This window comes from Rhodanobacter sp. sgz306013, from assembly GCF_057031145.1.
Genome location: NZ_JBXCIJ010000004.1, coordinates 55,417 through 170,759 on the forward strand (window position 1 = coordinate 55,417; position 115,343 = coordinate 170,759).

86 protein-coding genes (1 of these 86 running past the window's edge) are annotated in these 115,343 nt (G+C 69.1%); 51 read left to right on the forward strand and 35 right to left on the reverse strand.

The features are described from left to right. A protein-coding gene (gene fliK, locus AC2EWF_RS13345; RefSeq protein WP_483639873.1) for a flagellar hook-length control protein FliK crosses the window boundary here: on the reverse strand, positions 1–698 show its 5' portion. Its footprint begins 448 nt before the window's first position; 698 of the gene's 1,146 nt are visible here — the first part of the coding sequence; its start codon is at positions 696–698; its stop codon lies beyond the left edge, outside the window. Between the two features lie 191 nt (positions 699–889). On the opposite strand from fliK, the gene AC2EWF_RS13350 reads away from it, so the two are divergent. From AC2EWF_RS13350 to AC2EWF_RS13395, 10 genes are all read left to right on the forward strand, one after another. Then, entirely contained in the window at positions 890–1,216 is a 327-nt protein-coding gene (locus AC2EWF_RS13350; RefSeq protein WP_483639874.1) for an STAS domain-containing protein, read from the forward strand. A 13-nt stretch (positions 1,217–1,229) separates the two neighbouring features. Beyond that, complete coding sequence (locus AC2EWF_RS13355; protein ID WP_483639875.1) at positions 1,230–1,592, forward strand: response regulator; 363 nt, start codon at positions 1,230–1,232, stop codon at positions 1,590–1,592. 13 nt (positions 1,593–1,605) lie between these two features. Beyond that, positions 1,606–3,567: a chemotaxis protein CheA gene (locus tag AC2EWF_RS13360; RefSeq protein ID WP_483639876.1), complete on the forward strand. Its 1,962-nt coding sequence runs from the start codon at positions 1,606–1,608 to the stop codon at positions 3,565–3,567. A 248-nt stretch (positions 3,568–3,815) separates the two neighbouring features. Further along, entirely contained in the window at positions 3,816–4,322 is a 507-nt protein-coding gene (locus AC2EWF_RS13365) for a chemotaxis protein CheW (RefSeq protein ID WP_483639877.1), read from the forward strand. 13 nt (positions 4,323–4,335) lie between these two features. Continuing rightward, positions 4,336–6,054, forward strand: coding sequence for a methyl-accepting chemotaxis protein (locus AC2EWF_RS13370; protein ID WP_483639878.1), 1,719 nt, complete (start codon positions 4,336–4,338; stop codon positions 6,052–6,054). 2 nt (positions 6,055–6,056) lie between these two features. Beyond that, positions 6,057–6,941: a CheR family methyltransferase gene (locus AC2EWF_RS13375; RefSeq protein WP_483639879.1), complete on the forward strand. Its 885-nt coding sequence runs from the start codon at positions 6,057–6,059 to the stop codon at positions 6,939–6,941. Next, entirely contained in the window at positions 6,941–7,591 is a 651-nt protein-coding gene (cheD, locus tag AC2EWF_RS13380) for a chemoreceptor glutamine deamidase CheD (RefSeq protein ID WP_483639880.1), read from the forward strand. Before AC2EWF_RS13375 ends, cheD begins: the two co-directional genes overlap by 1 nt. Positions 7,592–7,661: 70 nt before the next feature. Next, complete coding sequence (locus AC2EWF_RS13385; RefSeq protein WP_483639881.1) at positions 7,662–8,753, forward strand: protein-glutamate methylesterase/protein-glutamine glutaminase; 1,092 nt, start codon at positions 7,662–7,664, stop codon at positions 8,751–8,753. Positions 8,754–8,769: 16 nt separating this feature from the next. Continuing rightward, on the forward strand, positions 8,770–9,948 hold the full coding sequence (locus AC2EWF_RS13390) for a methyl-accepting chemotaxis protein (protein ID WP_483639882.1): 1,179 nt from the start codon (positions 8,770–8,772) through the stop codon (positions 9,946–9,948). Positions 9,949–9,959: 11 nt separating this feature from the next. Then, entirely contained in the window at positions 9,960–10,259 is a 300-nt protein-coding gene (locus tag AC2EWF_RS13395; protein ID WP_483639883.1) for an STAS domain-containing protein, read from the forward strand. Between the two features lie 197 nt (positions 10,260–10,456). Here the strand turns inward: AC2EWF_RS13395 and AC2EWF_RS13400 are convergent, their stop codons facing one another. Next, entirely contained in the window at positions 10,457–10,819 is a 363-nt protein-coding gene (locus tag AC2EWF_RS13400) for a hypothetical protein (protein WP_483639884.1), read from the reverse strand. Positions 10,820–11,056: 237 nt separating this feature from the next. On the opposite strand from AC2EWF_RS13400, the gene AC2EWF_RS13405 reads away from it, so the two are divergent. Both AC2EWF_RS13405 and glpK read left to right on the forward strand, forming a co-directional pair. Next, positions 11,057–11,407, forward strand: a complete 351-nt coding sequence (locus AC2EWF_RS13405) for an FxLYD domain-containing protein (protein WP_483639885.1) — start codon at positions 11,057–11,059, stop codon at positions 11,405–11,407. A gap of 119 nt (positions 11,408–11,526) precedes the next feature. Continuing rightward, positions 11,527–13,026, forward strand: coding sequence for a glycerol kinase GlpK (gene glpK / locus AC2EWF_RS13410; RefSeq protein ID WP_483639886.1), 1,500 nt, complete (start codon positions 11,527–11,529; stop codon positions 13,024–13,026). 134 nt (positions 13,027–13,160) lie between these two features. On the opposite strand, the gene AC2EWF_RS13415 is transcribed toward glpK, so the two are convergent. Further along, entirely contained in the window at positions 13,161–14,096 is a 936-nt protein-coding gene (locus AC2EWF_RS13415) for a carbohydrate kinase family protein (RefSeq protein WP_483639887.1), read from the reverse strand. A 270-nt stretch (positions 14,097–14,366) separates the two neighbouring features. Here AC2EWF_RS13415 and AC2EWF_RS13420 point away from each other — a divergent pair, with 270 nt between their 5' ends. The 15 genes from AC2EWF_RS13420 (at position 14,367) to AC2EWF_RS13490 (ending at position 31,926) form a co-directional block, all read left to right on the forward strand. Then, complete coding sequence (locus AC2EWF_RS13420) at positions 14,367–15,413, forward strand: rod shape-determining protein (protein WP_483639888.1); 1,047 nt, start codon at positions 14,367–14,369, stop codon at positions 15,411–15,413. A 118-nt stretch (positions 15,414–15,531) separates the two neighbouring features. After that, complete coding sequence (gene mreC / locus AC2EWF_RS13425; RefSeq protein WP_483639889.1) at positions 15,532–16,545, forward strand: rod shape-determining protein MreC; 1,014 nt, start codon at positions 15,532–15,534, stop codon at positions 16,543–16,545. Next, on the forward strand, positions 16,542–17,027 hold the full coding sequence (gene mreD, locus AC2EWF_RS13430) for a rod shape-determining protein MreD (protein WP_483639890.1): 486 nt from the start codon (positions 16,542–16,544) through the stop codon (positions 17,025–17,027). Before mreC ends, mreD begins: the two co-directional genes overlap by 4 nt. Positions 17,028–17,058: 31 nt before the next feature. After that, entirely contained in the window at positions 17,059–19,014 is a 1,956-nt protein-coding gene (gene mrdA, locus AC2EWF_RS13435; protein WP_483639891.1) for a penicillin-binding protein 2, read from the forward strand. Then, positions 19,011–20,132 carry a rod shape-determining protein RodA gene (rodA, locus tag AC2EWF_RS13440; protein ID WP_483639892.1) on the forward strand — a complete coding sequence of 374 codons (1,122 nt, stop codon included), beginning with the start codon at positions 19,011–19,013 and terminating at the stop codon, positions 20,130–20,132. The genes mrdA and rodA overlap by 4 nt, the downstream gene beginning before the upstream one ends. 149 nt (positions 20,133–20,281) lie before the next feature. Beyond that, positions 20,282–20,989 carry a gluconate 2-dehydrogenase subunit 3 family protein gene (locus AC2EWF_RS13445; RefSeq protein WP_483639893.1) on the forward strand — a complete coding sequence of 236 codons (708 nt, stop codon included), beginning with the start codon at positions 20,282–20,284 and terminating at the stop codon, positions 20,987–20,989. Continuing rightward, positions 20,986–22,761, forward strand: a complete 1,776-nt coding sequence (locus tag AC2EWF_RS13450; RefSeq protein WP_483639894.1) for a GMC family oxidoreductase — start codon at positions 20,986–20,988, stop codon at positions 22,759–22,761. Before AC2EWF_RS13445 ends, AC2EWF_RS13450 begins: the two co-directional genes overlap by 4 nt. Further along, positions 22,758–24,143, forward strand: coding sequence for a c-type cytochrome (locus AC2EWF_RS13455; protein ID WP_483639895.1), 1,386 nt, complete (start codon positions 22,758–22,760; stop codon positions 24,141–24,143). The genes AC2EWF_RS13450 and AC2EWF_RS13455 overlap by 4 nt, the downstream gene beginning before the upstream one ends. A gap of 188 nt (positions 24,144–24,331) precedes the next feature. Then, a complete protein-coding gene (gene mltB, locus AC2EWF_RS13460; RefSeq protein ID WP_483639896.1) occupies positions 24,332–25,357 on the forward strand; it encodes a lytic murein transglycosylase B in 1,026 nt (341 codons plus the stop codon). Then, positions 25,354–26,265, forward strand: coding sequence for a septal ring lytic transglycosylase RlpA family protein (locus AC2EWF_RS13465; RefSeq protein ID WP_483639897.1), 912 nt, complete (start codon positions 25,354–25,356; stop codon positions 26,263–26,265). Before mltB ends, AC2EWF_RS13465 begins: the two co-directional genes overlap by 4 nt. Before the next feature lie 64 nt (positions 26,266–26,329). Beyond that, entirely contained in the window at positions 26,330–27,601 is a 1,272-nt protein-coding gene (locus AC2EWF_RS13470) for a D-alanyl-D-alanine carboxypeptidase family protein (RefSeq protein ID WP_483639898.1), read from the forward strand. Further along, positions 27,601–27,891: a DUF493 family protein gene (locus AC2EWF_RS13475; protein WP_483639899.1), complete on the forward strand. Its 291-nt coding sequence runs from the start codon at positions 27,601–27,603 to the stop codon at positions 27,889–27,891. The genes AC2EWF_RS13470 and AC2EWF_RS13475 overlap by 1 nt, the downstream gene beginning before the upstream one ends. A gap of 79 nt (positions 27,892–27,970) precedes the next feature. Further along, on the forward strand, positions 27,971–28,639 hold the full coding sequence (gene lipB, locus AC2EWF_RS13480; RefSeq protein WP_483639900.1) for a lipoyl(octanoyl) transferase LipB: 669 nt from the start codon (positions 27,971–27,973) through the stop codon (positions 28,637–28,639). Between the two features lie 9 nt (positions 28,640–28,648). Then, the gene (gene lipA, locus AC2EWF_RS13485; protein WP_483639901.1) at positions 28,649–29,659 is read left to right on the forward strand and encodes a lipoyl synthase; all 1,011 of its coding nucleotides are present in this window, start codon (positions 28,649–28,651) and stop codon (positions 29,657–29,659) included. A 14-nt stretch (positions 29,660–29,673) separates the two neighbouring features. Beyond that, positions 29,674–31,926 carry a carboxy terminal-processing peptidase gene (locus AC2EWF_RS13490; protein ID WP_483639902.1) on the forward strand — a complete coding sequence of 751 codons (2,253 nt, stop codon included), beginning with the start codon at positions 29,674–29,676 and terminating at the stop codon, positions 31,924–31,926. Positions 31,927–32,066: 140 nt separating this feature from the next. On the opposite strand, the gene AC2EWF_RS13495 is transcribed toward AC2EWF_RS13490, so the two are convergent. Together AC2EWF_RS13495 and AC2EWF_RS13500 are read right to left on the reverse strand one after the other, a co-directional pair. Beyond that, positions 32,067–33,932, reverse strand: a complete 1,866-nt coding sequence (locus AC2EWF_RS13495) for a tetratricopeptide repeat-containing sulfotransferase family protein (protein WP_483639903.1) — start codon at positions 33,930–33,932, stop codon at positions 32,067–32,069. Between the two features lie 456 nt (positions 33,933–34,388). Next, positions 34,389–37,295, reverse strand: coding sequence for a TonB-dependent receptor domain-containing protein (locus tag AC2EWF_RS13500; protein ID WP_483639904.1), 2,907 nt, complete (start codon positions 37,293–37,295; stop codon positions 34,389–34,391). Positions 37,296–37,841: 546 nt separating this feature from the next. Here AC2EWF_RS13500 and AC2EWF_RS13505 point away from each other — a divergent pair. Further along, on the forward strand, positions 37,842–38,450 hold the full coding sequence (locus AC2EWF_RS13505) for a DUF4126 domain-containing protein (RefSeq protein ID WP_483639905.1): 609 nt from the start codon (positions 37,842–37,844) through the stop codon (positions 38,448–38,450). 114 nt (positions 38,451–38,564) lie between these two features. On the opposite strand, the gene AC2EWF_RS13510 is transcribed toward AC2EWF_RS13505, so the two are convergent. The 5 genes from AC2EWF_RS13510 to AC2EWF_RS13530 all read right to left on the reverse strand — a co-directional run bounded on the left by AC2EWF_RS13510 (position 38,565) and on the right by AC2EWF_RS13530 (position 45,608). Further along, positions 38,565–40,304, reverse strand: a complete 1,740-nt coding sequence (locus AC2EWF_RS13510) for a M1 family metallopeptidase (protein ID WP_483639906.1) — start codon at positions 40,302–40,304, stop codon at positions 38,565–38,567. Positions 40,305–40,443: 139 nt separating this feature from the next. Then, positions 40,444–41,826 carry a leucyl aminopeptidase family protein gene (locus tag AC2EWF_RS13515; protein WP_483639907.1) on the reverse strand — a complete coding sequence of 461 codons (1,383 nt, stop codon included), beginning with the start codon at positions 41,824–41,826 and terminating at the stop codon, positions 40,444–40,446. Between the two features lie 73 nt (positions 41,827–41,899). Then, positions 41,900–42,598 carry an HAD family hydrolase gene (locus tag AC2EWF_RS13520; protein WP_483639908.1) on the reverse strand — a complete coding sequence of 233 codons (699 nt, stop codon included), beginning with the start codon at positions 42,596–42,598 and terminating at the stop codon, positions 41,900–41,902. 4 nt (positions 42,599–42,602) lie between these two features. Further along, a complete protein-coding gene (locus tag AC2EWF_RS13525) occupies positions 42,603–43,877 on the reverse strand; it encodes a LysM peptidoglycan-binding domain-containing protein (RefSeq protein ID WP_483639909.1) in 1,275 nt (424 codons plus the stop codon). A 348-nt stretch (positions 43,878–44,225) separates the two neighbouring features. Further along, positions 44,226–45,608 carry a Do family serine endopeptidase gene (locus tag AC2EWF_RS13530; protein WP_483639910.1) on the reverse strand — a complete coding sequence of 461 codons (1,383 nt, stop codon included), beginning with the start codon at positions 45,606–45,608 and terminating at the stop codon, positions 44,226–44,228. A 341-nt stretch (positions 45,609–45,949) separates the two neighbouring features. Here AC2EWF_RS13530 and AC2EWF_RS13535 point away from each other — a divergent pair, with 341 nt between their 5' ends. The 6 genes from AC2EWF_RS13535 (at position 45,950) to AC2EWF_RS13560 (ending at position 52,289) form a co-directional block, all read left to right on the forward strand. Continuing rightward, positions 45,950–48,112, forward strand: coding sequence for an adenosylcobalamin-dependent ribonucleoside-diphosphate reductase (locus tag AC2EWF_RS13535; protein ID WP_483639911.1), 2,163 nt, complete (start codon positions 45,950–45,952; stop codon positions 48,110–48,112). Positions 48,113–48,157: 45 nt separating this feature from the next. Beyond that, entirely contained in the window at positions 48,158–48,718 is a 561-nt protein-coding gene (locus AC2EWF_RS13540; RefSeq protein WP_483639912.1) for a hypothetical protein, read from the forward strand. Between the two features lie 92 nt (positions 48,719–48,810). Next, complete coding sequence (locus AC2EWF_RS13545) at positions 48,811–49,581, forward strand: TSCPD domain-containing protein (protein WP_483639913.1); 771 nt, start codon at positions 48,811–48,813, stop codon at positions 49,579–49,581. A gap of 39 nt (positions 49,582–49,620) precedes the next feature. After that, the gene (locus AC2EWF_RS13550; RefSeq protein ID WP_483639914.1) at positions 49,621–50,820 is read left to right on the forward strand and encodes a hypothetical protein; all 1,200 of its coding nucleotides are present in this window, start codon (positions 49,621–49,623) and stop codon (positions 50,818–50,820) included. 43 nt (positions 50,821–50,863) lie between these two features. Next, positions 50,864–51,076: a hypothetical protein gene (locus AC2EWF_RS13555; RefSeq protein ID WP_483639915.1), complete on the forward strand. Its 213-nt coding sequence runs from the start codon at positions 50,864–50,866 to the stop codon at positions 51,074–51,076. Between the two features lie 280 nt (positions 51,077–51,356). Then, positions 51,357–52,289, forward strand: a complete 933-nt coding sequence (locus AC2EWF_RS13560) for a hypothetical protein (protein WP_483639916.1) — start codon at positions 51,357–51,359, stop codon at positions 52,287–52,289. A gap of 136 nt (positions 52,290–52,425) precedes the next feature. Here the strand turns inward: AC2EWF_RS13560 and AC2EWF_RS13565 are convergent, their stop codons facing one another. After that, positions 52,426–53,208: a hypothetical protein gene (locus tag AC2EWF_RS13565; RefSeq protein ID WP_483639917.1), complete on the reverse strand. Its 783-nt coding sequence runs from the start codon at positions 53,206–53,208 to the stop codon at positions 52,426–52,428. A 42-nt stretch (positions 53,209–53,250) separates the two neighbouring features. Here AC2EWF_RS13565 and AC2EWF_RS13570 point away from each other — a divergent pair, with 42 nt between their 5' ends. After that, positions 53,251–53,835 carry a transglycosylase SLT domain-containing protein gene (locus tag AC2EWF_RS13570; RefSeq protein ID WP_483639918.1) on the forward strand — a complete coding sequence of 195 codons (585 nt, stop codon included), beginning with the start codon at positions 53,251–53,253 and terminating at the stop codon, positions 53,833–53,835. Positions 53,836–53,982: 147 nt separating this feature from the next. Further along, positions 53,983–54,600, forward strand: a complete 618-nt coding sequence (locus tag AC2EWF_RS13575; RefSeq protein ID WP_483639919.1) for a hypothetical protein — start codon at positions 53,983–53,985, stop codon at positions 54,598–54,600. A gap of 30 nt (positions 54,601–54,630) precedes the next feature. Here the strand turns inward: AC2EWF_RS13575 and AC2EWF_RS13580 are convergent, their stop codons facing one another. The 10 genes from AC2EWF_RS13580 to AC2EWF_RS13625 form a co-directional block, all read right to left on the reverse strand. Then, positions 54,631–55,497, reverse strand: a complete 867-nt coding sequence (locus tag AC2EWF_RS13580; RefSeq protein ID WP_483639920.1) for a helix-turn-helix transcriptional regulator — start codon at positions 55,495–55,497, stop codon at positions 54,631–54,633. Positions 55,498–55,547: 50 nt separating this feature from the next. Beyond that, a complete protein-coding gene (locus tag AC2EWF_RS13585) occupies positions 55,548–57,140 on the reverse strand; it encodes an alpha-amylase family glycosyl hydrolase (RefSeq protein ID WP_483639921.1) in 1,593 nt (530 codons plus the stop codon). Continuing rightward, a complete protein-coding gene (locus AC2EWF_RS13590; RefSeq protein ID WP_483639922.1) occupies positions 57,137–57,961 on the reverse strand; it encodes an alpha/beta hydrolase in 825 nt (274 codons plus the stop codon). The genes AC2EWF_RS13585 and AC2EWF_RS13590 overlap by 4 nt, the downstream gene beginning before the upstream one ends. Beyond that, on the reverse strand, positions 57,958–59,076 hold the full coding sequence (locus AC2EWF_RS13595) for a zinc-binding dehydrogenase (RefSeq protein ID WP_483639923.1): 1,119 nt from the start codon (positions 59,074–59,076) through the stop codon (positions 57,958–57,960). The genes AC2EWF_RS13590 and AC2EWF_RS13595 overlap by 4 nt, the downstream gene beginning before the upstream one ends. Then, on the reverse strand, positions 59,073–59,906 hold the full coding sequence (locus AC2EWF_RS13600; RefSeq protein ID WP_483639924.1) for a phytanoyl-CoA dioxygenase family protein: 834 nt from the start codon (positions 59,904–59,906) through the stop codon (positions 59,073–59,075). Before AC2EWF_RS13600 ends, AC2EWF_RS13595 begins: the two co-directional genes overlap by 4 nt. Before the next feature lie 348 nt (positions 59,907–60,254). Beyond that, the gene (locus tag AC2EWF_RS13605) at positions 60,255–60,416 is read right to left on the reverse strand and encodes a DUF1328 domain-containing protein (protein ID WP_483640432.1); all 162 of its coding nucleotides are present in this window, start codon (positions 60,414–60,416) and stop codon (positions 60,255–60,257) included. A 306-nt stretch (positions 60,417–60,722) separates the two neighbouring features. Then, positions 60,723–60,926, reverse strand: coding sequence for a CsbD family protein (locus tag AC2EWF_RS13610; protein WP_483639925.1), 204 nt, complete (start codon positions 60,924–60,926; stop codon positions 60,723–60,725). 100 nt (positions 60,927–61,026) lie between these two features. Continuing rightward, complete coding sequence (locus AC2EWF_RS13615) at positions 61,027–61,149, reverse strand: hypothetical protein (protein WP_483639926.1); 123 nt, start codon at positions 61,147–61,149, stop codon at positions 61,027–61,029. A 129-nt stretch (positions 61,150–61,278) separates the two neighbouring features. After that, entirely contained in the window at positions 61,279–61,626 is a 348-nt protein-coding gene (locus AC2EWF_RS13620) for a BON domain-containing protein (RefSeq protein WP_483639927.1), read from the reverse strand. Positions 61,627–61,660: 34 nt separating this feature from the next. After that, complete coding sequence (locus AC2EWF_RS13625) at positions 61,661–61,846, reverse strand: hypothetical protein (RefSeq protein WP_483639928.1); 186 nt, start codon at positions 61,844–61,846, stop codon at positions 61,661–61,663. A 170-nt stretch (positions 61,847–62,016) separates the two neighbouring features. Here AC2EWF_RS13625 and AC2EWF_RS13630 point away from each other — a divergent pair, with 170 nt between their 5' ends. Then, complete coding sequence (locus tag AC2EWF_RS13630; RefSeq protein WP_483639929.1) at positions 62,017–63,480, forward strand: helix-turn-helix transcriptional regulator; 1,464 nt, start codon at positions 62,017–62,019, stop codon at positions 63,478–63,480. Here the strand turns inward: AC2EWF_RS13630 and AC2EWF_RS13635 are convergent. Next, the gene (locus tag AC2EWF_RS13635) at positions 63,474–64,940 is read right to left on the reverse strand and encodes an MFS transporter (RefSeq protein WP_483640433.1); all 1,467 of its coding nucleotides are present in this window, start codon (positions 64,938–64,940) and stop codon (positions 63,474–63,476) included. The genes AC2EWF_RS13630 and AC2EWF_RS13635 overlap by 7 nt on opposite strands. 358 nt (positions 64,941–65,298) lie before the next feature. Here AC2EWF_RS13635 and AC2EWF_RS13640 point away from each other — a divergent pair, with 358 nt between their 5' ends. The 7 genes from AC2EWF_RS13640 to AC2EWF_RS13670 all read left to right on the forward strand — a co-directional run bounded on the left by AC2EWF_RS13640 (position 65,299) and on the right by AC2EWF_RS13670 (position 81,567). After that, positions 65,299–67,263, forward strand: a complete 1,965-nt coding sequence (locus AC2EWF_RS13640) for a serine hydrolase domain-containing protein (protein WP_483639930.1) — start codon at positions 65,299–65,301, stop codon at positions 67,261–67,263. A gap of 284 nt (positions 67,264–67,547) precedes the next feature. After that, positions 67,548–70,217, forward strand: a complete 2,670-nt coding sequence (locus AC2EWF_RS13645; protein ID WP_483639931.1) for a beta-mannosidase — start codon at positions 67,548–67,550, stop codon at positions 70,215–70,217. After that, positions 70,214–72,808 (forward strand): glycoside hydrolase family 3 C-terminal domain-containing protein, encoded by a 2,595-nt coding sequence (locus AC2EWF_RS13650; protein ID WP_483639932.1) that lies wholly within the window; start codon positions 70,214–70,216, stop codon positions 72,806–72,808. Before AC2EWF_RS13645 ends, AC2EWF_RS13650 begins: the two co-directional genes overlap by 4 nt. Further along, a complete protein-coding gene (locus AC2EWF_RS13655; RefSeq protein WP_483639933.1) occupies positions 72,805–74,244 on the forward strand; it encodes a glycoside hydrolase family 125 protein in 1,440 nt (479 codons plus the stop codon). The genes AC2EWF_RS13650 and AC2EWF_RS13655 overlap by 4 nt, the downstream gene beginning before the upstream one ends. A gap of 38 nt (positions 74,245–74,282) precedes the next feature. Then, entirely contained in the window at positions 74,283–76,727 is a 2,445-nt protein-coding gene (locus AC2EWF_RS13660; protein ID WP_483639934.1) for a GH92 family glycosyl hydrolase, read from the forward strand. Between the two features lie 141 nt (positions 76,728–76,868). Beyond that, on the forward strand, positions 76,869–78,200 hold the full coding sequence (locus AC2EWF_RS13665) for an alpha-L-fucosidase (RefSeq protein WP_483639935.1): 1,332 nt from the start codon (positions 76,869–76,871) through the stop codon (positions 78,198–78,200). A 352-nt stretch (positions 78,201–78,552) separates the two neighbouring features. Then, complete coding sequence (locus AC2EWF_RS13670) at positions 78,553–81,567, forward strand: TonB-dependent receptor domain-containing protein (RefSeq protein ID WP_483639936.1); 3,015 nt, start codon at positions 78,553–78,555, stop codon at positions 81,565–81,567. 262 nt (positions 81,568–81,829) lie between these two features. Here the strand turns inward: AC2EWF_RS13670 and AC2EWF_RS13675 are convergent, their stop codons facing one another. The 4 genes from AC2EWF_RS13675 to AC2EWF_RS13690 all read right to left on the reverse strand — a co-directional run bounded on the left by AC2EWF_RS13675 (position 81,830) and on the right by AC2EWF_RS13690 (position 86,472). Next, complete coding sequence (locus AC2EWF_RS13675) at positions 81,830–83,068, reverse strand: AGE family epimerase/isomerase (protein WP_483639937.1); 1,239 nt, start codon at positions 83,066–83,068, stop codon at positions 81,830–81,832. Between the two features lie 11 nt (positions 83,069–83,079). Then, positions 83,080–84,054: a carbohydrate kinase family protein gene (locus AC2EWF_RS13680; RefSeq protein ID WP_483639938.1), complete on the reverse strand. Its 975-nt coding sequence runs from the start codon at positions 84,052–84,054 to the stop codon at positions 83,080–83,082. A 9-nt stretch (positions 84,055–84,063) separates the two neighbouring features. Beyond that, positions 84,064–85,305 carry an L-fucose:H+ symporter permease gene (gene fucP, locus AC2EWF_RS13685; protein WP_483640434.1) on the reverse strand — a complete coding sequence of 414 codons (1,242 nt, stop codon included), beginning with the start codon at positions 85,303–85,305 and terminating at the stop codon, positions 84,064–84,066. Between the two features lie 105 nt (positions 85,306–85,410). Continuing rightward, positions 85,411–86,472, reverse strand: coding sequence for a LacI family DNA-binding transcriptional regulator (locus AC2EWF_RS13690; protein WP_483639939.1), 1,062 nt, complete (start codon positions 86,470–86,472; stop codon positions 85,411–85,413). A 176-nt stretch (positions 86,473–86,648) separates the two neighbouring features. Here AC2EWF_RS13690 and AC2EWF_RS13695 point away from each other — a divergent pair, with 176 nt between their 5' ends. From AC2EWF_RS13695 to AC2EWF_RS13710, 4 genes are all read left to right on the forward strand, one after another. Then, the gene (locus tag AC2EWF_RS13695; RefSeq protein ID WP_483640435.1) at positions 86,649–88,955 is read left to right on the forward strand and encodes a GH92 family glycosyl hydrolase; all 2,307 of its coding nucleotides are present in this window, start codon (positions 86,649–86,651) and stop codon (positions 88,953–88,955) included. A 123-nt stretch (positions 88,956–89,078) separates the two neighbouring features. After that, a complete protein-coding gene (locus AC2EWF_RS13700; RefSeq protein ID WP_483639940.1) occupies positions 89,079–90,875 on the forward strand; it encodes a sensor histidine kinase in 1,797 nt (598 codons plus the stop codon). Next, entirely contained in the window at positions 90,872–91,318 is a 447-nt protein-coding gene (locus AC2EWF_RS13705) for a response regulator (RefSeq protein ID WP_483639941.1), read from the forward strand. Before AC2EWF_RS13700 ends, AC2EWF_RS13705 begins: the two co-directional genes overlap by 4 nt. A gap of 193 nt (positions 91,319–91,511) precedes the next feature. Beyond that, positions 91,512–93,074 (forward strand): response regulator, encoded by a 1,563-nt coding sequence (locus AC2EWF_RS13710; RefSeq protein ID WP_483639942.1) that lies wholly within the window; start codon positions 91,512–91,514, stop codon positions 93,072–93,074. Positions 93,075–93,270: 196 nt separating this feature from the next. Here the strand turns inward: AC2EWF_RS13710 and AC2EWF_RS13715 are convergent, their stop codons facing one another. Continuing rightward, positions 93,271–93,561, reverse strand: a complete 291-nt coding sequence (locus tag AC2EWF_RS13715; RefSeq protein ID WP_483639943.1) for a hypothetical protein — start codon at positions 93,559–93,561, stop codon at positions 93,271–93,273. 1,685 nt (positions 93,562–95,246) lie between these two features. Here AC2EWF_RS13715 and AC2EWF_RS13720 point away from each other — a divergent pair. Both AC2EWF_RS13720 and AC2EWF_RS13725 read left to right on the forward strand, forming a co-directional pair. Then, entirely contained in the window at positions 95,247–96,053 is an 807-nt protein-coding gene (locus AC2EWF_RS13720) for a universal stress protein (protein WP_483639944.1), read from the forward strand. Then, positions 96,050–98,569, forward strand: coding sequence for a cation-translocating P-type ATPase (locus tag AC2EWF_RS13725; RefSeq protein WP_483639945.1), 2,520 nt, complete (start codon positions 96,050–96,052; stop codon positions 98,567–98,569). Before AC2EWF_RS13720 ends, AC2EWF_RS13725 begins: the two co-directional genes overlap by 4 nt. 154 nt (positions 98,570–98,723) lie before the next feature. On the opposite strand, the gene AC2EWF_RS13730 is transcribed toward AC2EWF_RS13725, so the two are convergent. The 8 genes from AC2EWF_RS13730 to pgmB all read right to left on the reverse strand — a co-directional run bounded on the left by AC2EWF_RS13730 (position 98,724) and on the right by pgmB (position 114,086). Next, complete coding sequence (locus tag AC2EWF_RS13730) at positions 98,724–100,124, reverse strand: sigma-54-dependent transcriptional regulator (RefSeq protein ID WP_483639946.1); 1,401 nt, start codon at positions 100,122–100,124, stop codon at positions 98,724–98,726. A 75-nt stretch (positions 100,125–100,199) separates the two neighbouring features. After that, entirely contained in the window at positions 100,200–101,273 is a 1,074-nt protein-coding gene (locus AC2EWF_RS13735) for an alpha/beta hydrolase (protein WP_483639947.1), read from the reverse strand. 28 nt (positions 101,274–101,301) lie between these two features. Continuing rightward, positions 101,302–102,969, reverse strand: a complete 1,668-nt coding sequence (locus AC2EWF_RS13740; protein ID WP_483639948.1) for a trehalase family glycosidase — start codon at positions 102,967–102,969, stop codon at positions 101,302–101,304. Beyond that, positions 102,966–105,230 carry a glycoside hydrolase family 65 protein gene (locus AC2EWF_RS13745; protein WP_483639949.1) on the reverse strand — a complete coding sequence of 755 codons (2,265 nt, stop codon included), beginning with the start codon at positions 105,228–105,230 and terminating at the stop codon, positions 102,966–102,968. The genes AC2EWF_RS13740 and AC2EWF_RS13745 overlap by 4 nt, the downstream gene beginning before the upstream one ends. Beyond that, positions 105,227–107,062 carry a tetratricopeptide repeat protein gene (locus tag AC2EWF_RS13750; protein ID WP_483639950.1) on the reverse strand — a complete coding sequence of 612 codons (1,836 nt, stop codon included), beginning with the start codon at positions 107,060–107,062 and terminating at the stop codon, positions 105,227–105,229. The genes AC2EWF_RS13745 and AC2EWF_RS13750 overlap by 4 nt, the downstream gene beginning before the upstream one ends. Before the next feature lie 16 nt (positions 107,063–107,078). Further along, positions 107,079–108,347: an MFS transporter gene (locus AC2EWF_RS13755; RefSeq protein ID WP_483639951.1), complete on the reverse strand. Its 1,269-nt coding sequence runs from the start codon at positions 108,345–108,347 to the stop codon at positions 107,079–107,081. Positions 108,348–108,435: 88 nt separating this feature from the next. Next, complete coding sequence (locus AC2EWF_RS13760; protein WP_483639952.1) at positions 108,436–110,988, reverse strand: TonB-dependent receptor; 2,553 nt, start codon at positions 110,986–110,988, stop codon at positions 108,436–108,438. 14 nt (positions 110,989–111,002) lie between these two features. Continuing rightward, positions 111,003–114,086 (reverse strand): beta-phosphoglucomutase, encoded by a 3,084-nt coding sequence (gene pgmB, locus AC2EWF_RS13765; protein WP_483639953.1) that lies wholly within the window; start codon positions 114,084–114,086, stop codon positions 111,003–111,005. A 288-nt stretch (positions 114,087–114,374) separates the two neighbouring features. Here pgmB and AC2EWF_RS13770 point away from each other — a divergent pair, with 288 nt between their 5' ends. Then, on the forward strand, positions 114,375–115,334 hold the full coding sequence (locus AC2EWF_RS13770; protein WP_483640436.1) for a LacI family DNA-binding transcriptional regulator: 960 nt from the start codon (positions 114,375–114,377) through the stop codon (positions 115,332–115,334). Positions 115,335–115,343: the final 9 nt, after the last annotated feature.

Below are 115,343 nucleotides of genomic sequence, written 5' to 3' on the forward strand. Positions count from 1 at the left end.
ACCTCGTCGCCCGCCAGCAGCGCCGACGGCAAGGCCGCGCGCGGTTGCGCCTGCAGGCCGCGTTGCAGCATGGGGGGGGCGGTGTCGCCGGTGGTCCGCGTGGCCGATGCCGGTGCGCGTGGGTCGAGCAGGGCGACCAGGCGCAGCAGGGCGCCCTTCCAGTCGTCCTGCAGCTGGGGCGCCGGCTGGCCTGGCGGCCGCGCGAGCAGGGATTCGAGGAACAAGCCGCTGTGTTCGATCGCCACGCGCAGTCCCTCGCCGCGGGTGACCTCGGCCGGGCTGGGCATCGCCTGTTCGAGCAGGGCGAGCGCGTTGCGCAGTTCCGGCGGCAGCTGGCGCAGCACCGGCCGCTGGGCCAGGGCGTCCAGCGTGGCCAGCAGCGGCGCGTAGCCGTTCTGCTGCGGCAGGCGCTCGCGCAGGGCGCGCTGCAGCACCGGGTCGGCCGGTTGCGCGAGCATCTCCAGCTGGGGCTGGGCGCCCAGGCTCAGCACGCGCACCTGGAACTGCGCAGGCAGCTGGCCGCCCGCCACGTCGGCCTCCACCGTCAGCGTGCCGATCTGCAGCACCTGCAGGCCCTGCGCGTTCACGCCCAGCGGACGCGCCAGCAGCACGTTGCCGATGCGCCAGCTCGGCGCGGCGCTGCCAGAGGCGGCGCCGGCCCAGGTCAGGGCGGCAAGGCTGGTCGGCTGGATGATCAAGCGGATTCCTGCGCGTGGATGGCGGTCGTGAGCGGGGTCGTCGCGAAGCTCATCGGCGGTCCCCGCAGAAACTTGAGGCGGCGGCCCCGGCGATGCCTGCGCCGATTAGGGCAGGGCACCCCTAAAGCGTGCCTGCTGGCGGCCGATAAGCCCAGCAACCGGCGCCAACGGGCGCGAACGGAGCGATGGGCATGGCCGGCAAGCGGGCGGCGAAACGGGACGGCGAACAGGCGGCGGCCGGGGCGGTGATGCTGCCGGCGGACTGCCGCATGGCCGCCCTGGCAGCGCTGCACACCGAACTGGTGGCGGCCCTGCCGGGAGGCGCCATCGAGCTCGACGGCAGCCAGGTGGAGCGCGTGGACACCGCCGCGTTGCAGCTGCTGGTGATGCTCCGCCGCGCGCTGGACGGGCGGGACGGCTCGCTGGCCTGGCGCGGCAGCAGCGCGGCCCTGGACAACGCGGCCGGCCTGCTGGGCCTGGCGAAGATTCTGGAACTGCCGGCCGCCCGGCCGGCCTGAACGAGGTGGCAGCATGGCAAAGATTCTTGCAGTAGACGATTCGGCTTCGATGCGCGGCATGGTGGCCTTCACCCTGCGCGGCGCGGGGCACGAGGTGGCCGAGGCCGAGAACGGCCAGCTGGCGCTGGACGCGGCGAGCGCCAGCACCTTCGACCTGGTGCTGGCCGACGTCAACATGCCGGTGATGGACGGCATCAGCATGGTGCGCGCGCTGCGGGCGAAGCCCGAGTACAAGGGCGTGCCGATCCTGATGCTCACCACCGAGTCGCATACCGAGAAGAAGATGGAAGGCAAGGCCGCCGGCGCCACCGGCTGGCTGGTCAAGCCGTTCGACCCCGAGCAGCTGCTGGCCACCGTCAAGCGCGTGCTGGGCTGAGGAGGGCCGGCGCATGGCCACAGTCGACCTCAGCCAGTTCCACCAGACTTTCTTCGAGGAGAGCCGGGAAGGCCTCGACGCGATGGAGGCGGCGCTGCTGGCGCTGGACTCGGGCTCGACCGACCACGAGCTGGTGCACACCATCTTCCGCGCGGCGCACTCGATCAAGGGTGGCGCGGCGACGTTCGGCTTCGCCGACATGGCCGCGTTCACCCACGTGGCCGAATCGCTGCTGGAAGAAGTGCGCAGCGGGCGCCGTGCGGTGGACGCCGGGCTGATCGACTTGCTGCTGCGCTCGCTCGACTGCCTGCGCGGCATGCTGGACCGCACCAGTCGCGGCCAGCCCGCGGCCGACGCGGGCAGCGAGGCGCTGCGCGCCGAGCTGGCGCGCCTGGTCGAGGGCGTGGCGGCGTCCCCGGCCGCCGCCGCGGCGCCGCCGGCCGCGCAGATAGCCGGCTGGGACATCCGCTTCGTCGCCCTGCCGCACCTGCTGCAGACCGGCAACGACCCCCTCCGCGTGTTCAACGAATTGCAGGCGCTGGGTCGGCTGGAAGTGCTGCGCACCTTCGTGGCCGAATCCGCGCCCGCGGACTTCGCCGCGCTCGATCCCGGCCAGTGCCACCTGGGCTGGGAGCTGCGCCTGCACGGCGCGGTGGCGCGCGCGGATCTCGACGCCGTGTTCGACTGGCTGGACGGCGACTGCGAACTCGCCATCGCGCCGCTGGCCGCCGCTCCCGCCGCCGCCGCGGTGGCGCCGGTGCGCGAGGCCGCGGCTGCGGGCGCCGCCGGCCATGCCGACGGCGGCTCGATCCGCGTGGGCATCGACAAGGTCGACGCGCTGATCGACATGATGGGCGAACTGGTGATTACCCAGTCCATGCTCAGCGACATCGGCGCGAACTTCGATCTCTCGCAGCTGGAGCGCCTGCGCGAGGGCCTCGCCCAGCTCGAACGCAACGCGCGGGAGCTGCAGGACAGCGTGATGCGCATCCGCATGTTGCCGATCGGCAGCGTGTTCAACCGCTTCCCCCGCCTGGTGCGGGACCTCGAGCGCAAGCTCGGCAAGCAGGTGAAGCTGGAGCTGCACGGCGAGCACACCGAACTGGACAAGACCGTGCTGGAGAAGATCGGCGATCCGATGGTGCACCTGGTGCGCAACGCGATCGACCACGGTCTGGAATTGCCCGAGCAGCGCCGTGCCGCCGGCAAACCGGAAACCGGCACGCTCACGCTCGACGCGCACCACGAGGGCGGCAACATCATCGTGCGGATCAGCGACGACGGCGCCGGGCTCAACCGCGAGCGCATTCTGGCCAAGGCGGTCGAGCGCGGCCTGGTCGGATCCGGCCAGCAGCTCGGCGACGACGAGGTGGCCGAGCTGATCTTCCAGCCCGGCTTCTCCACCGCGGCGCAGGCCACCGATCTTTCCGGCCGCGGCGTGGGTATGGACGTCGTGCGCCGCAACGTGCGCGACCTCGGCGGCAGCGTCGGCGTGAAGAGCGTGGCCGGCCAGGGCAGCGTGTTCACCATCGCGCTGCCGCTGACGCTGGCGATCATCGACGGCCTGGTCACCACGGTGGGCTCCGAGCGCTACATCGTGCCGCTGATCTCCATCGTCGAATCGCTGCGGCTCAAGCCTGACGCCGTGCGCCGCACCGCCGGCGGCGGCGAGGTGTTCCGCTTCCGCGACGAGTACCTGCCGGTGATCCGCCTGCACCACGCCTTCGGCTGCGCCGGCGCGGTCACCGCGATCGAGTGCGGCATCGTGGTGGTGGTCGAGGACGGGGGGCAGCGCGTGGGTCTGCTGGTCGACGAACTGGTGGGCCAGCAGCAGGCGGTGATCAAGTCGCTGGAGAAGCACTACCGGCAGGTGCAGGGCGTGTCGGGGGCCACCATCGTCAGCGACGGCTCGGTGGCCCTGATCGTCGACGTGGGCGGCGTGGTCCGGCTGGGACGGCGCAGCAAGGCCGCCTGAGCGTCGCCCCGACCGGGTCGGTTGCGCGAGCGCATCCCGACCCGCACGCGCGCCCGGTCGCCGGGCCGCGTCTCCTCGCCTGGCCGGCGGGTCGCATGGCCGGAAGCCGGCGCGCTCCCGCGCCACGCGTTTTCGTGGTGGCCGGCTCCGGGCCGGAGCACGGAAATCCGCTCAAGTCCGCCAAGGCCGCGCCGATAAAAGTTCGAGGCCGGGCGCCCCGCAGGCGCCCATCACGAGGTAGACGATCCATGCACGAACACCATGCGGACACGGCAGCCACCGTGCAGCAGCTGACCTTCAGCCTGGCCGGCGAGGAGTACGGCGTCGACATCCTGGCGGTGCGCGAGATCCGCGGCTGGTCGCGGGTGACCCGCATCCCGCAGGCTTCCGCATACATGCTGGGCGTGCTGAACCTGCGCGGCGCGATCGTGCCGGTGCTGGACCTGCGCCTGCGCTTCGGGCTCGAGCGCGAGGACTACGGCGACAACACGGTGATGATCGTGGTGGCCGTGGCCGAGCGCCTGTTCGGCATCGTGGTGGACGCGGTGTCCGACGTGGTCGACATCGACCCGGCGACGGTCAAGCCGGTGCCGGACATGGGCGCGATCGTCGACACCCGCTACCTCAAAGGTCTGACCACCCATGCCGAACGCATGGTGATGCTGCTGGACGTGGAGAAGCTGATGCGTCCGGAAGACGTGGAAACGCTGGATGCCGCGCTGCCGGCCGTCCGCGAAGTCGAAGTTGCCGCCTGATCCGGGAATGACCATGAACATCAAGAAATTCACCGCGCGTTTCGCCAAGTTCTCCACCCTGTCGGTCAAGGCCCGCCTGATCGGCACCTTCGCGCTGCTCGCGATCATGCTGGTGGCGGGGGCCGCGGTCGGCCTCGGCGTGATGTCCTGGCAGAACGAGGGCATGCGCCACAGCTACGAAGAGGCGTGGGTGCCGGCGCAGCTGATGGGCGAGCTGCGTTCCAAGTCGCTGATGAACTTCATCGTGCTCGGCGAGGCGGCCAACGTGATCGGCAAGGCGGACCAGGTGAAGCAGAAGGTCGCCGAATCCCAGAAGCTGGAGAAGGAGGTCGCCGACATCAACAAGCAGCTGTCGGCGTTCCCGATGAGTCCGGAGATCGCGAAGAAGTACAAGGCCTACGAGGCGACCACGGCCGACTACAAGAGCGGCCTGAAGGACGTCTACGACGCGCTGGCGCAGAACGACGACGGCACCCGCGACCTGCTCGAGATGGAGGTGCGCCCGGGGCTGATGATGCGCCAGGACGCGCTCAGCCAGCTGATCAAGGCGCAGGGCGACGAGGTGAAGCAGACCTACCAGGCCCAGCTCAGCCGCTACGGCGTGGTGCGGGCGCTGGTACTGGTCACGCTGTCGGCCGGGCTGATCTTCGCGCTGCTGGTGGCGACCCTGCTGGTGCGTTCCATCAGCAGCACGCTGGCACGCCTGGTGACGGTGGCGCACGCGATCGCCGAGGGCCGGCTGGGCCACGGCATCAAGGTCAAGCGCCTTGACGAGCTGGGCCGGCTGCTCGACGCCTTCCGCGTGATGGACGAGCGCCTCAGCGCGATCGTGGGCGAGGTGCGCCAGGGTTCCGATGCAGTGTCCAGCGCGGCGCAGCAGATCGCGCGCGGCAACGACGACCTCAGCCAGCGCACCCAGGAGCAAGCCTCCAGCCTGGAGGAAACCGCTTCGTCGATGGAGGAGATGACCTCCACCGTGAAGCAGAACGCGGAGAACGCCAGCCACGCCAACCAGCTGGCGCGCGGCGCCCGCGAGCAGGCCGAGCACGGCGGCGAGGTGGCCGGCAAGGCGATCGCCGCGATGGCCGAGATCGATGCCTCCAGCCGCAAGATCGGCGACATCGTGGGCCTGATCCAGGAGATCGCCTTCCAGACCAACCTGCTGGCGCTGAACGCCGCGGTGGAAGCGGCACGCGCCGGCGAGCAGGGCCGCGGCTTCGCCGTGGTGGCCAGCGAGGTGCGCAACCTGGCGCAGCGCAGCGCCGGCGCGGCGAAGGAGATCAAGGGCCTGATCGCCGAGAGCGAGGAGAAGGTGCGCAGCGGCTCGGAGCTGGTCAACCAGTCCGGCAAGGCGCTGGCCGAGATCGTCGACAGCGTGAAGAAGGTCACCGACATCGTGGCCGAGATCGCCGCGGCCAGCCAGGAGCAGTCGGCCGGCATCGACCAGGTCAACAACGCCGTGATGCAGATGGACGAGATGACCCAGCAGAACGCGGCGCTGGTCGAGGAAGCCTCGGCCGCCGCGCGCGCCATGCAGGAGCAGGCCGGCGACCTGACCAGCCAGGTGGGCTTCTTCCGCCTCGCCGGCGACGCGGCGGCGGCGGACGTGCCGCCGACCCGCGCGAAGGAAGTGGCCCAGGCCACCGAGGCAGTGTTCGCCGCCGTGCGCAAGGCGCCGCCGCGCGCCGTCGCCGCCGAAGCGGCGGACGCCGGCGCCTGGAAGGAGTTCTGAGCGTGGCCGTCGTCGCCGGTGCAATCAGGCGTGATGCGGCACCGGCGGCCGACGGCGCGACCCTGCTCGGCGAGGCGGAGTTCCGCTTCCTGCGCGACTTCGTCTACGAGCACTGCGGCATCGCGCTGGGCGAGCACAAGCGCCAGCTGGTGCAGGGGCGGCTGGCGCGGCGCCTGCGTGCGCTGCATCTGCCCGACTACGCCGCCTACTGCGCGCTGCTGCGCAGGGACCCCGGCGACGAGCTGGGCGAGCTGGCCAGCGCGATCAGCACCAACGTCACCGCGTTCTTCCGCGAGCCGCACCACTACGAACTGCTGGAGCGCGAGCTGCTGCCGCAGTGGCTGGCGCACAAGCGCCGCGACGGCGACCGGTTGCGGATCTGGTCGGCCGGCTGTTCCAGCGGCGAGGAACCGTACGCGCTGGCGATGGTGCTGGCCGAGGCGCTGGAGAAGCACGGCGCCGCCGGCACCGACGCGAGGATCCTCGCCACCGACCTGTCGCCGCAGGCGCTGGAAACGGCGCGCAACGGCGTGTACCCGCTGGACAAGCTCGATGGCATCAGCGAAGAGCGCCGGCGCCGCTGGCTGCTGCGCGGCGCCGGCGAATACGAAGGCTATGCCTGCGTGCATCCGCGCCTGCGCGAGCTGGTGACCGTGCAGCCACTGAACCTGCTGCACGAGTGGCCGATGCGCGGGCCGTTCGACGCGATCTTCTGCCGCAACGTGGTGATCTACTTCGACCAGCCGACCAAGCAGCGGCTGTTCAGCCGCTATGCCGCGCTGCTGCCGGCGGGCGGCCACCTGTTCCTGGGCCACTCAGAGTCGCTGCACGGCATCAACGACGACTTCGAGCTGATCGGCCGCACCGTCTACCGGAAGCGCGCCTGATGCTGGCGCCCACGGCCGAACGCCGGGCCACGCCCACGCTGCCCGAGGCGATGCCCGGCTTCGAGCACCTGCGCCGGTTCTGGGACCCCACCCAGAACTGCATGGTGGTGAAGGTGCTGCCGGGCGAGTTCTACGTGGGCACGCAGGACGAACTGGTCAGCACCGTGCTCGGTTCCTGCGTGGCGGCCTGCGTGCACGACCCCGTCCGCGGCATCGGCGGCATGAACCATTTCATGCTGCCCGAGCCGCGCGGCGCCAGCGACGGCTGGTCGTCCACCGTGGGGCGCGCGGCGCGCTACGGCAGCGACGCGATGGAGCAGCTGATCAACGCGGTGCTGAAGGCCGGCGGACAGCGCGCGGACCTCAAGGTGAAGGTGTTCGGCGGCGGCCGCGTGCTGGCCCAGCTCAGCGACGTGGGCCAGCGCAACATCGAGTTCGTGCACCGCTACCTCGCCGCCGAGCGGCTGCCGCTGGCGGCGGAGGACCTGGGCGGCACCTATCCGCGCCAGGTGCAGTTCTTCCCGCTCAGCGGCCGGGTGCGCGTGCGCCAGCTGCGCCGCAGCGATGACGTGGCGCTGGTGGCCGACGAGCGCGGCTACCTCAAGCGTTTGGCAAACGATCCGATAAAGGGTGAGGTCGAGCTGTTCTGACGCCGGGCGCCGGCGCGGCATCGACCGGGCCATCGTCTTCGGCGACGGGCCTGCATGGCCAAGGTGAGCAATGGAAAGAGTGCGCGTACTGGTAGTCGACGATTCCGCCCTGGTGCGCAAGCTGATGTCGACCATGCTTGCCTGCGATCCGGGCATCGAAGTCGTGGGCACCGCGGCGGACCCGCTGATCGCCCGCGAGAAGATCAAGCAGCTCGATCCCGACGTGCTCACGCTGGACGTCGAGATGCCGCGCATGGACGGCCTCACCTTCCTGGAGAACCTGATGCGGCTGCGGCCGATGCCGGTGGTGATGGTGTCGTCGCTGACCACGGAAGGGGCGGACGTGACGCTGCGCGCGCTGGAGCTGGGCGCGGTGGATTTCCTCGCCAAGCCGAGCAGCGATCTCGCGTCCAGCTTCGGCGACAGCGCGCTGGAGATCTGCGCCAAGGTCAAGCTGGCGGCGCGGGCGAAGCCGCGCGCGCGCACCGCGGTGCGCAAGCTGGACGTGGCGCCGCGGCTGTCCGCCGACGCGGTGTTGCCGCGGGTGCAGACCGCCGGCAGCCGCGGCGGCAGCCCGATCATCGCAATCGGCGCCTCCACCGGCGGCACCGAGGCGGTGCGCGTGGTGCTGGAGGCGATGCCGCCGGACGCGCCGCCGATCCTGGTGACCCAGCACATCCCGGCCGCCTTCAGCGGGCCGTTCGCCGCGCGCATGGACCGCTGCTCGTCAATGCGCGTGTGCGAGGCGCGCGACGGCCAGCCGATCCAGCAAGGCCACGCCTACATCGCGCCCGGCAGCCACCACCTGCTGGTGATGTGGGACGGCGCGAAGTACGTCTGCCGCCTGCACGACGGTCCGCCGGTGAACCGCCACCGCCCCAGCGTCGACGTGCTGTTCCGCTCGCTGGCGGCCAGCGCCGGCGCCGCCACCATCGCCGCCCTGCTCACGGGGATGGGCGACGACGGCGCGCGCGGACTGCTCGAGCTGCGCCAGGCCGGCGCCGCCACCCTGGTGCAGGACGAACCCAGTTCGGTGGTGTGGGGCATGCCCGGCGCCGCCTGGAAGCTTGGCGCCGCGCCAGAAATGCTGCCGATCGACCACGTGGCGGGGCGCCTGCTCGCGCTGGCCCGCCATACCCAACCCGGCGCTGCCTGCGCCTGACCGCGGAATACGGATCATGTCATTCACTCCCGCCTCCCTTTTCCGACGCCCGCTGGCCGGCTGGGCCGCCAGCGCCGTTGCGCTGCTGCTGACGCTGTTGTGGCATCCGGCCTGGCTGGCGCCGCTGCTGGTGCTCGCCCTCACCGCGGCGTGGGTCTTCGCCGCGCGTGCCGAACCGGCGGCCGCGCCCGTCGTCGCCGCGCCCGCGAGCAGCGAGCCGGTGCGCGCGGCGCTGGAGGACGTGCGCAGTGCGCTGGTCGACGAGCTGGGCCACGCCACCCGCGAGCTGCACCAGGGCCTGGACCTGTTGCGCGACGCGGTGTCCGAGCTGGGCGGCGGCTTCGACGGTCTGTCGAACAAGACCGCGCTGCAGCAGTCGCTGCTGAAGCAGATCATCGACGTGCAGGACGGCGGCGTCTCCGTGCAGGATTTCGCCGCCCGCACCGGCGACCTGCTGGAGCACTTCGTGGGCATGATCGTGCAGATGTCGCGCGAAAGCCTGCGCATCGTCTACCGCATCGACGGCATGGCGAAAGAGATGGATGCGGTGTTCGGCCTGCTGCGCAACGTCAACACCATCGCCGAGGAGACCAACCTGCTGGCGCTGAACGCAGCGATCGAGGCGGCGCGCGCGGGCGAATCCGGCCGCGGCTTCGCGGTGGTGGCCGGCGAGATCCGCAACTTGGCCAGCAACTCCAACCAGCTCAACGAGCGCATCGGCGGCCACGTCGAGCGGGCCCGCACCGCGATGGAGCAGCTGCGCGGCCTGATCGGCGCGATGGCCTCGCAGGACCTCAATGTGGCGCTGTCGGCCAAGGGCGGCATCGACGCGATGACCGCCCATGTCACCGAGAGCGACGCGCGCAGCAGCAAGGTGGCCGACCAGGTGGTCGAGATCAGCCGCGGCCTCGGCAGCGACGTCTCCACCACCGTGCGCTCGCTGCAGTTCGAGGACATCCTGCGCCAGCTGATCACGCAGACCCGCACCCGGCTCACCGAGCTGCAGGAAGTGACCACCGAATGCACCCGCGACATCGAGGAGCTGGCCTGCACCGCGCTGGAGGCCGATGCGCTGGCCGAGCGTTCGCAGCGCGTGCGCAGCCGGCTGGCGATCCAGCGCGAGAAGGCGCGCCTGCGCTCGCGCGGCCCGGCGCTGCAGAACTCGATGGACGCCGGCGAGATCGAACTCTTTTGAGGATGGCACCCATGATCGTCCACCACGACTCCGAACTCGATTGCCTGACCCTGCAGCTGGGCGAGCGTTTCGACTTCAGCATCCATCGCGATTTCCACGACGCCTGTCTCGGCGACGGCAAGCCCGCGCGCAGCTACGTGATCGACCTGGGCGAGGTCGCCGGCATGGACAGCTCGGCGCTCGGCATGCTGCTGCTGCTGCGCGAGCACGCCGGCGCCGACCGCGCCGACATCCGCATCGTCAATGCCTCCGGCGAGCTGCGCAGCACCCTGCGCGTGGCCGGCTTCGACAAGCTGTTCGTGCTGCACTGACGATCGGTTGCCGGCCCGGCCGCGGCTGGCAGGCCGACGAGACACCGAATCCGCCGGCACGGGCGGGTGCGGGCCGCGCGACGGGAGGCATCCACCGCAGGCCTTGCCTTCCACGGACCCCGCGCATCAGCCTCGCCGGACACGCAAACGCGAAAGGCTCCCGGGGGAGCCTTTCGCGTTTGCACCGGCCTGGCTGCTTACCAGGTGCGCGCGTCGACCACGCTGGCGGTGAACGATTCCATGCCGGGCTGGAAGCGGAACATGCGGCCCAGGTCGAAGTCGACCTTGTCGCCGGGGGCGATGTTGGAGGTGCCCGCCGGCCACGCCTGCTTGCTCTCCAGCACCTTGCCCGAGGCGTCCTTGATCTCGACGCGGATCTGCGCGGCGGCGGCGCTGGCGCAATGGTTGGCCAGCTCGCCACGCAGGGCGATCCGCGTCGACATGCCGGAATTGTTGAGCGCCGGCTTGAAGTCCTGGATCGCAAAGTCCTGCACGGAGCAGGCGGCATGGGCGGCCAGCGGAGCCAGCAACAGGGCCGTGGAAACTAGCAATATCTTCATGAGCTTCGGTCTCCCGCTTGGGCGCAGTTGCGCACGTATCCGGGGTATCGGCGGCAGGGCGGGAAACTTGAAAGGCCCGGGAGCCTGTTCGACATCGCCGCAACGACGCCGGGGGAGGGCAATGCGGCTTGCACGGGGATATCGGGCGGGCCCTAAAGCCCCGGGCACTGCGGTCGATAGCGGAGGGATCCGCCTGCACCCGCACGGCGGTTCCCTCCCCCCGTTTCCGGAGATTCCATGAAAGCCCTCGCTGCTGCCGCCTTCCTGCTGCTGGCCCCGCTGGCCGCCCACGCCAACTGCGCGCCCACCGATTTCGCGATCAAGGATTTCAAGCCCGCCGCGGCCGGTGCCCGCCTCAGCCTGCGCGGCGAGCTGGTCAACCATTGCAGCGCCGCCTCGGCCGCGCAGATCCGCATCGAGATCAAGGACGCCTCGGGCAACGTCGTGCAGAGCAAGCAGGCGTGGCCGGCGGGCACCTCCAACATCGCCCCCGGCGACACGGTGAACTTCGACCTGGGCCGCATGTTCCGCCTGCAGCCGGACATGAGCAGCTTCACCGCCAGCGTGGTGGACGTGCGCACCTGGTAATCCGCGGGGCCTCAGCGCTGCCGCGAACGGCCGCACGGCGCCTGCGCCGTGCGGCCGTCTTCGTTGCTACTCTTCGTGCACGGAGAGCCTGAGCAGGCTCTTGATGCGCGAGGCGTCCCGTGGCGAAGCGATACATCCTGGCGCTGGACCAGGGCACCACCAGCACGCGGGCGATGCTGGTCGATGCGGCCGGCCGCCCGGCGGGCATGGCGCAGCGCGAGTTCGCGCAGATCTACCCGCAGCCCGGCTGGGTGGAGCACGATCCGCGCGAGATCCTCGCCAGCGTGCTGGTGACGGTGACCGAACTGCTCACGCGCAACCAGGTCGAGCCGGGCGAGCTGGCCGGCATCGGCATCACCAACCAGCGCGAGACCACCGTGGTGTGGGATCGCCGCAGCGGCCAGCCGGTGCACAACGCGATCGTGTGGCAGTCGCGGCAAAGCATGGCGATCTGCGAGCAGCTGCGCGCGGACGGCGGCGAGCCGGCGGTGCGCGCGAAGACCGGCCTGCTGATCGATGCCTATTTCTCCGCCAGCAAGATCCGCTGGATCCTCGACCACGTCGAGGGCGCGCAGGCGCGCGCCGCGCGCGGCGAGCTGCTGTTCGGCACGATGGAAAGCTGGCTGGTGTGGAACCTCACCGGCGGGCGCCTGCACGTCACCGACGCCAGCAACGCCGCGCGCACCTTGCTTTACGACATCCATCGCCGCGACTGGGACGACGAGCTGCTGCGCCTGTTCGGCGTGCCGCGGGCGATGCTGCCCGAGGTGCGCGCCTGCAGCGAGTGCTATGGCGACACCGATCCCGCGCGCTTCCTCGGAGCCGCGGTGCCGCTCGGCGGCCTCGCCGGCGACCAGCAGGCGGCACTGTTCGGCCAAGCCTGCTTCGAGCCGGGCATGGCGAAGAACACCTACGGCACCGGCTGCTTCATGCTGATGCACACCGGCGCGCAGGCGGTGCCGTCGCGGCACGGCCTGCTGACCACGATCGCCTGGGACATCGGCGGCAAGGTGGAGTACGCGCTGGAGGGCAGCATCTTCGTCGCCGGCGCGGTGGTGCAGTGGCTGCGCGACGGCCTGCGCATGCTCGGGGCCGCGGCCGATTCGCAGGCGCTGGCCGAAAGCGTGGCCTCCGCCGACGGCGTCTACCTGGTGCCGGCGTTCGTGGGACTGGGCGCGCCGTACTGGCGCAGCGAGGTGCGCGGCGCGATGTTCGGCCTCACCCGCGGCACGCGCCGCGAACACCTGGTGCGCGCGGCGCTGGAGGCGATGGCCTACCAGTCGCGCGACGTGCTGGCGGCGATGGAGGCGGACGCGGGCATCCCGCTGAAGGAGCTGCGCTGCGACGGCGGCGCGATCGCCAACGACTTCATCGCGCAGTTCCAGAGCGACCTGCTGGATGTGCCCCTGCTGCGTCCGCGGGTGCAGGAGACCACGGCGCTGGGCGCGGCCTACCTGGCCGGGCTGGCGCTGGGCTTCTGGGAAAGCCGCGAACAGCTCGCACGGCTATGGCAGGTGGAGCGCCGCTTCGAGCCGCGCATGCCTGCGCCGGAACGCGAGCGCCTGTATCGCGGCTGGCAGGCGGCGGTGCAGGCCGCCTGCGCGTTCACGCCGGGTTGATGGCGACGCATGCCGGATCGGCGTCGCTGGCGTAGGAGCGCACCCCGTGCGCGGCGGTTGAACGCTTAGGAGCGGCTTCAGCCGCGACCTGCTGCTCGAATCGCGGCTGAAGCCGCTCCTACGGGGCGGTTCACTCAGTCCAGCGAATAGCCGAACTGTTCGTTGAACGCCGCGGCGAACTGCGCGTAGTCGAAGCGCTGGTTCTGCGTGCCGGGGTGCTCGACCTTCAGTGCGCCCATCAGCGAGGCCATGCGGCCCACGGTGGGCCAGTCCTTGCCGCGCAGGATGCCGAAGATCAGGCCGGCGCGGTACGCGTCGCCGCAGCCGGTGGGGTCGACGATCCGGCGCTCGTGCGCGGGCGGGATCTCGTGCGTGCCGCCGTCTGCATGGATCAGCGAGCCGCGCGGCCCCAGCGTGACGACGTAGGCCTTCACGCGGCCGGCGATCTCCGCGGCGCTCCAGCCGGTGCGCGTCTGCAGCAGCTGCGACTCGTAGTCGTTGACGATCACGTAGGTGGACTTTTCGATCATCGCGCGGAACTCGTCGCCGCTGAACAGCGGCATCGCCTGGCCCGGGTCGAAGATGAAGGGCACGCCGCGCGCGGCGAACTCGTCCACGTGCTGCAGCATCGCCTCGCGCCCGTCGGGGGCCACGATGCCGATGTCGATGTCGGGGATCTCGCGCACGTGGTTGTCGTGTGCGCTGGACATCGCGCCGGGATGGAAGGCGGTGATCTGGTTGTTGTCCAGGTCGGTGGTGATGAAGCACTGCGGGGTGAACTGGTCGTCGAACACGCGCACGCGGTCGAGCCGGATGCCGCACTTCTCCAGGTGCGCGCGGTAGGGCGCGAAGTCCTGGCCCACCGCGGCCACCGGCAGCGGATCGCCGCCGAGCAGCTTGAGGTTGTAGGCGATGTTGCCGGCGCAGCCGCCGAACTCGCGGCGCATCCGCGGCACCAGGAAGGACACATTCAGGATGTGCATCTGGTCGGGCAGGATGTGGTTCTTGAACTGGTCCTGGAACACCATGATGGTGTCGTAGGCAAGCGATCCGCAGATGACGGCAGGCATGGTTGCGTGGGTGCCCCGAGCTGTAGGAATGCCGCGCGTCGCGGCCGACCGGTCCGGATCCGGCGGATCCGGCCAAAGGTCCGCATCCTATCGTGAACGGCGGTTCATGGCGAATCCGTGGCGGGAGCCGGGCGCGGGAATGGAATCGCCGGGATGTGCGGCAAACCGCGTCGCACAAGGCTTTCTTAACGTCTTTCCGGTTGCGCGCCCGGGGTGCGCTGACTAGACTGGTGAGCTTATTTTTTACTCAGGCCGGCGCGCGGCGGACCCATGTTCAAGAAGTTTCGCGGGATCTTTTCCAACGACGTCTCCATCGACCTCGGCACCGCCAACACGCTGATCTACGTGCGCGGCCAGGGCATCGTGCTGAACGAGCCCTCGGTGGTGGCGGTGCGTCAGGACCGCGGCCCCGGCGGCCCGCGCGCGATCGCGGCGGTGGGCAGCGACGCCAAGCGCATGCTGGGCCGCACGCCCGGCAACATCGCCACGGTGCGGCCGATGAAGGACGGCGTGATCGCCGACTTCACCATGACCGAGGCGATGCTGCAGCACTTCATCAAGCAGGTGCACAAGTCGCGCATGCTGCGCCCCAGCCCGCGCGTGCTGGTCTGCGTGCCCTGCGGCTCCACCCAGGTGGAGCGCCGCGCGATCAAGGAGTCGGCCGAGGGCGCCGGCGCCCGCGACGTGTTCCTGATCGAGGAGCCCATGGCCGCCGCGATCGGCGCCGGCATCCCGGTGCACGAGGCCCGCGGCGCGATGGTGCTGGACATCGGCGGTGGTACCTCCGAGGTGGCGGTGATCTCGCTGAACGGCATCGTCTACTCGCAGTCCGTGCGTGTGGGCGGCGACCGCTTCGACGAGGCGATCATCAACTACGTGCGCCGCAACCACGGCACCCTGATCGGCGAATCCACCGCCGAGCGGATCAAGCTGGAGATCGGCTGCGCGTTCCCGCAGAGCGAGGTCAAGGAGATCGAGATCTCCGGCCGCAACCTCGCCGAGGGCGTGCCGCGCATGTTCTCGATCAACTCCAACGAGATCCTCGAAGCGCTGCACGAGCCGCTGGCGGGCATCGTCGCCGCGGTGAAGTCGGCGCTGGAGCAGACCCCGCCGGAGCTGTGCTCCGACGTGGCCGAGCGCGGCATCGTGCTCACCGGCGGCGGCGCGCTGCTGCGCGACCTGGACCGGCTGATCTCCGAGGAGACCGGCCTGCACGTGCAGGTGGCGGACGATCCGCTGACCTGCGTGGCACGGGGCGGCGGCAAGGCGCTGGAGCTGATCGACCAGCACGGCAGCGACTTCTTCGCTCCAGAGTAGGCAAGAGCCTGCTCGTGGCCTCCCGGTGCCCCGCGTTGCCATTGGGTGGCCGCCCAGCGGGCCAGGCCCGTTCGCCCGCGCGCCGGCGGCACCGCCCGGTCGTGGACGGACCCTGACCATGCCGCGCACGCGCGACGAGTCCTCGCCCCTGTTCGCCGGCAATGCCGCGGGCACGCTGCGGCTGATCTCCTACCTCGCCCTGGCCATGGTGCTGATGGTGCTCGACCATCGCAACGGCTGGCTGTGGCGCGTGCGTTACGCGGCGTCGGTGGTGGTGGAGCCGGTCTACCGGCTGGCCAACCTGCCCAGCGCCGGCATGCGCACGCTGAGCGTGGCGTTCGCCGACCGCAAGCTGCTCACCGAGCAGAACCAGCGCCTGCGCGAAGACCTTCTGCTGGCCAACGCGCGGCTCAACCGCATGGCCGGCGTGGCCGAGCAGAACCACCGGCTGAAGGAACTGCTGGACACCCGGCACAGCCTGGACCTCAACGTGCAGCTGGCACGCGTGGTGGGCGTGGACCTCGGCGCCTGGCAGCAGCGGCTGGTGCTCAATCTCGGCGCGCGCGACGGCGTGAAGCCGGGCCAGCCGGTGATCGACGCGCACGGCGTGATGGGCCAGGTGGTCGAGGTGCTGCCCACCACCTCGGTGGTGATGCTGGTGACCGATCCGGCACACGCGATCCCGGTGGTGGTGGAACGTTCCGGCTTGCGCACCGTCGCCTACGGCGCGCGCGACGGCAGCGGCCTGGTGCTGCCGAACATCCCGCTGGCCGCCGACGTGCGGCCGGGCGACCGGCTGCTCACCTCCGGCCTCGGCGGCCGCTTCCCGCCGGGGTTCCCGGTGGGCAAGGTGCTCGCGGTGGCGCCCAGCCCGTCCGGCATGTTCCGCGTGGCGCAGGTGCGGCCGGCGGCTGATCTCGACCGCAGCGACGACGTGCTGCTGCTGCACGACCAGGCCGAGCCCGACGGCCCGCCCGCGCCGGCCCTGCCGGCCGGGCCGCCGGCGGCGCTGGCGCCTGCGCCGGGCACCAGCGCCGCGCCGGCGACCGCCGCATCGGCGGCGGGCCAGCCGGCCTCGCCGCCGCCGCGCGCCACCGCCACGGCGCCCGCCACGGCCGGGAGCACGCCATGAACCGCCAGCGCCTGTCCCTGTGGTGGTTCGCCGGCACGCTGGTGTTCGCGCTGCTGCTGATGCTGGTGCCGTTGCCGGCGGTATTGGAGCCGTTCAAGCCGTACTGGCCGGCGCTGGTGCTGCTGTACTGGGCGCTGGAATCGGAGGACCGCGTCAGCCTGGGCCTGGCGTTCCTGGTCGGCCTGGGCGCCGACCTGTTCGACGGCGTGCTGCTGGGCGAGCAGGCGTTGCGCCTCACCGCGCTGGCCTTCATCGTGCTGCGCTTCCGCTCGCGGCTGCGCTTCTTCCCGATGTGGCAGCAGACCCTGGCGGTGCTGGCGCTGCTGCTGAACGACCGCATCCTGTTGCTGGTGGTGCGGGTGCTGTCCGGCACCCCGGTGCCGCCGGCGAGCTGGTGGATCGCGCCGTTCGTGGGCGCGGCGCTGTGGCCGTTCCTGTTCCTGCTGCTGGACGACCTGCGCGCGCGGCTGCGGATCCAATAAGTCATGATCCAATGAGACATGAAACGGTGACATGAAGCTGCGACGCGCGATCAAGGATGCACGCAGCGAGGGCGAGCTGTTCCGCCGCCGCGCGCTGGCCGGCTTCGTGCTGATCCTGCTGGGCCTGGCCGGGCTGATCGGCCGCTACGTGTTCCTCCAGGTGGAGCGCTACGACGAGTTCGCCACGCGTTCGGAGAACAACCGCGTCAAGCCGCTGCCGATCCCGCCGGCGCGCGGCCTGATCTATGACCGCAACGGCGTGCTGCTGGCGAACAACGTGCCTGCGTTCCGGCTCGAGGTGGTGCCCGAGCAGGTCAAGGACATGAACGCGATGCTGGCGCAGCTGGGCCGGGTGATCCCGCTCGGCCAGGACGACCTCGACGCGTTCCGCAAGCAGTTGAAGCAGAGCCGCCGCTTCGAGAGCGTGCCGCTGAAGCTGCGCCTCACCGAGGACGAGATCGACCGCTTCGCGGTGAACCGCTGGCGCTTCCCCGGCGTGGACGTGGTGCCCTACCTCAACCGGCGCTATCCGCTGGGTGGGCTGTTCGCGCATGTGATCGGCTACGTCTCGCGCATCGACGCGGACGATCTCGCGCGGCTCGACCCGTCGCGCTACAAGGGCACCACGCACGTGGGCCGGATCGGCATCGAGCGCTCCTACGAGGACGTGCTGCACGGCACGCCGGGCTACGAGCTGGTCGAGGTCAATGCGGACGGCCGCACCCAGCGCGTGCTGCAGACGCATCCCGCCACGCCCGGCAGGAACATCTACCTCAGCATCGACGCGCGCATCCAGAAGGCTGCCGAAGCCGCCTTCGACGGCCGCCCGGGCGCGGCGGTGGCGATCGACCCGCGCAACGGCCAGGTGCTGGCGATGGTCAGCGTGCCCACCTACGACCCCAACCTGTTTGTCGACGGCATCAGCCATGCCGACTACGACGCGCTGACCGGCGCGGCGGACAAGCCGCTGCTGAACCGCGCGCTGCGCGGCGTCTACCCGCCCGGCTCCACGGTGAAGCCCTACATCGCGCTGGGCGGCCTGGAGCTTGGCCTGCGCACCCCGCAGGACACGGTGCTCTCCACCGGTACGTGGTGCCTGCCGGGCACCACGTTCTGCCGCCGCGACGACCGCCGCGGCGGCTTCGGCACCGTGGACCTGCGCAAGGCCATCATGTGGTCGGTGAACACCTACTTCTACAAGCTGGCGGTGGACATGGGCATCGACCGCTTCAGCGCGTGGATGGGCGGGTTCGGCTTCGGCAAGCCCACCGGCATCGACCTCGACGGCGAGGCCAGCGGCATCCTGCCCTCCAGTGCATGGAAGGCCCAGCGCTACAAGCAGCCCTGGTATCCCGGCGAAACGATGATCGCCGGCATCGGCCAGGGCTACTGGGCGGTGACGCCGCTGCAGCTGGCGCACGCGCTGGCCACCCTCGCCGGGCGCGGCACGCCGTACGCGCCGCGGCTGGTGATGGCCACCCAGGCCGGCGTGGACGCGCCCAAGGTCCCGCTGGCCAATCCGCCCAGCGGTCCCTCGCTGGTCACCAGCCAGGCCAGCTGGCAGGCGGTGGAGCAGGGCATGCAGATGGTGGTGAACGATCCGCGCGGCACCGCCTACGGGCTGGGCAAGGGCTTCCCGTACACCATCGCGGGCAAGAGCGGCACCGCCGAGCGCTACTCGCGCCGCACCGACGCCTACAACGAGAACAAGAGCCTGGCCTACCTGGCCAGCCGCCACCGCGCCTGGTTCGAGATGTTCGCGCCGGCCGAGGATCCGCGCATCGCGGTGGCCGTGGTGCTGGAGCAAGGCGCCTGGGGTGCTTCCTCGGCGGGCCCGATCGCGCGCAAGATCCTCGACGCCTGGCTGGCCACCCAGCCGGACGCGCCGCCGGACACGCCGCTGCCGCCGGAAGGCCTGCCGCCCGCCGGCGCGCCGGCCGGAGAGGACCAGCCGGTCGAAGCGGCGACACCGGAGACGCCGCCATGATCGAGCTGCTGCACGTGCGGTTGCGGCGCCTGCTGCGCCGGGTGCTGACCCGACCGCGGATCGACTTGCCGCTGGCCGCGGGCCTGCTGCTGCTGGCGGTGGCGGGGCTGGCCACGCTGTACAGCGCCGCCGACGGCAGCTTCGCCCTGGTCGGCGGGCAGGCCGCGCGTTTCGTGCTGGGTTTCGCGCTGCTGCTGCTGATCTCGCGCATCCCGCCGTCGGCCCTGCGCAACTGGACGCCATGGCTGTATGCCGGCAGCACCTTGCTGCTGGTGGTGGTGGCGGTGCTGGGCGAAGGCCGCGGCGCCGACCGCTGGCTCAACCTGGGCGTGATGCGTTTCCAGCCGTCCGAACTGGTCAAGCTGACCATGCCGATGATGGTGGCCTGGTACCTGCACCCGCGCCAGCTGCCGCCGGGCTGGAAGGACATCGCGGTGGTGGGCGTGCTGATCGCGGTCCCCGCCGCGCTGATCGCCAAGCAGCCGGACCTGGGCACGGCGCTGCTGGTGGCCGCGGCCGGCGCGTTCGCGCTGTTCCTCTCCGGCATGGCGTGGTGGCGCATCGGCCTGCTGCTGGGCGGCGCGGCCGCGATGGTGCCGGTGATCTGGCACCTGCCGGTCATCCACCAGTACCAGCGCGACCGCGTGCTGACCCTGCTCAACCCGGAATCCGATCCGCTGGGCAACGGCTGGCACATCATCCAGTCGCAGATCGCGGTGGGCTCCGGTGGCGTGTTCGGCAAGGGCTGGATGCACAGCTCGCAGTCGCGGCTGGACTTCCTGCCCGAGCACACCACCGACTTCATCTTCGCGGTGTTCTCCGAGGAGTTCGGCCTGGTCGGCGTGTGCCTGATGATGGCGCTGTACGCCTTCATCATCGGCCGCTGCCTGTGGATCGCCATGGAGGCGCGCGACACCTACTCGCGCCTGCTCGCCGGCGCGATCGGCATGAGCCTGTTCGTCTACGTGTTCGTCAACGGCGGCATGGTGGCCGGCATGCTGCCCGTGGTGGGGGTGCCGATGCCAATGGTGAGCTACGGCGGCACCTCGGCGGTGACCCTGCTGGTGGGCTTCGGCATGCTGATGTCGATCCACGCCCACCGCAAGCGGCACGACTGATCCGCGCGCCTGCCGGCGGTTCACGCCTGCTTCGCATGCATCGGCCTAAAAGCGGCGAGGCACCTAGGGCGCTCGTCAGCGATTCCCCCTGACCGGAACGCCCCGCGTGCCCGCAGCGCCCGCCCGCCGCGCCAGCCTGAGGAGTCGCCATGTCGTCCCAGCCGCCCTCGCGATCACGCCGGGACTTCATCCGGCACAGCCTGGTGACCGTACCTGCGCTCGGATTGTTGGGCGGTGCCGCGATCGCACCGTGGTGCGCGTCGGCGGCCGCGCCGCAAGCGTATGCGCCGCGCTATTTCAACGCGGATGAATGGGTTTTCATGCAGGCTGCGGTGGACCGGCTGATACCTTCCGACGATACCGGCCCCGGCGCGCTGGAGCTCGGCGTGGCCGAGTTCATCGACCGCCAGATGGACGATGCCTACGGTCGCGGCGAGCTGTGGTACATGCAGGGACCGTTCGCGCCCGACGCGCCGGCAACGCTGGGCTACCAGCTGCGGTTCGTCCCGCGCGACCTGTATCGCGCCGGCATCAAGGCGGTCGGGCAGTGGTGCGAAAAGCAGCACGGCAAGGGCTTCGCCGCACTGGCGCCGGAGGCGCGCGACCAGGTGCTTCAGCAGCTGGAGCACGGTTCGATTTCCCTCGAGGGCGTGCCCGCCACGGCCTTCTTCGGCCAGCTCCTGCAGAACACCAAGGAAGGCTATTTCGCCGACCCGATGTATGGCGGCAACCGCGGCATGGGCAGCTGGAAGATGATCGGCTTCCCCGGCGCTCGCGCGGATTTCGCCGACTGGGCCGAGCAGCCCGGCAAGACCTATCCGCTGGGCCCGGTGTCGATCCGCGGAGACAAGGCATGAAGCGCATGAAGCCGGTGGACGTGGTGATCGTCGGCTTCGGCTGGACCGGCGCGATCATGGGCCTGGAGCTGGTGGACGCCGGTCTTGAGGTGCTGGCGCTGGAGCGTGGCGACTACCGCGATACTTCGCCCGACTTCAGCTACCCCGGCATCATCGACGAGCTGGCCTACGGCATACGCGGCGAGCTGTTCCAGCCGCTGGCGCGCGAGACGGTGACGATCCGCCACGCCGTCAGCGAGACGGCCGTGCCGTACCGGCAGTACGGCTCGTTCCTGTTCGGCAACAACGTGGGCGGCGCCGGCACGCACTGGAACGGTCAGCACTACCGGCCCTCGCCCGAGGACCTCGAATTCCACACGCACATCAGCCGGCGCTACGGCGCGAAGTTCATGCCGGCGGACATGCAGATCCAGGACTACGGCGTGGGCTACGATGAGCTGGAGCCGTTCCTGGAGCAGTTCGAATCCATCTGCGGCACCTCCGGCCGGGCCGGCAACATCGGCGGCCAGATGCAGATGGGCGGCAACCCGTTCGAGGGGCCGCGGCAGCACGACTATCCCAACCCGCCGGTGGCCGACACCTACGGCGCGAAGCTGTTCGCCGATGCGGCGCGGGCGGTCGGCTTCCACCCGTTCCCGCAGCCTTCGTCGAATGCCTCGCGGCCCTACACCAACCCCTACGGCGTGCGGCTGGGGCCGTGCAACCTGTGCGGCTTCTGCGAGCGCTTCGGCTGCTTCATGTATTCCAAGGCGTCGCCGCAGACGACGATCCTGCCGGTACTGATGCGCAAGCCGAACTTCGCGCTGCGCACCAACAGCCACGTGTCGAAGGTCAACCTCGATTCCACCGGCAAGCGCGCCACTGGCGTCACCTACGTCGATGCGCAGGGCCAGCAGGTGGAACAGCCGGCGGAGCTGGTGATCGTGGCCGCGTTCCAGATGCACAACGTGCGGCTGATGCTGCTGTCGGGCATCGGCAAGCCGTATGACCCGGCCAGCGGCAGGGGCGTGGTGGGCCGCAACTACGCCTACCAGATGATGAGCAGCATCGCGGTGTTCTTCGACAAAGACGTGGCGATCAACCCGTTCATCGCCGCCGGTTCCGGCGGCAGCCAGATCGTGGACGACTTCAATTCCGACCACTTCGACCACGGCCCGCACGGCTTCGTCGGCGGCGGCTACATCATCGGCGGGCAGACCGGCGGCCGGCCGATCCAGCAGCTGGCGGTGCCTCCGGGCACGCCAGGCTGGGGCGCGGCGTGGAAGAAGGCGGCGAAGGAGAGCTACCTGCACACCACCTCGGTCGGCACGCACGGCTCGGTGATGGCCTACCGCGACCGCTACCTCGACCTCGATCCCACCTACAAAGACGCGTTCGGCCAGCCGTTGCTGCGCATCACCTTCGACTGGCACGACAACGAGTACAAGATGACGCGCTTCCTCAGCGACCGCGCGCAGCAGGTCGTGGACCGGATGAAGCCGCGCCAGTCGTCGCTGACCATCCGCCAGCCGGGCGGCCACTACGACATCCGCCAGTACCAGACCACCCACACCACCGGCGGCGTGGTCATGGGCGCTGACCCCGCCACCAGCGCGCTCAACCGCTATCTGCAGAGCTGGGACGTGCCCAATGTGTTCGTCACCGGCGCTTCGGCGTTCCCGCAGAACATGGGCTACAACCCCACCGGCCTGATCGGCGGCCTAACCTACTGGTCGGCGAAGGCGATCCGCGAGAACTACCTCAAGCAACCCGGTCCACTGGTGCAGGCATGAACGCCACGACCCCAGCCCCGCGCGGGCAGCGCTGGCCGAGGGTGCTCGCGATCGTCGTGATCGTGCTGGTGATGCTGGTGATTTTGGCCTGGTTGGGCAGCAAGCTGGTGAGCGCAGGCGGCGATCCGCAGGCGGCAGCGCCCGCGGCCGCCACGCCCGCGCTGATCGCCCAGGGCGCATACGTGGCGAAGGTGGCCGATTGTGCCGCCTGCCACACCGCGTCTGGCGGCAAGCCGTTCGCCGGCGGGCTGGCGATCGCTTCGCCGGTCGGCACCATCTACAGCACCAACATCACCCCCGACCGCGATACCGGCATTGGCGCCTACAGTTATGGCGAGTTCGAGCGCGCCGTGCGCCGCGGCGTGGAGCGCCACGGCTACACGCTGTATCCGGCGATGCCATATCCCTCCTACGCCAGGATCAGTGACGCCGACCTCGGCGCCCTGTACGCCTACTTCATGCACGATGTGCAGCCGGTGCGGCAGGCCAACCACGCCGAAGGCATTCCCTGGCCGCTGTCGATGCGCTGGCCGCTGGCCTATTGGCGCGGGTTGTTCGCACCCAGGGTGCCGGCCAGCGTGCCTGCGCCGGGCGATGATCCCCTGGCGCGGGGTGCCTACCTGGTCGAAGGCCCGGGGCATTGCGGTGCCTGCCACACGCCGCGCGCGGCCACCCTGCAGGAGAAGGCGCTGAGCGATGGCGACGGGCCGCTGTACCTGAGCGGCGGCATCAACGACAACTGGGTGGCGCCCAGCCTGCGTGGCGACGCGGCCAGCGGCCTCGGCGGCGTGAGCGGGGGCGAACTGGTTGCCCTGCTCAAGACCGGGCGCACCGACCGCAGCGCGATCTTCGGCGGCATGACCGACGTGGTGGCGCACAGCACCCAGTACATGAGCGACGCCGACCTGAAGGCGGTGGCGCGCTACCTGAAGTCGCTGGCGCCGCGACACCGGGAGGCAGCCGTGAAATACGACGCGGCGACGCACCAGGCGCTGTTCGCGGGCAACGTCGCGGCGACCGGCGCGCAGCTCTACGTGGACAACTGCGCCGCCTGCCACCGTACTGACGGGCAGGGCTACACGCAGGTATTCCCGGCGCTGGCCGGCAATCCGGTGGTCAACGGCGGCGATCCCACCTCGCTGATCCATCTGGTACTCGCCGGCGGCACCATGCCTGGCGCGCAGACGGCGCCGGCCCAGTTCACCATGCCGCCGTTCGACCGGCGATTGTCGGACCAGGAGGTCGCCAACGTGTTGAGCTTCGTGCGCGCGAGCTGGGGCAATCGCGCTGCAGCCGTCAGCACCGCACAGGTGCGCAAGCTGCGAGGTGCGGTGCCGGTGGCGCGCGCGGGCATGACCGATTACGACCCGAGGAACCACTGACACGTCGGGTCGGATTGATTTCCGCCATCGCTGCCTGTGCAGGTTCTTCTTCGGCGCGCTGACGCCGCTCCATGCGTACTGCAAGTAGCACAACTGAAACGACGGTATCCGGCAGGCCCGCATCTGCCACGGTTTGCGCCGAAACGCGTGTTACGCTTCGGCGCAGCCGTTCGGATGTCGATCAAGCCATGCCAGTGAATCCCGCGTCGCGCCGTTTCCGCAGCCATTTTCCGCTTGCCCTGCTGCTGATCGTCGCGTCTTCGCTGCTGCCGACGGTGCCCGCGCTGGCCGATACCCATCCTGGCCAGGCGGCCCTGGTCGGCGAGGTCGCCCGCGACACCGGCAAGAGCCCCGCCGTGCTGAACGCGCTGCTCGACCAGGCGAAGATGCAGCAGGGCATCCTCGACGCGATCAGCCGGCCGGCCGAGGCCAAGCCGTGGAGCGCGTATCGGCCGATCTTCCTCACCTCCAAGCGCATCGACGACGGCGTGGCGTTCTACCGCGAGCACCGCGCGCTGCTGGAAAGCATCGGCAGGCAATACGGGGTGGCGCCGCAGTACATCGTGGCGATCCTCGGCGTGGAGACGTTCTACGGACGCGTCACCGGCAAGTACAAGGTGCTCGACGCGCTGGTCACGCTGGGCTTCTACTACCCGCCGCGCGCGAAGTATTTCCGCCAGCAGCTGAAAACCCTGCTGGAGCTGCCGGACAACCACCTCGCCGGCCCGCTGGATACGCTCACCGGCTCCTACGCCGGTGCCCAGGGCTGGGGCCAGTTCATGCCCGACAGCATCCGCGACTACGCCGTGGACGCGGAAGGCGACGGCCGCATCGACCTGCAGGATTCGTTGCCCGACATCCTCGCCAGCGTGGCGAACTACTTCGCGAAGCACGGCTGGGTCGACGGCGGCCCGGTGGCCGCGCGTGCGCAGCCGGACGGCGCGGCGAAGCCGCTGGGCGACTGGCAGGCGAAGCCGCAATGGCCGCTGGAACAGCTGGAAGCCTGGGGCTATGCGCCGTTCCAGCACCTGAACCCGGGCGAGCCGACCAGCCTGCTGACGCTGGACGGCCTCAGCGGCCCGGAGCAATGGTTCACCTTCAACAACTTCTACGTGATCACCCGCTACAACCGCAGCCCGATGTACGCGATGGCGGTGCACCAGCTGGCGCAGGCGATCATGGACGGCGTACACAGCGGGGACAGCACGCAGTGAGGCTGTGGCGCGGCCTGTTGCTGCCGGCGGCGGCCCTGGCGCTGGCCGCCTGCGGCGGTCGCCACGCCACGCGGCCCGCCGAGCCGGGCGCGCCGGCCGCGCACGAAGCCACGCACCATGGCTGGTTCCACCGCGACGACACCAGCCTGCCGCAGGACCGCCGCTACGGCGACAAGGCCGACAGCTCGCCCACCGGCGCGCCGCCGGCCTTCATCTACAGCCTGCCCGAGCCGGTGCCGAAGGCGGAGCCGCGCTCGCTGTACGGCAACAAGTCGCCCTACACCGTGCTTGGCCAAAGCTACCGCGTGCTGCCCAGCGCGCGCGGCTACGACGAGCGCGGCATCGCCTCTTTCTACGGCAACAAGTTCCATGGCTACAAGACCTCCAGCCTTGAGGACTACGACATGTACAAGTTCACCGCCGCCAGCAAGGTGCTGCCGCTGCCGAGCTACGCGCGGGTGACCAACCTGGCGAACGGCAAGAGCGTGATCGTGCGCGTCAACGACCGCGGCCCGTTCCACGAGAACCGCATCATCGACCTGTCCTACGCCGCCGCGGTGCGCATCGGCGTGTGGCCCAAGGGCACCGGCCTGGTCGAGGTGCAGGGCATCGACCCGTCCGCACCCGGCGGGGAACCGCCGGCGCCGCACGCGGTCACAGCCGGCACCGGATCGCCGGGCATCTACCTGCAGGTGGGGGCGTTCTCCGATCCGGCGAATGCCGAGCGGGTGGCCGCGCAGCTGCGGCAGGCCAACTTCGCGCCGGTGCAGGTGGAGCAGGTCGAGATCGACGGCCGCAGCATCCGCCGCGTGCGGGTGGGTCCGCTGGACGGCGTGGATCGTGCCGACCAGGTGACCGCCCGCATCGAGGGCATGGGGCTGCCGCGACCGCAGGTCGCGGTAGACTGATAGCCATTTTTTCCATGTGCGGTGTTCCCGACGCCGTGCCGCAATCCTCCGGACCACGACCACGATGAGTTTTCTCCGCCGCATCCTGACCCCGCTCGCCGCCGCCGCCCTGGTGGCCGGCACCGCCTTTGCCCAGACCCCGCCCCACCCCGCGACGCCGCCGCATCCCGCGGCCGTGCCGCGCCCGGTGGTGCCGGCGATGCCGGTGCCGCCGCCGCCGGAGGTGGACGCGCAGAGCTGGGTGCTGATGGATTACGCCACCGGCCAGATCATCGCCTCGAAGAACCCCGACGAGCGCCGCGCCCCGGCGTCGCTGACCAAGGTGATGACCGACTACGTGATCTCCGCCGAGATCGCCAACGGCCGGATCCATCCCGACGACATGGTGACCATCAGCGAGCACGCCTGGCGCGCCGGCGGCGGTGGCACCGACGGCTCCACCAGCTTCCTCAAGCTCGGCAGCCAGGTGAAGCTGGAGGACCTGTTGAAAGGCATGATCGTGCAGTCCGGCAACGACGCCGCGATCGCTCTGGCCGAGCACGCGGCCGGTTCGGAGGACGCTTTCGCCAACCTGATGAACGCGTACGCGAAGCAGCTTGGCATGGTGAACACCCATTACTCCAACGCCTCCGGCTACCCGGTCGACGACCATTACTCCACCGCGCGCGACATCGCGATCCTCTCGCGTGCGCTGATCCACGACTTTCCCGAGGACTACGCGATCTCCAAGATCAAGGAGTTCGAGTGGAACGGCATCAAGCAGCAGAACCGCAACGCGCTGCTGTGGCGCGACCCCGCGGTGGACGGCATCAAGACCGGCCACACCGCCGCCGCCGGCTTCTGCCTCGATGCCTCCGCCAAGCGTGGCGACGAGCGCATGATCGCGGTGGTGATGGGCTCCAGCACCGACAAGGGCCGCGCCGACGCCGCGATGGCGCTGCTCAACTACGGCTTCCGCTTCTACGAGACGCACAAGCTGTACGACGCCGGCAAGCCGCTGGTGACCCCGCGCCTGTGGAAGGGCGCCGCGGACCAGTTGCCGATCGGCGTGGCCGATCCGGTGCTGGTGACGGTGAAGACCGGCCAGTACGACCAGCTCAAGGCCACCCTGGACATCCCCGCCACCTTGATCGCCCCGTTCAAGAAGGGCCAGCAGGTGGGCACGCTGCGCGTCACGCTGGACGGCCAGCCGATCCAGAGCGTGCCGCTGATCGCGCTGGACGACGCACCGCAGGGCGGCTTCTTCTCGCGGCTGTGGGATTCGATCCTGCTGTGGTTCCACGGCAGCAAGAAGGCCGACGCGCCCGCGCCGGCCGCGGCGCCGGGCGCGAAGTGATGCACGAGATCGACTTCAGCCAGGCGAAGCGGGAAGGCAAGGGCTTCCGCTTTCCCGGCGAGTTCGAGATCACCGCGGTGGGCTCGGCCAGCGCCGGCCTGCCCACCCGCGTGCCGCAGCTGCTGGAACGCGCCGGCCTGCACGTGCTGCACGAGACGGTGCGCCACCGCCATTCCGGCGGCGGCAACTACGTCTCGGTCACGGTCAGCTTCCGCTGCGACAGCCGCGAGCAGTACGACGGCGCGCACGCCGCGTTGCGGGCCGATCCGGATATCCGCTACACGCTGTGAGCGGACTTGGTGCGGCCGGCCTTGGCTTGTCGACTTTCGGCCGCATTTCCCGTCCATCCCCCGTTTGCCAGACCCCGCCATGTCCCTGCCGCTCAAGATCCGCCGCCTCGGCCGCCAGCCCTACGCGGCCACGTGGAAGGCGATGGGCGCGTTCACCGACAACCGTACCGCCGACACCGTGGACGAGTTCTGGCTGCTGGAGCACGACCCGGTGTTCACCCTTGGCCAGGCCGGCAAGATGGAGCATGTGCTGGCGCCGGGCGACATTCCGGTGATCCCGGTGGACCGCGGCGGCCAGGTGACCTACCACGGCCCCGGCCAGATCGTGGGCTACCCCTTGATCGACCTGCGCCGCGCCGGGGTGGGCGTGCGCGAGCTGGTGCAGCGGATCGAGCAGGCCATCATCGATACGCTGGCGCACTGGAACATCGTCGCCGGGCGCCGGGAAGGCGCGCCGGGCGTCTACGTGGCCGAGGCCAAGGTGGCCGCGCTGGGGCTGCGCGTGCGGCGCGGCTGCAGCTTCCACGGCCTGGCCTTCAACGTGAACATGAACCTTGAGCCCTTCCACCGGATCAACCCTTGCGGTTACAAGGGTTTGGCGGTGACCCAGGTGCTAGACTTGGGCGGTCCGTCACGGCTGGCGGACGTGGAAGAGGTGCTGGTGCAGGAGTTCTGCCGCCAGTTCGGTTTCCGCGCCGAGCCGGCCGCCCCCATGATCCCCGAACTGCCCGCGCGCGTTGCGGTCTGAGCCGAGTAGATGAGTGACGTCTCCGCTTCCCCGAACAAGTCCATCCCGATCAGCGTGGTCAGCGGTGCGCCCGCGGTCGACAAGCAGCTGGGCAACGACAAGATCGCGCTGAACCGCGCCGGTTTCGACACCGCGGTGCCGGTACTGCGCAAGCCGAGCTGGATCCGCGTGCGCCTGCCGCAGGGCAACGCCGTGCAGCAGCTCAAGGCGCGCCTGCGCGAGAACGCGCTGGTGACGGTGTGCGAGGAAGCCAGCTGCCCGAACATCCACGAGTGCTTCAGCAAGGGCACCGCCACCTTCATGATCCTCGGCGAGGTGTGCACGCGGCGCTGCTCGTTCTGCGACGTGGCGCATGGCCGCCCGCAGCCGCCCGATCCGCTGGAGCCGGCGCGCCTTGCCGAGACCATCCGCGACATGCGCCTGCGCTACGTGGTGATCACCTCGGTCGACCGCGACGACCTGCGCGACGGCGGCGCCGAGCACTTCGCAAGCTGCATCCGCGCGGTGCGCCACGCCAGCCCGGACATCCGCATCGAGATCCTCACGCCCGACTTCCGCGGCAAGGGCCGCATGGAGCGCGCGCTGGAAGTGCTGAAGGACTTCCCGCCGGACGTGTTCAACCACAACCTGGAAACCGTGCCGCACCTCTATCGCGAGGTGCGCCCGGGCGCCGACTACCAGTGGTCGCTGGACCTGCTGAAGCGCTTCAAGGCGCAGCACCCCGACGTGCCGACCAAGTCCGGCATCATGCTGGGCCTGGGCGAGACGCGCGAACAGGTGATCGAGACCCTGCGCGACCTGCGCACATACGACGTCGAGATGATCACCATCGGCCAGTACCTGCAGCCCACGCCGCACCACCACCCGGTGGTGCGCTACTGGACGCCCGAAGAATTCGACGACCTGCGCAAGGAGGGCGAGGCGATGGGTTTCCATCACGTCGCGTCCGGCCCGCTGGTGCGTTCCTCCTACCACGCCGACCTGCAGGCCCACGCGGCCGGCGTCGCCCAACTCGCCTGAGAGCAGCCATCCCCATGACCTTCCGCCCCGCGTTGGCCCTGCTGCTGGCCCTGACCGTCACCTGCACCTATGCGCAATCGGCCGCCGACCTCGGTGCCGGCGGCAACCGCAAGGCCGCGGTGTGGCCGCTCAAGCCCACCGCCACCCAGGCGCAGGCGGCGCAGCTGTCGGCCCGCTTCCTCACCCGCTTCCACTACGACGCGCAGCCGCTCGACGACGCGATGTCGGCGAAGATCTACAAGGACTACTTCAAGCTGATCGATGGCGACAAGGTGTTCTTCACCCAGCAGGACATGGACCGGTTCGCGCCGCTCAAGACCAAGCTGGACGACGCGATCTGGAACCAGGACCTCGACGCGCCGTTCGACATCTACAACAAGTTCCTCGAGCGCGCGGTGCAGCGCATGACCTATGCGCGCAGCCTGCTCAAGGGCGGCTTCGACTTCAACGGCCACGAGAGCTACGACTACGACCGCAAGAACGCCAGCTGGGCGAAGGACGATGCCGCGCTGGACGCGCTGTGGCGCAAGCGCACCATGAACGACTGGCTGCGGCTCAAGCTCGCCGGCAAGAGCGACGACGAGATCCGCAAGACCCTGACCAAGCGCTACACCAACTACATCGAGCGCCTGAAGCAGCTGGACGGCGAGGACGCGTTCCAGACCTTCATGACCGCGTACGCCGAGACCACCGACCCGCATACCGACTACCTCAGCCCGCGCCAGGCGGAGAACTTCGCGATCCAGATGAAGCTCTCGCTGGAAGGCATCGGCGCCCAGCTGCAGGCGCGCGACGACTACACCATGATCTTCTCGCTGGTGCCCGGCGGCCCGGCGGAGAAGTCCGGCAAGCTCAAGCCCGGCGACCGCATCGTGGGCGTGGGGCAGGGCGACAGCGGCCCGATCACCGACGTGATCGGCTGGCGCCTCGACGACGTGGTGAACCTGATCCGCGGCAAGAAGGACACCACCGTGCGGCTGGAGATCCTGCCCGCCGACGCCGGCCCGGACGGCAAGCACGAGCTGATCAGCCTGGTGCGCAAGAAGGTCAACATCGAGGAAAGCGCGGCCAAGAAGAAGATCATCGACATCAAGGACGGCGACGTCGTGCGCAAGATCGGCGTGATCGACCTGCCCAGCTTCTACTCCGACTTCGGCGCGCGCAGCGAAGGCGACAAGGACTACCGCAGCGCCACCCGCGACGTGGCCAAGCTGCTGGTCGAGCTGAAGGCGGCCGGCGTGCAGGGCGTGATCGTCGACCTGCGCAACAACGGCGGCGGCTCGCTGGCCGAGGCCGACTCCATGACCGGCCTGTTCACCGGCAAGGGCCCGGTGGTGCAGGTGCGCGACGCGCGCGGCCAGGTCGACGTGCAGGGTGCGGACAACGCCGACCCGGTGTGGAACGGCCCGCTGGCGGTGCTGGTGAACCGCGGCACCGCCTCGGCCTCGGAGATCTTCTCCGCGGCGATCCAGGACTACGGCCGCGGCCTGATCATCGGCACGCCCACCTTCGGCAAGGGCACGGTGCAGACCCTGATCGACCTCGACCGCTTCAGCCAGAACACCGACGGCAAGCCGCAGTACGGCGAGCTGAAGATGACCGTGCAGGAGTTCTTCCGCATCAACGGCGGCTCCACCCAGATCAAGGGCGTGACGCCGGACATCGGCTTCCCGCACAACGGCGACGCCAAGGATTTCGGCGAATCCACCTACGACAACGCCTTGCCGTGGACGCACATCGCGCCCGCCGACTACAAGCCGGAAGGCGACCTGAAGGGCTACCTGCCGCAGCTGGAGAGCCTGCACGACGCGCGCGCGGCGAAGTCGCCGTCGTGGAAACTGATGCTGGACGAACTGGCGCAGTACAAGGCGATGCGCGCCAAGACCTCGGTGTCGCTGAACTTCGCCCAGCGCGAGGCCGAGCGCAAGCAGCAGGACGCGATCCAGGCCAGTTTCCGCGCGCGCCAGAAGGCGATCGACGGCAGTGATGCCTACCTCAAGGACCAGGACAGCACGCTCGACGACGGCCTCGACCCCGGCGAGCGCAGCCTGAAGAGCGAGCTCAAGCAGGAGCAGGACGCCAAGAAGGCGCCCGACGCCCAGCTGCGCGAGGCCGCGCACATCGTGGCCGACGAGGTGGGCATGCTCACGACCAACCCGAAACTGGCCGCCGACATCCTGCCGCCCGGCAGCAACTACCTCGCCACCGTGCTGGCGGGCACGGACAAGCCCGCCGCCGCGGCTTCCGCCGCCGCCGCGACGCACTGACGCGTCCATCGCCGGTCGACGCAAGGGGCGCCTCGGCGCCCCTTGTCGTTTGACTTTCACGATCGGGGGCGATCGCACGAATGAGGAGTGCGGCCATGGAGGGCCGCCCATTTGACTTTCGCGATCAGGGACGATCGGATTCAGAGCGTATAGCCGAGCCGTTCGATCATCGGCTGCAGCAGCGGCAGCACCGGTTCGAAGTGCTCGCGATAGGCCTGCCAGCGACCGATCGCACGGGCGTGGATGCCGCCGGTGACCTGGGCGTAGCTGGGCGTGCTGATGAAGGCCTTGGCGCGCGCATGTTCGGCGAAGCGCGCCATCGGCGCGGGATCGGCGACGCCGAGGAAGCGCCCCAGTCGCGCCAGGTGGCCGTCGAAGTCGCCCACCACGGCCTCGTAGCGCCATTCCAGCAGCTGCGGCGCGAACGCCTCCGCATGGCGCTGCCATTGCCCGAAGGCCTGCACATAACCACGGGCAAGGCGCTGCAGCGACGAGCACAGCACCATGAAGGCCGGCGAGCGGAACGGCTGCATCGCGCAGCTCAGCAGCACATCGCAGGGATGGCGCAGGCACAGGATGATGCGCGCCTGCGGGAACAGCCGCATGATCATCGGCAGGCACAGCATGTTGAGCGGATTCTTGTCCACCAGCCGGCACGTGCCCGCGTCCGGCAGGACGCGCGCGACCATGCGGCCGTACAGCGCGCGCAACTGGTCCGCCTCCGCCGCGGAGAGCGTGGCGAGATCCACGGGGTAGCGCTGGCCGGCCAGCTCCATGCGCTCGGTGAGTTCGTGGATGAAGGCGCGCTCGTCCATCGAGCGGAACGCCGGATGGGCGTCCAGCATCTGTTCCAGCAGCGTGGTGCCCGAGCGGGGGAAGCCGACCACGAAGACCGGGCTGTGCGCGGTATCCGGCGCGGGCAGGGGCGACCAGCGCGCGACCTCGGCGGTGGTGAGCTCGTGGCGCAGCAGTTGCAGCGGTTCGCTGTCCGGCGCGAGCAGCTGCGGCACGATCTCGCGGGCGATGTTCAGCTGCGCCGCGTGCGCGGTTTCCAGCGCCTGCCAGGCTGCCTGCCGCTCGCCCAGCCTGTCGCAGGCCGACGCCAGTCCGAAGCCGGCGCTGGCGCGCGTTTCGTCGTCGCCGGCCGCGGCGAGCAGGCGCCGGTACAGTGCGGACGCCCCCGCGTGGTCGCCGGCGCGCATGGCCAGCGCGGCATGGGCCTTCCAGCCGTCGATGCGCGCCGCGGTCGCCTCGGGCGGCAGTGCGTCCAGCACGGACAGCGGGAACGGCCGCAGGGCGTCGCGTGCCGCGTCGAGCCGGTTGCCGCGTTCGTACAGCAGCGCGCGCTGCGCCGCGATGCGCAGCCGCATCACGGTTGCGGCTGCGGGCTCCGCCGGCAGCCGCGCCTGCTCCAGCGTGCGCCAGGCCGCGTCCGGCCAGCCCAGCACGGCCAGCATCGAAGCCAGCAACAGCGCCTGTTCGGCCGGCTGCGGCGGCCAGTCGGCGGCGCCTTCCAGCATCGCTTCCTGCCCGCGGTTGTCGCCGCAGACGTAGCAGGCGTGCGCGGCCTGCAGCCGGGCCTCGACGAAGCCCGGCGCGAGCCGTACCGCCTCCAGCAGGCTGTCCCGCGCCTGCGGCCAGCACCGCTGCTGCAACTGGAGCAGGCCAAGGTTGTAATGCACCTCGGCGTCGTGCGGGGCCAGCGCCGCGGCGCGTTCCAGCGCGCGGGCGGATGCCGCGGCATCGCCGGCCTCGCGCCGCGCCACGCCCAGATTGTTCCAGTAGGCGGAGACCCCGGGGCACAGCCGGGTGAGGTGCTCGAAGGTGGCCGCCGCCGCGGCATGCCGCCCGACGGCCTGTTGCGCCACGCCGAGCAGCAGCAGCACGTGCTCGCCCTCCGCGCCGGCGTCGGCGGCCTGCGCGGCCAGCGAGATCACGCGCTCCATGTCGCCGGCCTCGCAGGCGCGGGCCATGGCATGGGCGAAGTCGATGGTCGGGGTGGGCATGCCGGCTCGGCGTGTCGTGTGCTATCCGGATTATGCCCAAGAGCCCGTTTACGATCTCCGCATGGCCCGCGTTGCCTTGCCGTGGCGGTCAGGTGGTGGCGCGTGGCGCAGCGCTTGCCTGGCTGGCAGGTCAAGCCGCGAGCTGCCGCATGGCGGCCACGGCAAGGCAACCCGAAGGGCCGGGCCTGTCTGCCCGCATCCCTGCGTCATCACGCAGTCGTGGACGGACGTCCACTCCTCGCTCCTCCACGCGGAAAGAGCACATGGATGTGCTTGGCTTTAGGGAGCGAGGAAGGCCGAGTCCATCCATGGACTCTCCCCGCGCGCCTTCATTCTCCCTTGACCTGCGCGCAAACGGCGCCCGGCGCGGGTCATACGGAGATCGCAAACAGGCTCGAAGGGCCGCGAGTGCATCTCGCGGCCCTTCGCCATACTGCGGCAACGATGCGGCTGCGGTCAGAACTTCACCGTGGCGCGGGCCCAGTAGTAGCGGCCCAGGGTGTCGTAGGTGGCCGTGTCCACGTTGTAGTTCGCGCCGTTCTGGTAGACCAGCGGCGGAATCTTGTTGTTGAGGTTGTCCACGCCGATGTCGAAGCGGGTATGGATCGCCGGCACGGCATAGCCGAGCTGGATCGAGTGGTACACCGTGCCGCCCATCGGCGCGTTGGCGCCGGTGGTGAAGTCCGCGTTGAGGTCGGTGAGCCGGTGGATGTAGCGGGTCTGCCACTGGGCGCTCCAGTGGCCCATGCTCCAGTTGAGCGTCGCGGTGCCGCGCCAGCGCGCGATGTTGCCGAACTGCTGGGTGTAGGTGCCGGCGTAGTTGATGGTCCGGGCACCGGGCTGGCCGGGGGTGGCGTCGTTCTTGTAGGTCGAGGTGTAGCTGGTGTTGAGCCCCACCTTGAAGTTGCCGGGGTCCACGCTGCCGAGGTTGAAGTGCGGGATCTGGTAGCCAACCGTGAAATCCACGCCACTGGTGCTCAGGTTGCCCAGGTTGACCACCGGGGTGTTGATGTAGAACACCGCGCCGGCCAGCTTGCTGGTGTTGTCGTAGCGGTGGATGTAGGAGCAGTACGGACTGCCGTTGTTGGCGAAGCAGGAGTTCGCCACGGTCTGCGCCGTGATCGGCGTCAGCATGTCGGTCAGGTAGATGTGCCAGAAGTCCAGGCTGCTGGACAGGCCGGGCAGCGCCGAGGGGCTGTAGACGAAGCCGATGTCGACCGACTTGCCGTGCTCCGGCCTCAGCGAGCTGCCGGCGGGCACCGCGCCCGAGTAGTACGACGTGACCTGCGCGATCGGGTTGCCGCCCCAGCCCGGCGGCACGTACTGGCAGGCGTTGGCGTGCTGCGCCAGTTGCGCGCCGGTGAGGCCGATGCAGGGGTCGGACAGCACCGGGCCGCCGATCGTGTAGCCGTCATACAGCTCGTCGAGGTTCGGCGCGCGGAACACCTGGGATAGCGTGCCGCGCACCAGCAGGTCGGCGATCGGGCGCCATTCGACGGCGATCTTCTTGTTGGTGGTGGTGCCGGTGGTGCTGTAGTCGGAACTGCGGATGCCCAGGTCGAGGTTGAGCGAGTAGGCGCCGGGCGCGTTGCTCAGCAGCGGGATCAGCGTCTCGGCGTAGAGCTCCTTCACGTTGTAGCTGCCGCGGCCGGGCGAGCCGCACGCTTCCTGCAGGATCTGGCAGTTGCCGGTGGCGATGTCGAGGATCGCGTCGCTGGTCACGTCGTAGTTCATCGTCTGCTTGCGGTACAGGCCGCCCACCGAGAGCTGCATGGTGCCGGCCGGCAGGTCCCACAGGTCGCCGGAGGCGTCCAGCTGCAGCTGGCGCATGCTGTTGGTCATCGTGTAGACCGGCGTGTCGACGCCGGATTTCAGCGCGGAGGTCACCGACGGATCGGCCTGGTTGAAGATGTTGACGCCGCTGTCGATCGCGGCCTGGAACGCGGCGATGTTGACCTCGTTGTAGTCGCGCTGGATGCGGTTGGAATGGCCGTAGTCGACCATCGCATCCCAGATCCAGCTGCTCTGCCCGAACGTGCCGCGCAGGCCGGTCATGATCTGCGCGTTGGTGGTGGTGAAGGTGTGCAGGCGGGTGCCCAGGCCGGTGAGCCGCGTGTTGAACGCGTAGCCGCTGTTGGGATCGCCGGGGATTCCGTTCGCGCTGAAGGTGACGCCGAACGGGTTGATCGGGTTGCTCGACAGCACGTGCCAGCCGTCGCCGACGCCGGTGGGCGCGGGCGCGTCCTGGCCGCTGGACACGGTGCGGTTGTAGAACATGTCCGCGAAGAACTTCAGGTTGTCGGCCAGCTGGTAGTTGCCGAGCACGAAGCCGTCGGTGCGCTCCTGTTCGGTCTGGATGTAGTTGTAGGCGTTGTAGTTGTAGGTGTCGCCGGCGCCGCCGTAGCAGCGGTAGTCGCCCAGGGCGCTGCCGTTGCCCTGCTGCAGGGTGAGGTAGGCGGTGCCGTTGGGCTTCAGCGCGCAGCCGTACTGGTTGGCGATCGACGCGGGTACCTGGATGCGCCCGGTCGGGATGGTGCCGGAGCCGGCCGCGGTGACCACGCCGCTGGACAGGTAGAGCTGGTGCGCCGAGAAGCTGCGCTTGGTCGCCAGTACCGAGTCGTACTTGTTGTAGTTCAGGCCGGCGACGATGTCGCCCTTCTCGCCGCTGTCGCCCACGGTGAAGTTGAAGCCGCGGCGCTGCCCGTCGCCATGGCTGGAGATGCCGTCGTTGAGGCTGAACTCGGCACCCTTGTAATCCTTGCGCAGGATGAAGTTGACCACGCCGCCGATGGCGTCAGAGCCGTACACAGTGGACGCGCCCTCGGCCAGCACGTCGACCCGCTCGATCATGTTCTGCGGGATCATGTTGATGTCCTGGTTGGCCATGCGCTGGCCGTCGATCAGCACCAGGGTGCGGGTGATGCCGAGGCCGCGCAGCGAGACGCGCGCGGCGCCGTCGCCGCCTTCCAGCAGCGGGCTGGCGCCGCCGCCGCCGTTGCTGTTGTTCTGGGTGTTGGTGGCGTTGCCGGAGATGCTGGGCAACTGCTGCAGCACGTCGCCCAGGGTCGGCTTGCCGGAGTTGTCGATGCTGCTGCGGTCGATCGTCACCACCGGGCTGGAGGTCTCGGCGTCCACGCGCCGGATCAGCGAACCGGTGACGACCATGCCCTGCAGGGTCTTCGCCTTGCTCTTGGACGGCGCCTGCGTGGTGGGCGGCTGGGTGCCGGACTGCTGCTGCGCGCCGGAAGGCGGGTTGCCGGCGTTCGTCGTGTCCTGGGCCTGGAGCGTGCCAGCCACGGCGAGGGCGCCGACGGTCAGGGCCAGCCGTACGGCCAGCGACAAGCGGTTCATGTCATGTTTCATGCGCTTTCCCCGATGAGTTGCTGCAATGGGCCGCCTGCTTTTGCGGCAGGCGGAATCGTCCGCGTGAATGCGGCGCACGCCGGGGCGCGCACCGGGCGCGGCGGGAACGTGGAGCGGCGTGAGTTATTGCGTGCCCGGGGGCGCCGGCGGGTGCCAGGGGGCGGATCGCGCGGGGGGTGGAGCGGGGTGGTCGAGTTGCGAGGCGTGCTGCATGGCTGAGCTCCCCGAAGTGCAGACCTGACGACGGCGGACAAGCTGCGGCGATGGCGCCATCCCGGCGCGGGCGCCGGGTGGCGTCGCCGCATCGCCCTCCCCCGAGGCATGCGGCATCGCCCAAAGTCCGTCTCCCGTGAAGCGAAACAAGGCGAGACAGAGGCCCGTGCTCCCCGCCGTGACGGCGATCATCCGGATCCCGCAAGTGACGGCGCGGGGACGCGAGCCGGATTCAGCCTAGCATGATCTTGCGGGCCGACGGGGGCTTGACCGCGTCACGGCGTCGCGCAAGCGTGGCGTCTTCGCGGTTGCGCCGGTCGCGGGAGCGTCGCCATGGATCCGTTGTCGAACCTCGCGCTGGCCGGGGGGCTGGCCTGGGCCAGCGGTTTCCGCCTGTACGCCACGGTATTCGTGGCCGGCCTGCTGGGGCGGCTGGGCTGGGTGCAGCTGCCGCCCGGCCTGGCCACGCTCACGGATACCTGGGTGCTGGTGGTGTCGGGCGTGCTGGCGCTGGGCGAGTTCCTCGCCGACAAGGTGCCCGCCTTCGACAGCGTGTGGGACGCGCTGAACACCTTCGTGCGCATCCCGGTGGGCATGCTGCTGGCGTGGGGCGTGTTCCGCGGATCGGGCGCGGGCGCGCAGGTGGCGGCGGCCCTGCTCGGCGGCGCGCTCACCGCGGGCACGCACCTGGCGAAGGGCGGCGGCCGCGCGCTGATCAACACCTCGCCCGAACCCGTCAGCAACTGGACCGCCAGCGTGGGCGAGGATCTCACCTGGCTGGGCGGCCTCTGGCTGATGTGGAGGCACCCGCTGGCGCTGCTGGTGCTGCTGGCGCTGTTCGTGCTCTTTCTGTGCTGGCTGTTGCCGAAGCTGGCGCGCGGCCTGCGCGCGCTGCGGCAGCGGCTGCGCCGGATCGGCGGCGGCCTGCCCGGCGCCGATTGACGGCCGTCGCAACCGGCGATCATTTGTCGCAGGAGCGCACCCTGTGCGCGAATGCCTTGGCTTCGATCAAGCACCGAGGCATTCGCGCACAGGGTGCGCTCCTGCAGTCGCCGGCTACGGCTTTGCGGCCTTACGCTCCGCGCGCTGCTGCTTCATCCACTGCTGGAATGCGGTGATGCGCGGCTCGTCGCGCAGCAGCACGGAGCGCGGGTCGATCGTCACCAGCGCGCCGGCCGGCGCCGCGAGGCTGCCGTGGCCATCGGCCATCGGCACGGTGTGCACGGCGTCGCCCACCCGCACCTCCACCGGCATCGGGAACGGCAGGTTGCCCGGCACCTGCCAGGCGAGGTCCAGGGTGTCGCCGTGGCGCTGCACGTCGAGCTTCGGCAGCGCGGCCTGGTACAGGTAGACCTTGAAGAACCAGTCGTAGTCCTTGCCGGTCACCCGGTCCACGATGCGCATGAAGTCGGCGGTGGTGCGGTATTGCAGCTGGAAGTTGCCGGGCTTCGGATCGGGGCGGCCGTAGACCAGCTCGCGGATGCTGTCGTAGAAGGCTTTGTCGCCGATCAGGTGATGCAGCGTCTGCAGCATCAGCGCGCCCTTGTTGTAGATGTCCTGGCCGGGGCCGCCGCGGCTGTCGTCGTAGACCGCCTCCTCGGTGCGCGGCGTGCCGGATACCACCGGGTGCCGGTTCTCGATCATCAGGCGCAGCCGGTGCAGCCAGGCGTAGTAGTCGGCGTCGCCGTCGAGCCAGCGCGCGTACAGCGGCTGCATCAGCGTGGCGAAACCCTCGTGCAGCCACATGTCGTCCCAGTTCGCGTTGGTCATCTGGTTGCCGAACCACTCGTGCGCGAACTCGTGCTGCAGCAGCCAGTCGAAGCCGCTGCCGTCCTTCGCGTAGTGGTTGCCGTAGGCGTTGATGGTCTGGTGCTCCATGCCCTTGTACGGGGTTTCCACCACGCCCATCTTCTCGTCGCCCCAGGGGTAGGGGCCGATCTTTGCCTCGAAGAATTCCAGCAGCTGCGGGAACTCGGCGAACAGCGCCTTCGCCTGTGCTTCCTCGCCCGGCAGATACCAGTAATGCAGCGGGATCGTGTTGCCGAAGCGGCTGTGGTACTCGCCCTTCAGCTCCTCATACGGCCCCACGTTGATCGAGATCGCATAGGTGGTCGGGTGCTTGGTGCGCCAGTGGTAGGTGCGCATATCGCCCTGTTCGGTCACGCCGACCAGTACGCCGTTGCCCGGGGCCACCAGCGGCCTGGGCACCGTGACGTAGAGGTCGACCAGGTCCGGCTTGCCGTCGGGCTGGTCGATGCAGGGCCAGAACAGGTCGCAGCCTTCGCCTTCCACCGCGCTGCCCACCCAGGGCTGGCCAGTCTTGGTGTGGCTCCACACGAAGCCGCCGTCCCAGGGCGCCTTCTTCGCCACGTGCGGCTTGCCGCCGTAGGCGATGGTGGCGCTGAGCCTGCCGCCCTTGGCCACGGCCTGCGGCAACTGGATGCGCAGGCGGCCATCGGGGTTGCTCCACGCGCCCCTGGCAAGCGCCTTGCCGTCGATGCTGACCGCGCTGACCGGCAGGTTGCGGTCCAGGTCCACCAGCAGCACCTCGGTGGGCGCCAGCGCGGTGAAGGTGAGCGTGGCGCTGGCGTCGATGCTTTGCGTGGCGGGCTTCACCGCGATGTGCAGTTCGGCGTGGTCGAAGTGCACGCGCTTCTGCTCGGCCGGCATCGGCGTGCCGGAATCCTTGGTCAGCGCCGTCAGCGGCGGCTGGCCGGGCGTGGCGGACTGGGCCAGGGTCGGACCGGCGATACCGAGGCCGACGGCGAGGCCGAGCGCGAGCAGGGTGGGGCGCATGGAGCTTTTCTCCGCAGGAAAGACCAGCTTCGCACCTTGCCACTTCGCGCGCCGCTGCGACATCGCCGGAAGTCATGCGTGCCCGCAGACGCCTGCAAGCGATCCCCTCTCCCTTCGGAAGAGGGGCCATCCATCGTGCTCAGCCCCTGCCGTAGCGCTGCTGCAGCAGCGCGAACACCGCGCGCAAGCCCATCGCCTCGCCGCCGCGCGGGCGGCCCGGGCGGTCGGCGTCGTTCCAGGCGTAGGTGTCCAGGTGCAGCCAGGGCAGGCCTTCGGGCACGAAGCGTTCCAGGTACAGCGCGGCGGTGATCGCGCCGGCGTGGCGCGAGGCACCGGCATTGGCGAAGTCGGCGAGGTAGGAGTCGAGCAGCTTGCGGTAGGGGCGCCACAGCGGCAGCCGCCACAGCGGGTCGGCCACCGCCTTGCCTGCGGCCAGCGCGGCATCGGCCAGCGCATCGTCGTTGCCGAACAGCGCGGGCAGGTCGGGGCCCAGCGCCACGCGGGCGGCGCCGGTGAGCGTGGCGAAGTCGATCATCAGCTCGGGCTGCTGCTCGGCGCCGTAGGCCAATGCGTCGCATAGCACCAGCCGGCCTTCGGCGTCGGTGTTGTCGATCTCCACGCTGTGGCCGGCGCGGGTGACGACGACTTCGCCGGGGCGCAGCGCGTTGCCGCTCACCGCGTTCTCCACCGCCGGCACCAGCAAGGTGAGCCGCACCGGCAGCTGCGCCTGCATCACCAGGTCGGCCAGCGCGATCGCGTGCGCGGCGCCGCCCATGTCCTTCTTCATCCAGCGCATGCCGTCGGAGGGCTTCAGGTCGAGGCCGCCGGTGTCGAAGCACACGCCCTTGCCCACCAGCACCAGCTTCGGGTGCGCGGCCTTGCCCCAGGTGAGTTCGATCAGCCGCGGCTCGCGATGGCTGGCGCGGCCCACCGCGTGGATGGTGGGGAAGTTCGCCTTCAGCAGTTCCTTGCCGACCCAGTCGCGCACCTTCGCCTTGTGCGCCTTGCCGAGGTGGCGGATCGCATCGCCCAGTTGCTCGGGGCCCATGTCCTCGGTTGGCGTGTTGACCAGGTCGCGCACCAGCGCGGTGGCCTCGACCAGCGGCTGCACGGCGGCGAGCGTGGCGGTGTCCAGCGCCAGCGCGGCCGGCGCGCGCTTCGCCTTGCGGTAGCGGGTGAACTGGTAGGCGCCCAGCGCCCAGCCCAGCGCGGCCTGGGCGGGATCGAGCGGCACGCCCTCGGCAGCGAGCTGGTAGGCGCCTTCGGGCAGGGTCATCGGCAAAGCGGCGAGCGCGGCCAGCGGATCGCCGGCGTCCACGCCCACCAGCACGCGGGCAGGCTTGCCGTGCGCATCGGCGAGCAGGATCGTGCTGCCCGGCCTGGCGTCGAAGCCGTTGCTGTCCAGCCAGCGGCGCTGCGCGGCATCCAGCCGCTTCCTCGCGGCGGGCAGGCGGCGGGCATCGACCGCCTCGACGGTGACGAGGTGGCGGGGGGCGGACGAACGGTCGAGCAGGGCGGACATGGCTTTCCTTCGGCGTGCGGACGTGTCGCGCGGGGCGCGCAAACACCAATGATGCGCCGCTGCGGCCGCGGGGTCACGCCGCCGCGTGCGTTTCCAGCCAGTCGGCAAGCTCGCCGAGGTCGCGCATTTCCAGCGCGGGCGCGGGACCCAGCGCGGCTGGCCACGCATCGCCGTGGCGATTGATCCAGGCCACGCGCAGGCCGGCGCGGTGCGCGCCGATCACGTCCAGTTCGGGGTCGTCGCCCGCGTGCAGCACTTCCGCCGGCGGCACGCCGAACTGCGCCGCGGCGGCGAGGAAGATGCGCGGGTCGGGCTTGGCCGTGCCGACGTCGCGCGCGCAGACGTGGTGGGCGAAATGCGCCTGCACGCCGGTGCGGCCGAGGTCGGCGTTGCCGTTGGTGAGGCTGGCCAGCGGCCAGCGCGCGGCGAGGCGTGCCAGCGCGGGCAGGCTGTCGGGCCAGGGCTCCACCGCGTTGCGCGCCGCGAAATAGATCTCCCACAGCGTGTCCAGCGGCGCGTCGGCGACGCCGCAGGCGGCGAACGCCTGCTGCTGGGTGAGCCGGCGCTGGGTGGTGAAGTCGTGGGCCAGGTCGGGCCGCTCCGCCGCCACCCGGGCGCGCAGCCCGCGCATGGCCGGGATCGGCCAGGCGCGGGCCACCTCGGGCCAGTGCGCGCGCAGGTAGTCGTCCACTGCCCGGTCCGCCAGTTCCAGGGCCGGCAGCACCGGCCACAAGGTGTCGTCGAGATCGAGCGTGACGGCGCGGATCGGCACGACGTCAGTCGCTGCTGAGCAGCAATACCTGGCCCAGCTTGATGTTGTCGTTCTTCAGGTGGTTCCAGCTGCGCAGCTCGGCCACGTTGACGCCCTTCTTCTGCGCGATGCCGGACAAGGTGTCGCCCTTGACTACGGTGTAGGTCTTCGACGCGCCAGCGGTGCTCGTGCCGGCGGCGGCCGTCTTCGGCGCCGCGGTCACCGCCGTCTTGGCGGACTTGGCCTCGGCGTTGCGCTTGTCCAGCGCAATGCGGGCGGCCAGCGTGCGTTCCGAGGTCGGCGCGATCGCGGCGGCCGCGGCGTAGCTGGCGCCCGGCGCGGCGAGCGGCGGCCTGGCCGAGGAGGCGGTCGATTCGGCATAGACCTTGTTGCGGCGCTCCTCGTCCTTCGCCACCAGCCCGATGCCGTCCTGGTACGGCAGCACGAAGTGGTCGCGCAGCACGGCCTTCGCCTTGTCGGTCTGCAGGAAGTCGAGGAAGGCCTGGGTCTGCGCCGCCTTCGGGCTGTTCGGGTTGGTCACCAGGTACAGCGGGATGTACAGCGGGTAGCTGCCGTCCGCGATGTTCGCCACGGTGGGCGCCTCGCCGTCGATCGGGATCGTGCGCAGCTTGGGGTTGCCGGCCACGTTGCTCAGCGTGGACAGGCCCAGGCCGTTCGGGTTCAGCGCGATGCCTTCCTCCAGCGCCTTGGTGTTGAGGTACAGGCGCGGCGCGGAGATCTGCTGGTCGCCGCGGCCGAACAACAGGCTGCGCAGGCTGTATTCCACGCCGTCGTTCGGGCTGATCACCGCGTACAGGTCGATCGGCGCGTCGCGGCCGCCCACCTGGCTCCAGTTGGTGATCTTGCCGAAGTAGATCTCATGCAGCTGGCGCAGGTTGAGGCTGCGTATGGGGTTGGCCGGATTGGTGATCATCACCAGGCCGTCCCAGGCCACCGGGGTGAAGGTGAGGTGGCTGTCCTCGGCGCTGCCGTCGCTGGGGCGCGCGCTGCCGGCGAGGTCGGCCGCGCCGCTGGCCACCGCGTCAAGGCCCGAGGCGGTGTTGAACGGCTGCAGTTCGATGCGGCCCCGGCCCTCCTTCTCCCACAGTTTGGCCATCTCGGTGACCACGCCGTGCCCGGTAGTGACGTCGCCGCGCCAGACCAGCGTGGGTCCCTTGCTCCTGCTGCTGGCGGCCTTGTGGTGGACGGGGTGTTTGGTGGTTGTCTTGGCGGCGGCGGGTGCGACGAGGCAGGCACCGAGCAGGAGGGCGGACAGCAGGCGGACAGCACGAACGGACATGATGACGGAGAACCCCGACGGGAATGGGTGGCGGAAAGTGGTGTGGGTGGCGGCGCGTGATCCCGGCCGGCGCACGAGCAGGATGCTCGCAGGATATTTCATCGGCCTGAACAGAAAACATCAAGCGCGTTCATGCGCTTGTGAGACGCAGGCACGCCGCGAGGGTGCGCCCGTTCACGCCGCCAGCCATGCGCCGCCGCATGGCTGGCGGCGCGCGGATCGACCATCGGCGCCGCGCCGGGGCGGATCATCGGCGCGCCGCGCGCCGGTCCATCGTCGGCGCGGGGCGGTCACGCATCGGGCCAGGCAGGCCGGAAAGGGGCGGGCCGCCGCTTTCCGGCACCCGGGTCACTGAATCAGCACGTAGTGCGTACCGTCGGCGTCGGCCACGATCAGCACCAGCTGGCGCGGCCGCACGCCGGCCAGCTCGCGCAGCATGCGCAGGCCGGTGATGCGCTGGTTGCCGACGCCGATCACGATGTCGCCTTCGTTGAGCCCCGCCGCGGCGGCGCGGCTGTTCGGCTGCACCGCGCCCACCGCCACGCCGTACAGGCCCTGGCTGCGCTGGCTCTCGCCGAGCTCGTTGAAGGTGACGCCGGCCAGGCGCGGATCGAGGCTGGCGCCGGCGAGGCTGGCCAGTTTCTCCGGGCGCAGCACGGCGCTCACCTCGCGCGTCTTGCCGTCGTGCAGCACGCCCAGCTTCACCGTGCTGCCCACCGGCAGCAGGCCCTCGGTGTTGCGCAGTTCGTTCACGTCGCGCAGGGGCTTGCCGTCGATCGCGGTGAGCACGTCGCCGGGCTGCAGGCCGGCCTGCTCGGCGGGCGAGCCCGCGTTCACGCCGGTCACCACCACGCCCTTGTCCTGCGCCAGGTTCAGCAGGCGGGCGATGCGCGGGGTGATGTTCTGCGACTGCAGGCCCAGCGTGCCGCGCTGCACCTTGCCGTGGGCGATCAGCTGCTGCATCACCTCGGACGCGAGGTCGCTGGGAATCGCGAAGCCGATGCCCACGTTGCCGCCCGAGGGCGAGAAGATCATGGTGTTGATGCCCACCAGCTGGCCGCGCAGGTTCACCAGCGCGCCGCCGGAGTTGCCGGGGTTGATCGAGGCGTCGGTCTGGATGAAGTTCTGGTAGCCGGAGCCTCCCAGCCCCGAGCGGCCCAGCGCGGAGACGATGCCCGAGGTCACCGTTTCGCTGAGCCCGAACGGCTCGCCCACCGCCACCACGAAGTCGCCCACGCGCAGCTTCGAGGAGTCGGCCAGCGGCAGCGCCTGCAGGTTCGGCGCGTGGATCTGGATCACCGCCACGTCGGTGTCGGGATCGGTGCCGACCAGCCGGGCCTTGAACGTGCGGCCGCCCTGCAGGGTCACCGTGATGTCGTCGGCGCCGCCCACCACGTGGTTGTTGGTGAGGATGTAGCCCTTCGCCGCGTCCACCACCACGCCCGAGCCCAGGCTCTGCTCCACCCGCTCGCGCGGTACCGCGGGCAGGCCGAAGAACTGGCGGAACATCGGGTCGTCGAAGTACGGGTTGCGCACCTGCACCCGCGTCTTGCTGGAGATGTTCACCACCGCCGGCGTCACGTGCTCCAGCATCGGCGCCAGCGAAGGCATGGCCTGGCCATCCACCGCGGGCGGCATCGCGGCGCGGCCGGAGCCGGGCAGGGCGACGCCGAGCAGCAGCGCGAACGCGGCGGCCAGCCAGTGCGGAAAACGCAGGGGACGGGATGACATCGGACTCACTCCTGTCGAATCAAGAACGGCGCGCCTTCGACTGCAGGCGGTGCGCCGCGGTTCCCCGCGGCCGCGCGATCCGCCGGGCGTTCGCGCCACTTTACATCGGGCCTCCCCGGGGGTACCTTGCCTCCTATTCGCAACCACAACATCTTGTGTCTTGCCGCGAACGGTCGGACAAGCACTGGTGGGGTGGATCGCACTCGGGGGCGGGTCCGGCAGTCGATCAGCATGGCGTCGCCGCGGCATCCGTCCGTTGCCGCGTCGCCGCAGGCGGCGTGGACCGACATCAACAACAGACAAGAACGGCCGCGAGGCCGCACTGGGAGGTCAGGAAGCCGATGAGCACAGCGCGTGCGCCAGTCACGGGTTCGGAATTGCAACGCGACGCCGCCGCGGCGATTCCGCTGCAGCCCGCCTCGCAGGACATCTGGGACAAGAAGTACCGCCTGCGGACCAAGGCCGGCGAGCCGGTCGACGCCGACATCGACGGCACCTGGCGGCGCGTGGCGCGCGCCCTGTCCGAGGTGGAAACCACGCCCGAGCTGCGCGAGCACTGGAACGAGCGCTTCCTGTGGGCGCTGCGCCGCGGCGCGATCCCGGCCGGCCGCATCACCTCCAACGCCGGCGCGCTGGAGCACAAGCCCGCCACCTCCACGATCAACTGCACCGTGTCCGGCACCATCCGCGACTCGATGGACGACATCCTGGAGAAGGTGCACGAGGCCGGCCTCACCCTGAAGGCCGGCTGCGGCATCGGCTACGAGTTCAGCACGCTGCGCCCGCGCGGCGCGTACGTGTCGGGCGCCGGTGCGTACACCTCCGGCCCGCTGTCCTTCATGGATATCTACGACAAGATGTGCTTCACCGTCTCGTCCGCCGGCGGCCGCCGCGGCGCGCAGATGGGCACGTTCGACGTCAGCCATCCCGACGTGAAGGAATTCATCCGCGCCAAGCGCGAGGACGGCCGCCTGCGCCAGTTCAACCTCAGCCTGCTGGTCACCGACGGCTTCATGCAGGCGGTGGAGCACGACCAGGACTGGCCGCTGGTGTTCCCCATCCACGTGAAGGAGCGCGACGAGCTCGACCTCGACGACGCCGCCAAGGTGGTGTGGCGCGAGTGGCCCACGCACGAGAACTACATCGACCGCGAGGACGGCCTGGTCGCGTGCAAGATCTACGGCCACATCCGCGCGCGGCACCTGTGGGACATGATCATGGTCTCCACGTACGACTACGCGGAGCCCGGCTTCATCCTGATCGACAAGGTCAACGAGATGAACAACAACTGGTGGTGCGAGCACATCCGCGCCACCAACCCCTGCGGCGAGCAGCCGCTGCCGCCGTACGGCTCCTGCCTGCTGGGCTCGATCAACCTCACCACCTTCGTGCGCGACCCGTTCGGGCCGAAGGCCCGCTTCGACTGGGACGAGTACCGCGAAGTGGTGAAGATCTTCACCCGCATGCTCGACAACGTGGTGGAGATCAACGGCCTGCCGCTGGAGCAGCAGCGCCGGGAGATCATGAGCAAGCGCCGCCACGGCATGGGCTACCTCGGCCTGGGCTCCACGCTGGCCATGCTCAAGCACCGCTACGGCAGCGCCGAGGCGGTGGCCTTCACCGAGGACGTCTCGCGCGAGATGGCGGTGGCGGGCTGGGAAGTGGCGCTGGACCTCGCCAAGGAAAAAGGCGCCGCGCCCGTGCTGGCCAGGGACTACACCGTCACCGGCGACATGCTGCGCAAGCGCCCGGAAATGGCGAAGGACGGCTGGAAGGTCGGCGACGCCATCCCCGGCCGCGTGCTGCACGCCAAATACAGCCGCTACATGCAGCGCATCGCCGAGGTGGCGCCCAACCTGGTCGAGCAGCTGGCCGAGACCGGCGCGCGCTTCACCCACCACAGCTCGATCGCGCCCACCGGCACCATCTCGCTGTCGCTGGCCAACAACGCCTCCAACGGCATCGAGCCCAGCTTCGCCCACCACTACTCGCGCAACGTGATCCGCGAGGGCAAGAAGTCGAAGGAAAAAGTCGAGGTCTACAGCTACGAGCTGCTGGCCTACCGCGCGCTGATCAACGCCAACGCGATGCCGTACTCCGACGACCCGCAGGCCCGGCTGCCCGACTACTTCGTGGCCGCCGACGACATCAGCCCCAAGCAGCACGTGGACATCCAGGCCGCCGCGCAGAAGTGGGTCGACTCGTCGATCTCCAAGACCGCGAACGTGCCCACCGACTACCCCTACGAAGACTTCAAGGACATCTACTTCTACGCCTACAAGCAGGGGCTGAAAGGCTGCACCACCTTCCGCTTCAACCCCGCCGCCTTCCAGGGCGTGCTGGTGAAGGACGCCGACCTTGCCAACACCCTCTACCACTTCGAACTGGAGGACGGTAGTGTTATCGAACTTCGAGGCAATGAAGAAGTGGAATACGACGGCGAGCTGCACACCGCGGCCAACCTGTTCGATGCCTTGAAGGAAGGGTATTACGGCAAATTCTGACCCGGATCCACAACGCAACGATCACCGCCCGAGGGGAACACGCGCATGTCCATCGATAACGAATTCGAAGTGAAAGACACTGTCACGCCGGACGCCCCCGCGGCACCGGTGGTTGTCGTACCGGTCGCCGCGCCCGCACCGGCCGCTCCGGCCGCCGCGCCGAAGAAGGCAGCGAAGAAGGCCGCCAAGAAGAAGGCAGCGCCGAAGAAGGCCGCCGCCAAGAAGGCTCCGGCCAAGAAGGCTGCTGCCAAGAAGACCGCCAAGAAAGCCGTGAAGAAGGCGGCTGCCAAGAAGACGGCGAAGAAGGCCGTGAAGAAGGCCGCCGCCAAGAAGACGGCGAAGAAAGCCGTCAAGAAGGCCGCCGCCAAGAAAGCGGTGAAGAAGGCCGCGAAGAAGGTTGCCGGCAAGGCGAAGAAAGTCGCCAAGAAGGCCGCAAAGAAGGTCAGCAGCAAGAAGACGGCGAAGAAAGCCGCCCCCAAGAAGACAGCCAAGAAGGCTGCCGTGAAGAAGGCCGCCAAGGCGGTCAAGAGGTCCACTGCCAGCAAGAAGGCGAGCACCAAGGCGGCCAAGAAGCCCGCCGCCAAGAAGGCCGCCCGCAAGAAGTAAGTCCCGACGCGCCCGGCCCGGCCACGTGCCGGGCCGGGCGCGTTTTTCTCCGCGCCGCGCGCCGCCATCCATCCAGAGAAGAACAGCACACCATGGCGATCAAGATCGAAAAGAAGATCAAGGGCTACAACGTCGTCAAGCCCGAGGACAAGGCCGCGCCGGCCGCCGTACCCGCACCCGAAAAGGCCAAGGCCGCCGAACCGCGCCAGGCCGAAGTCATCCAGATGCACGAGAGCCTGGAGCGCCCCGAGCAGCTCATCGGCTCCACCTTCAAGATCAAGTCGCCGCTGTTCGAGCACGCGCTGTACGTCACCATCAACGACATCGTGCTCAACGCCGGCACCAAGCACGAGCAGCGCCGCCCCTTCGAGATCTTCATCAACTCGAAGAACATGGACCACTTCCAGTGGATCGTGGCGCTCACCCGCATCCTCTCCGCCGTGTTCCGCAAGGGCGGCGACGTCACCTTCATCGTGGAAGAACTCAAGGCCGTGTTCGACCCCCGCGGCGGCTACTTCAAGGCCGGCGGCGTCTACATGCCCAGCATCGTCGCCGAGATCGGCGCGGTGATCGAGCAGCACATGAAGAACATCGGCCTCATCCATGATCCCGAGATGAGCGACAGCCAGCGCGCGCTGATCGCCGAGAAGCGGGCTGCCTACGAGGCGGCCAGCGCAAAAAAAAACACTGACGCCAGCACCGCCTCTCCCGCAGGAGCGGCTTCAGCCGCGACCGCCGTGTCCGAATCCGAAGGCAGCTTCCCGCCCGGCGCCACGCTGTGCCAGAAGTGCAATACCCAGGCGCTGGTGCTGATGGACGGGTGTCAGACTTGTTTGAATTGTGGGTATTCGAAGTGCGGGTGATGCACTCATAGTGATTTCTGCTAGGAAAGGAAGACTGCCATGGCTCGACAGCAATCAGGAGAGAAATCCAAGCAGCCTGCGGCAGAAGCAGTTGCATCGCACGAAGAACGCGTAGAGGCCGCTGTTGCTCAAAAGCAGGCTCGGAAGCAACGCCCGTTTCCTGCCTGTGCCTTCGAAGAAGCCCTCGAATTTGCCGCGCAGATTTTCGCCTTTGGTAGCGGTCAGCCAGTTCGGCGTCTCTCAATTTTCGATCATATCGGCAAGTCCTCTGAAAGCGGGCCAAGCCGACAGTTGGTCACTAATGCTGGAAAATATGGGCTTATTGAAGGTGGATACCAAGCCGAGTTTCTGAAACTCACTCAGAAGGGGGCGCGTGCAGTTGATGAGGACATACCTCGTCGCGAGCAAGCCAAGGTTCGTGCTGAGCTGGCAATTCTTGATCTGCCGATCTTCAGTCAATTGTTTGAGAAATTCAGTGGCAGTAAATTGCCTTCGCGGGCGGCGCTCTCCGATGCCGTGAACGATCTCGGTGTAGCGAAGGAGCTTGCCGAAGAATGTGTAGATACCTTTATAGTTAATTTACGATTTGCAGGGCTTTTGCAGACGTTGTCTGGTTCAGAGCGAATTGTTAGTTTGGATCACTACCTGGATTCTTTGCCCACAACTGGTGTTGTTGCCAACTCCCCATCGATTGCCCATTCTTTCGAAAATCAGGGCGGTAGGCTCATTACGGCTGCTCACGCTGAGTATGAGAAGACTTGTTTTTACATAACGCCCATTGGAGAAGATGGCAGTGAGCAGAGAAAGCATTCTGATCTCTTCTTAGGTTCAATTGTTGAGCCAGCAATGGAGCAGTTTGGATTAACAGTTGTCCGTGCTGACGCAATAGATAAGCCGGGTACGATCACTCGGCAGATCATTGATTATATCCTTCGTTCGCGCTTAGTTATCGCTGACCTCTCATTCCATAACCCTAATGTATTTTACGAGCTGGCTATAAGGCACGCGGTGAAGCTTCCAATAGTGCAGCTGATCAGAATGACAGATCGTGTTCCGTTCGATCTCAATCAGATGCGAACTATTCGGATCGATACATCAGATATCTATAGCCTTGTTCCGAAGATTGAATTCTACAGATCCGAAATAGCGAGTCAAGTTCGGCGTGCGTTGGATGATCCGTCCACGGCGGACAATCCTATCTCCACTTTTGCTCCCGCGCTGAATGTGATGGTTAATTAGTGATTGGGTGATCGAGTTTGTGGTGATCACAAGGAGAAGCGTAATGGCTGATCGAGTATCGATTGATGGTGCTGTTCGAATTGCCTCGCAAGATAAGTCAATATCGTCTGTGGCGTTCGACCTTATGAGGTTCCTCGGCAAGGCCGGTTCCACTCAAGATGAACGGGCGAATCGCGCCTATTGGCTTACGCTTTATCGCCAGTGCTACAAGGCTGCGGATGGACATAGTCTTGAGTCAATTCTAAGAGAAGATTGATCCCATACAAAACACACAAAACAGGGGTCAGAGTGCACTTTCTCGTAAAGTCGACTCTGACCCCTGCTTTTCCCTATTGAGCCTGCCACGGTTCCTGGTCGATATGCATCGACTGATGCAAGGGGAAAGCATGTTCGGATGGTTTCGCAAGGAAGCGTTGCTCGATGCCGAGTTGACGATTAAAAGGGGGCGTGGCTAATTAAATCGATTTCTGCGACATGGATTCGTTGCAGGCGCCTGTGGGGTTCAGCGCCAGGAAAGACTGAAGCAGGGGGGCGTCATGTACCGATGGATCAAAGATCTCTGGGTAGGCTCGGGCCCTGTCGAGTTTGTCAGTTCGTACGGCTTGGCGGAGTCCGTGGATCGGCTGAAGGCCGTCACTAAGAAGTGGTCGCTCTTCAATGTTTCTGAGCAAGCGGCAGTCGGGCGGGTGAGCGAGGCACGCGTCTCCCTGCAACGGGTGATTCCGATGATAGGAAACTCGTTCAAGCCGGTGTTCGTGGGGCGGTTCGAACAGATGCAGGGCAAGGTGGTGTTGACTGGTCGGTTTCGGTTGAGCTGGTTTGCGCGCCTTTTCATGGCGTACTGGTTCGGCTTCTGCGTACTGTTCGTGGCGCTGTCCTTGGTGGCAGCCATTCACAAGCCTGCAGCAGCGCTCATGTCGTTGGCTGGTGCCGGCATGTTTGCGCTGGGGCTCGCCATGACGCGCCTGTTTACATGGTTCTCGCGCAATGATCCCGCGTGGCTTTCAGAAGTGATCCGAGGAGCGCTGCTTGCGTCAATGTCGGTGGATGCAAGTTCCGCATCGCCGACATCGAGCCCACGCGGCGCCCGTCCGATGTTCATCCCCATCGTCACCGGCATCTTCTGCCTGTTCGGCGTGATGTCCTTCGTCGGAGCTCTGCAGGGGGCGGGTGGCGCCGGCGGCCTGTTAGAGGCGCATTTTCCAGATGCTGTGCGTATTGCAGCAGCCGTCAGCGGTGCGTTGCTGCTGGTGTGCGCCTACGGCATCTACCATCGCCATCTCCTCGCATGGTGGGGCGGATTCACGGTGCTGTTGCTGGGTCAAAGCTACTCGCTGGTCGATCTTTTGACTCACGAGGACCTGGGCAATGCACGGGTGCCGGGCTTGCTCTTCGGTCTCGGGTCGCTCGTCGTCGCGAGCATTTGGGGGCGTTGGTGGTACGCGCAGCGGGTTCACTTTCATAGATAAGAGCTGAAAGTGGGGGATCGAGTGCACCTTTTACGACGTCGCCCCTCACTGCTTTCTCCCATGTCCCGTGGCGAGGTGCTCACCAGTTCGTACAGCGCACGGAAGGCATCCCGGCCTTCAAACCTCAGGCTCAGGGTCACTTACGAAGTCCAAGCCAACCCACCCCGCGCCACGAATCCGCCACCACCCACGCCGCCGCGGTCAGCACCCAGGTCGCGTACGTCTCGCCCCAGTTGAAAGCGCTGACATGGCCGGCGGCGACCATGGGCAGCCAGATCAGCAGCAGGAACAAGCCCATCATCACGGCCGAGAGGGTGGCGGCCAGTCGGGCCAGCCGGTTCAGGAGGATCGCCACGCCGGCGGCCAGGTAGGCGGTCCCGGTGAAGTAGGCCCAGAACACCGGCGCATGCAGCCAGTGGGGAATCAGCGGGGCGGTGAGGTTGAGATAGACGAAGTGCGAGAAGCCGAAGCCGAGCAGCGCCAGGCCGTAGAGCACGCGCGCCATGCGCAGGCCGCGGTGGCCGACGGCGAAGGCCAGCCGGCGCCGGTCCGCATCGGTGGCGAACCACGCATGCAGCACCCAGGCGGCGGCCACGATCACCGCCATCTCGCTGCAGTACTGGTACGAGCCTTCGCTGAGCGGCGCCCGCACGATCAGCGGCAGCTTGAACACCAGCAGCCACAGCAGCGTGTAGACAAACAGCACGCGCGCGGCCAGCGCCGTCGCGCGCGACCAGAGCAGGCCCAGGCCGCAGGCCAGGGAAACCACGGCGCAGAGACCGGCCAGGAACGTTGCGGCCTGCACGTGGTCGAACACCGGCTGCCATATCACGGTGAATCCGCCCTCGATCAGGCCCAGCAGGCCGAGGGCGATCAGGGTCGCCGCGAACACGGCATGCCCTATGCTGGCGATACGCATGGCTTGATCCTTCAGGAAGAAAAGGGCGCAGGGGCAATCCGGGTGCATCGAACAGTACGACATCTTGGCGCGGCAGTTCTTGCCATCGGCTTGCTGGCGCTGGCCGGTTGCGCCACCGCACCGCCGCGCGATCCCCACAACCTTTGCTCGGTCTTCCAGCAGTACCCAAGCTGGTACCGCGACGCGCATGCGGCGCAGGAGCGCTGGGGCACGCCGGCCAATGTGCTGATGGCGTTCGTGCAGCGGGAATCCGACTACCGCGAGAAGGCCCGCCCGGGGCGGCCGCACTTCCTGTTCATCCCGCTGCCGCGCCGCTCCAGCGCCTACGGCTACGCGCAGGCGCAGGACCCGGTGTGGCGCGAGTACCGCAAGGCCAACGGCGGCTGGTTCAAGAGCCGCAAGCACATGGGCAGCGCGCTGGACTTCCTCGGCTGGTACACCGACCGCATCCATCGCGAGCTGGGCATCTCCAAGTGGGACCCGCGGCATCTGTACATTGCCTACCACGAAGGCATCGGCGGCTACCGCAGCGGCCACTGGCGGCACGACCGCCACCTGTTGCAGACCGCCGACTACGTCGACCGCCTTGCCGGCGAATACGGCGCGCAGCTGCGGCATTGCAGATAGCCACCGGGCGCCCCGACCGCCAACCCCGCCCCGGCGCAAGGATCTTCCGGCCCTTGCGCCCGTCACCCCGGGTCGCGATGATCGCGCGCTGCAACCGGCCGCATCCGATGCGCCGGCAACGACTTCACGGGAAGACAGGGGTGGGATATGGAACTGGAACCTGAGACACACGCACACCCGCACAAATCGGGACACAGCCTGGTCGACATCATGCTGGCCATGAGCGCGCTGGTGCTCTCCGTGGTGTCGATGTTCATCGCCATCCAGAACCACCACGCCATGAAGCAGCTGGTGATGGCCAATTCGTGGCCTTACCTGCAGCACGAATCCAACAACGTGGGCAAGAACGGCGATGCCATGGTCATGCTGGGGCTGGGCAATGCCGGTGTCGGCCCGGCCCTGGTCGAGAAGTTCACGGTGAGCTACCAGCAGGCGCCCATGAAGAACACCGCCGACCTGTTGCGTCACTGCTGCGCCAGGAATGCCGGCGACCTGCAAACCCTGCAGGCCAACCTGATCACCGGAACCATGAACGGACGTGCGGTGGCCGCCAGGGATTCCGCCTACTTTGTGGAAATGCAGAAGCCGGGCGAGGGACCGTTGCTCGACCTGTGGAAGGCGCTAGACCACGCCAGGCGGTACGTTTCAACCGGGGTTTGCTACCGCTCGGTGCTGGGCGACCACTGGATCACCACCAGCGACGACTTCCGCCCCCGGCAGGTGGACTCCTGCGACGCCTTGCCCGGCCCGGCGTTCAAGGAATAGCGACCGCCGCGGGGCAGGCGTCGTGGCGCTTCAGCGGCGCCGCGACGGAGTTCGATCGCAACCGGTGCGCCGGTACTCGCCCGGCGTGACGCCGTAGCGATGCAGGAACAGCTCGCCGAAGTGCGAGGGCGTGGCGAAGCCCAGGTCCGCGGCGATGGCGGCGATGCTCTGCTCGGTTTCAAGCAGGCGGCGGCTGGCCAGGTGCAGGCGGTGCGTGCGCACGTAGTCGCTCCAGCTCATGCCGACCTGCTGCTTGAAGCGGCGGCTGAAATAGGCGGCCGACATCGCGCACAGCGCCGCGGCCTGCTCCGCGCCGGGCGCCTCCGCGGGGCGGCGGCGCAGGCAGTCGATGGCGGGGCGCAGGCGCCGCAGCCCGCTCGCATGGGCGGCCAGTTTTTCGCCCGCGACCGCCGGCGCCTGCGTGGTCGCGCGCAACAGCAACTCGACCACCGGCAAGGCCAGCGGATCGAGCGGGTCGAGCTCGACCAGCCAGTCGGCGAGCTGTTGCAGCCGTTGGCCGAGGTGCCGGTCCGGCCGGGCGCAGAACGGTGCGCGCAGGCGCTCCAGCCCGGCGCGCCGCGCCAGCGACTCGCCGGCCGCGGCCTCCACCTGCACCAGCACCCAATCACGCGGGCCGGCCTCCAGCGAGAAATCGTGCTGGCGCATCGAGGGAATGAAGGCGAGGCAGCCGGGCGCCAGCGCGTAGCGATGGTCCTCCACGTCGAAGTGCCCGGCCACGCGGCCGAACAGCACCAGCTCGTATACGTCGTGGAAGTGCACGAACGGCTCGCTGCGCGGCGCGCTACCGCCCTGCCGGATGCGCTCGACCCGCACCGGTGCGCCCGGTGGCAGTTCCACCGGTTCGCAGATGGGGCGATCGAGGTGAGGAAGGGCCATGGCCGTTGCCTGTGCCGCCGTGACCCGCCGGATTGTCCCCGATTTCGCGTTCAGCGCGGCGGCGTGCCCAGGATGCGCACCTGCATCGGTTGCAGCACGGCGTCCACCGTGCCGGGTTGGCCATCGTCCAGCAGGTCGGTCCACGCCGCACCGGCGGGGAACGTCGCGCCCAGGTGCGGACGTGCCGCGGTCTTGCCGAGATTGACCAGCAGCAGCGTGCGCCGGTCGCCTTGTTCGCGCAGGATGCACAGCACCGCGCTGCCGTCGTCGCAGAGGATGCGCTGGCCGCCGCCGTCGATTTCCGGCCGTGCATGGCGCAGCGCCAGCAGCCTGGCGTACCAGTGGTAGAGCGAGTCGGGAGTGGCTTCTTCTTCCTGCAGCGAGACGCCGTCGCGCGAACGGTTGTAGCGGTCTTTCCAGAACCACTGGTCGCCGCGGTACCAGATCGCCGAACCGGCGGCTTCCAGGTCGGCGTTCCAGCGGAAGGCCTCGCGCACGGGAATGCCCACGGCGTCGGTGAGCGGGATGCCGCCGGACTTGCCGATGTTCTTCGGCTGCACGCCGCGCATGCCCAGTTCCTGCCCGTAGTAGATCAGCGGATCGCCCTTGAGCATCAATTCGATCGCGGCGCCGGCGCGCGCCTTCGCGGGGTCGTCGTGGACTGCCGACATGTAGCGGTCGACGTCGTGGTTCTCCAGCAGGATCACCTGCTGCTTGCCCGGCGGCGTGGCTGCCTCGGTGGCGCGGATGTTCTTCACGATGGCGGCCTTGTCCAGCGATACCAGCGCGCCGCGCAGCGGGAAGGCGAACACCATGTCGACGTGGCCGGCGGTCAGCCACTTCGTGCCGTAGCCCCAGTCGGCCTGTTCGGCGAGGATGCGCAGCGCGGGGCGGCGCGCCTTGAGCGCCCGGAAGATCGGCGCCCAGAAGCCGGCGAACAGGTGCTTGTCCAGCCCCTTGTGGTCGAGGTCGTCCATCATGTGGTCGATGCGGAAGCCGTCCACGCCGTCGCGGCCGCTGCCGTCGCCGTGCGGGTCGGCCCAGTACAGCAGCAGGTTGCGGAAGTAGTCGCGCACCGCCGGGTTTTCCAGGTTCACCATCGCGATGCCGATGTCGCGCCCGTCGTAGCCCAGCCACTTCGCCTTGTCGAGGAAAGGCTCGGCCACGCAGTGCTGCGGGTCTTTCCACAGCAGGTAACCGGCGTACCTGGCGTGAGGCCTGCAGATCGAGTCGCGCCACCACGGATGGCCTTCGGCGACGTACTGGAACTCCTCGTCCAGGTAGACCTTGAGGCCTTGCGCATGCGCGGCGCGGACGAAGGCGAAGTAGTCGTCCAGCGTGCCGTAGGCGGGATCGATCGCCTTGAACGCGGTGGCGAAGTAGTTGTGGTAGTACGGCGAGGGTTGCAGCGGCGTCAGCAGCAAGGTGGTGGCGCCGAGCCGCCGGATGTAGCCGAGCTTCGAGGCCAGCCCCTTGAGGTCGCCGATGCGGTCGCCGTCGGAGTCGCGGAAGCTGCGGAAGAAGATCTGGTAGAACACCTGGCTGGCCGGCTGCGCGGGCGGCGGCGTCGCGGCCGGCGCGGGCAGGACAAACAAGGCGAACAGGGCGGCGAAGGCAGCGGCCAGCGGTCGTGCGGATTTCATGCATCGTCCTCCGTAGGGCGCAGCACCTGGCCGAAGAAGCGCAGCGTCTGTTCCAGCGTAGCCGACCAGTAGGCCCAGTCGTGGCCGCCGGGGGCCTCGGCATAGCGGTGCGCGATGCCGCTGCGTTGCAGCTGGTGGTGCAGTTCGCGGTTGCCTTCCAGGTAGGGATCGTCGAGGCCGCAGTCGATGCGCAGCGCAGGCCGTGGGCCGCTGGCGGAGGCCAGCGCGGCCGGCACGCTGCGGTCGGCGAGCGCCGGGTTCCAGCCGTTGCGGGTTTCCTCGATCAGCGCATCGAACTGGCTGGCATCGGTCACCGCCGACAACGCCGCCGCCGCCGCGATGCGCCGCGGGTATTTGCCGGCCAGCCGCAATGCGCCGAAGCCGCCCATGCTGAGCCCGGCCACCAGCAGCGGCGAACGCGGGCTGCAGTCCGCGACGAGCTCCTGCGCCAGCGCCGGCATCTCGTCGACGATCCAGCGCTCGACGTCGTGGTCGGCGTGCACCACGTAGCCGGAGCCGTCACCCCACAGGCCGTCCGACGGCATCAGCAGGGCCACCGGCGGCAGTGCACCCTGCGCGATCAGCCGCGCGGCAGTGAGGTGCGCGCGGCCTTTCAGCGCCCAGGCCCAGTGCGAGCCGTACACGCCGTGCAGCAGCACCACGATCGGCAGGTCCGCCACGCCCTGCGCCACGGGCGGCACGTAGAGGGTGACGTCGGCGCGCCGGCGCAGCGCGCGGCTTTTCACGGTGGCGAAGCTGAGCCCGTCCGCCGCGATGGCGGGATCGGAGACCTCGATGGTGCGGAAGGTTTCGTCGTTCATGCGATGCGCAGCACGCCCTTGCTGCTGCGTCCGGCCAGCATGTCGTCGAAGGCGCGGTCCAGCGCCTCCATCGGGTAGCGGTGGCTGACCAGCGCCGCCAGTTCCAGCCTGCCCTGGGCGATCCAGTCGAACAGCCGCGGAAAATCGCGCGACGGAACGCAGTCGCCGTACAGCGGCGCGAGATAGCGCTTGTTCCAGAACAGGTCGGTGAGCTCCAGCGAGGCCGGGCCGTGTGCGCCGCTCAGCTGCAGTGCGTTGCCGCCGTTGCGGGCGAGCTTCAGCGGCAGGAAGGCCAGCGCCGGCACGCCGGTGGCCTCGAAGGCGTGGTCGACGCCGCGGCCGTCGGTGAACGCGCGCACCTCGGCGACGAGCTGCGCGTGGTCGCCGTCGTGCGCCTGTGGCACCAGGGTGTGCGTGGCGCCGAGTGCGCGGGCGCGCTCCCGCCGCGCCGGTACGCGGTCGATCGCGATGATGCGGCGGGCACCGGCGATGCGCGCGCCCTGGATCACGTTCAGGCCCACGCCGCCGCAGCCCAGCACCGCCACCGTGTCGCCGGGCGCCACCGCCGCCACGTTCACCGCCGAACCCACGCCGGTCATCACCGCGCAGCCGAGGATGCAGGCCGTGTCGAGCGGGAGATGGCGCGGCAGCGGCGTCACCGCTTCGGCGCGCACCAGCGTGTAGTGCGCAAAGGTGCCGAGATGGAAGGAGCGCTCGATGGCCTGCCCGAGCCAGCGCGTGGCGCCGGCGTGGGCGCGGCTGCGGCCGAGGCGTGGCACGTCGCGTTCGTGGGTGCGCTCGCACAGCGCCGCGGCGCCGTGTCCGCACTGCCAGCAATGGCCGCAGGGGATGGCCCAGTTCAGCAGCACCGGCTGGCCGATCTCCAGGCCTTGCACACCGGTGCCGATGGCCTCGACGTGGCCGGCGCCCTCGTGCCCCAGCACCAGCGGGCCGGGCCAGCGCAGCGAGGCGTGGTCGGTATGGCAGACGCCGGCGGCGGCGATCGCCACCCGCACCTCGCCCGCGGCGGGAGGATCGACCTCGACGGTGCCGACCACAAAGCGGCCTTCGCCGTCGGCGATGACCGCGTTGCCGCGGACGACGCCGGGCGTCATGCGCTGGCCTGGTCCGCGGACGGGTCCCGCTCGAACAGCAGCGGATTCTCCGGCGTGTCCACCACCTCGCCCACGCGCGCGCCGGGGCACCAGCGCTCCCAGTCGGCCTGCTGCATGTGGTTGTCCGGCGCCTTCAGGCGCATGTCGCGGTCCATGTAGATCACCGTCATCACCGAGCGTGGCCGGGTCGAGCGGTTCGGGCCGGCGCGATGGAAGGTCCAGCCGGAGTGGAAGCTCACTTCGCCGAGCTCGAAGGGTTCGTCGACCACGGGGAAGCCGTGCGCCTGCATGTTTGCGGTGATCGCGCGTTCGCTCTCGTCGGAGATGCCGAGGTCGCGGCCGAATTCCACGTGCTGGCTGCCGGCAAAGAACGCCAGCGGGCCCAGTTCCCGCGGCACCGCCTGCAGCGGCACCCAGGCGGTGATGGTGCGGTCGCTGGCCAGCGGCCAGTAGTACTGGTCGGCATGCGCGGGCGTGATGCCGCCGCCCGGTTCCTTGTACAGCGACTGGTCGTGGTACAGCCGCACGCCGTCCACTTCCAGCAGCGCGGCGGCGATGCCGGCGAGGCGCTTGCCGAACACGAACTCGCGTACCGTTCCGCTCTGCCGCCACAGGTTCATCACCTGCAGGAAGGCGCGGTCGTAGGTGCTGCGCTCTTCGAGCGGCCGGGTCTGCGTGTTCAGCGCGATGGTGAGGCGGGTGATCTCCGCGCCGTACTGGGCGAGCTCATCGGCGTCGAACACCTGCTTGAGCCGGATGAAGCCGTCGCGGCGGTAGTCGGCGATCTGCCGCGCGGCGAGCGGGTAGGGGCGGTCGAGGTCGATGGCCATCGGGTGTTCCTGCCGTTTCCGGTATGCCCGTACCGGAAACGGCAAGGGGGACCGCTCCATGGTAGGAACGGCCTCCAGGCCTGGCATCGGCGGCGCATGTCCAATGCGCGCCGGCGACTGTCGGATTCATGACCTGGCGGGACGCTTCCTGCGCCTGCAGCCAACGGCCGCGCACGCCGAACGATGCGCCAGGCATCGGCTTGCCGGCTGGCCTGGCGCGCCGCCGTTGCGGCGGCCGGCGCGGGGCCGTGGTTGCGTGGAGGCTGCAACCCGGCCACGCGCCGGCCTGTGGATCCGGCTTCGGTCCCGGCCGCCCCCGGCACGGGCTGCACCCGTGCCGGGCCGGTGCTAGCCGCGCCTGCGCCCGGAAATGATGGAGACGACGAACAGGATGAGGAAGATGACGAACAGGATCTTGGCGATCGTGGCGGCCACGCCTGCGACAGCCAGGAAGCCGAAGGCGCCGGCGACAATGGCGATGATCAGGAACACGACGGCGTACCAGAGCATGGTGTTTTCCTCGGTGGTGTGGGGCGGGTTTTCGGTGCTGCGTGGTGGAGCGCGCTTATGGCGCAACGCGCCCCGTGTCCGGTCGCGCGTGCAGCCGGCCGGGATGTCGGCGCACCGGCCCAGGGCCAATTGCCTCCAGGCAGTCGCGCCGCCTGCCCGCGGGGGCGGGGCCAGGGCAGCCATGGCGTGTTGCGGATGCAGGGCGGGTCGCGCGGAACGCCGCGCCGGCCGGAAGACGCCGCAGGTGGGGATGTTCGAAGAGCGGGGCGCGGATGCCCCACGGAGGGGCATCCGCGCCAGGGACTCTTACAGATCCAGATCGAGGTCGAAATCCTTGATCTGCCTCTTCGCCTCGTCGCGGGCGATGCCGTAGCGTTCCTGCAGCTTGCCCGCCAGGTACTCGGTGCTGCCGTCGGCGACCATGAGGTCGTCGTCTGTCAGCTTGCCCCAGCGCGCCTTGAGCTTGCCGTGGAGCTGCTTCCATTGACCCTTGATCTTGTCTTCGTTCATCGTTGGTTCTCCGCAATGAGGGGATTGGAGCGGGGTGATTCGAGGTGGGATGATTCGTTCTCCGTCGCGGCGACAACGCCGGGAGGGAGTGCGTTTCCTGCTACAGGCCGCGCTCGAATTCATGGACCTGCAGCCGTGCTTCCTGCCTGTCGATGCCGTAGCGGTCCTGCAGCACCCGCGCCAGGTACCTGGCGCTGCCGTACGGATACAGGACATCGTCCACGGTGAGTTTTCGCCAGCGGCGCAACAGCCTGTCGGCAATCCGCGGCCACTCTTCGCCGATCCTGTCGCAGCCCGGGCAGGCTCTCCATGGCGACGCGGCGGGCTGCTCCGGGGCGGCCATCGTGCCCGGTCAGTCCTTTGCCTTGAGCCCGGAGGCGTCGACGTCCCTGACGCCCTTCACGCTCCTGGCCGCGGCCACCGCCTTCCTGACGTCCGTGCGGGTGGCCAGCACCCCGGTCAGCGTGACCACGCCGTTGACCGTCTTCACGTCCACGTCCATGCTTTTCACGCCCTTGGTGGTGCCGAGTTCGCCTTTCACCTTGGTCGTGATCCATGCGTCGCTGACGGCTTGTCCCGCGTCGGCCGAGTGATCGCCCGCGGGGGGCGTTTGCGGCGCGGCGAGCGCGTCGCTGGCCATCATTCCGGCCCCCAACGCCGCGGCGAGGGTGAGTACTGACATCGTGCGCAATGCTTTCATGCCGTTTGTCTCCTGGTCGATCGGGGGTTTCGCCTCAGCGCCCGGATGGCGTGCGGGCGTCGCGCTGCTTGCCTTCGCCGGGGCGGCGCAGCGTGTCGGGATGGCGGCCGCCATCCTTGTCTCCGCCGCCGGGCGGACGCGGCTCCGGGCGGCGTTGCGGTGACGGCTCGTGGTGCTTGTCGGGACGGCCGGACTGCCTGGGTGAGCGTGTGGCTTGCATGGGGGACTCCTCTATCGAAGGGCCTGTCGTGGGCCGTCATCGAAACTATGGCCACCGCGCGCTTTGTGATAGAGAAGTTTTGACCAGCCGGCCTGGTAGGTTTCTACCGGTTGCAATGCGCGCCGTTCGCTCCCGAAATGGCGGCCTCCCGGAAACTTGCAGGATTGCCGATGAGCGCCAAAGCACCGAAGGCACCGAGGGACCGCAGCGAGCTCCAGCAGATCCTGGCCAACCTGGTCCAGGGCGTACTGGTGGTCGAACTGGACGGGTCGATCGCGTGGGCGAACGACGCCGCACTGGAGATGCATGGCTGCACCGGACTCGAGCAGCTGGGCGCAGGCAGGGTCGGCTACCGCAAGCGCTTCGCGTTGCGCTATCTCAACAACCACCGGCTCGCGGCCAGGCAATATCCGCTGGACCGCCTCGTCGCCGGCGAGCGCTTCGACGAGATGACGGTGGAGGTGACCCGCCGGCCGCGGGACGATTTCCGCCGCGTGCTCGAGCTGCGCGGGTTCCCGGTGGTCAGCACGCGGAAGATCATCGAATCGCTGGTGCTCATCATCAACGACGTGACCGAGCGCGAAAGCGCCGCCGACCGCTTCGAGCGCGCGTTCGCCGCCAACCCGGCACCCGCGGTGATCCTGCAGCTGGCGGATTCGCGCTACGTGAGGGCGAATCGCGGCTTCCTCGACATGACCGGCCTCACGCAGGAACAGGTGGTCGGCCGTCCGTTCCACGAACTGGACGTGCTTCGCGACGCCGAGCACCGGGAAGCGGCGCTCGATGCCATGCGGGAACACCGCTCGATCCCGCAGCAGGAGGCGCTGGTGCGGGTGAACGACGGCGCCGACAAATTCGTGATCGTCGCCGCCCAGCCGATCGAGATGGACGACGAAGCGTGCATGCTCTTCACCTTCGCCGACCTCGATGCGCGCAAGCGGGCCGAGGCGTCGCTGCGCCGGAGCGAAGAGCAGTTCGCCAAGGCGTTCCGGTCGGCCCCTGTGCCCATGCTGATCTGCGTGCGGTCGGACTGGCGCGTGCTGGCGGCGAACGAGGCCTTTGGCGGCGCGACCGGGTACCACCACCCCGATATCCAGGGTCAGACCATCCGGGAAATCGGGCTCTGGAAGAGCGCCAGGATCCTCGATGAGCTGTGCGTCAGCCTTGACGCGGGACAGGAGACGCGCGGCCTGGAAGTCCCGCTGGCCACGCGCGACGGTTCCGCCATCGATTGCCTGCTTTCCGCCGAACCGGTGACGATCCAGGACGAAGCCTGCGTGCTGTGCGTGCTGCAGGACGTCACCGAACGCAAGCGCGCGGAAGCCGACGTGATCCTTGCCATCGAAACGGTGATGAAGGACACCTCGTGGTTCAGCCACACCGTGATGGAAAAGCTCGCGCAGATACGCCAGCCGGGAAGTGCCGGGGGAGAACTGGCGGAGCTGACGCCGCGCGAACTGGAAATCCTGGGACTCATCTGCAAGGGCATGGGCGATGCGGAAATCGCCAGCACGCTGGAACTTTCACGCAACACCGTCCGCAACCACGTCGCGAACCTGTACAGCAAGATCGGCGTGAAACGGCGCGGCGCCGCGGTGGTCTGGGGGCGCGAACGCGGCGTCGCCAGCTACTGACCCGGTGGCGCCGGCCGCGGTTCTGCCAGGCGCACCCGCAGCGTGCACAGGCCCGCCACCAACAGGCTCGCGCCGCCGCTGGCCAGCGCCCACACCGGCTGGCCGTGGAAGCAGCGCTTCAGCAGTTCGCCCAGCATGCTGGCGGCGACCAGCTGCGGGATCACGATGAAGAAATTGAAGATGCCCATGTACACGCCCATCTTCGCCGCGGGCAGGTTGTCCGACAGCATCGCGTAAGGCAGCGAGAGGATCGAGGCCCAGGCGAAGCCCACGCCCAGCATCGGCAGCAGCAGCCAGTGCGGGTCGCGCACGAAGAGGAAGGCCAGCAGTCCCGCGCCGCCCAGCCAGAGGTTGAGCAGGTGACTCGCGCGCAGGCCCCAGCGGCGCACCATCCACGGGATCACGAACGCCGCCAGCGCGGCGCAGGCGTTGTAGGCGCCGAACAGCACGCCGACCCAGTTCGCCGCCTCGTTGTACAGCGCCGAGTGCGCATCGGTGGCGTGGTATTGCACCTGCGCCACCGCGGCGGTGGCGTAGATCCACAGCGCGAACATGGCGAACCACGAGAACAGCTGCACCCAGGCCAGCTGGCGCATCGCCAACGGCATCACGTGCAGGTCGCCCAGCACGTGTCCCAGCAGGCCGCGCCGCCGATTCAGCACGGGGTGCAGCTTCAGCGCCAGGTTGTAGCCGAGCAGCAGCAGGCCGTAGATGGCCAGGCCTGCGGCCAGCAGGTACACCTCGTCGCGCAAGCCGAAGCGGGCGATCAGCAGGGCGAGGATCACCCCGCCCAGCAGCCAGGCGCTGCCGTTGCGCCAGATGCCGTGCAGCTCGGGCAGCGTGCCGGTGGCGGGCGCGGGATCGAATGCCTGCAGTTGTTCCGGCGGATACTCGCGCGTGGTCGCCACCGTCCACAGCACCGCGCCCAGCAGCGCGGCACCACCCGCGTAGAACGCGTACTTCACCGTGTCGGGGATGACGCCCGGCGCCGCCACGTTGCTGACGCCAAGCTGGGCCAGGATCCACGGCAGCATCGAGGCGACCACCGCGCCCGCGCCGATGAAGAAACTCTGCAGCAGATAACCCTGCGGCCGCTGCTGCACCGGCAGCTGGTCGGCCACGAAGACGCGGAACGGTTCCATCGCCACATTGAAGGTGGCGTCCATCAGCCACAGCAGGATCGCCGCCATCCACAGCGTGCCGGCGTCCGGCATCCACAGCAGCGCCAGCGTGGCCAGCAGCGCACCGGCCAGGAAATACGGGCGGCGCCGGCCCAGCCGCGTCCAGGTGCGGTCGGAACAGTGGCCGATGATCGGCTGCACGATCAGCCCGGTGATCGGCGCCGCCACCCACAACACCGGGATCTGCTCCAGCGAGGCGCCCAGGGTCTGGAAGATGCGGCTGACATCGGCGGTCTGCAGCGCGAAGCCGAACTGGATGCCGAGGAAGCCGAAGCACATGTTCCAGATCTGGCGGAACGACAGCTCCGGCCGGACCGTGGCGCGGCCGGGCGGGCGCGAGGGTTGGTTGGGCGGCGTCAAGCAAGGTGGTCCTGCGCAAGGCGACCCGCGCAAGCTTAGAGCCTTGCCAATGCCTGCGCGCAGCCTGCGCCGGCATTGAACGGCCTCCGGACAGCATCGCAGCGCGGCAACTCGTGGTTCGCATAAGTATCCATCCGGTGCAACGGGCGGCCGGCGAGACGCGCAAGCTGCGGGCGCCGTCGCGATTCCGGTGCGTGGCCGCGTGCCGTTGGCTGGATTTCACGGGCGGCGTGTTTTGATGGCATGGTCCCGTTTCCGCCGACGCCACGGATATCCCATGAACCGCCCGCTGCGCTTGTGCCTGTGCTCCCTGCTGTCGATGTTCGCGACGGTGGCGGCGGCGCAGATCGAGATCCGCCCGCTGGCGGAACAGGCGCCGCCGAAGCCGGTGCCGCTGGGTGCGCACCCGCTGACGGCGGACGATGCCGGTGCATGGCTGGATGGGCTTATGCCGTACGGCCTGGCGAAGAATGGCCTCGCCGGCGCGGTGGTGGTGATCGTCAAGGACGGCCAGGTGCTGCTGTCCAAAGGTTACGGCCATGCCGACGTGGCGGCGGCCAGGCCGGTCGATCCGGCCGGCACGCTGTTCCGCGTCGGCTCGATCTCCAAGCTGTTCACCTGGGCCGCGGTGATGCAGCTGGTCGGACAGGGCAAGCTCGATCTCGATGCGGACGTGAACACGTACCTCGATTTCAGGATACCGCCGCGCGACGGCCAGCCGGTGACCTTGCGCGAGCTGATGACGCACACGGCGGGCTTCGAGGAGACGGTCAAGAACCTGTTCGCCCCCGGCCCGCGGCATTTCCTCGGCAACGCGGCGTGGGTGAAGGAGTGGGTGCCCGCACGCGTGTACCCGCCGGGCCAGGTGCCTGCCTATTCCAACTACGGCGCGGCGCTGGCGGGCTACATCGTGCAGCGCGTGTCGGGCCAGCCGTTCGACGACTACGTCGAGGCGCACATCCTGCAGCCGCTGGGCATGCGGTACGCGACGTTCCGCCAGCCGTTGCCGGCCGCGTTGGCGCCGCACATGGCGAAGTCCTATGCGTACAGCGACGGGCCGGCGAAACCGTTCGAGCTGGTCAACGCGGCGGCGGCCGGGGCGCTGTCGGCCAGTGGCGAGGCAATGGCGCGCTTCATGCTGGCGATGCTGCAGGGCGGCAGTTACGGGGGCGCGCAGATCCTTGCGCCGGCCGCGCTGCGCGAGATGCTCGATTACCGTCACGCCGCGGTGCCCGGCCTGCCCGCGATGGCGCTGGGGTTCTATCACATGGACCGCGACGGCCAGGACATCCTAGGCCACGCCGGCGACACCCGCTGGTTCCACAGCGAGCTGGCACTTTTCCCGCAGCAGGGCGTGGGCGTGTTCGTGTCCATCGATGGCCGCGGCGACGGGGGCCTGCGCAAGCAGCTGCTGGATGGTTTTTCCGACCGCTATTTCCCGGCGCCGCCGGAAGTGGCGCAAGCCGCCCTGGCCAGCGCGGGCAGGGACGGCGCCCTGCTGGTGGGGCGTTATGCGAGCAGCCGCGCCTCGCAGTCGAACTTCATGGCGATGCTCGGCCTGCTCTCGCAGGTGCGCGTCGAGCAGGCGGCCAACGGCGAACTGGTGACGCCGGACTTCCACGATCTCGCGGGTCGTCCCCGGCACTGGCGCGAGGCGGCGCCGTTCCTGTGGCGCGCGGTGGGCGGTCACGAGTTGCTCGGTGCGCGGGTGGAGCAGGGGCGGGTGCGCTGGATCTCGATAGCCGCGGTCTCGCCGGTGACGGTGTTCCTGCCGGTGCCCGCGTGGCGTTCGGCGGCGTGGAACCTGCCGCTGCTAGGGCTGATCGTGCTGGTGCTCGCGCTCACCGCGCTGCTGTGGCCCGTGGCCGCGCTGGTGCGTCGCGCCTGCGGCAAGCCGTTCGCGCTCACCGGCCGGGCGCGGCTGTGGTACCGGCTGAGCCGGGTGGCGGCGATCGCGCAGCTGCTGTTTTTTGCCGGTTGGGCCGGAGTGCTGGCGCGCCTCGATGCGGACATCGCCGGCATGGACAGCGGGTTCGACGGTGCCCTGCGGCTGATCCAGTTGGTCGGCCTGCTGGCTGTCCTCGGCATCGCGGCGGCGGCGATGAACGCATGGCATGCATGGCGCGCGCGGGGCGGTGGCTGGTGGCGCAAGGTCAACAGCGCGGCCCTGCTGCTGGCCTGCCTCGCCACGCTGTGGTTCGTCGCCAGCCTCCATCTGCTCGGTCTCCGCCTGGACTATTGAGCGGGCCGGCGGCGTCCGGGGTCACCCCCCGCGGCCGCATGCTTTGGATCGGTTGAAGCGGCCACGCGACGACGCCCCCACGACTTCGTGCCCGATTTATTGCAGTGCGGCATGCGCCATGTCCGGGTCGGTGCTAGCGTCCACATGGATCGATCTAAATCGATGGCGAGAGTGGCCGCGACGACCTCCTGACGGGGCGCGACGACGCGGTCCCCGGAGTGCGGGCGAGACAAGAGGGGCGGGTAATGGCAGACCGGATGGCGCGACGCACGACGGGGGCATCGATGCAGCGTCGCAGGCACGGGCGGGCAGGCGGCCCGGGGCGCTGTCTGGCCGTCGCACTTTTCCTGCTGGTGCTGGGCGCGCCGCTGCCGGGCAGGGCGATGTCGCTGGTGACACAGTCGCTGGACGCCGGCTGGCAGTTCCGGCTCGCACCCGGCGACCGCCACGCCGCGGAGCATCCGCAAGCCGCGCGATGGCTGCCCGCCAAGGTGCCGGGCACGGTGCAGACCGATCTGCTGGCGGCGAAGCTGGTGCCCGATCCGTACTGGCGCGACGACGAGGCGAAGATCCAGTGGGTGGGCCTGGCCGACTGGCAGTACCGCAGTACCTTCACCGTGGATGCGGCCACCTTGGCGCGCAGGCACGTGGACCTAGTGTTTGACGGCCTGGATACCTTCGCTGACGTCACACTCAACGGCCACAGGCTGCTGGCCGCCGACAACATGTTCCGCCGCTGGCGCGTCGACGCGAAGGCCTGGCTGCACGCGGGGGCGAACACGCTGGAAGTCACCTTGCACTCGCCGATCGCACGGTTGCAGCCCTGGCTGCTGAGGCAGCCGTATGCGTTGCCCGGCGAATTCGATTCGGCCTTCGGCGACGAACCCGAGGGCAAACAGACGGCCAATTACGTGCGCAAGGCCGCGTACCAGTACGGCTGGGACTGGGGCCCGCGCATCGTCACCGAAGGCATCTGGCAGGACGTGCGGCTGGAAAGCTGGGACACGTTGCGCCTCGCCGGTTTCCACATTGCGCAGCCGAAGGTCGACGCCGACGTGGCAAAGCTGCAGGCGCAGCTGCGCATCGCGTCCGACGTGGCGGGCAAGGCACAGGTCACGCTGCGTTGGCGCGCACCGGACGGCGGCGCGCAGTCGCTGCAGCGCGAGGTGGCGCTGAAAGCCGGCACCAACGAAGTGTCCCTGCCGTTCGAGATCGCCCGTCCGCAGCGCTGGTGGCCGGTGGGTTACGGCAAGCCCAACCTGTACGACTTCCAGGTCGATGTCGCGACGGATGGCCAGGCCGTGGCCAGCGCCGAGCGCCAGACCGGCCTGCGCAGCGTGCAGCTGCTGCGCCAGAAGGACCGGTGGGGCAGGAGCTTCGCCTTCGTGGTGAACGGCGTGCCTATCTTCGCCAAGGGCGCGAACGTGATCCCGATGGATAGCTTCCCGAACCGTGTCACCACGGCGCGCATCGATGCGATGCTGCAGTCCGCGCGCGACGCCAACATGAACATGCTGCGCGTCTGGGGTGGTGGCTATTACCTCGAGGACGCGTTCTATACCAAGGCTGACAAACTCGGCCTGATGGTGTGGCAGGACTTCATGTTCGGCGGCGCGATCCCGCCCTACGACAAGGCCTTCCGCGACAACACGCGCGCCGAGGCCGTCTACCAGGTGGATCGCCTGCGCGACCATCCGTCCATCGTCGTGTGGGTCGGCAACAACGAAGTCGAAACCGCATGGGAATCATGGGGCGGTGGTGCGCATCTCAAGGCCACCCAGCCCAAGGCCGAAGTGCAGCACATCGAGCAGGGCATGCGCGAATTGTTCGACCACACGCTGCGCGATGTGGTGGCGTCGCAGTCGCCCGAAACGCCGTACTGGCCCAGCACGCCCAGCAGCGACTACGACGGCAAGGCCAACGTGCTGGACGACGGCGACTACCATTACTGGGACGTCTGGTCGGGCAAGGCGCTGCCGGCCAGCGCCTACCTCGACGTCACGCCGCGCTTCCAGTCCGAGTACGGCCTGCAGTCCTTTCCCGCGATGGCGACGCTGCGCAGCGTGCTCGATCCGAAGGATCTCTCCATCGACTCGCCGGTGCTGCGCGCGCACCAGAAGTTCGACAAAGGCAGGGGCAACCAGCGCCTGCTGATGTACGTAGAGCGCGCGTACGGCAAGCCGAAAGACTTCGCCGCGCTGGTGTACCTCAGCCAGGTGATGCAGGCCGAGGGCATCCAGCTCGCTGCCGAGCACCTGCGCGCCTCGCGCCCGCAGAGCATGGGCTCGATGTACTGGCAGCTCGACGACGTGTGGCCCGGCGTGACCTGGGCCAGCATCGACTACTACGGCCGCTGGAAGGCGCTGCAGTACCACGCGAGGCGCTTCTATGCGCCGCTGCGGGTGGTGGCGATCCGCAAGGACGGCCAGACCCGGGTGTCGCTGGTGTCCGACCGCACCGCGCCGCTCGATGCCGAACTGCGGGTGCGCGTGCTGGACATGGACGGCAAGCCACTGTGGGAACACACGCAGCCCGCGCACGTGGCGGCGCTGGCCAGCACCCCGGCCGGCGACTACAGCGATGCGCAACTGCTGCACGGCGCCGATCCGCGCCGCACGGTGGCGGTGTTCGAGTTGCTCGACCACGGCAAGCCGGTCTCGCGCCACCTGGTCTACTTCGACGACGCGAAGAACCTGGCGCTGCCCGATCCCGGCCTGAAGGCGGAGTTGTCTGCCGATGGCCGCAGCATCACGGTGAGCGCGCAGCACCTCGCCCGCGAGGTGTGGGTGGACTTCGGCGATGCCGATCCCGATGCGCGGCTGTCCGACAATGCCTTCGACCTGCTGCCCGGCGAGTCGGTGACGCTGCAGGTCGACAGCACGTCCGATGCGGCAGCGCTGCGTCATTCGTTGGTGGTGCGCAGCCTGTATGGCGCCACGGTGGCTGCGCCATGAGGAAGCGCGGGGCCGGCACGGCGGTTCTTGCGCTGCTGCTGGCGGCCGGACCGGCTGCGGCGCAGACGCAAGGCGCGGCAGCGCGCGCGTCGGCGCTGGTGGCGAAGATGACGCTGGCGGAAAAGGTATCGCAGCTGCAGAACGACGCGCCGGCGATCCCGCGCCTCGGCGTGCCTGCCTACGAATGGTGGAACGAGGGCCTGCATGGCCACGCGCGCGACGGCTACGCCACCGTGTTCCCGCAGGCCATCGGCCTTGCCGCGAGCTGGGATGCGCCGTTGCTGCAGGAGGTGGGGACCACGGTTTCGGTCGAGGCGCGCGCCCGCTTCAACGCGGTCGGCGCGGGCCATGCGCACGCGCGCTACCAGGGCCTGACCATCTGGTCGCCCAACATCAACATCGACCGCGATCCGCGCTGGGGGCGCGGCCAGGAAACCTACGGCGAGGATCCGTTCCTCACCGGCAGCCTCGCGGTGGCCTTCGTGCACGGCATCCAGGGCGACGATCCGCGGCATCCGCGCGCCATCGCCACGCCCAAGCACTTCGTGGCGCACAGCGGGCCGGAGACCGGCCGCGACAGTTTCAACGCGGTGGTCTCGCCGCACGACCTGGAAGACACCTACCTGCCGGCCTTCCGCGCGGCGGTCACCCGGGGCGGCGCGGGTTCGGTGATGTGCTCCTACAACGCCTTGAACGGAGTGCCCACGTGCGCCGATGCGACGCTGCTGGACACGTGGCTGCGCAGGGACTGGGGTTTCAAGGGCTACGTGGTGTCCGACTGCGACGCGGTGGGCGACATCTCGGCCTTCCACCACTACAGGCCTGACGACGGGCAGGCGGCCATGGCCGCGCTGCACGCCGGCACCGACCTCGACTGCGGCCACACCTACGCCAGCCTGGCCGCCGAGGTGCGCAAGGGCGCGCTGCCCGAATCCGCGCTGGACGCGTCGCTCGTTCGCCTGTTCGCCGCGCGCTACCGCCTCGGCGAACTCGGCGGCGACAGCCGCTATGCGCAGATCGGCGCGAACGAGATCGACAGCGCGGCACACCGCAAGCTGGCGCGGCAGGCGGCGCAGGAGTCGCTGGTGCTGCTGAAGAACGCGCACGGCACGCTGCCGCTGCGCAGCGGCCTGCGCCTTGCGGTGATCGGTCCCGACGCCGACACGCTGGAAACGCTGGAGGCGAACTACCACGGCACCGCGCGTGCGGCGGTCACCCCGCTCGAAGGCCTGCGGGCGCGCTTCGGCGCCGGCCGCGTGAGCTACGCGCAGGGTGCGCCGGTCGCGGCGGGCGTGCCCATTCCCGTACCGGAGACGGCGCTGCGTACGCCGGATGGCGCCGTCGGCCTGCGCGGCGCGTACTACGCGAATACCGATTTCAGCGGCACCGCGAAGCGGGTGCGCGCCGACCGCCGGATCGACTTCGACTGGGACCGCGCGGCCCCGGCCGCCGGGCTCGATGCCGGCCATTACGCGGTGCGCTGGCGCGGCGAGCTGCTGCCCCCGGGGCCGGGCGACTATCTGCTGGCCGTGCACGTGGACCGCTGTTTCGACTGCAGCGCGCACGATGCGGTGCGCCTTTTTGTGGACGGCAAGCCGGTGCTCGTCGACGACGGCGATGGCACGCACATGCAGGCGCAGCTGCATTTCACCGACACCAGGCCCCATGCGCTGCGCCTGGAACTGGTGCATGCGAGCCGGGACCAGGGCGTGCGGCTGCAATGGCTGGCGCCGCCCGCGGCGCAGCTGGCCGAAGCCGGGCGCGCGATCCGCGCGGCGGACGCGGTGGTCGCCTTCGTCGGCCTGTCGCCCGATGTCGAGGGCGAGGCGCTGCAGGTCGACGTGCCGGGCTTCGCCGGTGGCGACCGAACTTCGCTGGCGTTGCCGGCGGCGCAGCGCGCGCTGCTGGAACATGCGGCGGCCTTCGGCAAGCCGCTGGTCGTGGTGCTGATGTCCGGCGGCGCGGTGGCGCTGGACTGGGCGAAGCAGCACGCCGACGCCATTCTCGCCGCGTGGTACCCGGGGCAGGCCGGGGGCACCGCTATCGCGCAGGTGCTGGCCGGCGACGCCAATCCCGGCGGCCGCCTGCCGGTGACGTTCTACCGCTCGGTGCACGACTTGCCGCCATTCGACAGTTACGCGATGCAGGGGCGCACCTACCGCTATTTCCGCGGCACCCCGCTGTATCCGTTCGGCTACGGACTGAGCTACACGCGTTTCGCCTATGCCGCGCCCCGTTTGTCGACGGACGCGCTGGAGGCGGGCGGCGCGCTGCAGGTGGGCGCGGAGCTGCGCAACATCGGCCAGCGCGCGGGCGACGAAGTGGTGCAGGTGTACCTGGATGTGCCGCCGTCGCCGCAGGCACCGCGGCATGCGCTGGTGGGTTTCCGGCGCGTGCATCTCGCGCCCGGCGAGAGCCGGCGGGTGGACTTCATACTCTCGGCGCGCGACCTGAGCAGCGTGGATGCGGCGGGCAGGCGTGCCGTCGAGCCCGGTCGTTACCGGGTCTTCATCGGTGGCGGCCAGCCCGGCGACGCCCAGGGTGTCACGGCCGCATTCACCATCAAAGGCAGCGAGGTGCTGACACCATGACCATGGGTGCGCTCTCCCGACGTGACCTGCTCAAGCTGATCGGCGGCAGCGCCGTCGCGGCGGCCTGGCCCGGCATCGCCATGGCGGCCAGGGCACAGGTACGACCCAGCCGTCGCCCGCCGCCCGCCAGGCGCAGGTTTTCCAGCGCTGCGGTGGAGGCGGAAATCACCCGCCTGCAGGCGAAGATCGGCGATCCCGAGCTGGCCTGGATGTTCGGCAACTGCTACCCGAACACGCTGGATACCACGGTGCACATGGACACGCTGCGCGGCAAGCCGGATACCTTCGTCATCACCGGCGACATCGACGCGATGTGGCTGCGCGATTCCTCGGCGCAGGTATGGCCCTACCTGCCGCTGGCGGCGAAGGACGCGTCGCTGCGCCGGCTGTATCGCGGGCTGATCCATCGTCATGCGGCGTGCATCGCCATCGACCCGTACGCGAACGCCTTCCTGCCCGACCCGCGGGGCAAGACGACGTTGAGCTGGGCGCAGCACGACCTCACCGACATGAAGCCTGGCGTGGCCGAGCGGAAGTGGGAGATCGATTCGCTGTGCTGGACGATTCGCATCGCCCACGGTTACTGGAAAGCCACCGGCGACCGCGTGCCGTTCGACGACGACTGGCGCGCCGCGATGCACCTGGTGCTGGCGACGTTCCGTGCGCAGCAGCGCAAGCACGGGCCGGGGCCGTACCACTTCCAGCGCGCGTCGGCGGTGCCCACGGACACGGTGCCGCTGGACGGCTACGGCAATCCGGCGAAGCCGGTGGGGATGATCTTTTCGATGTTCCGGCCCTCGGACGACGCCTGCACCTACCCGCTGTTCGTACCGGCGAATGCCTTCGCCGTGGTGTCGCTGCGCCAGCTCGCGGAGATGTCGCGCGCGCTGCACGGCGATGCGGCGTTCGCCGCCGATTGCGAGGCGCTGGCCGCCGAGGTACAGGCCGCGCTCGGGAAGCATGCCGTCATGACCGAAGCCGGCGAGGACTTCTGGGCCTACGAGGTGGACGGCTACGGCAACCAGCTGTTCATGGACGACGCCAACGTGCCCAGCCTGCTGGCCTTGCCCTACCTTGGCTTCTGCGCGCGCGACGACGCGCGCTACCGCCGCACCCGCGCCCGCGCCTGGGGCGCACGCAACCCGTATTTCTTCCGCGGCACGGCGGCGGAGGGCATCGGTGGCCCGCACGAAGGCCTGCGCATGATCTGGCCGATGTCGCTGATGGTGCGCGCGCTCACCAGCGACGACGCCGGCGAGATCCGCCAGTGCCTGCACTGGCTCAAGACCACCCACGCCGGCACCGGCTTCATGCACGAGGCCTTCGACCAGGACGATCCCGCGAAATTCACCCGGCCCTGGTTCGCCTGGGCCAACAGCCTGTTCGGCGAGCTGATCGCAGGACTGGCCGACCACCACCCCGAGCTGCTGCGCTGACAACTGCACTTCCACATTCCCCGAAGGAGCCCACGACCATGGTGACCCGTAGACGATTCCTGCAAGGCGCAGCGGCGCTGACGCTGCTTGGCGGCCTCGATCCGCGCGGCACGCTGGCCGCGCCGCGCGGCCAGGGCAGCGCGGCGGCGCTGACCGGGCTGGCGAAGAACGGTGTGTCGCGCTGGGTGGATGTGTTCGTCGGCACCGGCGGCCATGGTCACACCTATCCCGGCGCGTCGATGCCCTGGGGCATGGTACAGCTCTCGCCCGACACCAACGACTTCGGCTGGGACGCCTGCTCGGGCTACCACCAGGCCGACGGCTCGATCATGGGCTTCTCGCACACGCACCTCAGCGGCACCGGCGCCAGCGACATGCTCGACGTGCTGGTGATGCCCGCGCAGGGCGAGGTGCTGCTGGACCCGGGCGCGCGTGGCCTGCCGGCGGAGAACTACTACTCCCGGTTCGACGGCGCGGCGCACGGGCCGCACCTCACCGCAGACTCGGTGGCGCATCCGGGCAAGGGCTACCGGTCGCGCTACGACAAGGCATCGGAGCAGGGCGTGCCCGGCTACTATCGCGTGCGCCTCGCCGACCACGACATCCTCGCGGAGCTGACCGCCACGCTGCGCACCGGCCTGCATCGCTACACCTTCGCCAAGGGCGGCAAGGCGCACCTGCTGGTCGACCTCGCACACGGCTACCACGACGACCCCAAGGTGCCGTGCAAGGTGTCGGACGCCACGCTGAAGCTGGTGGGCAAGGACACCCTGGTCGGCGGCCGCCGCGTGCACCAGTGGGCGAACGGACGCCACATCTACTTCGCGATGAAGCTGTCGCGGCCGTTCACGCAGGCCACGCTGTACAGCGAGAACCAGCCGCTGCCCAGCGGCACGGGCGAGGCCAGCGGCACGCACCTCAAGGCCGCGCTGCACCTGGACGACGCCGGCAAGGCACCGCTGCTGGTGAAGGTGGGCATCTCCGGCGTGGACATCGACGGCGCGCTGCGCAACCTGGAGTCGGAGCTGCCGAACTGGGATTTCGAGCACGTGCGGGAGGCCGCGGCGGAGCGCTGGGAAGCCGAGCTGTCGCGCATCCGCATCGACACGCCGTCGGAGACGGCCAAGCGCACGTTCTACAGCTCGCTCTACCACACCATGCTCGCGCCCACGCTGTTCGGCGACGTGGATGGCCGCTACCGCGGCATGGATCTCGCCGTGCACCAGCTGCCGCAGGGCCAACACAACTACAGCACCTATTCGCTGTGGGACACCTACCGCGCGCTGCACCCGCTCTACACGCTGTACCAGCCGGACAAGGTGCCCGACCTGGTCAACGGCCTGGTGCGCATGGCCGCGGAAAGCCCGGATGGCCCGCCGGTGTGGCCGCTGCAGGGCGTGGAGACCGGCTGCATGATCGGCTACCACTCTGCCGTGGTGATCGCCGAGGCGCAGGCCAAGGGCTTCGCCGGCATCGACTACGCCAAGGCGTGGCCGATCTACCGCAAGCGCGCCTTCGACGACGACTATCGCGGCCTGCCGCTGTACCGCAAGCTGGGCTACATCCCCGCCGACCAGGAATGGGAGTCGGTGAGCAAGACGCTGGAGTACTCCTACGACGACTGGGCGCTCTCGCACCTGGCCGAACGGCTGGGCGCGCAGGACGATGCGAAGAAGCTGCGCGAACGCTCGCGCAACTACCGCCACGTGTTCGACGAGAAGATCACCTTCGTGCGCCCGCGCGACAGCAAGGGCCGGTGGATCGAGCCGTTCGACCCGCGCGAGATGGGGCATTTCGACAAGTGGCGCGATTTCACCGAGTCGAACCCGTGGGAAGCCACCTTCCTCAACCAGCACGACTTGTACGGCTACATGCCGATGTTCGGCGGCGTGGCGGCGTTCGAACGCAAGCTGGACGAGCTGTTCACCACCAGCTCCAGGCTGCCCCCCGGTGCGCCGCCGGACATCGCCGGCATGATCGGCCAGTACGCGCACGGCAACGAGCCCAGCCACCACGTGGCCTACCTCTACGCCTACACCGGCAGCCATTGGAAGACGCAGTCGCGCGTGCGCATGCTGCTGGAGACCATGTACCCGCCGCTGCCCGACGGCATCGCCGGCAACGACGACTGCGGCCAGATGGCGGCGTGGTACGTGCTGGGCGCGCTGGGCCTGTACGCAGTCGATCCGGTGAGTGCGAACTACGTGTTCGGCAGCCCGCTGTTCGACCGCGCCGAGATGGCGCTGGGCGAGGGGAAGAAGCTCATTGTCGAAACGCACGGCAACGGCCCGGGCAAGGCCTACATCCAGTCGGTGACCTGGAACGGCAAGCCATGGACGAAGAGCTGGATCAGCCACGCGGAGCTCGCGGCCGGCGGCACGCTGGCTTTCGTGATGGGCGATACGCCGAACAAGAAGTTCGGCGCCGCGCCGGAGGATAGGCCGCCGTCCTACGGCCGCCTGGCCGGCAAGGGCGAGGCCTGAGCGGTGCGGGGACTGCAGTTCGAAACTTCTCCGTTCGCACTGAGCGTAGCCGCGAAGCGGCGAAGTCGAAGTGCGGGTGCCGGGGAGCTTCGACTGCGCGCCTTCGGCGCTGCGCTCAGCCCGAACGGTATCAGGAGGCAAGTGATCTTGCTGCTCGCCGGCGCCTGCCTCGCAGCGGCGCAGGCCGTCGCAGCGGCGCCTTCAGTGACGGCGCCTGCCGAGGCGCAGCGCATGCAGTGGTTCGCCGACGCGAAGTTCGGCATCTTCATCCACTACGGCATCTACGCGGTGGACGGCATCGACGAGTCGTGGTCGTTCTACGACGGCTACGTCAGCTACGACCACTACATGCAGCAGCTCAAGGGCTTCACCGCGGCGAACTACCACCCGCAGGCCTGGGCCGACCTGATCCGCGAAAGCGGCGCGCGCTACGCGGTGCTCACCGCCAAGCACCACGACGGCGTGGCGCTATGGGATACGGCGCAAGGCCTCAACGTGGTGAAGGACACGCCGGCAAGGCGCGACCTGGTCGGGCCGTTCGTGCAGGCGCTGCGCAAGGACGGCCTCAAGGTGGGCCTGTACTTCTCGCTGATCGACTGGTCGCACAAGAACTACCCGGGCTTCACCAAGACCGAGTCGCGCTACGACGCCAAGGCCGATCCCGCGCGCTGGAACCGCTTCGTGGGGTACTACCAGGGCCAGTTGAAGGACCTGTCACAGCGCTACAACCCGGACCTCTACTGGTTCGACGGCGACTGGGAGCACAGCGCCGCCGAATGGCACGCGAAGCAGGTGCGCGCGATGCTGCTGGCGCGCAACCCGGGTGCGATCATCAACTCCCGCCTCGCGGGCTACGGCGACTACGCCACGCCGGAGCAAGGCCTGCCGATCACGCGCCCGCCCCAGAAATACTGGGAGCTGTGCCTGACCATCAACAACTCCTGGGGCTGGCAGCCGAACGACCGCCACTTCAAGAGCGCGAACCAGCTGATCCGCATCCTCGCCGACACTATCGGCATGGGCGGCAACCTGCTGCTGGACATCGGCCCGCGCGCCGACGGCACGATCCCCGCGCAGGAGGTCGACACGCTGAAGCAGATCGGCCGCTGGACCCACAAGCACGCCGAGGCGATCTACGGCACGCAGGCCGGCATCCCCAAGGACTACTACGCCGGCTCCAGCACGCTGTCGAAGGACGGCCGCACGCTGTACCTGTTCGTGGACGGGCGGCCGAACGGCCCGGTGCTGGTGAAGGGCCTGATGAACCGCGTGCTGCATGCCCGCGTGGTGGGCAACGGCACCACGCTCGATACCCAGGTGGTGGGTAAGCCGTACTGGAGCAAGGTGCCGGGGCTGCTCTACGTCACGGTGCCGCCCGCCGCGTTGGACCCCGAGGTCACCGTGCTGGCGCTCACCCTGGACGGGCCGGTGCGCCTGTTCCACGACGAAGTGAAGCCGATCGAGAGCAACTGAGCTGCAGTGGATCGCGCATGGCACTGCCGCGGCGCCGTCCGGCTCCAGGCTGCCCGACGGAGGTGACCGCCATATTGCAATGCCGCTTGCATCGTTCATGGGTGAGTGATAGTTTCAAATATGAATCGATCTAAACCGGACGGGGATGGTCCGGTCGAGGCAGCAGGGAAAGAAAAAAAGCGGGTGTTGCGCGGCGTTTTGCGGGCCACGGCGCGCGCGATGCCGCCATTGATTGACACGATCCAAATGTGTTCCTTGGTCGCCAGACCTGATTGACGAAAGGCCGGGAAGCAGGGGCTCTCCCGGCCACGCAACAACACAGACAACAAACATGCTTGAGGGAGGGGTTTCCATGCGTCATGCCATCGCATTGCGTCGCAACGCACTCGTGAGTGCACTTTCCATCGCCCTGCTGTCGCCGCTGGCCGCCTACGGGCAGACGGCGTCCACCACGGGCGATCAGTCGGCTACGACGCCGGCTCCCAGCCAGAACAAGGCGGTGAACCTGAAGGCGGTCACGGTTACCGGCTCGATGATTCCGCGCGTGGAGATCGAGGGCAATGCGCCCGTGGTCACCATCACCGGCGCGGAGATCAAGAAGCAGGGCTTCACCACGTTGTGGGAGTTCCTGGACTCGCTGCCGCAGATGGGGCCGCAGGTGCAGGATCCGGCTTCCTGGGGCGCCACCGCGGTCAATGCGCGTCCGCTCAACCTGCGCAACCTGGGCCCCGGTTTCAGCCTGCTGCTGATCGATGGCCACCGTGTGGTGGACTACCCGCAGTCGCTGTATGCGCACAGCAACTTCCAGAACTACAGCAACATCCCCACCGGCATGGTCGACCATGTCGAAATCCTCGCCTCCGGCGCCTCGTCGATCTACGGCTCGGACGCGGTGGCCGGCGTGGTCAACGTGATCCTGAAGAAGAACTACCAGGGCAACGAGCTGCAGGTAACCGGCGGCGGCGCGCAGCGCGGCGGCCGCGCCTATGGCGACATCAACTTCTTCGGCGGCACGTCGGGCGAGAACTGGCACATCCTCTACAACGTGGAGAAGTCCAACCGCTCGGCGTTGTGGGGCATGGATCGTCCATACCAGGACTCGGTGTCCTCGGCGGGCTACGGCGCGTGGAACCCGGCCGACCGCCTGTTCGGCTACCAGTACGATGCGGCCGGCAGCATCGCGCTCTCGGCGATGACCGCTTCCGGCCAGTACATCACCCCGCCCGCGGGCACCTGCGACAAGTTCAGCAACTCGCAGCTTTACCAGTCGCACAGCGTCACGACCAACGGCACGCAGGTCACCGGCAGCACCAGCAACGGTTATTACTGCGGGCAGCCCGCCCTGTTCCAGAACTGGGTGCTGACGCCGGGCAACCGCAGCAACAACGGCTACGTGGCCGGCGAATACGACTTCAGCAATGGCCTGCAGCTCTATGGCTCGGCGGCCCTGTACAACTCGGTGGGTATCTCCAATACCCAGTTGTGGGGCCTGGGCACGGGTGAGTTCTACGACCAGAGCACGGGGCAGGTCATCACCCAGGCCGTCCGTCAGTTCACCGCACAGGAAATCGGCACCTCGGGCAACACCCATGACCGCGAGCAGAACTGGAACATCACCACGGGCCTGCGCGGCACCATGTTCGACGGCAACTTCAACTGGGATCTGAGCCTCAACACCCAGAAGTACATCGTGCGCGAGGACTACACGGCCTTCAACCAGACGGCCACGGACAACTTCTTCCTCGGCAAGCAACTGGGCAGCACCACCGACAGCAACGGCAATACCATTCCGATCTACGCCATGAACTGGCAGCAGTGGTGGAACCCGATCAACCCGCAGCAGTACAGCCAGTTCTCGGTCAATGGCCAGGACACCGCGGCGTCGTGGCTGGACCAGGTGCAGTTCCGCATCAACGGCGACCTGTTCAAGTTCCCGTGGGTGGACGAGTCGGTGGGTTGGGCCGCGGTGGTGGAAGCCGCGCACAACGGCTTCCAGCTCTCGCCCGACGCGCGCGCATCGAATTCGGCGACGTTCGTGAATCCGTTCTATTCGGACAACACCGGTGCCGGCACCCGCCAGCGCTACTCGCTGGGCACGGAGTTCCGCGTGCCGATCTTCAATTCGCTGACCTGGACCATCTCCGGCCGCCTGGACAAGTACCACGACGCCAGCCGCGCCGACGTGGCCCGCACCTGGGGCACCGGCATCGAATGGCGTCCCTTCGACAGCCTGCTGATCCGCGGCACCTACGGCACCAACTTCAAGGCGCCGGACATGCAGGCGGTCTACCAGACCGGCTCCACCTCGCCGGTGGGCATCTACGAGGACTACCTGAGCTGCATCAACGCCATCAAGGGCGGCAATACCAACAGCACCTGGTGCAACGGCAACATCCAGCGCCCGCAGTCGCAGTACTACACCTCGTTGACGGGCGGCAGCCGCCTGCTGCTGCCGGAAACCGGCCACTCCTGGACCTACGGTCTGGTGTGGCAGGTGCCGGGCGTCGAGGGCCTGTCGGTGTCGGCCGACTACTGGCACATGGGCGTGGACAACTCCATCCAGTACCTCGGCAACGACACCGTGCTGCAGGACGAGGCGGGCTGCCTCACCGGCTACCAGCCGGTCGGCTCGGGCGGACTGGCGGCGTACACGGCGCACGTGCAGGGTTCGGCGTATTGCCAGATGGTGACCGGCATGGTCCAGCGCAACGCGGACGGCACCATCAACACGGTGCACTCCGGCCCGATCAACGAGGCCTCGCTGTACGTGAGCGGCGTGGACGCCTCGCTGAACTACAAGTGGCGCAGCGAGGAATACGGCGACTTCACCACCAGCATCAACTACACCGACAACCTCTCGTACAAGCAGCGCGTGCTGGCCTCCGACCCGCTGCTGAATACCCGCTACAACAACGCGGCGAGCAGGGCCACGTGGATAGGCACCTGGCACAAGGGTGACTGGGACGTGTCGCTCTCCGGCGTGCGTGTGGGCAGCGTGCGCGCCAACAACTACGGCGGCTGCAACGTGCTGGACAACGGCATCCAGCCGAGTCCGATCACGGCCAAGGCGGCTGACGGCACCGTCTACAACACCGGCGTCTGCACGGTGCCGTACAACGGCGGCTCCATGGTCGTACAGGACACCACGTACATGGGCCGGGTGCCGCCGTGGATCACGTGGAACGGCTCGGTCGGCTGGCAGATCAACCCGGAGACCAAGCTCACCTTCACGGTGTCCAACATCTTCGACAAGGTGGGGGCGATCCCGTACTACTCCGGCGGCTTCGAGTTCGTTCCGACCAACCAGACCGCCGACGAATACACCGGTCGCGAAATGTTCCTGTCGTTCGATTACAAGTTCAACTGATCCCTCTCAGGTTGGACTTGTTCCCCCAGCCCCGGCTTCGGCCGGGGCTTTTTTTGCGACCACCATCCTTGGCGGTCGCCCTTCGGGCCATCGCTGACGCGATGTCAAAAATCGCTCCCGGCGATTTTTTGAAAGTGCGGCCAAGGACGGCTGCCCGTCCGATTCCCGCAATCAGGGATGATTGCAGGAGGGCCATGCGCGCAGATCACCGGCACAAAAAAACGCGCCGCAATGCGCGGCGCGCAGGGGAATGCGGTGGGGCTCAGGCTGCCGGGCCGTACAGCTGCAGCAGCTCGTGGCAGGCGCCCATGGTGTGGTAGTCCACCTTGCCGGCGGGGCTCTTCTCGTCGCTGACCTTGCGGTTGTCGACCGTGAGGATGCGGTACCAGGCGCCGTATTCGTGGTCGACGAAGTGCTGCCACGCGTAGGTCCACAGCTTGTCGTACCAGGCGGCGTAGGCGGCGTCGCCGGTGCGTGCGTGCAGCAGGGCGGCGGCGGCCAGCGATTCGGCCTGCACCCAGAAATACTTGTCGTCGTCGCACACGCTGCCATCGGGCGCGAAGCCGTAGCACAGGCCGCCGTGCACCCCGTCCCAAGCATGCTTCACCGCGGTGTCGAACAGGTGGCGGGCGGTGGGCAGCAGCCAGTGTTCCTCGCGGTTGCGTTCCAGCAGCAGAGATTCGAGGATCAGCAGCAGCTTGGCCCACTCGGTCTGGTGGCCGGGCTGGAAGCCCCAGGGGCGGAACAGGTGCTTGGGGTTGTCGCGGTTGTAGTCCCAGTCGATGCGCCACTGCGCGTCGTAGTGCTCCCACACCAGGCCATCGGCGAGTGCGGCCTGGCGGCGCGTCATGTGGTCGGCGAGCGCGAGTGCGCGGTCGAGGTAGCGCGGCTCGTCGCTGGCCTGGTAGGCGGCCAGCATCGCCTCGCACATGTGCATGTTCGCGTTCTGGCCGCGGTAGCCGCTGAAGTGCCAGTCGGCGTCGGCCTCGTCGCGGTACAGGCCGGCTTCGGCATCCCAGAAGCGGCGCTCCAGCAATTCCCAGGTCTCGTCCATCCAGCCTGCGGCCTCGGCGACCCCGGCCTTGCGTGCGCTGGCGTAGGCCAGCAGCACGAAGGCAACGCCGTAGGCGTGGTTGGTGCGGTCCTCCGGCTGGCCGTCGCGGATCGTCCAGGCGTAGCCGCCGGATTGCGCGTTGCGGTGCACTTCGCGCAGGTAGCGCAGGCCGTGCTGCACGGCATCGCGGTATTCGGCGGCGAGCTTCGCGTCCGCGTCGAATTCCAGCGCGGCCATCGCGTAGTTGTAGACAAAGCGCGTGCTGCTCACCAGGTGGCGGTGGCTGCGGTCGTAGATCGTGCCGTCGTCCTTGAAGTAGTGGAAGAAGCCGCCGGCCGGGTCGATCGCGTGCGGGTGGTAGAACGCCATGGTGTCGGCGATGTGCCGGCGCAGGAAGGCGGGCGAACGGAAATCGGGCAGCGGCGCGAGGGGGAGGACGGTGCTCATGCGTGCGGGACTCAGGCGTGGGAGGCCATGAAGGCGTGGACTTCGTCTGCGGTCGGCAGCGAGGCGAACGAGCCCTGCCGGGTCACCGCCAGCGCGCCGGCCGCCGCGGCGTGGCGCAAGGTGGCGTGCAGGCGCGGCAAGGTGGCGACCAGCGCATCGAGGCCGGCGCTGCCGATCTCCTGCCCGGCCAGCTGCTGCAGCAGGCCGCCGACGAAGGCGTCACCCGCCGCCGTGCTGTCCACCGCGGGCACGCGATAGGCCGGCAACTCGCCCTCGGCATCGGGGTGGAACCAGCGCAGCGGATTCGGGCCGTCGGTAACCACCAGCAGGCGCGCGTGGCCCTGCCACAGGCGTTCGAGCACGGCGGCCTCGCCGTCCACGGCCAGCCAGGCGAATTCCTCGGCGCTGAGCTTCACTACGTCGGCCAGCATCAGCGCCGGCCAGACCTGGGCGCGCTCGTCCGTGTCGCGCGGCCACAGCGCGGGCCGCAGGTTGAGGTCGAAGCTCACCAGTGCGCCGGCCGCGCGCGCGCGGCGCATGCCTTCGCGCGTGGTCTCCGCGGCGTCGGGCTCGGTCATGCTGTTGGAGCAGACGTGGAACACCGCGGTGTCGGCGAACGCATCGGCACGGAAGTGCTCGGGGCGGAATAGCAGGTCGGCCGAGGGCGGCCGGTAGAAACTGAAGCTGCGCTCGCCGTGCGCGTCCAGCGCCACGAAGGCCAGCGCGGTGTTCGCCTCGCCGGTGCGCGCCACGTCGCGGGTGTCCACGCCGGCGTGCTGCAGGCTGTCCAGCAGCAGGTCGCCGAACAGGTCGGTGCCCAGCATGCCGGCGAAGCGCGCGGCACCGCCGAGCTTGGCCACCGCCACCGCCACGTTCGCGGGGGCGCCCCCGGCGAACGGCACGAAGGCGCGCGGGTAGCCGTGGGGATCGCGGCCCTCGGCGTGGAAATCGATCAGTGCTTCGCCGAAGCAGAGTATGGAATGCATGGGGCGGGATTACCTCGGGCTTGCGGCGTCGACTTCGCGGATCTTCGAGCCGCGCAGGCCGTAGAACAGGATGAAGGCATAGCACAGCACCGGCAGCACGAAGGCGTGGTGCACGCCCAGATGGTCGGCCAGCACGCCTTGCAGCCACGGGATCACCGCGCCGCCGACGATGGCCATGATGAGCAGGCTCGACGCCTTGTCGGTGAGCGGCCCCAGCCGCTCGATGCCAAGCGCGAAGATGGTGGGGAACATGATCGAGTTGAACAGTCCCACTGCGACGATGCTGTACATCGCCACGTGGCCCTGGCTCGCCATGCTGGTCAGCACCAGCAGGCCGGCGACGGCGGCGAACGCCGCCAGCAGGCGGCGCGGGTTGAGCCAGGCCAGCAGGAAGGTGCCCAGGAAGCGGCCGATCATCGCGCCGGTCCAGTAGAAGCTCACGTAGCGGGATGCCTGCTGCTCGGTGATGCCGCCAATGTCCGGCTGGGCGATGTAGTTGATGAGGAAGCTGCCGATGGCCACCTCCGCGCCCACGTAGCAGAAGATCGCCGCTACGCCATAGGCCACGTGCGGGATGCGCAGCGCGTCGCCCAGCGTGTGCTTGCGGCCATCCGCCTGGCCGCCGGCCTCGGCCAGCGGCGGCAGGTGGAACAGCGCCACGAACACGGCCAGCAGGAACAGCACGGCGGCCAGCACCAGATACGGCATCTGCACCGAATGCGCCTGTTGTGCGCGGTAGGCTGCCTGCTGCACGGCGGGCAGGGCGGCGACCTGGTCGGCGGTCAGCATGATGCCGGAAAGGATCAGCAGGCCGCCCACCCACGGCGCCACGGCGGTGCCGAGCGAATTGAGCGTCTGCGCCAGCGTCAAACGGCTGGAGCCGGTCCGTGCGGGGCCGAGCAGGGCCACGTAGGGGTTGGCCGCGACCTGCAGCACGGTGATGCCGGTGGCCAGCACGAAGAAAGCGAACAGGAACAGCGGATAGCTCTGCCATTGCGCCGCCGGCCAGAACAGCAGCGCGCCGATGCCGGCTACCGCCAGCCCCGCCACCATGCCGCGCTTGAAACCCAGGCGCTCCACCAGCCAGCCGGCGGGCAGCGCCATCAGGAAGTACGCGCCGAAGAACACCGACTGCACCAGCATGACCTGCTTGTAGTCCAGCGTGAACAGCGCTTTCAGATGCGGAATCAGGATGTCGTTGAGGCTGGTCAGCGCACCCCACATGAAGAAGATCACCGAGCAGGCCATCATCGCCAGCGGGTAGTCGGTGTAGCGTCCGCCGCCATTGCCCGTGGCGGCGATGGCGGCTTGCGGCGGTGCGGTGGAGGCCATGCGATTCCCCTGCGGTGAGTGTGCTCAGGCGTTGGCGGGTGGCGGACAGCTGCTGCCGCGCACCACCAGCTGCACCGGGGCCACGGTGCGTTGCGGTTGCGCCTGCGGATCGCGCAGGCGCTGCAGCAGCAGTTCGGCCGCCTGACGGCCGCGCGCGCGCGGCGTGGAGGCGAGCGTGGTGAGCGGCGGCGCGCTCAGCGCGGCCTCGGCGATGTCGTCGAAGCCGGTGACGGCGAAATCGCGGCCAGGCCGGATGCCGCGTTGGTAAAGCCCCAGCATCAGGCCCAGCGCCACCGCATCGTTGTAGCAGACCGCCGCGGTGGGCGCGGGCGCATCGAAGAACAGCGCGCCACACTGTGCCGCCGCATCCACGCGGTTCGGCGCGCACTCGATGCGCCAGTGCGGCTCGATCGGCAGGCCGGCGGCTTTCATCGCCTCGACGTAGCCGGCATGGCGCTGCTGGCAGGAGCTGGAGCTGGCGTGGCCGCCGAAGAACGCGATGCGCTTCTGGCCCAGCGCGATCAGGTGCTCGGTGGCCAGCCGCGCGCCGCGCTGGTTGTCCAGCATCAGCCGGTCCCAGGGCGCATCGTGGGACGGTTTGCCGGCGAGCTCGCGGTTGAACAGCACCATCGGCGTGCGCACGCCGATGGTGCGCAGCACGCTGTTGGCGTCGCTGCCTTCGGCGGGCGAGAGGATCACGCCGGCGGGATCGTGCTCGAGCAGCGAGCCGAGCACCGCCTGTTCGCGCGCGACCGATTCGCCGGTGCTGCCGAGCAGGGTGACGTAGCCGGCGCCGCCCAGCGCCTCGTCCACGCCCGTGGCAAACTCGGCAAAGAACGGGTTGGCGAGGTCGTTCAGCACCAGTGCGATGCTGGACGAGGTGCGGCGGCGCAGGTTGGCAGCGGCGCGGTTGTACACGTAGCCTTGCCGGCGCAGCTCTTCCTCGACCCGGGCGCGGGTGAGCTTGTTCACCAGGGGGCTGCCCCGCAGCACCAGCGAGACAGTGGCCCGCGACACATCGCAGCCTGCGGCGATGTCGGCGAGGGTAACCTTGCGATTGGCGTGAGGCGTGCTGTCCGTGGCCATGCTCGTCGTCGTGGGCGATTGGAACGATCAAAATGTACCGGAAGCGTGCCGTGGATGGTTCCGCGATGCAACATGCAGCGGCACGGGAACCGGTGGTAGCGTCCGCAGCTTGGAACGATCCAAATTTTGACGCAAGGGGAGAGCCCATGAAGCAGCACCCTCCGCAGGGATGGCTGATGTTCGCGCTGACCGCCGGCCTGGCCCTGTGCTCCGCCGGCGCGGCAGCGGCGAACGGCCATGCGGCCCAGGTCGATCCGCGCATCGGCACCGGCGGCGACGGCCATACGTTCCCCGGCGCCACGGTGCCGTTCGGGATGATCCAGCTCTCGCCCGACACCGCGATGCCGGATTTCAAGCACGCCTACAAGTGGGCCGCCGGCTACCAGTACGGCGATCCCTCCATCATGGGCTTCTCGCACACTCATTTCTCCGGCTCCGGCCATTCGGACCTGGGCGACGTGCTGGTGATGCCGATCGCCGGCGAGGTGCGGCTGGATCCGGGCGATCCCGCGAAGCCGGGCAGCGGCTACCGCTCGCGCTTCAGCCACGCCAGCGAAGTGGAGCAGGCCGGCTATTACGCGGTGACGCTTTCGGACTACGGCGTCCGTGCGGAGCTGACCGCCAGCCGCCGCATCGGCTGGCATCGCTACACCTTTCCGAAGGACCAGCCCGCGCACCTGCTGCTGGACCTGCGCCCCAGCATCTACGATTACCCCGGCAAGGTGTTGTGGTCGCGCCTGCGCGTGCGCGCCGACGGCACCGTGAGCGGTTGCCGCACCACCCGCGGCTGGGCGCCGGGGCGCGAGCTGTGCTTCGCGATGCGCTTCAACCAGCCGATGGTCTCGCGCACGCTGTACGACCGCGAGACGGACGTGGTCTACAAGGGTTTCAAGGGGCCGGGCAACCAGCCCGAGGACCGTGACGCCGAGAACGGCCGCGCGCTGGAAGGCGTGTTCGACTTCGGCAAGCTCGCCAGGCCGCTGCTGGTGAAGGTGGCGATCTCGCCGGTGAGCGAGGCGAACGCCATCGCCAACCTCGACCAGGACGGCAAGGGCTGGGATTTCGACGCCCGCCGCGCCGACGCCACCGCGGCGTGGGACAAGGCGCTGTCGGCGATCGACGTGTCCGGCACGCCGGGCCAGCGCACCCAGTTCTACACCGCGCTCTACCACGCGATGCTCGCGCCCACGCTGAGCATGGACGTCAACGGCGAATACCGCGGCCCCGACCACCAGGTGCACAAGGCGGACGGTTTCGACTTCTATTCCAGCTGGTCGATGTGGGACGTCTACCGCGCCGAGGAGCCGCTGATGGTGCTGCTGCGGCCCGACCTCAGCACGCAGTTCATCCGCTCGCTGCTGGCCGCGCAGCAGGACAGCCCGTTCGGCATGCTGCCGGTATGGGCCTACCAGGGCCTGGAAACCTGGTGCATGACCGGCTACCACGCCGTGGCGATCATCGCCGACGCCTACATCAAGGGCGTGCGCGGCTTCGATGCCGGGCAGGCGCTGAAGGCGATGGTGTCCACCGCCACCTACGGCCCCTACGGCGACCTGGCCGACTACATGAAGCTCGGCTACGTGCCGATCGACAAGGAAACGGAAGCCGGTTCGAAGACCCAGGAATACGCCTACGACGACTGGACGATCGCGCAGATGGCCAAGGCGCTGGGCAGGCGCGACGTCTACGCCACGTTCGAGAAACGGGCGGCCAACTGGCGCAACGTGTGGGATCCGAAGACCGGCTTCATGCGCGCCAGGCTCAGCAACGGCCAGTTCCGCACGCCGTTCGATCCTGCTTCCGCCGCGTACGGCAGCGACTACACCGAGGCCAACGCCTGGCAGTACTCGTGGTACGTGCCGCAGGATGTGGCCGGGCTGATCGCCGCCTATGGCGGCGACGCGAAATTCGTCAGCAAGCTCGACCAGCTGTTCGACGCCAAGGTCGATCCGTCCATCTTCAAGAACGTGGAGGACATCACCGGCCTGATCGGCTGGTACGCGCACGGCAACGAGCCCAGCCACCACATCGCCTACCTGTACGACTACGCCGGCGCACCCTGGAAGACGCAGCAGCGGCTGAAGCAGATCATGGACAGCCAGTACCACGGCGGCCCGGACGGCCTGGTCGGCAACGACGACCTCGGCCAGATGTCGGCCTGGTACATCTTCACCGCGCTGGGCTTCTATCCGGTGACGCCGGCCAGCGACGAGTACGCGATCGGCCGCCCGTTCGTGCCGAAGGCGGCAATCCACCTGCCGAACGGCCATACCTTCACCGTGGTGGCCGAACACCTGGACGACGCGCACCCCTACGTCGGGCAGGTCAGGTTGAACGGCAAGCCGCTGGACCGGGTCTATCTGCACCACGGCGAGATCCTCGCCGGCGGCGAGTTGCGTTTCACGATGCAGGCCACGCCGAACCTCGAATGGGGCAAGGCCATCGCCGCGCGGCCGGCCTCGATGAGCTCCTACGGGCAGTAGCCGTGCGCGCCACGGGTTCCGTGCCGCGCAGGCTTGGCCCGCGGCGCGAAACCTGCGCAGAATAGCTCCCTGCCTGAACAAGCCGGACGCGGTCCGGCGGGGTCAACCCATGCGGCTTGTCCAATGAAAGTCAGGGGTCTGCTGCGCTGGCGCGTCGCCGGCCTGTTGCTCGCGATGGTCGCCATCGTGGCCCTGCCGTACCTCGCCACGCGGGTGATGGCCGACGAGACGCAGCAAGCCAACCTCTGGCTCAACCACGCCAGCACGGTCAAGGCGCTCACCTACCGCATCGCCTACCTGATCCGCGACAGCGAGGCGGCGAGCTACCGCATCCTCGCCGGCGACGGCGATCCGGCGACCGAGCGGCGTGCCAGCGGTGCCAAGGACCAGGTGCCTGCGCTGCTGGCGCAGCTGCGCAACCTGACCCGCGACAACCCTGATCAGCAGGCGCGCATCGGGGGGCTGGAGAGCGTCACCAGCGGCCGCATCACCCTGGTCGACCAGGCGCTGGCGCGGCTGCGCAACGGCGATGCCGCCGGCGCCCGGCAGTCGCTGCGCGATACCGGCGACCTGTTCCATATGCACGTGTTGATCGACGGCATCGCGGAGACCGAGGACCGCCTGCTGGCCGACCGCACCCGCGACGTCGCGCGGCAGGTCGACCGCAGCCAGTTCGTGCTCGGGCTCACCGCGCTGGCGCAGCTGGTGCTGCTGATCGTGGTGGTGATCTCGTCCGAGCGACAGATCGGCAAGCGCCAGCTGGCGGAGACCCGCGAGGGCCGCGCGGTGCTGCGTTCGCAGATGATCGTGCAGGCGGTGCGCGAACCGATCGCGCTGTTCGACGAACAGTTGCGCAGCCTGCTGGTGAACGCCGCCTTCAGCGAGCTGTACGGGCTGGATCCGAAGCACCATCGCGCGCTGCCGCTGCCGCAGATCGGCGACGGCGCCTGGAACGACGGCGCGCTGCTGCAGCGGCTCAACGACGTGCTGCTGCGCAACCGCGAGCTGTGGGACTACGAGCTGGTGCAGCGCACTGTCGACGGCGTGGACCGCCACGTGGTGATCAATGCCCGCCGCATCCAGCAGCAGGACAGCGATGCGCAGGCGCTGCTGCTCACGGTAAGCGACGTCACCGCGCGCGCGCTGGCCGAGCAGAAGGTCAACGAACTGAACCACCAGCTGGAGGGCAAGGTCGCGCAGGTCTCCGACGTCAATCGCGAGCTGGAGGCGTTCAGCTACTCCGTCTCGCACGACCTGCGCGCGCCGCTGCGCCACATCGCCGGCTTCGCGCGCAAGCTGCGCCAACACCTGGGCGAGCGGGTGGACGATACCGGCAGCCACTATCTCGACGTGATCGGCAATTCGGCGCAGCGCATGGCGCAGCTGATCGACGACCTGCTGGTGTTCTCGCGCCTGGGCCGTGGCGCGCTGCGCCTGCAGCCGGTGGACATGCAGTCGCTGGCCGAGGAGGCCCGCGCGCTGTGCGAGGCGGAGGCGCCGGGGCGGCGCATCAGCTGGTCGATCGCGCCGTTGCCGATCGTGGTCGGCGACGAGAACATGTTGCGTACGGTGTGGCAGAACCTGATCGGCAACGCGGTGAAGTACACCGGCCAGCGGGAAGTCGCGCACATCGCGGTGGACGTGCGGCGCGGCCGCAACGGCGACTACGAGTTCACCGTGAGCGACGATGGCGCCGGCTTCGACATGCAGTACGCCGACAAGCTGTTCGGCGTGTTCCAGCGCCTGCACCGCGCCTCGGACTTCCCGGGCAACGGCATTGGCCTGGCCAACGTGCGGCGCATCCTTTCCCGCCATGGCGGGCGGGTCTGGGCCGAGGCCGAACCGGAGCGCGGCGCGCGCTTCCACTTTTCGCTGCCGGCGCGGGACCTGTCCGGCACACCCACCGAGAGCCTTGCATGATGAATCGCCACATCCGCACCATCCTGCTCGTCGAGGACAGCATGGCCGACGCCGAAATGTCGCTGGACGCGCTGCGCGAAGCCAATCTCGCCAACCCGGTGGTGCACCTGCAGGACGGCGTCGAGTGCATGGACTGGCTGCAGTGCCGCGGCGACTGGGCCAGGCGGGAACCGGGCAACCCGGCAGTGGTGCTGCTGGACATCAAGATGCCGCGCATGGATGGCCTGGAAGTTCTCACCCGCATGCGCGCCGACGAGGGCCTGCGGCGCATTCCGGTGGTCATCCTGTCTTCCTCGCGCGAGGAGCGCGACCTGGCGCGCAGCTGGGACCTGGGCGTCAACGCCTACGTGATCAAGCCGGTGGATGTGGATCAGTTCTTCACCGCGGTGCGTACGCTGGGGCAGTTCTGGGCGGTGCTGAACCAGGCACCCGAGCACGAATGATGCGGAATCGCGACCGGCGGTCAGGGCTTGGTTACCATGCCGGCGAGCGGCCACGCCGCAGGCGCGGGCCGCTCGGGCCGAACGCCGCGGGCGACGGAAGCCGGCGGATGACGGGCAACGACATCCGGCGGCAGTTCGGCCCGTTGCAAAGGCATTTGGCCTGAAGCGGGGCCGCGAGACGAGGGAGGAGCCCATGCACGGTGCGCACGGCAGCGACACACGCCCGATCCGGGTACTGCTGGTGGAAGACAACCGCAACGACGCCGAACTGGCGCTGGCCGAGCTCGGCGACGACGCGCTCGCGCACGAGGCGCGGGTGGTCGACCAGGAGGGGGACTACCTCGCCGCGCTGCGCGAGTTCGTGCCCGACATCGTGCTGTCCGACCTCAGCCTGCCGGGCTTCTCCGGCCAGCGCGCACTGGAGTTGCTGCGCCAGCGGGACGCGGACCTGCCCTTCATCTATGTCTCCGCCACGCTGGGCGAGGAGGCGGCGATCGAGGCGCTGCGCAACGGCGCCACCGACTACATCCTCAAGCAGAACCCGGCACGCCTCGCCAGCGCGGTGCGTCGCGCGCTGGCCGAGGCCGCCGAGCGGCGCGCCAGCCAGCGGGCGCAGGCGGAGCTGATCCGCGCCCAGCGCTTCGAGAGCCTGGCGATGCTCGCCGGCGGCCTTAGCCACGACCTGCGCAACCTGCTGCAGCCGCTGCTGCTGGCCGGCGACAGCCTGCGCGACCGCGCCGACGACCCCCAACTGGCGCGGCTGGGCGAACTGGTGCGCGACTGCGGCAAGCGCGGGCTGGAGATGGTGCAGTCGATGCTGTCCTTCGCGCGCGGCGCGCGCCGCGCCGAACAGGTGCGGCTGGGCGGGTTGATGGACGCGCTGGGCTTGCTGCTGCAGGGCAGCGTGCCGCGCGCGATCCGCATGGAGATGGAGGTGGACGCGCCGGAGCTCGCGTTCGCCGGAAACCACACCGAGCTGCAGCAATGCCTGCTCAACCTCTGCCTCAACGCGATCCAGGCGATGCCCGACGGCGGCGATCTGCGCATCGAGACGGCGCAGCTGCGGCTCGACCCGGAGTTCTTCCTGCCCGGGGAAGAGCCGCATCCCGGTCGCCATCTGCGCCTCAGCGTGGCCGACAGCGGCCCAGGCATGTGCCGCGAGGTGCTGGAGCGGCTGTTCGAGCCGTTCTTCACCACCAAGGAGAATGGCACCGGCCTCGGCCTCGTGTCCTGCCAGCGCATCGTCGCCAGCCACGGCGGCGTGATGCGGGTGGACAGCGTGCCCGGCCGCGGCACCCGCTTCGACCTGTACATACCGCTGCAGCAGATGGCGGCGGACGCCGCCGAGGCCAACGGCGACGACACCGACAGCCTCGAAGGCGCCGCCGAGCGGGTGCTGGTCGTGGTCGAGGCGGCCAGCCAGCTGTCCCTGCTCAGCGACACGCTGGACGCGTGGGGCTACCAGGCCCATGCCAGCCAGAGCGGCACCGCCGCCCTGCAGTGGATCGGCGCGCACGGACTGCCCGACCTGGTGCTGATGGACGCCGACATGAACCTGTTCACTGCGGCGCGCACGCTGGGCGCGCTGACCGAGCAGGGCTACGACGGTGCGGTGGTGATGCTGGTACGCCCCGACGCACCGCCGGACCTCGACGAACTGCCGCCGCTGCCGCGCCTCCACGTGCTCGACAAGCCGGTCACCACGCGGAGGCTGCTGCGCACGCTGCGGCTGGCGCTGGTCAGTACCGCGAGCTGACGCTGCTTGAAGCCCTCTCCACCCCAGCACCGAGCGATGTATGCCGCGCGACTTCCCGCTTCTGGTCATTGAGCCGGCTAGTTACCGGGCTCATGCCTTCGCTGAATTGGTCGTCGTTCGGTAGTTTCATGAGGTGGCCAACGCTGGAGTTGAGCGGCGGCGCAGCCGTCCGCCTTGAATGAGTGGTTAGGCTGCGTCATACGCCGCCCGTGTATGCGAGCAGATAGACCGGCAAGACAAGAAGCGCTAGCACGTTGAAGGCGACCATGAACGCTTTGATACGTAGCCAACGGACTGCAAGAGCCCATGCCAGCACGATGAGTGCAAGCATGATTACCGGGGTGTAGACGTAATAAAGGATCTGGCCGGGTGAGGGCCATCCGGCGATGTGCTGTGACCGAGCGACGTCAACCCCTCTGATGCCGATGGGTATCAGAAGTGCCCAGACAACAGCGGCTATAAAGCTGAGAACGTGAATGCCCTTCATGATGCCTAACGCTGGAGTTAAGCGGCGGCGAAGCCGTCCGCCTTGAACGAGATGTTAGGTCGCTACCCAACCGCCAGCGACCACCCAAGAGGTTGCGACCGTAGCCCATGCGGCGACTGTAAGCACTATGGCTGCCAACGAAACTCGTGAGAGACGAGCGCCTCGCCGGCTGGCAATGCGAGAGGAGAGCACGACGCCACCAGCGACAAGCGCTGAGACAAGGACAAAGGCCTGGGGCAACCAGGCAGGCACTACCACGTACGCGGGGTGGTATGGGTCAGAAAGTCTCGATGGCCAAATGGCAATGAGCGAGGTAATGGCCACCGCAAGCAGCAGTGCGCCACAAGCCGCCATGAGATAACTCAGTACCTTTATGTGAGTTGCCATTGCGACCTAACGCTGGAGTTAAGCGGCGGCGGTACGCCGTCCGCCTTGAACGAAATGTTAGGCGTCGACCTGCTCCCAAAGGCGCCCCGCCTTGACCACCTTGCAGTGATAACAGCCGCTGCTCTTGCCGTCTATGTTGTACCAAGAGTGGCTTCCGCCGGCCGCCTCACAGTCCCGCCCCTTGTTCGCCACGCCAAGATCAATCAGGAACCAGGGCAAATGCCGACGGATAGCAGTTCTCCAGCGGTAGGGAGAAGGCTTCGTATTAGTGTCCATCTGAGGCCTAACGCCTGAGTTAAGCGGCGCGCGTCAGCGCGTCCGCTTGAATGAGTAGTTAGCTCGTGCTTTGCCGGTGCGAGCCACACCAAGGAAGCTTAGCTCTATAAAGGTGCTGACATCCTCGTCTGTGAGGACAACCGTCGACCTAGGCTGCAACCGTCCAACCATGAAGTCTGCGGCTTGGTTGCGTGAGACGGAGACGGCATCGTGCCTGCTTTGGCTTAACCAAAGGGTGTCCATAGAGAACGTGCGGTCGATGAGCGCTTGAAGCACAGACATCTCCACCGCGAGCCCGTCACCTACGAGCACATACTCGTGCTCGCCGTGCCTGTCCCAGGCGACTGAAGCGAATGCCTTCGAATAGGTGAGATGCAGGAGGCGGCTATCCATGCGATGAGAGCTAACGCTAAGTAGTCCCCGAATTCGGGGGATAAGCACGGATGCTCCAGCATTGGCGGGTGCCGGTCAAGCCGGAAAATACCGCGCCCAATCAGGCGTTTGGTCGGCCACGGGAGGGCGCGCGACCGACATAAACCGCCGTGCATATCGCGCAAAACGAGGTCGTTATGGGTTATCGAGTCGAAATGCCGGATATGCACACCGTGGAGGTAAAGCCACGGTGCGCAGCTTCTGGCGCGCAGGATGCGCGCCTGCTTTTCCGGGGCCCCTGGGCGGCGGTGAGGCGGGGACGAGGAGGCCGCGCGGCGGGCGAGGCCAGGGAAGGACACGCCTTTTCGCGCGGGCAGGCCGCCGTCGCCGTCGCCGGTGGCGCTGGCCGGGTGCGGCGCGGCAGCCGAGGCGCCATGCCGACCATGCCGCGGCACCAAGTTGACGCACGTCAATCCATCCCCTGGAGTGCCGGTCTGTAATGCAGGCATGCAGATCCGTGTGGGAGATGCCAGACGTGGCGGACACGGCGGCCGGGCGACGCGCCCATGTCCGCCGCGCTGACCGTTACCGCCTGCCTGGCCGGATCCCGGCTGCTGGAAGGGTTTACCTAGGAAGCATCCGGAGTCGTCATGCTCGAATTCCTCGTCGATGTCGATCCGGAACGCAACGACGCTGCCTTGCTGCGCTTTGCTTTCGCCCTTGCGCGCCAGCATGGCGCGCGCCTCACCGGTCTGCAGGTGGTGATGCTCAGCCCTGCCGAGATGCTGGTCATGCCGGACGCCATGCTCGTGCTGGAGGAACAGGAACGGGCTGCGCGCGACCGCCGCGACTGGTGGCGCGAACTGTGCCGAAGCCATGGCGTCGACGGCCGGTGGGAGGCGTATCGCGGGTTCTACGAGGCGGTGCTGTCCCGGCGCGCCAGCCTCGTCGAGCTGGTGCTCGGGCGGCTTTCGCGTGAAGCCGCGCGCGTCGCCTCCGGCTTCAATCCGCTGGGTCGCACGCTGTCTACCGATGCCGCGCCCATGCTGCTCGTGCCGGAGCAATGGGCCGGCAAGGACGGGGTGCGCAAGGTGGTCATCGCCTGGAACGGCTCCAGCGAGGCGGCACGCGCGGTCCGCGCAGCGGCGCCGCTGCTGTCCCGCGCCGAGGAGATCGTGGTGCTGGATGGCGTATCGCGCATCCGCGCGAACGCGCGGCGTATCCCGCTGGCGCTCGACCAGTGGCTGGAGCGGCACGCCCTGCGGACGCACTGGGAGGTCCTGGACGAGGAGGACGACGACGGCCGGCGGATCCATGAACGCGCACGCGGCTGTGGCGCCGATCTGCTGGTGATGGGCGCGTGGGGGCATTCGCGCGTGAACGAGTGGCTGCTCGGCGGCGTTACGCGTTACATGCTCCAGCAGGGCGAGTTGCCGCTGCTGGTGGCCGAGGCGTGAACTACGCCGCATCTGCCGCGCCGCGCCGCGCCGGCCTGAGCGAGGCCGAAGCGCGCGCGCGATTGCGGCAGCACGGCCCCAACGCCTTGCCCGGCAGCCGGCCCCGTTCGATGTGGGCGATCGCCCGCAGTGTGCTGGCGGAGCCGATGTTCCTGCTGCTGCTGTTCGCCGGCGGCGTCTATCTGGCCCTGGGCGAGCGCACGGACGCCATTTTCCTGCTGGCGTCGGTCGTGGTGATCATCGGCATCACACTGGTGCAGGAACGCAGGACGCAACGGGCGCTGGAAGCCTTGCGCGACCTCTCCGCGCCCCAGGCGCGCGTGATCCGCGACGGCCGCGAGCAACGCGTGCCCTCGGCCGAGGTGGTCATGGACGACTTGCTGGTGCTGCACGAGGGCGACCGCGTCGCCGCGGACGCCGTGATGCTGGAGGGCCTGCTGGAGGCGGACGAATCCCTGCTTACCGGCGAATCGGTGCCGGTGGCCAAGCACCCCTCCGGCGAAGGCACCCGGGTTTTCGCCGGCACGCTGGTGACACGCGGCCGGGGTACCGTGCGCGTGGTCGGCGTCGGCACGGATACCGCGGTGGGGCGGATCGGCCAGGCGCTGGCATCCACGGTGGAGACGACCTCCCCGCTGCAGCGCGCGTCGCGCAGCCTGATCCGCCGCTTCGGCCTCGCCGCCTTGGCCTGCGCCATCGGGCTCGTGCTGCTCGACTGGCTCTGGGACGGGAACAGCCTGCTCGACAGCCTGCTGGCGGGCGTCGCGCTGGCGATCGCCATCCTGCCCGAGGAGTTCCCGGTGATACTCACCGTCTTCCTCGCCCTGGGCGCCTGGCGCATCGCCCGGCACAAGGTGTTGACCCGCCGCATCGCTGCGGTGGAGACGCTGGGCGCCATCACCGTGCTGGTGGCGGACAAGACGGGCACGCTGACGCAGAACCGCATGGCGGTGGCCGAACTGGATACCGGGGACGCGACCTTCCGGCAAGGCGGGGGGCCGCTGCCGCCGGCCTTCCATGAGCTGGCCAGGCTGGCGCTGCTGGCCACGCCGGCCGGGTCGGCCGATCCGATGGAGCACGCCATCCGCGCGTTCGGCGCGGAACACCTCGACGACCGCGACGTTGTGGCCGCCGACAGCGTGGTCAAGGAATACGCGCTGACGCCCGGATTGCTGGCCATGAGCCGCGCCGCGCCGCTGGCCGACGGGTACTTCGCGATCGGCGCCAAGGGCGCGCCGGAGGCGGTGATGGAGCTGTGCGGGCTCGATGCGGCAGAACGGCGGCGATGGGAGCGGCGCGTGCATGCCATGGCCGCACACGGCCTGCGTGTGTTGGCGGTGGCGTCGGCACACTGGCAGGGGCCGCCGTGGCCTGCCACGCAATGCGGCTTCCGCTACCGTTTGGCGGGGCTGCTGGGCCTGATCGACCCGCCGCGCCAGGAGGCGCGGGCCGCCGTGGCCGAATGCCATGCGGCCGGTATCCGGGTGCTGATGATGACCGGCGACCACGAGGTCACCGCGCGGGCCATCGCCGGGCAGGTCGGGCTGAGCGCGTCGCCGCGGTCGATCACCGGTGCCGAGGTGGACGCACTCGACGACGAGCAGCTCGCCGCCCGCCTGGCCGACGTGGATGTCTGCGCGCGCGTGCAACCCACGCAAAAGCTGAGGCTGGTGCGCGCCCTGCAGCGGCGTGGCGAGGTGGTGGGCATGACCGGCGACGGCGTGAACGACGCGCCTGCCCTCAAGGCCGCCGATGCCGGCGTGGCGATGGGTGGCCGCGGCACCGACGTGGCCCGCGAGGCGGCGGCGCTGGTATTGCTGGACGACGACTTCGCGAGCCTGGTGGCGGCCATCCGCCAGGGCCGGCGCATCTACGACAACATCATGACGGCGACCCGTTTCGTGGTGGCGGTCCATGTGCCGGTGGTGACGCTGGCGCTGCTGCCGAGTCTCCTGCACTGGCCGATCCTGATGATGCCGGTGCAGATCGCGCTGCTGCAGCTGTTGATCGATCCCGCCTGCTCGATCGTGTTCGAGGCCGCCCCCGCGTCTCCCCGCATCATGTGCCGGCCGCCGCGGCCGATCGGCGAATCGCCGTTCCGCGTGGCCAACCTGGGCTTCGGTGCCGTTCAAGGCGCGGGTCTGGCCGTGATCCTGGCGCTGTGCTACGGCTCGTTGCTCGTGGTGCGCGGTTCCGCGGAGCTGGCGCGTGGCATCACTTTTCTCGGACTGGTGGGCGGGGTGTTGCTGCTGACCGTGGCCAACCATCAGGTGGCGCTTCCCTTGTGGCGCATCGCATGGGGCAAGAATCCGTGGCTGTTGCGCATGTTGGGCGCCGGAGTGCTCATGCTCGCGGCCGTGCTGGGCATCGCGCCGCTGCGTGCGGCGATCGGCCTGGAAGGGCTGGACGGCAAGGCGTTGGCGCTGCTGCTGTCGCTGGTGCTGGCCGGTGCCGCGTGGCTGGAGGCCGTGAGGCGCGTCCTGCGCCGCTGGCGGCCCCTGCTGATGGAGAGCTGACCCCGCATCGAGGCGGGACGGCGGGGCCCCGACGTTCGTTCTGCATGGATGGCGCCACGCCAGCGGGGGTGCCACCGGGCCGGTCAGCCGTTGTCCGCACGGGCATCGCCTGGGACGCGCCGCCCGGGTCCCGCTGCACGCGTCGCCAAACGGCTCAGTCGATGCCCAGCTTCTTCAGCTTGTAGCGCAACGCCCGGAACGTGATGCCGAGCTTCTTCGCCGCGGCGGTCTTGTTGTAGCGCGATTCTTCCAGCGCCTTCATGATCGCGCCGCGCTCCAGATTGCTGATGTAGTCGTCCAGGCCGCCGTCGCCGGTGGCGCTGGCCGGGTGCGGCGCAGCGACCGGGGGCGCGTTGCCGGGAACGGCAGGGGCTGCCGCTTCCGTGCGCGGCAGGCGCTGCGGCAGCATCAGGTCGCTGGCGCCGATATGCTCGCCGTCGCACATCGCGGTGGCGCGCTCGAGGATGTTTTCCAGCTCGCGCACATTGCCTGGGAAGTCGTAGCTCTCCAGCGCCTGCCGCGCCTCGGGCAGCAACTGGCGGGGATTGCCGCCGTCCTTGCGGGCCAGGCCCTGCAGGATGAAGTTGGCCAGCAGCGGCACGTCGCCGCGGCGCTCGCGCAGCGGCGGCACGCGCAGTTCGATCACGTTGATGCGGTAGAACAGGTCCTGGCGGAACTGTCCCTGCTCGACCAGGGCGGCGAGGTTCTTGTGCGTGGCCGAGAGGATGCGCACGTCCACCGGCACTTCCTCGCGCGCGCCGATCGGGCGAACGGCTTTTTCCTGGATCGCGCGCAGCAGCTTCACCTGCATGTGCAGCGGCAGCTCGGCCACTTCGTCGAGGAACAAGGTGCCGCCGTGGGCGGCCTGGAACAGGCCCTCCTTGTCGGCGCCGGCACCGGTGAAACTGCCCTTCTTGTGGCCGAAGAACTCGCTCTCCATCAGCTCGGAGGGGATCGCGCCGCAGTTCACCGGCACGAACGGGCCGGGGGCGCGGGGGCCCTGCTCGTGGATCAGCCGCGCCACCAGTTCCTTGCCCACGCCGGATTCGCCGGCTATGTAGACCGGCGCCTGGTTGCGCGCCAGCTTGGCGATGGTGGAGCGCACCAGCTGCATCGCCGAGGAGTCGCCGATCAACCGTTCGCCGGCGCCGCCAGCCTTGGCCGCGGCCTTGCCGCTGCGCTTTTCCTCGGCCAGCCGCAGCGCGGTGCGCACCAGCTGGCGCAGCATCTGGATGTCCACCGGCTTGGAGACGAAGTCGAACGCGCCGGCCTTCAACGCGTTCACCGCGGCGTCCACGTTGCCGTAGGCGGTAATCATCGCCACCGGCATGTCCGGATGGTTGGCGGCGATGTATTCGACGATCTCGTGGCCGGTGCCGTCGGGCAGGCGCATGTCGGTGAAGCAGAGTTCGTAGGTCTTGTCGGCCAGCGCCCGACGCGCCTCGGCGACGGTACCCACGGCGTCGACCTGCAGGTCCATCCGCCCCAGCGTGATGGTGAGCAGTTCGCGGATGTCGCGCTCGTCGTCGATGACCAGAACGGTCTGCTGGCTCATGGGTCACGGGGGGTGGTGGCGTTCCGCTGAGGATACCCGTGGTGCCCACGGGGGGCAAAGCGCGGGAGCCCGGGCTCAGCGGGCCAGCCGCCGGTCGAAGAAGGCGACGATGGCGGCATAGGCCTGGCGTGACTCGGGCAGCTCCGGGTCGGAGAAGAAGGAATGCCACATACCCTCCCATACACGCAGTTCGGTGGGCACGCCGGCCTGGTGCAGCAGTTCATTGCTGTGCACCACCGAGCTCAGCGCCATGTCGCGTGTGCCGGTGATCAGCAGCGCGGGCGGGAACTTCGCCAGCAGCGCGGGCGACAGGCCCGGCTGCACCAGCGGGTCGCGCGGGTCGGCGCCGTCGAAATAAGGAATCGCGGCCAGTCCCAGCGGATGCGCCGGCACGCCCTGGCCGTTGAGCAGCGGCGCCACGTAGGCGGAATCGCCGCCCAGGTCAGTCAGCGCACCGCAGAACATGCCGATGGCGCCGGGCACCGGCAGCTGGTCGGCGATGAAGCGCGCCACCGCCTCGCCGGTGAGGATGCCGCCGGCCGAGCAGCCATAGATGCCGATCTGCTCCGGTCGGTGGGTCTTCAGCAGTTCGCGGTAGACCCGCTCGACATCCGTGCTGGCGGCCGGGAAGACGTGCTCGGGACCGAGCCGGTAGTCCACGGCGATCACCTCGATGCGGCCGAGGCTGGCGATCGGGACGGATTCGACCAGCGCGCCGCTGCGCGCACCCCACAGGAAGGCGCCGCCGTGCAGGTTGAGCAACACGCGGTGGCGGTTCGCCGGCGCCACGCCCCGCGCGGGCAGCACCACGTCGACGCCGACCCCGGCGATGGTGTCGCGGTGGGTCTTTACCGGGTAGAGCTTCTCCATGCGCCGCGCGCGGTCGCTGTTCATGCGGTCGTAGAAGGCCCGGCTCGCGGCGATCGGCGCGGTGAGCGGCGGCGCCTTGGCGCCTTCGGCGAGCATTTTCGGGAAGAAGGCGCGGGCCTGCGGTGAGGCGAACGCGGAGTAGGGCACGCTGGCGGCTTGCGCGGCGATGCTGCCGTCGGGCCGCACGCCGGGCCGGTCCTCCCGTGCGAGGGCGTTGGCGGCGACCAGGCTGCAGAGCAGCAGTGCCGGCACCAGGTGCGCAAGGCGCGGGTGGTTCATGGCCGCTGCTCGCCTGTTGCGGCGGAGTTCACCGCGCCGCGGCCGGCGGGTTCGCGGGCGCTCCGGTCGTGGCGCCTTCGAGCAACTGGTGCAGCTTGAGGTACACGCCGTTGGTCCAGCCGAAGCCGACCACGTTCTGCGTATAGCCTGCAGTGATCTTCACCGCGGCGTTGCCTTGCGCCATGTTGTATTTCTCGCGGATCGTGCCGTCGTCCGCGTAGCCGCGGTCCACGCTGGCCATGAACTTGCCCGCGAGGCGGCGCGCATCGTCATGGAAACCGTAGGCGTCCAGGCCGGCGATGGCGAGCCAGTTGGTCGGCGCCCAGCCGTAGGGCGCGTCCCATTGCGCGCCGGTGACGCGCGTGCTCATCGCCAGGCCGCCGCGCTGCTCGAACAGCGCGAGCCTGCCGCGCAGCGCCTGCGCCTGCGCGGCGGAAGCGGCGCCCGCCCACAGCGGGTAGAACGTGCTGAGGTAGGGGTCGGTCGAGGGTTTGCGCGCCACAAAATCGTAGTCCATGTACATGCCTTGCGCGGGCTGCCACAGGTACCTGTCCATCGCCGCCCGGCGCGCGGCGGCCGCCTGCGCCCAGTGCGCCGCGTCGGCAGTCTTGCCGAGCGCCGCGGCGAAATCGTGCAGGTCGCGCTCATAGCGGTAGAGCAGGCTGTTCAGTCCCACCGGCGCGTAGTGGTGGGTGAGGCCGGCGTAGGGACCGAAGTGGAAGTTCACGTCGAAGCCCGACTCGCGCATCGCACGGTCGCCGAGGTAGTAGTCGGCGCCGAGGCGGTAACCGTCCACCCAGGCCTCGGCGCAGACCTTCGAGGTCGCGGCGTCGCAGCTCGTGGTCTCCAGCCGTGCCGCTTCGGCGGCATCGGGGTGCCGCGGCGCCTTGACCAGGTAGCCGGGATCTTCGGACCGGTGCGCCAGCAGCCAGCGGATCACGCCCTGGTAATAGCCAGCGTCGTGTGCCTCCAGCACCGGGCCGTGGCCGTAGTCGAAGTAGCGGGCCAGGCCGGTGTCGCCGGCGCGGTGCCCGGGCCGCAGCCAGAGATCGTGGTTGCGCACTGCCAGCGGATAGGCCTGTGCCAGCCAGGCGCGCCTGTCGGCATCGTCGCGGAAGCTGGCGGGATCGGCCAGCAGCGCGGCCATCATCGCGGAGAGGAACGGCGGCTGCGACCGGCTGAGGTAGTAGCTGCGGTTGGCGTTGAGCACGCCGCCGTAGTGGCGCACCTCGAACAGCGCGTTGTCGACCATGTCGCGCGCCAGCGCCTCGTGGTGGTCGGCGAGCAGGCCCAGCTCGATGAAGTAGCTGTCCCAGCCATACATCTCGTTGAAGAAGCCGCCGGGCACCACGTAGGGATGCGGCAGGTAGAGCAGGCCCTGCACGGGCAGCGTGGCCGGATCGAAGCGGCCGAGCTGGCGTATCGATTCCGGCAACCGGCGCACTTCGACATGGCAGGCCTTCGCGATGCGGGGAAGGTCGCCCGGCATCGGCAACCGGTGCGGCAGGTAGATGGCGAGCTGCGTGTCGCCCGGCCCCTTGCCGAAAGCGGAGCAGTCGTCCATCCGGCGCGTGAGCGTGGGCCAGGCATGGTGGATGTAATCCAGCGTCTTCGCGGCATCAGGCGTTACCGCGGAGGCCAGAGGCGCGGACAGCAGCGCGAGCAGGATGGCGGCAACGCGGATGCGGATTTTCATGGGCGGGGACTCCCTGTGGATGGCGTGGCGGTCATCGACAGCACGGGTTTGCCGTCGGCGCCGCGCCGCACGGCGATGTCGTAATGCCGGTTGCGGAAGGTGACGTGGCGCAGTGTCAGGGTAGTCCAGTGCGCCGGCAGCATCGGCGGATAGGCAGGCGCCAGTCCGGCCGGCGCCATGCGCAGGCCGGTGAAGCCATAGAGGATGTTCTGCAGCATCCCGCCGCTGGCGGTGAGGAAGTAGCCGGTGTTGTTGTTGGCGGTCTCGGTACGCACGTCGAACGGCGGCTTCACCACGTGCGCACGGAGGTTGCGTTCGAACCACTTCGCGGCATCCGCATCGTCGCCGGCAGTGGCGGCGGCGATCGACAGCGGGGCGACGCCCATGCTGTTCGGGTCGCGGCTCGAGCGCTTGATCGGGCCCAGCGCGTAGGCGTAGTCGCGGCGGCGCGCGGCCAGGTCCATCGGCAGGTCCAGCGACGGCAGGGCGAGCATCGGCAGCGAGCTGCCGCCCCAGGTGTCGCGGTCGTGCGGCACGGACGGGTCGAAGTCGAGATGGTGGCCGTCCTCTTCGGAGAACGGCAGGTACAGGCCATCCGCGACCTTGGCCCAGTGCGGGTCGGCTGTTTCGCCGAGCACGGCGGCCGCGGCGCCGGCGATCTGCAGCGCCTTGCGCGCCACGGCATTGGTGTAGGTGTCGTTGGGTACGTCGCTGTAGTCCTCGTCCACCGAGGTGACGTGCTCGATCTCCCAGCGGTGTTTCGCCGCGACCCAGGTGGCGCGGCTGGCCCAGAAGTCGGCGACGGCGCGGATCACCGGCCAGCCGTGCTGGCGCAGCCATGCCTTGTCGCCGCTGGCGAGCCAGTATTGCCACTGCGCAATGGCGACGTCGCCGTTGACGTGGATCTCGTGTTCGTCGAGCACCTGGGCCGGGTGCGGGGTCTGCGAGCTGCCGTCGTCGGGGTCCGCCTCCCAGGGATACATCGCGCCGCGCAGGCCGCGCGCACGTGCGCGCGCCTCCGCGGCCGGCAGCGTGCGGGCGCGGAACGCCACCAGCGATTTCGCGCGTTCCGGATGCAGCAGGAGCAGGGCCGGGAACACCCAGGTGTCGCTGTCCCAGAACACGTGCCCGGCGTAGCCCGACGTCATGCCGCAGGCGCCGGTGGGCCACGCGGTGTCCGGCGTCACGTTGGACAGCAGGTAATAGAGGTCCGCGTGGACGATGCGCTGCGCGGCGGGATCGCCGTCGATCATGATGTCCGATTGCCACAGCGCGTGCCAGGCATTCCGCTGCGCGCGCAGCAGCGCGTCGAAGCCCTGTGCGCGTGCCTGGGTGGCCAGCACGAGATCGGCCTGCGCGTTGCCGCCCCAGCCCGCGCGCGACACGGCGACGAACTTGGCGAAGCGATAGCGCCGGTCCTTGCGCACGTCCACCACCACGTCGAGCGCAAGCCGCAGACCGTCGCGCACCACCCTGGCCGAGACCGGCTGCATGCCTTGCGGCAGCGCCACGGCGACCGCTGCCGCCATCGTGGCGCTGTTCGCGGCGCGGCCGGCCAGCCACAAGGTGAGTTGCGACGCATCGCCGCCGCGGCCCAGCAGCTCGGTGGTGCCGGGATACCACAGCGCGGCACGGTCCGCCGTGGCGGGCGCGACGGGCTCCAGCTTCAGGTGATGCCTGTCCAGCTCCCTGTGCATTTCCGCATCGGTGATGCGGGCCAGCGCGAAGCGCGGCTCGTGCGGCGCCCAGCCGTCCAGCGCAAACGACAGCTCCACGCGGCCGTCGAAATGCGGGGTGAGGACGAGCTGGCTGCCGGCGAGGTGCGGCGAGGCCTGGCTCACCAGCGAGAGGACTTCGACATCGGTGGCGCGCTCGCCGTCGCGGTAGCGGTAGCGCGTGGCCAGCGTGCCGTCGTGCATGTCCAGGGTCTGCGCGTAGTCCCGGAAATGCGCGGCGTCCAGCGGCGCGGCGTTGAGCCAGGCGCCGCCCACGGCGCGATAATCGATGCCGCTCCATGCGGGCACGACGGCCGGGCGCGCCATGTCGCCGGGCGTGCGGTCCATGAAGGCGACGAGGTAGGCCGGCGCGGCCTCGGTGCCGCGTGGCGCGGTCAGCGTGGAGGCGTAGCCGTTGCCCAGCTGGCCGGGGAAGTAACGGGCCCAGTCCGCGGCGCCCGCCTGCAGCACGAAGCCGGCGTCGGTGGTGGCGAACGCGGGCGCCGCCGCCAGCGCGGACAGCAGCATGGCGGCGGCGCGCTTCATGCAGCGGCTCCCGGCACCGCGTCGAAGGCCACCGTCAGGCGCGCCCGCTCGCCGTGGAACGGCACGGTGCCGTGCCAGGCGTAGGAAGGGAACAGCACCAGCATGCCGGGCTCGGGACGCACCACGTGCTGCGCGGCTAGCTTCGGCGCGGTGAGGATGCCGGGTTCGCCGAAGGCGAGGCAGCCGTCGTTGGTGCCGCTGCCGGCCATGCTTTCCGGCAGGTCGATATAGCAGGCCGAGGAGATCCAGCCGCGCGGGTGCACGTGGTTGGCGTGGAAGCCCGCGCTGCGCAGCCGCACCGACCAGCTGCCGTTGTAGCGGTACGTGCCGCGGTTGCGCCGGCGCAGCACATCGTCGCCCTCGCCGAGATAGGCCATGTAATCGCGGATCGGCGCATCGAAGGCCCGGAACAGCGCCTGGATCACCGGATCGGCGTGGCGGGCCAGGTCCTCGGTGGTCTCGGTGCCATGGCGCAGCGACTGGAACAGCAGCGGGTGGCCCTGCGGATCGTGCAGGCGTTCCAGGCTGCGCTTCAGGTCGGCGAGAAAGCCGGCGAGGCTGCTCCAGCCGGCCGGCGCCTGCAGGCGGTAAGGCTGCACCAGTTGTGGATAGTCGCAGTACGCGTCGTGGCGCGGGTCGGCCAGCAGGCGCCAGGCGGTGGTCTGCAGCGCGACCAGGTACTGGTCGTCGGGCGCGTCGGCGAGCAGCAGCTCGCAATGCCCGAGCGCGCGTTGCGCCTCGCCGACGCCGAGCAGGGCCGCCGCGAGCAGGCTGCGCGCCGCGGTGGCGGCGGGCGATTGCCGCAGCGCGCGCTCGGCCAGCGCGAGTGCGGCGGCGGGGTCGAATTCCAGCGCACTCAGCCCCCCGCGCACCAGCACGGAGGGCGTGGCCTGCGCGCGACCGGCCGATGCGGCGAGGCAGGCGTATGCGCCGCGCGCGTCGCCGGCGCCATGCAGGACCGCGGCCTTGGTGGCGAGCAGGGCCTCGTCGCCGGGAAACCGGCGTAATGCCTCGTCGAGGATGGCGGTGCTCTCGGCAAGATCGCCGCTGCGCATCCACACCAGACGCGCGAGATGGTCGTGCGCCTCTGCGTGGCGCGGCTCCTGCCGCAGGCCCTCGCGCAGGTCCGCCTCGGCGCGTGCAAACTCGCCCAGCGCGACCAGGCTGCGGGCGCGGGTGAAATGGGCGGCTGCGTTTGCGCGGCCGGGCGCCAGCGCGCGGCTGGCGGCGCGTTCGGCCTCGGTGTGCCGGCCGCAGGCGGCGAGGGCGATCGCCAGCGCCTGCGCGGCGGCGGCGTGGTCGGGCGCGGTTTCTGCTGCGCGGCGATAGAAATCCGCGGCTTCCCCGGCACGGCCCAGTGCGGCCAGCGCCGCGACGTGCTGTGCGGCCAGTTCAGCGTAGAAAGGGGCTGCGCCGGGCGGCACGGTGGCGCACAGCGGCGCGAGCAGGGCCAGCGCCTCCGCCGGGCGTTGCTGCTCGTTGCAATGCCGTGCCAGTCGCAACGCGGCCTGCGGTAGCCGGCCGGCTGCGCGGCGCAGCAGCGCCTCGGCCTCCTCGTCGCGGCCGGCGGCGAGCAGCAGTTCGCCCAAGGTGGCGAGCGTGGGTGTCCAGCCCGGGTCGAGCGCCAACGCCCGGCGCAGCAGCGCCTCGGCGCCTTCGGCGTCGCCGAAGCCCTGGCGCAGGCCGCCGAGCAGGCGCAAGGCTTCCACACAGTCCGGGTGCTCCGCGATGATGGCCTGCAGGCGTTCGTGCGCGTCGCGCAGCTCCCCGGCCTGCAGCACCGTGCCGACCTGGCGCAGGGCATCGAGCGGCATGGCGGCGGGCGTGGGCACGGGCGCGTGGCCGGCGCTATTTCGCCGCGAGGCGGATGCCAGGCACCGCCAAGGCCACGCCGTGGCGGTCGGTTTCGCGCTTGAAGAAGAACAGCGCAGCCAGGATCAGGCTCATCGGCAGCAGCGAGAAATAGAACGCGTCGATGCCGTTGGAGCGGGCAAACACGATCGCGGTGATGCGCGAACCCAGGGTGCCTCCCAGCGCGGAGAAGATCACGATCAGCCCGGTCATCGCCGCATGCGCGGGCTTGGGCAGCGAGCTCAGCACCACCGAATTGATCACCGGGTAGATCGGCGCCATCAGCAGGCCCACCAGCGGAAACAGCCAGGCGGCGACGGGCGCGTTGCCCCAGCCGATGTGCGCATTCGGCACGATGTTGCGCGCCAGCGGCAGGCTCACGACCACGACCGCCGCCATGCCGACCACGCAGATATTGAGCAGGATGTACCAGTGCATCCGTCGCAGCGCCTGGCCAGCGCCCAGGCGGCCCAGCGCGATTGCGCCGGGCAGGATGCTGGCGAGCTGGATGCTCATCGCGTTCGGCAGCTTCAGGATCTCGTTGTTGAAGGTCGGCAGCCAGGTGGAGAAGCTCTGCTCGATCAGCACGTAGAGGAAGGCCGAGATCAGGAACACATAGACCAGCGGCCGCATGAACAGCTGCAGCATCTCGACCAGCGAACCCTTCATGGTCGACGTGTGCACGTTGTGCGCGGCCGATTCGTCCATGCGCGAGCCGGCGAGCAGCGCGATCACCAGCACGCACAGTGCGGCCAGCACCCAGTACACGTTCAGCCACGCCAGGTCGGCGGGGTCGGCATGGTTGATGAAGGCGCTGAACAGCCAGTTGCCGGCCAGCACGCCGAGCATGAAGGTGCCCTCGATGGTCGAGGTGAGCCGGCCGTGCGCCGCACGGTCGGCGGTAAGCAGGCCGATCGAGGAATACACGCCGACCTTGGCCAGCGCGAACGAGATGCCGACGCAGGTGAACAGCACCTCGGTGGTGCGGAAGCCCGGCCACAGCGGCATCAGCACGCAGGCGCCGCCGAGCAGCGCCAGCGCCAGGATCATCGCGCGCCGGTAGCCGATCAGCGGCAGGAAGGAGGCCACGCCGAAGGAAACCGCGGCGATGGTGAGGTCCTTGAACAATTCGAGCAGGCTGGCCTCGGTCTTGCCGACGCCGAAGCTGGCGATGGACTGCAGGATCACCGTGCCCACGCTGTTGAGCAGGATCGCGAAGACCACGTAGGTCAGCGCGAGCGCGGCGATCATGCGGAAACGGTTCATGCGCACCTCGTGCGGACGGGCCGCGTCGAAAAAGGCGGCCCGGGTCGCCATCGCGCGATCCGGGCCGCTACGCGGGGTAAACGTTAGCTCAGAACTGGTACTTCACCTGCATGCTGTACTGATGGCCTTCCAGTGTGCGTGCCAGCAGCACGCCCGTGGCGCCGGTGGCATTGCCGGCAATGCGCGAGTTCGATTCCGTCAGGCCGAGCGTGTCGGTCACGTTGGATCCGAGCAGGGTGAATACCCAGTGCTTGTCGTAGGTGTACTGTGCGCCGACGTTGAAATCGGTGTAGCTGCCCAGTTGCTGCAGGGCAAGCTGGTCCTGGGTATGCGGCCCGACGTATTCCATGGTGACCCACAGGCGCAGGTCGCCATGGGCCGTGGGCAGGGTCAGGGTCGGCGTCAGGCGGACCTGGAACTTCGGTTGGCGCTGCAGCTGCTTGCCCTGGTAGGTGCTGACGAATTTGCCGGTGGGATTGTCCGGCGTCGGCAGGCCGAAGAACTCCGCGTCGCCCTGGAAGTGCGAGTAGTGACCCTGCATCCAGTCGCCGGAGGCGATCACCGAGAACATCTTGTCCGGTGTGGTGGCGATCACGTTGAAGTTGATGCCCCTGGTGTCCGAGCCGTAGGTGGACTTGCTGCCGAACGGCACGCCCAGCAGCGAGGGCTGGTAGCTCAGGCCATCGAACTGGCGGTGGTAGAACGAGATGTCGGCGTTGAGCCAGTTGGCCGCGTACTTCCAGCCCACCTCGAAGTTCTGGATCTTCAGCAGCGGCGGCGTGTCGCCGGTGGCGCTGCCGCGCATGTCGTCGAAGCTGTTGAAGTGCGCGCCCTTGTTGGCACGGACGTAGACGGACATGTTGTCCTGGATCTTGTAGGTGGCGCCGGCGGTCCACGAGGTGTGGGTCTTGTCGTAGTTGGTGACCGCGTAGGTGCCGTTGCACATCGCCACGGCGTTGTCGTACAGCGTGTTCGGGTTGCCGTCGATGTTGACGTTGGACAGGTTGCACACGGTGTTGCGGGCGTTCTCGTTCTCGAGCCGGGCCGAGGCGTCGAAGATCCACTTGTCGAGGGTCCAGATATCCGACAGGTAGAACGCCTTGTTGGTGGCCACGCCGTTCTCGGTGATGTTGAAGCCGCCGTTGTAGATCAGGCCCTGGCCGTTGGTGACCTGGTAGGTCTGGCCGCCCTGCACGTAGCTCACCGCGATCGGCGTGGCGTTCGGCGTGTTGCTCATCAGCATCGGGTTGCCGAGCGACCAACGGTCATTGTCGGTGTAGTGCGCCAGGTACAGGCCGGCGGTCAGCGTGTTGCCCTCGAAAAGCTCCTTGCTGAGGCGGAAGTCATTGACCGCGCTCTTGATGTTCTTGTGGATGTGCCACCAGCCCTGGCTGATCACGTCGAGGTTGGGATCGGTGATCACGCCGCCATTGGCGTAGTTGGCGGTGTACACGGCCCCGGCAGGAACGGTGTTGTCCGGATAGGTGCCGGCGGTGTTTTCCCAGCTGCTCAGCGTCTGCGGATTGGAGCCGGAGAACAGCGCGTTGGTGTCCATGTTGCCGCCGTCGACCAGGAACTTGTCGCTGACCGTCCAGCCGTTGCCGAAGTCCCAGTCGAAATTCGCGCCGAAGAAGCCGAGCTGGGCGCCGCGGCCGTCGGCGAGGTTGGCGCTGGTGCCGCCGCCCGGGTAGCTCTCCAGATAGACGTGCTGCATTGCACGGCTGTAATAGGTGCCGGTGAGCGGGTCAAAGCCCGGATACTCGGAGAAGACGCCCGGACGGTCCTGGATCAGCGGGATAGGCGTAATGAACTGGTTCTTGTCGTCCAGGCCGCGGGCCCAGAACACCAGCGAGCCGTTGTCCCAGTCCTTGGTCAGCGTGGCGGTGAGCTGGCCGCCCTTGTCGGCGGGGAACCGCGGATTGCGCACGCCGTTGGAGTCGCGGTAGAACCCGCCCACGCTGCCGTACCAGCCGCCCTTGCCGAGCGGGAAGCCGTAGAAGCCGTCGACGCGACGCAGGTTTCCGGTGCCATAGGTGACGCCGATGCTGCCGGACGGCGTATCCGTGCCCTGCTTGAGGATGTAGTTGGAGGTGAGGCCGATCTGGCCGTCGCCGAACACCACCGACGGACCGCCCAGCAGGAGCTCCACGTGGTCGATGGTGTCGTCGAGGCGGAACATCGAGCTCTGCTCGAAGAACGACAGCGATGGCATGCCGTACAGCGGCGTGCCCATGATCTGGTTGGTGTAGAACGGCGCGTCGCCGCCGCCCGGGAAGCCGGCGATCTCGATGTTGGCACCGGTCTCGCCGCCGGTGGATTCCGGCCATACGCCGGGCGCGAGCTTCAGCAGGTCGGCCGAGCTGCGCGGGTTGGCCTGCTGGATCTGGGCATCGGTGGCGGTGGTGATCGAGTAGCTGGCGTCGATCTTGCGCACGCCGGTGGTGCTGGCCGAGCCGGTGACGACGACCTGCTCCAGCGACTGCACGGACTTGCCGTTCTTGCTGGCCTTTTGCGCGGGGTTCGCGGTGGCCGGCGTGCCGTTGGCAGTCTGGCCGTTGTCCTGCGCCAGGGCGGCGCCGGAGGCGAGGGCGGCCGCGATCGCCGCGGACAGGGTCAAGCTGGTGCGTATCCGAGTACTCATGTTCTGACTCCCCATCAGTTCTGGTTGCGTGGTGATGCGGCAGCGGCGGGAAGCCGAGCCGACGGGCCGCTTGTCGTTGTTATCCGGCCGATGTCGAACGCGGCGATGTTCGACAACAGCACGTCTGCCTCGGCCAGGGCCTCCGCCCGGCCGACTCCCACCGCCGCCATCCCCGCGGCGTGAATGCTGGCGATGCCTGCCGCGGCGTCCTCCACGCCGAGGCAGTCCGCCGGCGCCAGGCCGAGGCCGGCGGCGGCAGCGAGGAAGATTTCCGGATCGGGCTTGGAGCGGGCGATGCGGCTGGCGTCGACCACGCAGTCGAACAGCCCGCCGATGCCGAGCCGGTCCAGCAGCTGCGGCGCGTTGCGGCTGGCCGAGGCCAGCGCAGTCTTGAGTCCGGCCGCCCGCACCGATTCCACCGCGGCGCGCGCCCCGGGCAGCAGGTTCTCCGGGGTCAGCCTGCCGATCAGCTCCACGTAGCGGGCGTTCTTGCGCGCAGCCAGTTCGGTCTTTTCCGCGTCGCTGTAACGGCGCGGCGCACGCTCCAACAGGATCTCCAGCGAGCCCATGCGGTCCACGCCCTTCATGCGCTCGGCGATCGCCTCGTCGAACGGCGCGTCGATCTCCAGGGCCAGCTGCTGCCACGCAGCGCGATGCAGCACGGCGGTGTCGGCGAGCACGCCGTCGAGATCGAAGATCACCGCCTTCAGCGTGGGCGCGGCCGGGTGCGGCAGCTGCAGCGACTCGCCTTTGTGCAGGCGTTGCGGCTGGCCGCGGTGCAGGAAGTCCAGCGCTTCGCCTTCGAGCAGGGTATAGCGCACGCCGTCGGCGTCCACCTCTACCCGCAGTTGCGCGTCGCGCCAGTGCAGGCCGAAGCGATAGGCGCGCCAGGCTTCCGGCAGTTGCGGCGCCAGCGCGGGCCGGCCGTCCCGCACGCGCAGGCCGCCGAAGCCCCAGCCCAGCGCCAGCCAGCTGCCGGCCATCGCCGCCATGTGCAGGCCGTGCCCGGCATTGCCGTGCGAGTCGTCCAGGTCCACCCGCAAGGTGTCGAGGAAGTACCGGTATGCCTCCGCGCCGCGCCCCGTTTCGGCGGCGAGCACCGCGAAGCTGGAAGCGGACAGCGTGGAGTCGTGCACGGTGACGCCTTCGTAGTAGTCGAAGTTGCGCCGCTTCGCGGCCGCGTCCACGTCGTCGCCGGCCAGTACCAGGGCGAGCAAGGTGTCGGCCTGCTTGCACACCTGGTGGCGATAAATGGTCAGCGGATGCCAGTGCAGCAGCAGCGGGCGCAACGACGGATCGCCCATTTGCCCGGGCGTGAGCCGCGGCTTGTCGAGGAAGCCGTCGTCCTGCGGGAAGATGCCCAGCTCCGGGTCCACCGGCAGGTACATCGCGTCGGCGGCGCGCCGCCATTGGACGGCCTCGTCGTCGGCCAGCTGGATGCGCCGCGCCAGCGCGGCATGCTCGGCCGGATGCTTCGCGGCCAGCCACGCGACGGTAGCGGCGGCGTCGCGCAGGTGCCGTTGCGCCATGCGGTTGGTGTAGTGGTTGTTGTCGACCAGCGCCGAGTATTCGTCCGGCCCGGTCACCTCGTGGATGCAGAAGGCGCCGCCGCGGCGCGGGTTGAAGTGCCCGGCCTGGAGCCAGATGCGCGCGGTCTCGCACAGCATCTCCGCACCCATGTCGCGCAGGAAGTCCTCGTCGCCGCTGGCATCCACGTACAGCCGGACCGCCCAGGCGATGTCGGCATTGATGTGGTACTGCGCCGAACCGCCGGGGAAGTAGGCCGAGCATTCGTCGCCGGCGATGGTGCGCCAGGGGTACAGCGCACCGCGGGCGTGGTTCAGCTCGCGCGCATGGGCCCGGGCGCGGTCCAGCGTGGCGTGGCGCCAGGCCAGCATGTGCCGCGCCAGCTGCGGCGCGGTCGTGGCCAGCACCGGCAGCATGAAGACTTCGGCATCCCAGAAGCAGTGGCCTTCGTAGCCTTCGCCGGTGAGGCCCTTGGCGGCCACGCTGCCATGGTCGTCGCGGCTGCCGGACTGGAACAGCTGGAACAGGTTGAAGCGCAGCGCCTGCTCCACCTCCGGCGCGCCGTCGATGGCGAGGTCGGCGGCGCGCCACAGCGCCGCGAATCGCCCCGCCTGGCCGGCCAGCAGGGAGGGGAAGCCTGCATGGCCGGCCGACGCCAATGTTTCCTTGACACTGGACAGCAGGACAGGGTCGACGGAACGCGCGGCGCCAGGCTGCGACCAGGCCCAGACGGCGAACTTCTCCAGCACCACCTCGTCGCCGGGGCCCAAGGTGCCGGCCCAGCTCTGCGCTACGCCGTGCGGGGTGCGCGTGGCGCCCTGAAAGCCCAGCGTCTGGTCGGCGAGGCGATGCGACTGCGCGCAGACCAGCCGGATGCCGCTATGGGCGGTGTGCTGCGCGACCCAGGCGAGCTCCGCGTCGGCGTGGGCGTCGTGCAGTTGCAGGCCGCCGCTGAGGTGGGCGCCGATGCGCGGGTCGTCGCCCTGGCCGACGGCTGCGCGCGCGGTGTCGATCGCCGATTCCAGGGTGATCGGGCCGCGGTAGTCGAGCGAACGCACGCGGTAGCGGATGGCCAGCAGGCCGGGGCGGTCCAGCGGCACCAGTCGCTCGGCGAAAATTTCCAGTGTGCCGCCGCCCGGCGCCCGCCAGCGCAAGCTGCGCCGGTAGCAGCCCGCGCGCAGGTCCAGCCGGCGTTCCAGGGCCAGCCACTCGCCCTCGTCCAGCCGCACCGGCGTGTCGCCCAGCCGCAGCCGTATGCGGCTGGCGTCGGCCACCGGCACGCGGGTGTCGGTGGTGCGGGCGTAGCCGGTGAAGCGTTCGTGGTAGGCGATCGGCGAGCGTTCCCATACCCCGGCGAGGAAGCAGCCCTGACTGGGACTGTCGTCCTCCTCGAGCCCTCCGCGCACGCCCAGCGAGCCGTTGGCGAGCGCGAACAGGCTTTCGTCCTGGGCAAAGCCGGCGCGGTCGCGGCCGCGGCGCACGAGCTGCCAGGGGTCGAGGGTGCCCGCGGCATGCGGTGCCGTGTCCGCCGTGGCGGACAGATCAGGCAGCGCCGCATCATGAGTCTGCACGTAATGTTTCCCCTCGCTTGGCTGCAGCCGGCGCCGCAGTGGTGCCGGCGCGTTTCCGGGCGCAGCATACGAGTGAATGATATCGATATCAAGATATCGATATCATTGGTCGCGGGACAGGTGCGGAGGGCACTGCCGGGCCATGCCGCCGGCGCATTGAATGCGCTGTCCCCGCGGGCGACACTAGCCGGCATCCAGGTCGGCCCCGTGCCGTCGCGCCACACCGGAGGGCCGCCATTGAGTTCCGCCAAGAAGAAGTCGCCCGCCGCTGCACAGTCCGGCCTGACCATGGCGGACCTGGCGAAGCTGGCCGGGGTGTCCAAGATCACCGTGTCGCGGGCCCTGGCCGAAAGTCCGCTGGTGACGCCGGAGACCCGCGAGCGCATCCAGGCCCTGGCCCGCAAGCACGGCTACAAGCTCAACGTCAGCGCGCGCAACCTGCGCCTGCGGCGCAGCCACACGGTGGCGGTGATCGTGGAGATGAAGCCCTCCGCCGGCCGCACCATGTGGGACCCGTACCCGCTGTCCCTGCTGGGCGGCATCTCGCAGGAGCTGACTTCGGCGGGCTACAGCGTGCTGCTGACCACCCGCCATGACGCGGCGAACGCCGCGGTGCAGGCCGCCGACGGCCTCATCCTGCTGGGCCAGGGCGTGCACCAGGACGCGGTGAAGCTCTACGACCGCCTGGGCTTGCCGATGGTGGTGTGGGGCGCCGAGTCGGCGCAGGACAACCACGTCGTGGTGGGCAGCGACAACCGCCACAGCGGGATCAGCGTGGCCGAGCGCTTCCTGTCGATCGGGCGCCGCCATCCGGTGTTCATCGGCAACTCTGACCACCCCGAGATGGCGCAGCGCCTGCATGGCTTCGTCGACGAGCTGGCCGGCCACGGCATCAAGCCCCTGCTGATGCAGCGGGTGGACTGGACGCTGGAATCGGGCGTCGATGCGGTGCGCTCGCTGGCCAGCCGCAAGGTGCGCTTCGATTCGATCTTCGCCTGCAGCGACCTGCTGGCGATGGGGGCGATCCGCGCGCTGGTGGAGCAGGGCCTGTCGGTACCGAACGACGTCTCGGTGGTGGGCTACGACGACACCCCGCACGGCGCCAGCTTCCTGCCCCCGCTGTCCACCGTACGGCAAAACTGGCAGGAGGGCGGCGTGCTGCTGGCGCGCAAGGTGCTGGCGCTGATCGACGGCCAGCCGGTGGCTTCGCAGATGCTGCCGACCAGCCTGATCGTGCGGGCGACCTGAGCCGGGGCG

Bases quoted from the DNA above. Each gene is read 5' to 3' on its own strand.
- AC2EWF_RS13350 (WP_483639874.1), top strand. From the start codon at position 890: ATGGCCGGCAAGCGGGCGGCGAAACGGGACGGCGAACAGGCGGCGGCC.
- AC2EWF_RS13355 (WP_483639875.1), top strand. From the start codon at position 1,230: ATGGCAAAGATTCTTGCAGTAGACGATTCGGCTTCGATGCGCGGCATG.
- AC2EWF_RS13360 (WP_483639876.1), top strand. From the start codon at position 1,606: ATGGCCACAGTCGACCTCAGCCAGTTCCACCAGACTTTCTTCGAGGAG.
- AC2EWF_RS13365 (WP_483639877.1), top strand. From the start codon at position 3,816: ATGCACGAACACCATGCGGACACGGCAGCCACCGTGCAGCAGCTGACC.
- AC2EWF_RS13370 (WP_483639878.1), top strand. From the start codon at position 4,336: ATGAACATCAAGAAATTCACCGCGCGTTTCGCCAAGTTCTCCACCCTG.
- cheD (WP_483639880.1), top strand. From the start codon at position 6,941: ATGCTGGCGCCCACGGCCGAACGCCGGGCCACGCCCACGCTGCCCGAG.
- AC2EWF_RS13385 (WP_483639881.1), top strand. From the start codon at position 7,662: ATGGAAAGAGTGCGCGTACTGGTAGTCGACGATTCCGCCCTGGTGCGC.
- AC2EWF_RS13390 (WP_483639882.1), top strand. From the start codon at position 8,770: ATGTCATTCACTCCCGCCTCCCTTTTCCGACGCCCGCTGGCCGGCTGG.
- AC2EWF_RS13395 (WP_483639883.1), top strand. From the start codon at position 9,960: ATGATCGTCCACCACGACTCCGAACTCGATTGCCTGACCCTGCAGCTG.
- AC2EWF_RS13400 (WP_483639884.1), bottom strand. From the start codon at position 10,819: ATGAAGATATTGCTAGTTTCCACGGCCCTGTTGCTGGCTCCGCTGGCC.
- AC2EWF_RS13405 (WP_483639885.1), top strand. From the start codon at position 11,057: ATGAAAGCCCTCGCTGCTGCCGCCTTCCTGCTGCTGGCCCCGCTGGCC.
- AC2EWF_RS13415 (WP_483639887.1), bottom strand. From the start codon at position 14,096: ATGCCTGCCGTCATCTGCGGATCGCTTGCCTACGACACCATCATGGTG.
- AC2EWF_RS13420 (WP_483639888.1), top strand. From the start codon at position 14,367: ATGTTCAAGAAGTTTCGCGGGATCTTTTCCAACGACGTCTCCATCGAC.
- mreC (WP_483639889.1), top strand. From the start codon at position 15,532: ATGCCGCGCACGCGCGACGAGTCCTCGCCCCTGTTCGCCGGCAATGCC.
- mreD (WP_483639890.1), top strand. From the start codon at position 16,542: ATGAACCGCCAGCGCCTGTCCCTGTGGTGGTTCGCCGGCACGCTGGTG.
- mrdA (WP_483639891.1), top strand. From the start codon at position 17,059: ATGAAGCTGCGACGCGCGATCAAGGATGCACGCAGCGAGGGCGAGCTG.
- rodA (WP_483639892.1), top strand. From the start codon at position 19,011: ATGATCGAGCTGCTGCACGTGCGGTTGCGGCGCCTGCTGCGCCGGGTG.
- AC2EWF_RS13445 (WP_483639893.1), top strand. From the start codon at position 20,282: ATGTCGTCCCAGCCGCCCTCGCGATCACGCCGGGACTTCATCCGGCAC.
- AC2EWF_RS13450 (WP_483639894.1), top strand. From the start codon at position 20,986: ATGAAGCGCATGAAGCCGGTGGACGTGGTGATCGTCGGCTTCGGCTGG.
- AC2EWF_RS13455 (WP_483639895.1), top strand. From the start codon at position 22,758: ATGAACGCCACGACCCCAGCCCCGCGCGGGCAGCGCTGGCCGAGGGTG.
- mltB (WP_483639896.1), top strand. From the start codon at position 24,332: ATGCCAGTGAATCCCGCGTCGCGCCGTTTCCGCAGCCATTTTCCGCTT.
- AC2EWF_RS13470 (WP_483639898.1), top strand. From the start codon at position 26,330: ATGAGTTTTCTCCGCCGCATCCTGACCCCGCTCGCCGCCGCCGCCCTG.
- AC2EWF_RS13475 (WP_483639899.1), top strand. From the start codon at position 27,601: ATGCACGAGATCGACTTCAGCCAGGCGAAGCGGGAAGGCAAGGGCTTC.
- lipB (WP_483639900.1), top strand. From the start codon at position 27,971: ATGTCCCTGCCGCTCAAGATCCGCCGCCTCGGCCGCCAGCCCTACGCG.
- lipA (WP_483639901.1), top strand. From the start codon at position 28,649: ATGAGTGACGTCTCCGCTTCCCCGAACAAGTCCATCCCGATCAGCGTG.
- AC2EWF_RS13490 (WP_483639902.1), top strand. From the start codon at position 29,674: ATGACCTTCCGCCCCGCGTTGGCCCTGCTGCTGGCCCTGACCGTCACC.
- AC2EWF_RS13495 (WP_483639903.1), bottom strand. From the start codon at position 33,932: ATGCCCACCCCGACCATCGACTTCGCCCATGCCATGGCCCGCGCCTGC.
- AC2EWF_RS13500 (WP_483639904.1), bottom strand. From the start codon at position 37,295: ATGAAACATGACATGAACCGCTTGTCGCTGGCCGTACGGCTGGCCCTG.
- AC2EWF_RS13505 (WP_483639905.1), top strand. From the start codon at position 37,842: ATGGATCCGTTGTCGAACCTCGCGCTGGCCGGGGGGCTGGCCTGGGCC.
- AC2EWF_RS13510 (WP_483639906.1), bottom strand. From the start codon at position 40,304: ATGCGCCCCACCCTGCTCGCGCTCGGCCTCGCCGTCGGCCTCGGTATC.
- AC2EWF_RS13515 (WP_483639907.1), bottom strand. From the start codon at position 41,826: ATGTCCGCCCTGCTCGACCGTTCGTCCGCCCCCCGCCACCTCGTCACC.
- AC2EWF_RS13525 (WP_483639909.1), bottom strand. From the start codon at position 43,877: ATGTCCGTTCGTGCTGTCCGCCTGCTGTCCGCCCTCCTGCTCGGTGCC.
- AC2EWF_RS13530 (WP_483639910.1), bottom strand. From the start codon at position 45,608: ATGTCATCCCGTCCCCTGCGTTTTCCGCACTGGCTGGCCGCCGCGTTC.
- AC2EWF_RS13535 (WP_483639911.1), top strand. From the start codon at position 45,950: ATGAGCACAGCGCGTGCGCCAGTCACGGGTTCGGAATTGCAACGCGAC.
- AC2EWF_RS13540 (WP_483639912.1), top strand. From the start codon at position 48,158: ATGTCCATCGATAACGAATTCGAAGTGAAAGACACTGTCACGCCGGAC.
- AC2EWF_RS13545 (WP_483639913.1), top strand. From the start codon at position 48,811: ATGGCGATCAAGATCGAAAAGAAGATCAAGGGCTACAACGTCGTCAAG.
- AC2EWF_RS13550 (WP_483639914.1), top strand. From the start codon at position 49,621: ATGGCTCGACAGCAATCAGGAGAGAAATCCAAGCAGCCTGCGGCAGAA.
- AC2EWF_RS13555 (WP_483639915.1), top strand. From the start codon at position 50,864: ATGGCTGATCGAGTATCGATTGATGGTGCTGTTCGAATTGCCTCGCAA.
- AC2EWF_RS13560 (WP_483639916.1), top strand. From the start codon at position 51,357: ATGTACCGATGGATCAAAGATCTCTGGGTAGGCTCGGGCCCTGTCGAG.
- AC2EWF_RS13565 (WP_483639917.1), bottom strand. From the start codon at position 53,208: ATGCGTATCGCCAGCATAGGGCATGCCGTGTTCGCGGCGACCCTGATC.
- AC2EWF_RS13575 (WP_483639919.1), top strand. From the start codon at position 53,983: ATGGAACTGGAACCTGAGACACACGCACACCCGCACAAATCGGGACAC.
- AC2EWF_RS13580 (WP_483639920.1), bottom strand. From the start codon at position 55,497: ATGGCCCTTCCTCACCTCGATCGCCCCATCTGCGAACCGGTGGAACTG.
- AC2EWF_RS13585 (WP_483639921.1), bottom strand. From the start codon at position 57,140: ATGAAATCCGCACGACCGCTGGCCGCTGCCTTCGCCGCCCTGTTCGCC.
- AC2EWF_RS13590 (WP_483639922.1), bottom strand. From the start codon at position 57,961: ATGAACGACGAAACCTTCCGCACCATCGAGGTCTCCGATCCCGCCATC.
- AC2EWF_RS13595 (WP_483639923.1), bottom strand. From the start codon at position 59,076: ATGACGCCCGGCGTCGTCCGCGGCAACGCGGTCATCGCCGACGGCGAA.
- AC2EWF_RS13600 (WP_483639924.1), bottom strand. From the start codon at position 59,906: ATGGCCATCGACCTCGACCGCCCCTACCCGCTCGCCGCGCGGCAGATC.
- AC2EWF_RS13605 (WP_483640432.1), bottom strand. From the start codon at position 60,416: ATGCTCTGGTACGCCGTCGTGTTCCTGATCATCGCCATTGTCGCCGGC.
- AC2EWF_RS13610 (WP_483639925.1), bottom strand. From the start codon at position 60,926: ATGAACGAAGACAAGATCAAGGGTCAATGGAAGCAGCTCCACGGCAAG.
- AC2EWF_RS13620 (WP_483639927.1), bottom strand. From the start codon at position 61,626: ATGAAAGCATTGCGCACGATGTCAGTACTCACCCTCGCCGCGGCGTTG.
- AC2EWF_RS13625 (WP_483639928.1), bottom strand. From the start codon at position 61,846: ATGCAAGCCACACGCTCACCCAGGCAGTCCGGCCGTCCCGACAAGCAC.
- AC2EWF_RS13630 (WP_483639929.1), top strand. From the start codon at position 62,017: ATGAGCGCCAAAGCACCGAAGGCACCGAGGGACCGCAGCGAGCTCCAG.
- AC2EWF_RS13635 (WP_483640433.1), bottom strand. From the start codon at position 64,940: ATGTGCTTCGGCTTCCTCGGCATCCAGTTCGGCTTCGCGCTGCAGACC.
- AC2EWF_RS13640 (WP_483639930.1), top strand. From the start codon at position 65,299: ATGAACCGCCCGCTGCGCTTGTGCCTGTGCTCCCTGCTGTCGATGTTC.
- AC2EWF_RS13645 (WP_483639931.1), top strand. From the start codon at position 67,548: ATGCAGCGTCGCAGGCACGGGCGGGCAGGCGGCCCGGGGCGCTGTCTG.
- AC2EWF_RS13650 (WP_483639932.1), top strand. From the start codon at position 70,214: ATGAGGAAGCGCGGGGCCGGCACGGCGGTTCTTGCGCTGCTGCTGGCG.
- AC2EWF_RS13655 (WP_483639933.1), top strand. From the start codon at position 72,805: ATGACCATGGGTGCGCTCTCCCGACGTGACCTGCTCAAGCTGATCGGC.
- AC2EWF_RS13660 (WP_483639934.1), top strand. From the start codon at position 74,283: ATGGTGACCCGTAGACGATTCCTGCAAGGCGCAGCGGCGCTGACGCTG.
- AC2EWF_RS13670 (WP_483639936.1), top strand. From the start codon at position 78,553: ATGCGTCATGCCATCGCATTGCGTCGCAACGCACTCGTGAGTGCACTT.
- AC2EWF_RS13675 (WP_483639937.1), bottom strand. From the start codon at position 83,068: ATGAGCACCGTCCTCCCCCTCGCGCCGCTGCCCGATTTCCGTTCGCCC.
- AC2EWF_RS13680 (WP_483639938.1), bottom strand. From the start codon at position 84,054: ATGCATTCCATACTCTGCTTCGGCGAAGCACTGATCGATTTCCACGCC.
- fucP (WP_483640434.1), bottom strand. From the start codon at position 85,305: ATGATGGCCTGCTCGGTGATCTTCTTCATGTGGGGTGCGCTGACCAGC.
- AC2EWF_RS13690 (WP_483639939.1), bottom strand. From the start codon at position 86,472: ATGGCCACGGACAGCACGCCTCACGCCAATCGCAAGGTTACCCTCGCC.
- AC2EWF_RS13695 (WP_483640435.1), top strand. From the start codon at position 86,649: ATGTTCGCGCTGACCGCCGGCCTGGCCCTGTGCTCCGCCGGCGCGGCA.
- AC2EWF_RS13700 (WP_483639940.1), top strand. From the start codon at position 89,079: ATGAAAGTCAGGGGTCTGCTGCGCTGGCGCGTCGCCGGCCTGTTGCTC.
- AC2EWF_RS13705 (WP_483639941.1), top strand. From the start codon at position 90,872: ATGATGAATCGCCACATCCGCACCATCCTGCTCGTCGAGGACAGCATG.
- AC2EWF_RS13710 (WP_483639942.1), top strand. From the start codon at position 91,512: ATGCACGGTGCGCACGGCAGCGACACACGCCCGATCCGGGTACTGCTG.
- AC2EWF_RS13715 (WP_483639943.1), bottom strand. From the start codon at position 93,561: ATGAAGGGCATTCACGTTCTCAGCTTTATAGCCGCTGTTGTCTGGGCA.
- AC2EWF_RS13720 (WP_483639944.1), top strand. From the start codon at position 95,247: ATGCTCGAATTCCTCGTCGATGTCGATCCGGAACGCAACGACGCTGCC.
- AC2EWF_RS13730 (WP_483639946.1), bottom strand. From the start codon at position 100,124: ATGAGCCAGCAGACCGTTCTGGTCATCGACGACGAGCGCGACATCCGC.
- AC2EWF_RS13735 (WP_483639947.1), bottom strand. From the start codon at position 101,273: ATGAACCACCCGCGCCTTGCGCACCTGGTGCCGGCACTGCTGCTCTGC.
- AC2EWF_RS13740 (WP_483639948.1), bottom strand. From the start codon at position 102,969: ATGAAAATCCGCATCCGCGTTGCCGCCATCCTGCTCGCGCTGCTGTCC.
- AC2EWF_RS13745 (WP_483639949.1), bottom strand. From the start codon at position 105,230: ATGAAGCGCGCCGCCGCCATGCTGCTGTCCGCGCTGGCGGCGGCGCCC.
- AC2EWF_RS13755 (WP_483639951.1), bottom strand. From the start codon at position 108,347: ATGAACCGTTTCCGCATGATCGCCGCGCTCGCGCTGACCTACGTGGTC.
- AC2EWF_RS13760 (WP_483639952.1), bottom strand. From the start codon at position 110,988: ATGAGTACTCGGATACGCACCAGCTTGACCCTGTCCGCGGCGATCGCG.
- AC2EWF_RS13770 (WP_483640436.1), top strand. From the start codon at position 114,375: ATGGCGGACCTGGCGAAGCTGGCCGGGGTGTCCAAGATCACCGTGTCG.